General features: G+C 56.6%; 116 protein-coding genes (2 of these 116 cut by a window edge). 48 read left to right on the top strand and 68 right to left on the bottom strand.

Features of this window, described 5'->3' with window-relative positions; genetic code table 11:
• A protein-coding gene (locus tag Q0955_RS13790; protein WP_299425071.1) for a DEAD/DEAH box helicase crosses the window boundary here: on the bottom strand, positions 1-196 show its beginning. The gene continues 1,865 nt to the left of window position 1, outside the view; 196 of the gene's 2,061 nt are visible here — the first part of the coding sequence; it begins with the start codon at positions 194-196; the stop codon falls past the left edge of the window.
• A 258-nt stretch (positions 197-454) separates the two neighbouring features.
• Between Q0955_RS13790 and yghU the strand changes: the two genes are divergently transcribed.
• Both yghU and Q0955_RS13780 read left to right on the top strand, forming a co-directional pair.
• Entirely contained in the window at positions 455-1,327 is an 873-nt protein-coding gene (gene yghU / locus Q0955_RS13785) for a glutathione-dependent disulfide-bond oxidoreductase (protein WP_299425070.1), read from the top strand.
• 173 nt (positions 1,328-1,500) lie between these two features.
• Complete coding sequence (locus Q0955_RS13780; protein WP_299425068.1) at positions 1,501-2,139, top strand: LysE family translocator; 639 nt, start codon at positions 1,501-1,503, stop codon at positions 2,137-2,139.
• On the opposite strand, the gene Q0955_RS13775 is transcribed toward Q0955_RS13780, so the two are convergent.
• The 5 genes from Q0955_RS13775 to Q0955_RS13755 all read right to left on the bottom strand — a co-directional run bounded on the left by Q0955_RS13775 (position 2,136) and on the right by Q0955_RS13755 (position 6,120).
• Positions 2,136-3,719 (bottom strand): GMC family oxidoreductase N-terminal domain-containing protein, encoded by a 1,584-nt coding sequence (locus tag Q0955_RS13775; RefSeq protein ID WP_299425066.1) that lies wholly within the window; start codon positions 3,717-3,719, stop codon positions 2,136-2,138. The two genes, Q0955_RS13780 and Q0955_RS13775, sit on opposite strands and share 4 nt — an antisense overlap.
• Positions 3,720-3,792: 73 nt before the next feature.
• On the bottom strand, positions 3,793-4,671 hold the full coding sequence (gene sigJ, locus Q0955_RS13770) for an RNA polymerase sigma factor SigJ (RefSeq protein WP_299425065.1): 879 nt from the start codon (positions 4,669-4,671) through the stop codon (positions 3,793-3,795).
• Complete coding sequence (locus Q0955_RS13765) at positions 4,672-5,208, bottom strand: hypothetical protein (protein ID WP_299425063.1); 537 nt, start codon at positions 5,206-5,208, stop codon at positions 4,672-4,674.
• The gene (locus Q0955_RS13760) at positions 5,205-5,594 is read right to left on the bottom strand and encodes a hypothetical protein (protein ID WP_299425062.1); all 390 of its coding nucleotides are present in this window, start codon (positions 5,592-5,594) and stop codon (positions 5,205-5,207) included. The genes Q0955_RS13765 and Q0955_RS13760 overlap by 4 nt, the downstream gene beginning before the upstream one ends.
• A gap of 67 nt (positions 5,595-5,661) precedes the next feature.
• Positions 5,662-6,120 carry an Lrp/AsnC family transcriptional regulator gene (locus tag Q0955_RS13755; protein WP_299425060.1) on the bottom strand — a complete coding sequence of 153 codons (459 nt, stop codon included), beginning with the start codon at positions 6,118-6,120 and terminating at the stop codon, positions 5,662-5,664.
• Positions 6,121-6,256: 136 nt separating this feature from the next.
• Between Q0955_RS13755 and ald the strand changes: the two genes are divergently transcribed.
• Complete coding sequence (gene ald / locus Q0955_RS13750; RefSeq protein ID WP_299425059.1) at positions 6,257-7,375, top strand: alanine dehydrogenase; 1,119 nt, start codon at positions 6,257-6,259, stop codon at positions 7,373-7,375.
• On the opposite strand, the gene Q0955_RS13745 is transcribed toward ald, so the two are convergent.
• Positions 7,372-8,247: a LysR family transcriptional regulator gene (locus Q0955_RS13745; protein WP_299425057.1), complete on the bottom strand. Its 876-nt coding sequence runs from the start codon at positions 8,245-8,247 to the stop codon at positions 7,372-7,374. The genes ald and Q0955_RS13745 overlap by 4 nt on opposite strands.
• 95 nt (positions 8,248-8,342) lie before the next feature.
• Between Q0955_RS13745 and Q0955_RS13740 the strand changes: the two genes are divergently transcribed.
• Positions 8,343-8,624, top strand: coding sequence for a DUF1330 domain-containing protein (locus Q0955_RS13740; protein ID WP_299425056.1), 282 nt, complete (start codon positions 8,343-8,345; stop codon positions 8,622-8,624).
• Positions 8,625-8,674: 50 nt separating this feature from the next.
• Here the strand turns inward: Q0955_RS13740 and Q0955_RS13735 are convergent, their stop codons facing one another.
• Entirely contained in the window at positions 8,675-9,481 is an 807-nt protein-coding gene (locus tag Q0955_RS13735; protein ID WP_299425054.1) for a mechanosensitive ion channel domain-containing protein, read from the bottom strand.
• Positions 9,482-9,637: 156 nt separating this feature from the next.
• Between Q0955_RS13735 and Q0955_RS13730 the strand changes: the two genes are divergently transcribed.
• On the top strand, positions 9,638-10,339 hold the full coding sequence (locus tag Q0955_RS13730) for a glutathione S-transferase N-terminal domain-containing protein (protein WP_299425053.1): 702 nt from the start codon (positions 9,638-9,640) through the stop codon (positions 10,337-10,339).
• A 29-nt stretch (positions 10,340-10,368) separates the two neighbouring features.
• Here the strand turns inward: Q0955_RS13730 and Q0955_RS13725 are convergent, their stop codons facing one another.
• The 3 genes from Q0955_RS13725 to Q0955_RS13715 all read right to left on the bottom strand — a co-directional run bounded on the left by Q0955_RS13725 (position 10,369) and on the right by Q0955_RS13715 (position 13,243).
• A complete protein-coding gene (locus tag Q0955_RS13725) occupies positions 10,369-11,973 on the bottom strand; it encodes a GMC family oxidoreductase N-terminal domain-containing protein (protein ID WP_299425051.1) in 1,605 nt (534 codons plus the stop codon).
• A gap of 93 nt (positions 11,974-12,066) precedes the next feature.
• Entirely contained in the window at positions 12,067-12,519 is a 453-nt protein-coding gene (locus Q0955_RS13720; RefSeq protein ID WP_299425050.1) for a YtoQ family protein, read from the bottom strand.
• Positions 12,520-12,610: 91 nt separating this feature from the next.
• Positions 12,611-13,243, bottom strand: a complete 633-nt coding sequence (locus Q0955_RS13715) for a class I SAM-dependent methyltransferase (RefSeq protein ID WP_299425048.1) — start codon at positions 13,241-13,243, stop codon at positions 12,611-12,613.
• A gap of 86 nt (positions 13,244-13,329) precedes the next feature.
• Between Q0955_RS13715 and Q0955_RS13710 the strand changes: the two genes are divergently transcribed.
• A complete protein-coding gene (locus Q0955_RS13710; protein ID WP_299425047.1) occupies positions 13,330-14,220 on the top strand; it encodes a LysR family transcriptional regulator in 891 nt (296 codons plus the stop codon).
• Here Q0955_RS13710 and Q0955_RS13705 read toward each other — a convergent pair.
• Both Q0955_RS13705 and pheT read right to left on the bottom strand, forming a co-directional pair.
• Entirely contained in the window at positions 14,217-14,651 is a 435-nt protein-coding gene (locus Q0955_RS13705) for a GNAT family N-acetyltransferase (protein WP_299425045.1), read from the bottom strand. The genes Q0955_RS13710 and Q0955_RS13705 overlap by 4 nt on opposite strands.
• Complete coding sequence (pheT, locus tag Q0955_RS13700) at positions 14,644-17,043, bottom strand: phenylalanine--tRNA ligase subunit beta (RefSeq protein WP_299425044.1); 2,400 nt, start codon at positions 17,041-17,043, stop codon at positions 14,644-14,646. Before pheT ends, Q0955_RS13705 begins: the two co-directional genes overlap by 8 nt.
• Positions 17,044-17,236: 193 nt before the next feature.
• On the opposite strand from pheT, the gene Q0955_RS13695 reads away from it, so the two are divergent.
• The gene (locus Q0955_RS13695; RefSeq protein ID WP_299425042.1) at positions 17,237-18,373 is read left to right on the top strand and encodes a DUF2652 domain-containing protein; all 1,137 of its coding nucleotides are present in this window, start codon (positions 17,237-17,239) and stop codon (positions 18,371-18,373) included.
• Positions 18,374-18,739: 366 nt separating this feature from the next.
• On the opposite strand, the gene pheS is transcribed toward Q0955_RS13695, so the two are convergent.
• The 6 genes from pheS to pyk form a co-directional block, all read right to left on the bottom strand.
• Entirely contained in the window at positions 18,740-19,810 is a 1,071-nt protein-coding gene (gene pheS, locus Q0955_RS13690) for a phenylalanine--tRNA ligase subunit alpha (protein WP_299425041.1), read from the bottom strand.
• A gap of 105 nt (positions 19,811-19,915) precedes the next feature.
• Positions 19,916-20,983 (bottom strand): Hint domain-containing protein, encoded by a 1,068-nt coding sequence (locus tag Q0955_RS13685; RefSeq protein ID WP_299425039.1) that lies wholly within the window; start codon positions 20,981-20,983, stop codon positions 19,916-19,918.
• A 210-nt stretch (positions 20,984-21,193) separates the two neighbouring features.
• Entirely contained in the window at positions 21,194-21,559 is a 366-nt protein-coding gene (gene rplT, locus Q0955_RS13680) for a 50S ribosomal protein L20 (RefSeq protein ID WP_168591028.1), read from the bottom strand.
• 14 nt (positions 21,560-21,573) lie between these two features.
• A complete protein-coding gene (gene rpmI, locus Q0955_RS13675; protein ID WP_058241085.1) occupies positions 21,574-21,774 on the bottom strand; it encodes a 50S ribosomal protein L35 in 201 nt (66 codons plus the stop codon).
• 134 nt (positions 21,775-21,908) lie between these two features.
• Complete coding sequence (locus Q0955_RS13670) at positions 21,909-22,133, bottom strand: hypothetical protein (RefSeq protein ID WP_299425036.1); 225 nt, start codon at positions 22,131-22,133, stop codon at positions 21,909-21,911.
• A 42-nt stretch (positions 22,134-22,175) separates the two neighbouring features.
• Positions 22,176-23,621 carry a pyruvate kinase gene (gene pyk / locus Q0955_RS13665; protein ID WP_299425035.1) on the bottom strand — a complete coding sequence of 482 codons (1,446 nt, stop codon included), beginning with the start codon at positions 23,619-23,621 and terminating at the stop codon, positions 22,176-22,178.
• A 166-nt stretch (positions 23,622-23,787) separates the two neighbouring features.
• On the opposite strand from pyk, the gene Q0955_RS13660 reads away from it, so the two are divergent.
• From Q0955_RS13660 to Q0955_RS13645, 4 genes are all read left to right on the top strand, one after another.
• Positions 23,788-24,528 (top strand): N-formylglutamate amidohydrolase, encoded by a 741-nt coding sequence (locus Q0955_RS13660; RefSeq protein ID WP_299425033.1) that lies wholly within the window; start codon positions 23,788-23,790, stop codon positions 24,526-24,528.
• A 104-nt stretch (positions 24,529-24,632) separates the two neighbouring features.
• The gene (locus tag Q0955_RS13655; RefSeq protein WP_299425032.1) at positions 24,633-24,872 is read left to right on the top strand and encodes a DUF6868 family protein; all 240 of its coding nucleotides are present in this window, start codon (positions 24,633-24,635) and stop codon (positions 24,870-24,872) included.
• A gap of 66 nt (positions 24,873-24,938) precedes the next feature.
• Complete coding sequence (locus Q0955_RS13650; RefSeq protein ID WP_299425030.1) at positions 24,939-25,256, top strand: DUF1244 domain-containing protein; 318 nt, start codon at positions 24,939-24,941, stop codon at positions 25,254-25,256.
• Positions 25,257-25,409: 153 nt separating this feature from the next.
• Positions 25,410-26,393 carry a calcium-binding protein gene (locus Q0955_RS13645; RefSeq protein ID WP_299425029.1) on the top strand — a complete coding sequence of 328 codons (984 nt, stop codon included), beginning with the start codon at positions 25,410-25,412 and terminating at the stop codon, positions 26,391-26,393.
• Between the two features lie 14 nt (positions 26,394-26,407).
• Here Q0955_RS13645 and Q0955_RS13640 read toward each other — a convergent pair whose 3' ends face one another.
• Entirely contained in the window at positions 26,408-27,175 is a 768-nt protein-coding gene (locus Q0955_RS13640; protein ID WP_299425027.1) for an FCD domain-containing protein, read from the bottom strand.
• Positions 27,176-27,253: 78 nt separating this feature from the next.
• Complete coding sequence (locus Q0955_RS13635; RefSeq protein ID WP_299425026.1) at positions 27,254-27,712, bottom strand: GNAT family N-acetyltransferase; 459 nt, start codon at positions 27,710-27,712, stop codon at positions 27,254-27,256.
• A 323-nt stretch (positions 27,713-28,035) separates the two neighbouring features.
• Here Q0955_RS13635 and smc point away from each other — a divergent pair, with 323 nt between their 5' ends.
• Complete coding sequence (gene smc, locus Q0955_RS13630) at positions 28,036-31,491, top strand: chromosome segregation protein SMC (protein WP_299425024.1); 3,456 nt, start codon at positions 28,036-28,038, stop codon at positions 31,489-31,491.
• A 133-nt stretch (positions 31,492-31,624) separates the two neighbouring features.
• A complete protein-coding gene (locus Q0955_RS13625) occupies positions 31,625-31,993 on the top strand; it encodes a hypothetical protein (RefSeq protein ID WP_299425022.1) in 369 nt (122 codons plus the stop codon).
• A 42-nt stretch (positions 31,994-32,035) separates the two neighbouring features.
• Here the strand turns inward: Q0955_RS13625 and Q0955_RS13620 are convergent, their stop codons facing one another.
• The 4 genes from Q0955_RS13620 to Q0955_RS13605 all read right to left on the bottom strand — a co-directional run bounded on the left by Q0955_RS13620 (position 32,036) and on the right by Q0955_RS13605 (position 36,226).
• Complete coding sequence (locus Q0955_RS13620) at positions 32,036-33,208, bottom strand: lytic murein transglycosylase (protein WP_299425020.1); 1,173 nt, start codon at positions 33,206-33,208, stop codon at positions 32,036-32,038.
• Between the two features lie 65 nt (positions 33,209-33,273).
• A complete protein-coding gene (gene cbiB, locus Q0955_RS13615) occupies positions 33,274-34,182 on the bottom strand; it encodes an adenosylcobinamide-phosphate synthase CbiB (protein ID WP_299425019.1) in 909 nt (302 codons plus the stop codon).
• The gene (locus Q0955_RS13610; RefSeq protein WP_299425017.1) at positions 34,179-35,159 is read right to left on the bottom strand and encodes a threonine-phosphate decarboxylase; all 981 of its coding nucleotides are present in this window, start codon (positions 35,157-35,159) and stop codon (positions 34,179-34,181) included. The genes cbiB and Q0955_RS13610 overlap by 4 nt, the downstream gene beginning before the upstream one ends.
• A 92-nt stretch (positions 35,160-35,251) precedes the next feature.
• Positions 35,252-36,226 carry a glutathione S-transferase family protein gene (locus tag Q0955_RS13605; RefSeq protein ID WP_299425016.1) on the bottom strand — a complete coding sequence of 325 codons (975 nt, stop codon included), beginning with the start codon at positions 36,224-36,226 and terminating at the stop codon, positions 35,252-35,254.
• A 212-nt stretch (positions 36,227-36,438) separates the two neighbouring features.
• Between Q0955_RS13605 and Q0955_RS13600 the strand changes: the two genes are divergently transcribed.
• The gene (locus Q0955_RS13600) at positions 36,439-36,792 is read left to right on the top strand and encodes a hypothetical protein (protein WP_299425015.1); all 354 of its coding nucleotides are present in this window, start codon (positions 36,439-36,441) and stop codon (positions 36,790-36,792) included.
• 53 nt (positions 36,793-36,845) lie between these two features.
• On the opposite strand, the gene Q0955_RS13595 is transcribed toward Q0955_RS13600, so the two are convergent.
• Positions 36,846-38,018 (bottom strand): MalY/PatB family protein, encoded by a 1,173-nt coding sequence (locus tag Q0955_RS13595; protein WP_299425014.1) that lies wholly within the window; start codon positions 38,016-38,018, stop codon positions 36,846-36,848.
• A gap of 112 nt (positions 38,019-38,130) precedes the next feature.
• Between Q0955_RS13595 and def (Q0955_RS13590) the strand changes: the two genes are divergently transcribed.
• The 5 genes from def (Q0955_RS13590) to Q0955_RS13570 all read left to right on the top strand — a co-directional run bounded on the left by def (Q0955_RS13590) (position 38,131) and on the right by Q0955_RS13570 (position 41,367).
• Positions 38,131-38,643, top strand: coding sequence for a peptide deformylase (gene def / locus Q0955_RS13590; RefSeq protein ID WP_299425012.1), 513 nt, complete (start codon positions 38,131-38,133; stop codon positions 38,641-38,643).
• Positions 38,644-38,700: 57 nt separating this feature from the next.
• Positions 38,701-39,195 (top strand): peptide deformylase, encoded by a 495-nt coding sequence (def, locus tag Q0955_RS13585; protein ID WP_299425010.1) that lies wholly within the window; start codon positions 38,701-38,703, stop codon positions 39,193-39,195.
• A gap of 25 nt (positions 39,196-39,220) precedes the next feature.
• On the top strand, positions 39,221-40,126 hold the full coding sequence (fmt, locus tag Q0955_RS13580) for a methionyl-tRNA formyltransferase (RefSeq protein ID WP_299425009.1): 906 nt from the start codon (positions 39,221-39,223) through the stop codon (positions 40,124-40,126).
• Positions 40,127-40,138: 12 nt separating this feature from the next.
• Entirely contained in the window at positions 40,139-40,375 is a 237-nt protein-coding gene (locus Q0955_RS13575; protein ID WP_299425007.1) for a hypothetical protein, read from the top strand.
• 224 nt (positions 40,376-40,599) lie between these two features.
• A complete protein-coding gene (locus Q0955_RS13570) occupies positions 40,600-41,367 on the top strand; it encodes a methyltransferase domain-containing protein (protein WP_299425006.1) in 768 nt (255 codons plus the stop codon).
• 12 nt (positions 41,368-41,379) lie between these two features.
• Here Q0955_RS13570 and rnhA read toward each other — a convergent pair whose 3' ends face one another.
• The 4 genes from rnhA to ispH form a co-directional block, all read right to left on the bottom strand.
• Entirely contained in the window at positions 41,380-41,838 is a 459-nt protein-coding gene (gene rnhA, locus Q0955_RS13565; protein WP_299425004.1) for a ribonuclease HI, read from the bottom strand.
• A gap of 64 nt (positions 41,839-41,902) precedes the next feature.
• Entirely contained in the window at positions 41,903-42,436 is a 534-nt protein-coding gene (locus Q0955_RS13560; RefSeq protein WP_366140686.1) for a class I SAM-dependent methyltransferase, read from the bottom strand.
• Complete coding sequence (locus tag Q0955_RS13555) at positions 42,433-43,047, bottom strand: LysE family translocator (protein ID WP_299425180.1); 615 nt, start codon at positions 43,045-43,047, stop codon at positions 42,433-42,435. Before Q0955_RS13555 ends, Q0955_RS13560 begins: the two co-directional genes overlap by 4 nt.
• A 73-nt stretch (positions 43,048-43,120) precedes the next feature.
• Positions 43,121-44,074, bottom strand: coding sequence for a 4-hydroxy-3-methylbut-2-enyl diphosphate reductase (ispH, locus tag Q0955_RS13550; protein ID WP_299425003.1), 954 nt, complete (start codon positions 44,072-44,074; stop codon positions 43,121-43,123).
• Positions 44,075-44,195: 121 nt separating this feature from the next.
• Here ispH and Q0955_RS13545 point away from each other — a divergent pair, with 121 nt between their 5' ends.
• Positions 44,196-44,669, top strand: a complete 474-nt coding sequence (locus Q0955_RS13545; RefSeq protein WP_299425001.1) for a cytochrome c — start codon at positions 44,196-44,198, stop codon at positions 44,667-44,669.
• A gap of 60 nt (positions 44,670-44,729) precedes the next feature.
• On the opposite strand, the gene Q0955_RS13540 is transcribed toward Q0955_RS13545, so the two are convergent.
• Complete coding sequence (locus tag Q0955_RS13540; protein ID WP_299425000.1) at positions 44,730-45,305, bottom strand: NYN domain-containing protein; 576 nt, start codon at positions 45,303-45,305, stop codon at positions 44,730-44,732.
• Positions 45,306-45,458: 153 nt separating this feature from the next.
• On the opposite strand from Q0955_RS13540, the gene folK reads away from it, so the two are divergent.
• The 12 genes from folK (at position 45,459) to era (ending at position 54,570) form a co-directional block, all read left to right on the top strand.
• A complete protein-coding gene (gene folK / locus Q0955_RS13535; protein WP_299424998.1) occupies positions 45,459-46,019 on the top strand; it encodes a 2-amino-4-hydroxy-6-hydroxymethyldihydropteridine diphosphokinase in 561 nt (186 codons plus the stop codon).
• A gap of 75 nt (positions 46,020-46,094) precedes the next feature.
• The gene (gene rpoZ, locus Q0955_RS13530) at positions 46,095-46,448 is read left to right on the top strand and encodes a DNA-directed RNA polymerase subunit omega (RefSeq protein ID WP_164645922.1); all 354 of its coding nucleotides are present in this window, start codon (positions 46,095-46,097) and stop codon (positions 46,446-46,448) included.
• Between the two features lie 27 nt (positions 46,449-46,475).
• Positions 46,476-48,611 carry a bifunctional (p)ppGpp synthetase/guanosine-3',5'-bis(diphosphate) 3'-pyrophosphohydrolase gene (locus tag Q0955_RS13525; protein WP_299424996.1) on the top strand — a complete coding sequence of 712 codons (2,136 nt, stop codon included), beginning with the start codon at positions 46,476-46,478 and terminating at the stop codon, positions 48,609-48,611.
• A gap of 18 nt (positions 48,612-48,629) precedes the next feature.
• Positions 48,630-49,286 (top strand): DUF2062 domain-containing protein, encoded by a 657-nt coding sequence (locus Q0955_RS13520; RefSeq protein WP_299424995.1) that lies wholly within the window; start codon positions 48,630-48,632, stop codon positions 49,284-49,286.
• 111 nt (positions 49,287-49,397) lie between these two features.
• The gene (locus Q0955_RS13515) at positions 49,398-50,132 is read left to right on the top strand and encodes a pyridoxine 5'-phosphate synthase (RefSeq protein ID WP_299424993.1); all 735 of its coding nucleotides are present in this window, start codon (positions 49,398-49,400) and stop codon (positions 50,130-50,132) included.
• 17 nt (positions 50,133-50,149) lie between these two features.
• On the top strand, positions 50,150-50,602 hold the full coding sequence (locus tag Q0955_RS13510) for an ABZJ_00895 family protein (RefSeq protein WP_299424992.1): 453 nt from the start codon (positions 50,150-50,152) through the stop codon (positions 50,600-50,602).
• Positions 50,599-51,225: a LysE family translocator gene (locus Q0955_RS13505; RefSeq protein WP_299424990.1), complete on the top strand. Its 627-nt coding sequence runs from the start codon at positions 50,599-50,601 to the stop codon at positions 51,223-51,225. Before Q0955_RS13510 ends, Q0955_RS13505 begins: the two co-directional genes overlap by 4 nt.
• The gene (locus Q0955_RS13500) at positions 51,222-51,533 is read left to right on the top strand and encodes a Dabb family protein (protein ID WP_299424989.1); all 312 of its coding nucleotides are present in this window, start codon (positions 51,222-51,224) and stop codon (positions 51,531-51,533) included. Before Q0955_RS13505 ends, Q0955_RS13500 begins: the two co-directional genes overlap by 4 nt.
• Entirely contained in the window at positions 51,530-51,952 is a 423-nt protein-coding gene (acpS, locus tag Q0955_RS13495; protein WP_299424987.1) for a holo-ACP synthase, read from the top strand. Before Q0955_RS13500 ends, acpS begins: the two co-directional genes overlap by 4 nt.
• 69 nt (positions 51,953-52,021) lie before the next feature.
• Complete coding sequence (gene lepB, locus Q0955_RS13490; RefSeq protein ID WP_299424986.1) at positions 52,022-52,861, top strand: signal peptidase I; 840 nt, start codon at positions 52,022-52,024, stop codon at positions 52,859-52,861.
• An 8-nt stretch (positions 52,862-52,869) separates the two neighbouring features.
• Positions 52,870-53,550 (top strand): ribonuclease III, encoded by a 681-nt coding sequence (rnc, locus tag Q0955_RS13485; RefSeq protein ID WP_299424984.1) that lies wholly within the window; start codon positions 52,870-52,872, stop codon positions 53,548-53,550.
• A gap of 111 nt (positions 53,551-53,661) precedes the next feature.
• The gene (gene era, locus Q0955_RS13480) at positions 53,662-54,570 is read left to right on the top strand and encodes a GTPase Era (RefSeq protein ID WP_299425178.1); all 909 of its coding nucleotides are present in this window, start codon (positions 53,662-53,664) and stop codon (positions 54,568-54,570) included.
• Here the strand turns inward: era and Q0955_RS13475 are convergent.
• Positions 54,551-54,739 carry a hypothetical protein gene (locus tag Q0955_RS13475; RefSeq protein WP_299424983.1) on the bottom strand — a complete coding sequence of 63 codons (189 nt, stop codon included), beginning with the start codon at positions 54,737-54,739 and terminating at the stop codon, positions 54,551-54,553. The two genes, era and Q0955_RS13475, sit on opposite strands and share 20 nt — an antisense overlap.
• Before the next feature lie 72 nt (positions 54,740-54,811).
• On the opposite strand from Q0955_RS13475, the gene Q0955_RS13470 reads away from it, so the two are divergent.
• Positions 54,812-55,141, top strand: a complete 330-nt coding sequence (locus Q0955_RS13470) for a DUF1491 family protein (protein ID WP_299424981.1) — start codon at positions 54,812-54,814, stop codon at positions 55,139-55,141.
• A 59-nt stretch (positions 55,142-55,200) separates the two neighbouring features.
• Entirely contained in the window at positions 55,201-55,932 is a 732-nt protein-coding gene (gene recO, locus Q0955_RS13465) for a DNA repair protein RecO (protein WP_299424980.1), read from the top strand.
• Here recO and Q0955_RS13460 read toward each other — a convergent pair.
• Complete coding sequence (locus tag Q0955_RS13460) at positions 55,919-56,311, bottom strand: META domain-containing protein (RefSeq protein WP_299424978.1); 393 nt, start codon at positions 56,309-56,311, stop codon at positions 55,919-55,921. The two genes, recO and Q0955_RS13460, sit on opposite strands and share 14 nt — an antisense overlap.
• A complete protein-coding gene (locus tag Q0955_RS13455; RefSeq protein ID WP_299424977.1) occupies positions 56,308-56,868 on the bottom strand; it encodes a TetR/AcrR family transcriptional regulator in 561 nt (186 codons plus the stop codon). Before Q0955_RS13455 ends, Q0955_RS13460 begins: the two co-directional genes overlap by 4 nt.
• Before the next feature lie 86 nt (positions 56,869-56,954).
• On the opposite strand from Q0955_RS13455, the gene Q0955_RS13450 reads away from it, so the two are divergent.
• The gene (locus tag Q0955_RS13450) at positions 56,955-57,353 is read left to right on the top strand and encodes a hypothetical protein (protein ID WP_299424975.1); all 399 of its coding nucleotides are present in this window, start codon (positions 56,955-56,957) and stop codon (positions 57,351-57,353) included.
• A 3-nt stretch (positions 57,354-57,356) separates the two neighbouring features.
• On the opposite strand, the gene Q0955_RS13445 is transcribed toward Q0955_RS13450, so the two are convergent.
• On the bottom strand, positions 57,357-57,659 hold the full coding sequence (locus tag Q0955_RS13445) for a hypothetical protein (protein ID WP_299424974.1): 303 nt from the start codon (positions 57,657-57,659) through the stop codon (positions 57,357-57,359).
• A gap of 263 nt (positions 57,660-57,922) precedes the next feature.
• Positions 57,923-59,611, bottom strand: a complete 1,689-nt coding sequence (locus tag Q0955_RS13440) for an acyl-CoA dehydrogenase family protein (protein ID WP_299424972.1) — start codon at positions 59,609-59,611, stop codon at positions 57,923-57,925.
• A 144-nt stretch (positions 59,612-59,755) separates the two neighbouring features.
• On the opposite strand from Q0955_RS13440, the gene Q0955_RS13435 reads away from it, so the two are divergent.
• Entirely contained in the window at positions 59,756-60,520 is a 765-nt protein-coding gene (locus Q0955_RS13435) for a sulfite exporter TauE/SafE family protein (protein ID WP_299424971.1), read from the top strand.
• Positions 60,521-60,589: 69 nt separating this feature from the next.
• Positions 60,590-61,687 (top strand): AI-2E family transporter, encoded by a 1,098-nt coding sequence (locus Q0955_RS13430; protein ID WP_299424969.1) that lies wholly within the window; start codon positions 60,590-60,592, stop codon positions 61,685-61,687.
• A gap of 7 nt (positions 61,688-61,694) precedes the next feature.
• On the opposite strand, the gene Q0955_RS13425 is transcribed toward Q0955_RS13430, so the two are convergent.
• The 4 genes from Q0955_RS13425 to Q0955_RS13410 all read right to left on the bottom strand — a co-directional run bounded on the left by Q0955_RS13425 (position 61,695) and on the right by Q0955_RS13410 (position 63,945).
• Entirely contained in the window at positions 61,695-62,201 is a 507-nt protein-coding gene (locus Q0955_RS13425) for a DUF2478 domain-containing protein (protein ID WP_299424968.1), read from the bottom strand.
• Between the two features lie 56 nt (positions 62,202-62,257).
• Complete coding sequence (locus Q0955_RS13420) at positions 62,258-62,710, bottom strand: potassium channel family protein (RefSeq protein WP_299424966.1); 453 nt, start codon at positions 62,708-62,710, stop codon at positions 62,258-62,260.
• Positions 62,711-62,776: 66 nt separating this feature from the next.
• Entirely contained in the window at positions 62,777-63,154 is a 378-nt protein-coding gene (locus Q0955_RS13415) for a hypothetical protein (protein WP_299424965.1), read from the bottom strand.
• A 20-nt stretch (positions 63,155-63,174) separates the two neighbouring features.
• Entirely contained in the window at positions 63,175-63,945 is a 771-nt protein-coding gene (locus tag Q0955_RS13410) for a DUF6478 family protein (protein WP_299424963.1), read from the bottom strand.
• 304 nt (positions 63,946-64,249) lie between these two features.
• Here Q0955_RS13410 and accD point away from each other — a divergent pair, with 304 nt between their 5' ends.
• From accD to Q0955_RS13390, 4 genes are all read left to right on the top strand, one after another.
• A complete protein-coding gene (accD, locus tag Q0955_RS13405) occupies positions 64,250-65,191 on the top strand; it encodes an acetyl-CoA carboxylase, carboxyltransferase subunit beta (RefSeq protein WP_299424962.1) in 942 nt (313 codons plus the stop codon).
• Between the two features lie 91 nt (positions 65,192-65,282).
• Positions 65,283-66,563: a folylpolyglutamate synthase/dihydrofolate synthase family protein gene (locus Q0955_RS13400; RefSeq protein WP_299424960.1), complete on the top strand. Its 1,281-nt coding sequence runs from the start codon at positions 65,283-65,285 to the stop codon at positions 66,561-66,563.
• A gap of 296 nt (positions 66,564-66,859) precedes the next feature.
• Positions 66,860-68,782 (top strand): hypothetical protein, encoded by a 1,923-nt coding sequence (locus Q0955_RS13395; protein ID WP_299424959.1) that lies wholly within the window; start codon positions 66,860-66,862, stop codon positions 68,780-68,782.
• Positions 68,783-68,843: 61 nt separating this feature from the next.
• Positions 68,844-70,829: a CocE/NonD family hydrolase gene (locus tag Q0955_RS13390; RefSeq protein ID WP_299424957.1), complete on the top strand. Its 1,986-nt coding sequence runs from the start codon at positions 68,844-68,846 to the stop codon at positions 70,827-70,829.
• Positions 70,830-70,876: 47 nt separating this feature from the next.
• Here the strand turns inward: Q0955_RS13390 and Q0955_RS13385 are convergent, their stop codons facing one another.
• The 4 genes from Q0955_RS13385 to Q0955_RS13370 all read right to left on the bottom strand — a co-directional run bounded on the left by Q0955_RS13385 (position 70,877) and on the right by Q0955_RS13370 (position 75,907).
• A complete protein-coding gene (locus tag Q0955_RS13385; protein WP_299424956.1) occupies positions 70,877-71,302 on the bottom strand; it encodes a universal stress protein in 426 nt (141 codons plus the stop codon).
• 11 nt (positions 71,303-71,313) lie between these two features.
• Positions 71,314-73,947 carry a TRAP transporter permease gene (locus Q0955_RS13380; RefSeq protein ID WP_299424954.1) on the bottom strand — a complete coding sequence of 878 codons (2,634 nt, stop codon included), beginning with the start codon at positions 73,945-73,947 and terminating at the stop codon, positions 71,314-71,316.
• Positions 73,948-74,028: 81 nt separating this feature from the next.
• Complete coding sequence (locus Q0955_RS13375) at positions 74,029-74,991, bottom strand: TAXI family TRAP transporter solute-binding subunit (RefSeq protein ID WP_299424953.1); 963 nt, start codon at positions 74,989-74,991, stop codon at positions 74,029-74,031.
• 49 nt (positions 74,992-75,040) lie between these two features.
• On the bottom strand, positions 75,041-75,907 hold the full coding sequence (locus Q0955_RS13370; RefSeq protein WP_299424951.1) for a MurR/RpiR family transcriptional regulator: 867 nt from the start codon (positions 75,905-75,907) through the stop codon (positions 75,041-75,043).
• A gap of 109 nt (positions 75,908-76,016) precedes the next feature.
• Between Q0955_RS13370 and Q0955_RS13365 the strand changes: the two genes are divergently transcribed.
• Entirely contained in the window at positions 76,017-76,847 is an 831-nt protein-coding gene (locus Q0955_RS13365) for a 3-keto-5-aminohexanoate cleavage protein (protein WP_299424950.1), read from the top strand.
• Positions 76,844-78,166, top strand: coding sequence for an aspartate aminotransferase family protein (locus tag Q0955_RS13360; protein ID WP_299424948.1), 1,323 nt, complete (start codon positions 76,844-76,846; stop codon positions 78,164-78,166). The genes Q0955_RS13365 and Q0955_RS13360 overlap by 4 nt, the downstream gene beginning before the upstream one ends.
• Positions 78,167-78,173: 7 nt before the next feature.
• Here the strand turns inward: Q0955_RS13360 and Q0955_RS13355 are convergent, their stop codons facing one another.
• The 20 genes from Q0955_RS13355 to Q0955_RS13260 all read right to left on the bottom strand — a co-directional run bounded on the left by Q0955_RS13355 (position 78,174) and on the right by Q0955_RS13260 (position 104,450).
• Entirely contained in the window at positions 78,174-79,010 is an 837-nt protein-coding gene (locus Q0955_RS13355) for an alkaline phosphatase family protein (RefSeq protein ID WP_299424947.1), read from the bottom strand.
• 148 nt (positions 79,011-79,158) lie between these two features.
• Positions 79,159-80,796 carry an ABC transporter ATP-binding protein gene (locus Q0955_RS13350; RefSeq protein WP_299424945.1) on the bottom strand — a complete coding sequence of 546 codons (1,638 nt, stop codon included), beginning with the start codon at positions 80,794-80,796 and terminating at the stop codon, positions 79,159-79,161.
• Positions 80,793-81,608 (bottom strand): ABC transporter permease, encoded by an 816-nt coding sequence (locus Q0955_RS13345; RefSeq protein ID WP_299424943.1) that lies wholly within the window; start codon positions 81,606-81,608, stop codon positions 80,793-80,795. Before Q0955_RS13345 ends, Q0955_RS13350 begins: the two co-directional genes overlap by 4 nt.
• A 10-nt stretch (positions 81,609-81,618) precedes the next feature.
• On the bottom strand, positions 81,619-82,575 hold the full coding sequence (locus Q0955_RS13340) for an ABC transporter permease (RefSeq protein ID WP_299424942.1): 957 nt from the start codon (positions 82,573-82,575) through the stop codon (positions 81,619-81,621).
• 1 nt (position 82,576) lies between these two features.
• Positions 82,577-84,160, bottom strand: coding sequence for an ABC transporter substrate-binding protein (locus Q0955_RS13335; RefSeq protein ID WP_299424940.1), 1,584 nt, complete (start codon positions 84,158-84,160; stop codon positions 82,577-82,579).
• Between the two features lie 358 nt (positions 84,161-84,518).
• On the bottom strand, positions 84,519-87,149 hold the full coding sequence (locus tag Q0955_RS13330) for a nitrate reductase (RefSeq protein WP_299424938.1): 2,631 nt from the start codon (positions 87,147-87,149) through the stop codon (positions 84,519-84,521).
• The gene (gene nirD / locus Q0955_RS13325) at positions 87,146-87,481 is read right to left on the bottom strand and encodes a nitrite reductase small subunit NirD (protein ID WP_299424937.1); all 336 of its coding nucleotides are present in this window, start codon (positions 87,479-87,481) and stop codon (positions 87,146-87,148) included. The genes Q0955_RS13330 and nirD overlap by 4 nt, the downstream gene beginning before the upstream one ends.
• Positions 87,478-89,922, bottom strand: coding sequence for a nitrite reductase large subunit NirB (nirB, locus tag Q0955_RS13320; RefSeq protein WP_299424935.1), 2,445 nt, complete (start codon positions 89,920-89,922; stop codon positions 87,478-87,480). The genes nirD and nirB overlap by 4 nt, the downstream gene beginning before the upstream one ends.
• Before the next feature lie 3 nt (positions 89,923-89,925).
• The gene (locus Q0955_RS13315) at positions 89,926-91,605 is read right to left on the bottom strand and encodes an ABC transporter ATP-binding protein (protein ID WP_299424934.1); all 1,680 of its coding nucleotides are present in this window, start codon (positions 91,603-91,605) and stop codon (positions 89,926-89,928) included.
• Positions 91,606-91,610: 5 nt separating this feature from the next.
• Entirely contained in the window at positions 91,611-92,693 is a 1,083-nt protein-coding gene (locus Q0955_RS13310; protein ID WP_299424932.1) for an ABC transporter permease, read from the bottom strand.
• A 192-nt stretch (positions 92,694-92,885) separates the two neighbouring features.
• On the bottom strand, positions 92,886-94,250 hold the full coding sequence (locus Q0955_RS13305; protein WP_299424931.1) for a CmpA/NrtA family ABC transporter substrate-binding protein: 1,365 nt from the start codon (positions 94,248-94,250) through the stop codon (positions 92,886-92,888).
• A gap of 424 nt (positions 94,251-94,674) precedes the next feature.
• Positions 94,675-95,259: an ANTAR domain-containing protein gene (locus Q0955_RS13300; RefSeq protein WP_299424929.1), complete on the bottom strand. Its 585-nt coding sequence runs from the start codon at positions 95,257-95,259 to the stop codon at positions 94,675-94,677.
• Positions 95,260-95,511: 252 nt separating this feature from the next.
• Positions 95,512-96,255, bottom strand: coding sequence for an SDR family oxidoreductase (locus Q0955_RS13295; RefSeq protein ID WP_299424927.1), 744 nt, complete (start codon positions 96,253-96,255; stop codon positions 95,512-95,514).
• Between the two features lie 61 nt (positions 96,256-96,316).
• Positions 96,317-97,765 (bottom strand): aldehyde dehydrogenase family protein, encoded by a 1,449-nt coding sequence (locus Q0955_RS13290; protein WP_299424926.1) that lies wholly within the window; start codon positions 97,763-97,765, stop codon positions 96,317-96,319.
• Positions 97,752-99,374: a dipeptide ABC transporter ATP-binding protein gene (locus Q0955_RS13285; protein WP_299424924.1), complete on the bottom strand. Its 1,623-nt coding sequence runs from the start codon at positions 99,372-99,374 to the stop codon at positions 97,752-97,754. Before Q0955_RS13285 ends, Q0955_RS13290 begins: the two co-directional genes overlap by 14 nt.
• Positions 99,371-100,192 (bottom strand): ABC transporter permease, encoded by an 822-nt coding sequence (locus tag Q0955_RS13280; RefSeq protein WP_299424922.1) that lies wholly within the window; start codon positions 100,190-100,192, stop codon positions 99,371-99,373. The genes Q0955_RS13285 and Q0955_RS13280 overlap by 4 nt, the downstream gene beginning before the upstream one ends.
• Complete coding sequence (locus tag Q0955_RS13275) at positions 100,189-101,136, bottom strand: ABC transporter permease (RefSeq protein ID WP_299424920.1); 948 nt, start codon at positions 101,134-101,136, stop codon at positions 100,189-100,191. Before Q0955_RS13275 ends, Q0955_RS13280 begins: the two co-directional genes overlap by 4 nt.
• Positions 101,137-101,142: 6 nt before the next feature.
• Complete coding sequence (locus tag Q0955_RS13270) at positions 101,143-101,589, bottom strand: cupin domain-containing protein (RefSeq protein WP_366140685.1); 447 nt, start codon at positions 101,587-101,589, stop codon at positions 101,143-101,145.
• A gap of 26 nt (positions 101,590-101,615) precedes the next feature.
• Positions 101,616-103,103 (bottom strand): ABC transporter substrate-binding protein, encoded by a 1,488-nt coding sequence (locus tag Q0955_RS13265; RefSeq protein ID WP_299424919.1) that lies wholly within the window; start codon positions 103,101-103,103, stop codon positions 101,616-101,618.
• A gap of 45 nt (positions 103,104-103,148) precedes the next feature.
• Positions 103,149-104,450: an acetylornithine deacetylase/succinyl-diaminopimelate desuccinylase family protein gene (locus Q0955_RS13260; RefSeq protein WP_299424917.1), complete on the bottom strand. Its 1,302-nt coding sequence runs from the start codon at positions 104,448-104,450 to the stop codon at positions 103,149-103,151.
• 145 nt (positions 104,451-104,595) lie between these two features.
• Between Q0955_RS13260 and Q0955_RS13255 the strand changes: the two genes are divergently transcribed.
• From Q0955_RS13255 to ilvD, 5 genes are all read left to right on the top strand, one after another.
• Positions 104,596-105,129, top strand: a complete 534-nt coding sequence (locus tag Q0955_RS13255; protein WP_299424915.1) for a LuxR C-terminal-related transcriptional regulator — start codon at positions 104,596-104,598, stop codon at positions 105,127-105,129.
• 9 nt (positions 105,130-105,138) lie between these two features.
• Positions 105,139-105,930 (top strand): AraC family transcriptional regulator, encoded by a 792-nt coding sequence (locus Q0955_RS13250; protein WP_299424914.1) that lies wholly within the window; start codon positions 105,139-105,141, stop codon positions 105,928-105,930.
• A gap of 77 nt (positions 105,931-106,007) precedes the next feature.
• Entirely contained in the window at positions 106,008-106,403 is a 396-nt protein-coding gene (locus tag Q0955_RS13245; protein WP_299424912.1) for a VOC family protein, read from the top strand.
• 1 nt (position 106,404) lies between these two features.
• Entirely contained in the window at positions 106,405-106,728 is a 324-nt protein-coding gene (locus tag Q0955_RS13240) for a DUF1801 domain-containing protein (protein WP_299424911.1), read from the top strand.
• Positions 106,729-106,908: 180 nt separating this feature from the next.
• Complete coding sequence (gene ilvD, locus Q0955_RS13235) at positions 106,909-108,762, top strand: dihydroxy-acid dehydratase (RefSeq protein ID WP_299424909.1); 1,854 nt, start codon at positions 106,909-106,911, stop codon at positions 108,760-108,762.
• 137 nt (positions 108,763-108,899) lie between these two features.
• On the opposite strand, the gene Q0955_RS13230 is transcribed toward ilvD, so the two are convergent.
• The 4 genes from Q0955_RS13230 to Q0955_RS13215 form a co-directional block, all read right to left on the bottom strand.
• Positions 108,900-110,084, bottom strand: a complete 1,185-nt coding sequence (locus Q0955_RS13230; protein ID WP_299424908.1) for a thiolase family protein — start codon at positions 110,082-110,084, stop codon at positions 108,900-108,902.
• Positions 110,065-111,570 carry an AMP-binding protein gene (locus tag Q0955_RS13225; RefSeq protein WP_299424906.1) on the bottom strand — a complete coding sequence of 502 codons (1,506 nt, stop codon included), beginning with the start codon at positions 111,568-111,570 and terminating at the stop codon, positions 110,065-110,067. The genes Q0955_RS13230 and Q0955_RS13225 overlap by 20 nt, the downstream gene beginning before the upstream one ends.
• Before the next feature lie 8 nt (positions 111,571-111,578).
• Positions 111,579-112,115 (bottom strand): biotin transporter BioY, encoded by a 537-nt coding sequence (locus Q0955_RS13220; RefSeq protein ID WP_299424905.1) that lies wholly within the window; start codon positions 112,113-112,115, stop codon positions 111,579-111,581.
• Between the two features lie 100 nt (positions 112,116-112,215).
• A protein-coding gene (locus Q0955_RS13215) for an energy-coupling factor transporter transmembrane protein EcfT (RefSeq protein ID WP_299424903.1) crosses the window boundary here: on the bottom strand, positions 112,216-112,608 show its 3' portion. 204 nt of this gene lie beyond the right edge of the window; only the last 393 of its 597 coding nucleotides appear in the window; its start codon lies off the right edge, out of view; it ends in the stop codon at positions 112,216-112,218.

The following is a 112,608-nucleotide window of genomic DNA, read 5'->3' as shown; positions in this document are numbered from 1 at the left end:
CTTGCGGAAAGTTATCGGCTTCGCCCAAAAGTGTGGAGGCAATGGCGAGGCCAAAGCCAATGGTTTTGCCGGAGCCGGTTTGGGCGGACACCAGAAGGTCTTTGCCTTCTAGCTCCGGGTTCATAACCGCCTCTTGAACTTGAGTTAGTTTGTCATAGCCTTTTGCGTCCAGCGCGGCTTGGATTGCTTGTTTCACAGTGATGTCTACTTTGTATCAGAGGGGTGCCAGCGTGACGGCGTCGGCGGGCTCCCTCAAACTCTGAACCGCTCTCAACATCATATGTGGCAAGAAGCGCAGCGTTTAGCCCAATTTTTTAGGCATGTATAGGGCTGTGACAAAATGCGTTAACAAGGATGTGAGGTGAAAGTTTCCAACATTTTGCGCCGTAAGGTTTGAAACCGTCCAGAAAGCCTTAAGTTAACAGAAATCACTCATGCTACAGGGCGCAATCACATGACCGACACATACACTCCTCCAAAAGTTTGGACTTGGGACGCCGAGAGCGGCGGTAAATTTGCCAATATCAATCGCCCCATCGCTGGGCCGACCCACGACAAAGAGCTGTCGCGCGGCGAACACCCGTTCCAGCTATACTCTCTGGCCACGCCCAACGGTGTAAAAGTCACGGTGATGTTTGAGGAACTGTTGGAAGCAGGCCACAAAGGCGCAGAGTATGACGCCTACCTAATCAACATTGGCGAGGGGGATCAGTTCTCCTCGGGGTTTGTCGACGTGAACCCAAACTCCAAAATTCCGGCGCTGATGGATGTGAGCGGTGACAAAGAAGTGCGCGTGTTTGAAAGCGGCGCGATCCTTTTGCATCTCGCCGAGAAATTTGACGCCTTCCTGGGACCAAAAGAAAACCGCGCAGAAATGATCAGCTGGCTGTTCTGGCAAATGGGCAGCGCGCCGTATCTGGGTGGTGGTTTTGGCCATTTCTATGCCTATGCGCCGGAGAAATGGCAGTATCCAATTGACCGGTTCTCCATGGAAACCAAGCGTCAGCTGGATGTGCTGGATCGTCAATTGGCAGAGAACACCTATATCTCCGGTGACGAATACACGGTGGCCGATATGGCGATTTGGTCGTGGTATGGGCAATTGGTGCTTGGGCGCCTCTACGACGCGGCAGAATTCCTAGATGTGGCGAGCTATAAAAACGTAGTGCGTTGGGCGGAAGCCATTGATGCACGTCCTGCGGTGAAACGTGGCCGCATGGTGAACCGCGCGTGGGGTGAGTTGGACGAACAACTTCGCGAGCGTCATGCCGCAGAGGATTTCGAGACACGGACCCAGGACAAACTCGAGCCTGAGGCCGTGGAATAAGGGGCGCTGCCCCCCCGCCACATCAGTGATGTGGCGTCCCCGGGATATTTGGGGAATGTGAATATTTGGCGCTGCTTGCAAAGGCAGCGCCTTTTTGTGCCCGACACAATGATTGTATTGCAGACGTGTCACTTCTCCATTCAATTTGTGCAAACCATAGGAGAGGTGCGCCAATGTCGTGGTCTGAGGTTTTGACGTTTGCTTTGGTCGCCAGTCTTTTGGTGATGTCCCCGGGGCCCAACGGAGTTTTGATTGCCAAAACTGTCCCGACCTCTGGGCGCGCGGCCGGGTTTGCAAATGTTGCGGGTTTTGTGATGGCATTTTACGGGCACGGGGCTCTGTCCTTGTTGGGAATTTCAATCCTGTTGGTACAATCCGCCGTAGCTTTTTCCATCGTGAAGTTTTTGGGGGCAGCCTATCTTTTCTGGATCGGGATTAAGGCGCTTTTGGCGGCTTGGCGCGGTGTGGAAACAGCGGCAGAGGTTGCCCCCACTCAAGACAGGCGCACTCTGTGGAGGGCTTTTGGAGAGGGCGCTTTGACCAATGGTCTCAATCCCAAAGTGTCGATGTTCTATCTAGCTGCTTTCCCACAATTCCTGTCAGTTGGCGATTCGTCAGCTTACGCGGCTTTCACCTTGGTGACCGTACATGCCTGCATCAATGCGCTTTGGTTCGCCGCCATGGTCCTGCTGTTTGCGCGGCTCACGCAGGCTGCGCAAAGTGGTCGATTTCAGCGTATGATAAAAGGTGTGACAGGAGCGGTCTTTGTGGGCTTTGGTGTAAAACTGGCCACGTTACGGGCCAGTTTCTAGCCAGCAGCCAGAATCAACTCCGCAGCTTTCTCCCCAATCATAATGCAGGGAGAGTTGGTATTGCCGCTGGTGATATTTGGCATCACAGATGCATCCACAACACGCAGTCCGCCAACGCCACGCAGGCGCAACTCTGCGTCCAAGGGCGCATTGGTATCGGACCCCATACGCACGGTGCCTACCGGGTGAAAGATGGTGGTGCCAATGTCGCCCGCCGCTTGTGCGAGCTCCGCGTCGTCTTGCGCAGTTATGCCTGGCTTCATCTCCTCTGGCGCGTATTTGGCCATTGGGCTCTGCGCCATGATGCTGCGGGCTTGGCGGATTGCTGCGATCGCTGTTGCACGGTCGCCTTCGGTTGCGAGGTAGTTGGGGGCGATTTTGGGGCTGGTTGCAGGATCAGGTGAGGTGATCTCCACTGTGCCGCGGCTTTCGGGGCGCAGATTGCACACGCTGGCGGTCATGGCTGGGAAGTCATGCAGTGGCTGCCCAAAGGCCTCCAAAGAGAGCGGTTGCACATGGTATTCGAGGTCAGGCGTCGCCACATCCAGGCGTGATTTGGTGAAAGCCCCAAGCTGGCTTGGGGCCATCGACATCGGGCCGCTGCGTTTCAGTATGTACTCCATGCCAATTTTAGCTTTGCCTATTAGGGAGCTGGCCATAGTGTTGAGCGTCTTGGCTCCATCCAGCTTCCAAGCACAGCGCAGTTGCAAATGATCCTGTAGGTTGCGGCCGATTTCTGATTGATCGTGCTGAACGGCAATGCCGTGTCGCTGCAACAATGCGCCAGGCCCGATGCCGGAGAGCTGCAAAATTTGCGGTGAGTTCACCGCGCCTGCGGACAGCACAACATCCCCACCACAGCGCGCCTGATGCAAAGTGCCGTTCTGACGGTACTCGACGCCAACAACCTTGCCGCCTTCGATCAGGAGCCGCGAGGTGTGGGCGTGGGTTTCGATTTTGATGCGGCCGTCTTTCTGAGGTCGTAGGAAGGCTTTGGACGTGTTCCAGCGGAAGCCACGGTGCTGGTTGACCTTAAAATAGCCGACCCCTTCGTTGTTGCCGCGATTAAAGTCATCTGTGCGTGGCACGCCTATGGCTTCGGCTGCCGCCATCCAATCGTCCAACACATCCCATTGTAGGCGCTGATTGTTCACGTGCCACGGGCCACCTGTTCCGTGCATGTCGGACGGGCCATCCATGTAATCTTCGGATTTTTTGAACAGGGGCAGGACGTCATCCCACGACCAGCCCGGCAGCCCCAATTGCCGCCAGCCGTCATAATCCGCCGCTTGCCCCCGCAGATACAACATGCCGTTGATGGAGGAGCAGCCACCCAGCACTTTGCCACGTGGATAAAGCAGTTGCCGGCCATTCAAGCCCCGCTCCGGTGCTGTCTTATACATCCAATCAGTACGAGGGTTGCCAATACAATAGAGGTAGCCCATCGGGATATGAATCCAGTGATAATTGTCCTTGCCCCCGGCTTCCAAAAGTAAAACCCGGCGCCCTCCTTCCGCAAGCCGCGCCGCGACAACGCAGCCCGCGCTGCCTGCACCTACAACGATGTGATCCCAGTCCATTTTACTCTTCCCCTCACTCCACAGAGGAGGAGACGGCGAAGTGGAAGGTAAGTCAATTCATTTGTCTGACATTTCAATCGAGAGGTTTGCTTGCCTTCAATTTCTCTGGGTTGCGCATCACATAGATCCACTGCGCATCCCCGTTGGAATCTGGCAAAACCAGCGTCAAAGTATCCAGAACACCGCCGGTAAAGCGCGCCAAGGCAGGCTGAGAATTTGCAATTACCAACGCGTAGGACACGTCTCGTAGGTCATTGGATTTTTTCATCACCGATTGCGTCACGGTGATGATGTCTTGTGGCCCGTAGAGAACGCGGAACGCCGCTGACGCTTTGCCGCCGCCGTCGGTGATTGCCACGGCGTCTTTGGAAACCATCTTGATTGCCTGTGCATGGTCCTGTTTGGCTGCGAAGAAAAAGGTTTCGACAGCCTTGGCTGCCTCCTCTGGAGGTACATCAAACCGAGGTCCACTGGTTTGCAGGCGTTTGTGCGAGCGGCTGACCATTTGGCGACAAGCGGCTTCTGATTTGCCAAGCGTTGCCGCAATCTCGGAGTAATCGGCATCAAAAGCTTCTCGCAGAACAAAAGCTGCGCGCTCGGTTGGCGCCAGACGCTCCATTGCCCAGAGCAAGGCCAGCTCACATTCCTGCGCCAGTTGAAATCGGCTTTCGGTCGAGGATGTGGGCTCTGAAATGATCGGTTCTGGCAGCCACGGGCCGACATAGCTCTCACGCCGCGCACGCGCCGATTTTAGCGTATCAAGCGCAATATTGGTGGCCACACGGCGCAGCCAGGCGCCGTGGTTGTCGATGCGCTCGGAATCTGAGGCCGCAAATCGAAGCCACGCCTCCTGCACCACATCTTCCGCCGCGCTGATCTCGCCAAGCATCCGGTAGGAGATCGACAGGAGCGCAGGGCGCTCCTGTTCAAAGATAGTTGTGTTGTGGTCCATTTAGACCGCCACCTTTCCGACACGACCATTTACCATCAATTGCTGGCAGGCGTGCCCTTCGCCCAACCCGCGCTTGAACACCGGGTAAAACCGTCCGGATCCCGCCGCGAAGCTCGCAGCGATTAGGGCTTGTTTGCCAAACCGTGTACGTATGGTCTCCCCAAATGTATTTGTCTCATATGAGCCAGAGATTGTGTGTTGCGCAAATTGAAAGCCCAGCCCCACGTCGCCGGCCTCTTCAAATCGCCCTTCGATGGCGGCAAGCAAGGCGTCTTCGTCTACGCCTTCCTCAAGGGCGAAAGACACCACCAACTGTCCGCAAGGTCCACAATCCCCGTCCAGGGTGGAGGCCAGAAGTGCACCCGCCCAAACGGCACGGGCGTCTTCGGGGCCTTTGTATTGCGTGAGCATCGGCAACAATGTCAGGGCAATGCCCGCTTTGCTGGAGGCATCGATCACCTCATGCATATAGCCAACATCGTAGTCGTATTTTTTGCCAAAGCTGCGGGTGCCGGAATGTAGGAAAGAACGGATCATTGGGATGTCTCCACGGTGTTGAGCTGTGCTGTTGCAATCAATGCAGCCCAAGCTGGCAGTTGAATTCCCACCAAGTTGGTCAGTGAAATCAGATCAATGGCGGTGTCGCGATGAACAATCCAAATCCAAATGTGATACACCGCATGCAGTGTTGGCCAGGTTGCGCCAAACAGCGCCAATCTTTGGTCCGCAAAGCGGGCGGCAGAGGCGAGGGCAAGTGCGGAGACTACAAAGGCCAGCGCAACATCGCGAATAAAGTGGCTGTTAAAACCGCCAGTCTGCAGCACGCCTGGCACCGTTTCATACCAAAACTGCGGTGCCGCCCACATGAGGGCTGCATTTGTGAAAAAGTAGATGGACAACCCATACAAAAGGGGTCTGCTCATGGTTTCGTCTCCTTTGTGTTTTAAAGAAGACGATGCAGGCTCCGAGTTTGTGACAGCTGTTGTGAAATTATACCGGCAGAGCTGTGGTTTTGAACACTGTGCGCAGCGCAAAACTGGATTGCATCTGGGCCACGCCGGGCAGACGTGCGAGGTGTTGGCGGTGGATACGTGCAAAGTCGTCGGTGTTTTCTGCGACGACCTTGAGGATGTAATCGGCAGTCCCTGCCATAAGGTGACATTCCAAAACATCGGGAATACGCGACACAGCTTTTTCAAAAGCATCGAGCACCTCATCGGCTTGACCGGAGAGGGTGATCTCGACAAATACGGTGCTGGGCACATTCAGTTTGCGCGGATCCAGAAGCGCAACGTAGTCTTTTATGTAGCCGTCTTTCTCCAGCCGATGCACACGGCGGTGGCAGGCGGATTGGGACAGGTTTACACGCTCCGCAAGCTCGGCGTTTGAAATCCGACCTTGTTTTTGTAAGACGGTGAGAATCCGACGATCTGTTTGATCAAGTGACATATGGCGAAAGCTCCTTGCGCGCTTGAATACAGTATTCGAAGGTTCTTGCAATCACGAGTTCTTAAACTGCCTAAATTTCAAGCAACTTCGGACTGAAGCTTCCTAAGCTGATCTTAGTTCAATTTGGAGACGGCGCATGAAAATCGGTTGCCCCACAGAAATCAAACCCCAGGAATTCCGCGTTGGTATGACGCCAGACGCTGCGCGTGAAGCGGTCAATCACGGCCATGAGGTGCTGATCCAGTCTGGCGCTGGTGTTGGTGCCGGCTTCACGGATGAAGACTATGTTGCTGCTGGTGCCAAAATGATCGGCACAGCAGAAGAGGTTTTTGCCCAAGCTGATATGATCGTGAAGGTAAAAGAGCCTCAGGCGGTTGAACGCAAGATGCTGCGCGAAGGTCAGCTGCTGTTCACCTACCTGCACCTGGCACCGGACCCGGAGCAAACTGTGGATCTGCTGGAAAGCGGATGTACGGCGATTGCGTATGAAACGGTTACAGATGATCGTGGCGGCTTGCCACTTCTCGCGCCAATGTCCGAAGTGGCCGGTCGTCTTGCACCGCAGGTCGGGGCGTATACCCTGCAAAAGGCCAATGGGGGTCGCGGCGTTTTGATGGGCGGCGTGCCTGGTGTGGCCCCGGCCAAGGTTATTGTCATTGGTGGCGGTGTTGTTGGCACCCACGCTGCAAAAATCGCCGCCGGTATGGGCGCAGATGTGACCGTGTTGGATCGGTCGTTGCCGCGCTTGCGGTATTTGGACGATGTTTACGGCGGCACGTTCAAGAACCAGTACTCCACAGCCGGCGCCACCGCCGACTTGGTTCGGGAGGCTGATATGGTGATTGGCGCGGTTCTGATCCCGGGTGCCGCAGCGCCCAAACTGGTGTCGCGTGCACAGCTTTCTGAGATGAAGCCCGGCGCGGTGCTGGTCGATGTGGCGATTGACCAGGGCGGATGTTTTGAAACCTCGCGTGCCACCACACACGCTGACCCGATTTATGAGGTTGACGGTATCATGCACTACTGTGTGGCCAACATGCCGGGTGCGGTTGCGCGCACTTCTACACAGGCGCTGGGCAACGCGACCCTGCCGTTCTTGCTCAACCTGGCGAACAAAGGTTGGAAGCAGGCCTGTGAAGATGATCCACATCTGCTGAATGGCCTAAACGTGCATGCTGGGCAGCTGACTTATTACGCCGTTGGCAAGGCGCTGGGTATCGATGTGATCTCGCCGTCTTTGGCTCTGAAGTCTTAAGCGGTTTCGCCCTCAAACAATGGCTGCAGCGCCTTTAAGCGCGCTGCGGCGAACTCTGTGAACGCCCGCACACGTGGCACGCGCCGCAGATCCGCGTGGGTCAAAATCCAAAGCGGGGCCTGCGTAAACAGCGGCAGGTCCGGTACGCGGGCCAACATCGGATCGGTGTCCCCCAAGAAGCAGGCCATGCGTGTTGCCCCTATGCCCGCACGGGTCGCACCGATGGCAGCGCTCATGTCATCTACGGTCAATCGTGTGTTTAAGTTGGGCCGTACAGCTTTGATTTCGGCGGGTGGTCCTGGCCAATGGGCAAATCGGACCCAGTCCAAAGGCGCCGCGCCGCCTTGGTCTCGCGCCAACACATCACAGTTGGCATAAACAGCTCCTTTCAGATCAAATAACCGTCGCCCCACCAATGTGTCCGGGGGGGTTTTGGCAAACCGTATTGCAACATCAGCCTCCCGCCGCGCCAGATTGAGCGTGTCGTTTGTGGCCAGCAGCGTCAGGTCAATTTCTGGATGGTCAGTGACAAAATCGGCGACAATTGGGGCCAGAACGCGTTCAATGATCAGTTCAGAGGCGGTGACCTTCAGTGGCCCGCTGACCGTTGTATCACGTGCCGCTATCTGTCGATCTAATCCACGTTCTAAGCCGGACATCGCTTCGGCAGTGCGAACCGCTTCTAAGCCAGCTTCTGTTGGGACATACCCGCTGGCCAGGCGATCAAATAGCCGCGTCCCAAGAGCCTCCTCCGCGGACGTGATGCGCCGCGCTACGGTGGCGTGGTTCACACCCAAGGTGCGGGCCGCGCCGCTGGTCCCGCCATTGCGTGCGGTTTCCAGTACAAATTTGAGGTCATCCCAGTTCAACATGCCCTGACAATATTTGCACAGCGCTTGTTCATCAATGATCGTTTTTTGCCAGGATGGATCGCTTAGGTATGGCAGGTACAATCAAGGAGAACACCATGACCGCTTATGCTTTTGTCAATCTTGCCATCACCAACCCAGACAGCTTTGCCGCTTATCGTGAGCGAGCAGGAGAAGCCCTCAAGAAACACGGTGGCGCCCCTCTGGAGGTGTCCAAAGAAGCCGAAGTGATCGAGGGGCCTGAGAAAGCGCCTAGTGTTGCTGTGATCCTGACTTTTCCTGATCGCGCCGCGGCTAAAGCTTGGATCGATGATCCGGAGTTGAAGGAAGTGCATGCCTTGCGTGAAGGTTCTGGCAGTTCCACAATCACGCTTTTGTAGCGCAAACAAAAAAGGCGGCCCTTTGGCCGCCTTTCCAACGCTTGGAAGCGTTAAGCTTCGCGCTTGATTTCCACGGTGTGTGGGTATGGGATCGAAATGCCGTCTTTGTCGAAGGCTTCTTTGATCGCCTGCGTCAGGCCAAACTTCAGTTCCCAGAAATCGTCCGCCACACACCAAACGCGCATGGTGATATCCACCGAGCTGTCGCCCAGATTGGTCACGCGGGCCCAGGCTTCCGGGTCTTTCAGCACGCGTTCGTCCGCGTTGGCTGTGTCCAAAATGATCTGTTTGGCTTTTTCGGCGTCGTCACCGTAATCAATGCCAAACACCACATCCACACGGCGGGTTTCATGTGCAGAGAAGTTGGTGATGACAGATCCCCAAGCTTGGCCATTTGGGATGATGATCTGAACATTGTCCGGGGTGACCAATTCGGTGACAAACAGGTTCAGGTCAACAACCGTGCCAGCGGTGCCGCCAACATCAACATATTGCCCAATTTTGTAAGGACGGAAGAGGATGAGCATGAAGCCAGCCGCAAGGTCTGCGAGCGTGCCTTGCAACGCCAGGCCGATAGCCAATGTGGCGGCGCCCATCATGGCGACAAGCGACGTGGCTTCGATGCCAAAGATACCCAAGATGGCAACCAGCACCATCAACAAGATGACCCAGCGCACGATGCTGGCGGCAAAGTTGCCAAGTGTCGCATCAATTTCTGGTGTGTTGTTGACACGGTTACGCACCATGCGACTAACGGCACCTGCGACCATCCAACCAATAATCAAGACAACCAAAGCTTTGGCTGCGGTGATCAGCAAGGGGCCAAAGCCCTGTGCCTGTTCTACAATGGATTCCAACGGACTTCCCCCGGTTAACGTGCCCTTTTTGGGCGTTATTTGATGAGCTTACTCTGCACTTACGCACAGGTATATGCTCTGATTCGCACGAATAGCGCGGTGGTGTGATGGGAAAAAGCCCTTATCTATCCCCTAACGCGCAACAGGAGAGAAATGATGACAACCGTCACGGACCACCCGATCAACAGCCGCTGGGCGGCAAAAGACCCAAGTGTTTTGCAGCTTTATGCTTTCCCAACGCCCAACGGTGTGAAGGTGTCCATCATGCTGGAGGAAACTGGCCTGCCCTATGAGGCGCATTTGGTCACCTTGAGTGATGCAGATGTCAAAAGCGCAGAGTTTTTGGCGCTGAATCCAAACAACAAAATCCCTGCTATCATTGATCCTGATGGCCCGGATGGGCAGCCGCTGAGCTTGTTTGAAAGCGGGGCTATCCTGATCTATCTGGCTGAAAAAACCGGCAAATTGATTGGGAGCACACCGGCCGAAAAATATGAAGCCATCCAGTGGGTCATGTTTCAGATGGCAGGCGTGGGTCCGATGTTTGGTCAGCTGGGGTTCTTTACCAAATTTGCGGGTGCAGAGATCGAAGACCCCCGGCCACGTGAGCGGTACCAAAACGAGGCAAAACGTCTTCTGTCTGTTCTGGAAAAGCAGCTGGAGGGTCGCGACTGGATCACCGGCAGCTATTCGATCGCAGATATCGCCACCGCGCCGTGGTTGCGTGCTTTGGACTACTATGGTGCCAAAGAAGCGGTTGGATGGGGCGACTACCCCAACGTAAATGCGTATCTTGATCGGTTTCTGGCGCGGCCAGCGGTGCAGGTTGGCCTGAAAACACCAGCCGTTCCGACCTAATAAAACGAGGGGAGCTGAAGCTCCCCTTGCTAAGTGCTGGTGCGGATGAGGTCCGCGATCTTTTCGCCCATCATAATGGTGGGGGCGTTGGTATTGCCGCCAATCAACGTGGGCATGACAGACGCATCCACAACCCGCAGCCCCTCCATCCCTCGAACGCGGCACTGAGTGTCAACCACAGCCATCTCATCGGTTCCCATTTTGCAGGTGCCAACCGGATGGTAAATCGTGTCTGCACGGGCGCGTATATCTGCCTCCCAAGCGGCATCTGACCCATCGTGTTTGTAGTAGCGCGCACCACGCCAATCTTCGAGCGCAGTGTCTTCCATGATGCTGTCGAGCGTCTTGATCGCTTTTTTCATCACCTGCAAATCGCGCTCATCTTCCAGGAACTTTGGGTCAATCTTCGGCGGCTTGTCTGGATCGGCGGAGCGCAGGGTGACGGTTCCTCGACTATACGGACGCAGCACACATACATGACAACTATAGCCATATGGCAGGTGCATCTTACGGTTATGGTCGTCGACAATGCCCACCACAAAATGCAGCTGAATGTCGGGCTTCTCTAGGCTCGGATCAGTTTTGAAAAACGCGCCGCTTTCGGCAAATGGAGAGGCAAATAGCCCAGTCCCGGTTTTTCGCCAGCGCAATGCCGCCTTGGTCATTTTTGCTAAGCCGGAGGGTGTCAGGCCAACGGTGTCCTTCTTTTTGTTGCGATAGCTCAGGATGTGGTCGAGGTGATCTTGTAGGTTTTGTCCTACGCCGGGCAATTCATGCACCAAGGTGATGCCGTGTTTCTCGACCTCCTCTCGAGGCCCAATACCCGATAACAACAGAAGTTGAGGCGAGCCAAACGCCCCGCTGGAAACAATGACCTCCTTTTTGGCCTTGAGCGCCTCAACCTGTCCCTTGCGTTCAATCTCCAAGCCAACCGCACGGCTCTTTTCCATGAGCACCTTGCGCGCCAGCGTTTTGGTGTAGACCGTCAAATTTGGCCGATGCAGGCTATCACGCAAGTACGCCGCCGCAGCCGAGCAGCGCTCGCCCTTGTGAGGGCCGTCAAAGAATTGCGTGACTTGATAATGCCCGGCGCCTTCCTGTTCGGGTCCATTAAAATCAGTGGTAGTGCGAATTTGATGGGCGTTGCAGGCTGCGATAAAGGCATCATTAATGGCGCGCGGTTCAGCTTGGTCGCCAACCTGAAGTGGCCCACTGTCTCCGTGCAGATCGTCGGCGCCTCTTTGGTTGCCCTCGGATTTTTTGAAATAGGGAAGCACACTCTCCCAGTCCCATCCTTCACAGCCAAGTTGCGCCCATTCATCATAGTCGGATTTATGGCCCCGAACATAGAGCATTGCATTGATCGCTGAACTGCCGCCCAAGGCCTTGCCGCGCGGTTGAAAGCCGCGACGATTGTTTAGCTGTTTCTGCGGAACCGTCTTGAGCGCCCAGTTGTTGATTTTGGGCCGGCCAGAAATCATTGCAGCGATCAATGCCGGTGCGCGAATAAAGATGCTTTCGCCTTTGCCACCAGCCTCGACCAAGCAAACTGTGGTGTTGGGGTCTTCGCTTAGGCGCGCGGCAAGCACACAGCCAGCGGACCCACCGCCGACGATGATGTAGTCAAATTCCATGCCACCCTCCTGTGCTGAAACTTAGCCTAGGAGGGGGCGTTTTCGCCAAGCAAGGCTAACGCGACGTCAGTGCGCAGCCACCGCTCTACGGACTTAGCCTTTTGGCAGTTCGCTTGTCAGAACGTAGCGCAGGATTTCAACAACCTGCGCGGGTTCTTCTGCCACAGCCAGGGCCGCCGCATGCACTTCTTTGAGCGCGTGTTGCTGATCGGGTAACGACAATACGATGATCGATTTGCCAAGCGCCGCGGCATACCCCGCATCAAAGGCCGCGTTCCACTGGCGATATTTTTCGCCAAACCGCACCACAACCACATCCGCATCTTCGATGCCTTTGCGGGTGCGAATGGCGTTCACCATCGCGCCTTTGTGGTCGTGCCAATACTTGTTCTCTTCGGCGCCCAAAATGGCAACGCCGCAATCATCGGACGCGGCGTGGTTGGTCACAGGGCTGTTGAAGCTGACATCGAGGTCGGCGGCGCCCTCGATGATTTGTTCACGCCAGTCAGTGTGAATTTCGCCGGACAGGTAGACGTTTAGGCTCATGGGGTATCCTCTCTTGCTTGCGCAAGGTCATAGCCTGTCCGGCGTCTTGCTCCAATCCCTCACGACTTGAAGCAGTTTCAAACACAAGTGTTCAAAGCTTGCGCGCGACAAGGTAGCGGCTGGGTGGATCGGCGGGAAAGTTTCCGCTTTCGATGATCCGGAAGCCTGCGTTCGTGATCGAACGCTCCAGTTCAGCAATGGAAAAGAACCGCACAAAAGGGGCTTTGCCAAAGAATTGCATCAATGGAATTGCGGTTTTCATCAGCCGAAATTTGATCGACTGCATGTTCTCGCTCAGGCACGGAGTTTTGCTGATGAACAATCCGCCCGGCTTCACGCGTTTGGCAACCTCAGCTACGGCACTGTCACCATCCTCAAGAAGGTGGATCAGATTGTGCGCCAATACCACATCAAAAGGACCTTCCGGTGCGCTCTCCGGAGTGGCTTGAACCAAACGGATGTTCTTGGCACCTGCTTCGCTGACCCGTTCCCGGCCAACTTCCAACATGCCGCCGGAGACATCTGTTGCCACCAATTCGGATACGGAGTCTGCAAGTTGGATAGCCGTGGACGCCGTGCCACAGCCAAGCTCCATCACCACGTCGGTCTCTTTGAGGTAGGACCGTGTCCGCCCCAGCGTATACTCATACGATTGCATGTCACTGATGGTGGACTTGGCGTATTTCTGTGCCACCCCATCCCAAAACTTTGCTGCTGCTTGCATGGCTGTTCTCCTTTCAAGGACATAGATACCCATGCGGAAATGCAATATAAATTGCCGAAATTCGCAGTGTTGATATACGTATTTGCATGATTGATCCCAAAACCACCTTTGACTGGAACCACATCCGCGCGTTTTTGACCACGGCAGAGGAGGGCTCGTTGTCTGCGGCTGCGCGTCAGCTTGGCCAGACCCAGCCGACTTTGGGGCGTCAAGTTGCAGCCTTGGAAGAAGACTTGGGTGTGATGCTGTTTGAGCGGGTCGGCAGAACACTAGAGTTGACCGTCGCGGGCGGAGAGCTGCTCGAACATGTCCGCGCCATGCGGGAAGCCGCCGATCGGGTGGCATTGGTGGCATCGGGGCAAAATCAGGATGTTGAGGGACGCGTGGCCATCACCGCGTCGGATGTTTATTCGGTCCACCTCCTGCCGCCGATTTTGCGGGATTTACGTGCCAAAGCCCCACGTTTGATCATAGACGTGGTTGCGTCAGACGATGTGCAGGATCTCATGCGGCGCGAAGCGGACATCGCCATACGCCATGTGCGTCCGGAGCAACCGGATTTGATCGCGCGGCTTGTGCGGGAGGCGAAGGGATATTTCTATGCGTCGACGGAGTATCTGGACCTGCGTGGACACCCGAAAACGGTGGCCGATCTCAAAAACCATGATTTTATTGGCTCCGGTGACGTGCCGCGCATGTTGGAGTATCTCAAACCGATGGGATTCCCGATTGATCTGGATAACTTCCGCACCGGATCAGACAGCGGGCTGGTGGCCTGGGAAATGTGCAAGCAGGGGTTTGGTATCGCACCCATGGCTGACGATGTGGCGGACACCACGCCTGGCATTGAGCGGATTTTGCCCGATTTGGCCCCTATCGTCTTCCCAATTTGGCTGACCACGCACCGCGAGCTGCATACCAGTCGCCGCATACGTCTGGTGTTTGACACGCTGGCTGATCACCTGACTGAAACTTAGGGAAGTGGACGCAGCATTCTCAAGCGGCTCTCATCGCGCTCAGTCTCTTGCCAGCCCAGATGAGTGTAGAGCGCGATATTGTCCGGCATATCCACATGCGTCGCCAAGGCGATGTTTTCGCAGCCAGCGTTTTGAGCCAGCTTCAAGGCAAATCGGATCAACACCCCACCAAGGCCGCGCCCCCGCGCTTGGGCGGCCACGGCCACATTCATCAGGTGCGCGGTCGGCGGTGTGGTCGAGATCATGAGGACGCCCGTAAGGTCGTCCATCACCCAGACCTGCCCGTTGCCAATGGCGTCAGCTACTCCGCCGGAGACATCCGGCAGAGCGATATTTTGATCACGATAGGGTTGGTAGGCGGCATCAATCAGCCGCGTGATGGCAGGGGCCTCTTCAGCCCGCGCCAGACGCGGCTGTGTTGCATCAGCCACGCAGCGTACCGCCGGTGGCCTTGCTGACTTTGGCGACAATCTTGGCGGCTACGGCCTCAATGTCGGCTTCTTTCAGCGTCTTGTCTGTTGGCTGTAGGCGCACGGTGATGGCGAGAGATTTTTTGCCTTCCCCAAGTGCGCCGCCAATGAACTCGTCAAAGACGCGAACGTCTTCAATCAGCGCCTTGTCAACGCCAGCGGCGGCATTGACCACCGTCAACGCTTCGACATCAGCGTCCACCACAAAGGCAAAGTCACGCTCAACCGCTTGCAGGTCAGCCATGGTCACAGCGCCCTTAGACGCAGACTTTTTCCGCGGCATCGGGATTTCTGCAGTATGGATAGCAAAGGCCACAACCGGACCTTTCACGTTCAGCGCATCCAGCACTTTGGGGTGAATTTCGCCAAACGCACCGAGGACCTTTTTCGGACCGAGGCCGACTTTGGCACTGCGGCCGGGATGCCACCAGCCATTGGTACCACGGTTGTAGGTCAGCTTGGTTGGCGCGCCGAGCGCATTCATCACCGCTTCCATGTCGGCCTTGGCGTCATAGATATCGACGCCACGGCTCTCACCGTGAATGTCTTTGCCGACGGTGCGACCTACCAAAATGCCGGTCAGCAGGTTTTCCTGCTCACCTGGTTCGCCACCGTGGAACACCGCGCCGCATTCAAACAGGGCCATATCCATGAAACCGCGCGCCTGATTGCGGGCGGCAGCTTGCAAAAGCCCAGGCAGCAGGGACGGGCGCATGTGGCTCATTTCGCTAGAAATCGGGTTTTCCAGCTTGGTTGCGTCACTGCCGCCGCCAAAGAGTTCAGCTGCGGCTTTGTCGATGAAGCTGTAGGTCACACATTCGTTGTAACCTAGGCTCGCAGTTGTACGACGTGCGATTTGTTCACGTTTCTGAATGGGCGACAAGATCTGCTCAGGCACGCCAGCAGAAATGCGTGACAGTGGCTTACCTTCCAGTTTGGTCAGCGACGCAATGCGAGCCACTTCTTCAACCAGATCAGCGGACCCGCGGACATCCGGACGCCAGCTTGGCACATGGGCCATGTCGCCTTCGATGGTGAAGCCAAGCGCTTCCAACGTGGCGTGCTGCGTCTCAGCAGGAATTTCCATGCCTACAAGAGACTGAACACGGTCGGTGTCCAGCTTATAGGCACGCGACACATCAGGCACTTCACCTGCGGTCACAATGTTGCTTGGCTCACCGCCACAGAGATCCAGAATCATCTGTGTCGCGTCATCCATGGCTTGCATGTTGTAGGCCGGATCGATGCCACGCTCGTTGCGATAGCGGGCGTCGGAGTTGATTTTCAAACCACGACCCGTGTAGGCGATTTGGATGTGATCCCAAACAGCGGCCTCCAGGAAGACGTTGGTTGTGTCCGCGGTGCATCCGGTAGGCAGGCCGCCCATGATGCCGCCGATCGATTCGACACCTGCGTCGTCAGAGATGACAACCATGCCGTCATTGAGCGTGTACTCTTTCTCGTCAAGACCAACGAGGATCTCGCCGCCTGCGGCGCGATGAACACGAAGGTTGCCTTTGACCTTATCCGCATCAAACACGTGCAGCGGACGGTTGCGGTCAAAGGTGAAGAAGTTGGTGATGTCCACAAGTGCCGAAATTGGACGCAGACCAATGGCGGTCAGGCGATCCTGCAACCATTGTGGCGACGGGCCATTTTTCACACCTTTGATCAGGCGGCCGGCAAACACTTCGCAGCCTTCTGTGGCCGCGCTGTCGTCAATCACGATGGAGATGGGGCTTTCAAAGCCACCCTTGATTGAGGCTGCCTTGGCAGGTTTCATCTTGCCCAGACCACGTGCAGCCAAATCCAAGGCAATACCGCGCACACCCAGCGCATCCGGACGGTTGGGGGTGATTGCAATCTCGATCATGGTGTCGACTTTGGACGGATCGTTTTGCGCCAGCCAATCGACAAACTTGTCTCCGACTTCGCCAGACGGCAGCTCAATAATGCCGTCATGCTCGTCAGACAGCTCCAGTTCGCGCTCAGAGGCCATCATGCCATAGCTTTCCACGCCACGAATCTTACCAACGGAAATGGTGATACCCAGCCCGGGAATATACATGCCTGGCTTACAGACAACGACGGTGATGCCTTCACGGGCGTTGGGCGCGCCACAAATAATCTGCAGCTCGCCCTCATCAGTGGCCACCGTGCACACCCGCAGCTTGTCTGCGTCCGGGTGCTTCTCAGCGTGTACAACTTTGCCCAGCGTAAAGTCAGCAAGCCGCTCAGCTGGATTGGAAACATCTTCCACTTCCAGGCCAAGGTCGGTGAGCGCTTCGACAATATCGTCAACGCTTGCGTCGGTCTCAAGGTGGTCTTTCAACCAGGAAAGAGTGAATTTCATCGCGTCGGTCCGCCAGTCAAATAAGGGTCAGAAAGCCGTTTAACGGATTAGCGCCATAGGGGAAAGACCACATTGAATGCAAACGTTCGAAAGCCGGGTACGGCAGGCGCAGTTTGCGCAGTGTCTCCAACCTGATTTTGCGATTCCGCAAATCTGGCGCATAGTGGCGGGAGACGCAGTAAGGGAGGGAGAAATGGCACCGCAAGACAGTGACATTCAGACGGCCTTTTTTGTTATCGCGGATATTTCCGGCTACACCAAGTTTATGGCAGAGACACCAATTGAACATGCCAAAGGTATACTGGAAGCGCTGTTTGGAGAGTTGGTCCCGGCAATCCGGGCGCCGCTTGAAGTCTCAGGTTTGCAAGGCGATGCGGTTTTTGCCTATGCCTTTGAGAGCGATGTAATGACAAAGCAGTTCATCCTCGATTTCTCCGAGCAACTCTATTGTGTGTTTGCCCGCGCAAAAGAAAAGATGCTCCTCAATACCAGCTGTCCCTGTGACGCCTGCGCCAACTTGGATGAATTGGAGCTTAAGATTGTTGTTCACCATGGCGAATGTGTGATCCAAGACACCGGTGGGCGGCAGGAATTGGCTGGCCAGGATGTGATCACTGCCTTCCGCCTGTTGAAGAACTCCGTCAAATACAACACGGGCATGAATGCCTACACGCTGATTTCCTGCAAGGCCCTCAAGGCGATGGATCTTGTAGATTATTTCGATGAAGCCGAATTCTTTACCGAGGACATCGAACACATTGGCGAGGTCGAATACGTCGTGCGCGATATGCGTGCTGCGTGGTCTAGGCGGCGACAAGCCAAGCGCAGCTTTGTAGAGCCCACCGATGATTTGCTGATCGACGAATGGATGGTGCCTCTACCTGTGTCCCCTGAGGTGGCTTTTACCGTCATGACGCGGCCGGATTTGCGCGCGGAATGGATTGGGGCGGACAAGGTCGACATGCTCAATACCAACAAAGGCAAAATTGAACCCGGCACGTTGTATCACTGCTATCACGGAGATGACGTCTTCCCGTTTGAGGTTTTGGATTGGAACCCCGGTGACTATGTCACCGGGCGCTACAATATGCCCATGGGCATGTCGATGTTGGAAACCATCGAAATGGCGGAGATGGGAGCCGGGACAATGGTGAAACTTCGCTATGCCAAAGTGACGTCTAAAAAACTCATGGGGAAACTGATGTCGAGCACGGTGAGCAAGAAAATCCGCGGCATCATCCTTCCTGACAAAGAGAACCGCATCAACAAAATGACCGCATTGAGCAAAAGGTTAGTGGGGCCGGAAGAGGCGGTGGCTCAACCCGGCTAATACGCTAAATCACTTTTTGCTTTGGCCCAGCTTGATGAGTTTCCTCGTTTTATGTGTTTGGTTTTTTTGATCCGCAAGCAGTTCGGTGGCGCGATGGTTCTTTTTGCTGGCAAGAATCAAGCCTGGCAGTACAGTCACCCACCCAATGGGGTAAAACACAAAGGCCCAAGTGCCTGCCCATGCAGGCAGAAACGTCAAAATGAGCGCAACAGCGGTAAGGCCGCGCTCCCAAGCCTTCGGATTGGCTGAGACTTTGGCGTCCCACCAATCCCAATACGCCGCCAAGTAAACTTGAAACAGATACATCAGCATTGTGCCTAAAAGCAAAATGGCGAGGCCATGTTGACCTCGCCGCAGGCGCTCGTGTTAGCGGTTCAAACCACCATGTAGGGTTGGCTGATCCAAGCTTGCAAAGCCGTAGTGTCGCAGCCAGCGTAGGTCGCTGTCAAAGAAGGCGCGTAGGTCTGGGATGCCGTATTTCAGCATCGCCAAACGGTCGATGCCCATGCCAAAGGCAAAGCCTTGGTACTCGTCCGGGTCGATACCGCCTGCCTTGAGCACGTTGGGGTGCACCATGCCAGAGCCCAGAACTTCAAGCCAGTCGTCGCCTTCGCCAACCTTCACGGTGCCGCCTTCCCAGCTGCACTGGATGTCCACTTCGGCGGACGGCTCCGTGAAGGGGAAGTGGGACGCGCGGAAGCGGGTTTTTACGTCAGTGCCAAAGAAGGCGGAAAAGAATTCTTCCAGCACCCATTTGAGGTTCGCCATGGAGATATCCTTGCCAAGAGCAAGACCTTCTACCTGGTGGAACATCGGTGTGTGTGTCTGGTCATAGTCCGCGCGGTAGACACGACCCGGACAAATAATGCGGATCGGCGCACCGTTTTTTTCCATCGAGCGGATTTGCACCGGGCTGGTGTGGGTGCGCAGCACATGCGGCGGGCGCTCGTCCCCTTCGGCACGGTGGGTGTAGAACGTGTCCATCTCCGCGCGGGCCGGATGGTGGCCCGGAATGTTGAGCGCATCAAAGTTGTACCAATCGGTCTCGATCTGCGGGCCTTCGGCCACGGCAAATCCCATGTCCGCAAAGATTGCTGTGACCTCTTCGGTCACCTGACTGATCGGGTGGATGGTGCCGACGCGGCGGGTGCGTGCGGGCAGCGTCACGTCCAGCCATTCGGTGGCCAGTCGTGCGTCCAGCGCGGCATCAGCCAGCGCCACTTTCTTAGCTGCCAGGGCAGAGTTGATCTCGTTCTTCAATGCGTTGAGCGCCGGGCCTGCAACCTGGCGCTCTTCCGGGGTCATCTTGCCCAGCTCGCGCATTTTTAGGCTGACTTCACCTTTTTTGCCCACGGCTTGCACGCGCAGCTCCTCGAGCGCGGTTTCGTCTGCCGCGGCAGCAATTGCTTCGATGTATTTGGTGCGCAGTTCGTCCATGGAAGGGCCGTCCCCAGATGAGAAATTACCGCAGACCTCCTATCATACGACCCCTTGATTGCAAGCACGCAGAGGGGCGCGCCCTGCAAACGCCCCTCTGTTGGATCAATTGCGCATCAACAGGGGCCCAAGGCTGGCGGGCGCCACCGGCCGTGCGGTTTGAGTTTGCAGCAAAACACCGGTGGCCAATTCCGGAAACAGGGCAAACATCTCCCGTTGGGTGCCACAATCGACGGCTTTCATCGCCTCTCTCCTTGGGAAGAAGCTTTCGCTCAATACACCGTCACCGCTGATGATCTGATGGTCGTCAAACAGCAGGTGGTAATAGGTGACCCGATCACACTCACAAATCCGCACGTCACAATCATCTACAAGCGCTTTGGCTGGTACCAGAATTTCGTCCTCGCCAAACAGCAATTGCGCCCGCCAGCCGGTGATCAGCATACGATGGTTTTGGGAGACCTGATGTGGCTTGATGGCGCCAAAGGTCTCTGGCGCAATTTGAACCGGCGCATATTTTCCGCTGCCCGGCACCGTGCGCCGCCCGATCCAGCGTACCGGCTGCAGTCCATTGTCACGTGTCCAAATCAAATCACCTTCGCACAATGTGTTAATCAGCTGATAGCCAACTTCGGTGCGGATGCGGGTGCCTCCGACAAAACACGCCACGCCTGTATCGCCTGCGCCGATGGCAGCATCGGTGCGTTGATCCGGTGTCGGTTGGTTGAACTGAATGCTGGTTGTTGTGCTGCTGGGGGAGGTCAGTACCGATAGGTTTTCGGACGTGGCGCCAGCTGCCGCGCCGTCAATGGCGAGGATGTTCTGTGTGCCGCCGCCGATGTCATAAAAATCTACCACCTCGCCGGTACTGCTGTTGGTCAGCGCGTAGGCTTCGTAGTTGCCTGATCCCCGACCATCTGGATCGGTTAGCAGGATTGGAAAATGCGAGGCAGAAATCAGCAGAACCTGCTCGTTTGTGTCCGGGTCTATGGAGGCCTGCACATTCGGGTGGGTCAGGGGGATCTCAATGCCAACAGAGCCGTCCGCCTGATAAAAAGACACCACAAAGTCGCCGGGGTCTTCGCCATACGCCAAGGCGGTTTCCAAAAACTCCTCTACTCCGGAACGTTGCGCATAGGCATTGGAATAATGCAGCTCGCTGATACGGGCCATTCTAACCTCCAAATCACTGGTACATCTCACGGCAAACACACGCCGTGGTGGCATCATGGGGTTGGAATGGTAAATAAAACGTAACCTGTTTGCATTTTGTTCTCTCTTTGTGCGCCTTTAGGTTGTCTGCTGTTCTTCTTTTGGCCGTGTCCCAAAAGAAAAAGCCCGCGCCAAGGGCGCGGGCTTTTCTAATCTTTGAAGCGACTTGGCTTAGGCAGCCAAAGCGGCTTTCGCCTGATCCACGATCGCGTTGAACGCGGCTGGCTCGTGTACGGCCAGGTCAGCCAGAACCTTACGGTCCACTTCAATACCGGCCAGGTTCAGGCCGTTGATGAAGCGGGAGTAGGTCAGAGCTTCGTCGTGTGCGCGCACAGCAGCGTTGATACGCTGGATCCAGAGCGCACGGAAATTACGCTTCCGGTTCTTACGGTCACGTGTTGCGTACTGGTTCGCCTTATCAACTGCCTGACGCGCGACCTTGAAGGTATTCTTGCGACGGCCGTAGTAGCCTTTTGCGGCCTTGACGACTTTTTTGTGACGGGCGTGGGTTACGGTACCACCTTTAACGCGGGACATATCTCAATCTCCTCTTAGCGGTCGTAGGGCATGAAGCCCTTGACGATCTTCGCGTCCGGTGCGGACAGCGTGGTGGTGCCGCGTGCGTCACGCAGGAATTTGTTGGTGCGTTTGATCATGCCGTGGCGCTTACCGGCTTGGCCGGCTTTCACTTTGCCAGAGGCAGTGACCTTGAAGCGCTTTTTGGCGCTCGACTTGGTCTTCATCTTAGGCATTTCCGTCTCCTTTGTATTCGGTCGGTGACAAACGCGACTCGGCATGCCATACAGCCGGTCGCGCGAATAGAGGCGCCGTATAGAGCGCATAGATCAGGCACGCAAGGCCTAATCGACTCATTTTTGTGGGGTTTCTAGCGGATGATGTCCGCAATCACGCGGATCACCACATTTGGCAAATCCGCCACACTATAGCGCGCCGGATTCAGGATGATGGAGACAGTAATCACCGCCGCCGACAAAATGAACGCGCCCATCGCATTGCGTGGAAAGCGGCTGTCGGCATAGGCGGCGAGCATGGCAGGAATGGAGAACAACCCCACAATCAATCCAACTGTGATCAGATAGTCTGTTGCCATGCCTGCCCTTGGCCCTTCTTAGGGATGCCCTTTCGGCTGACGCTACTCCGACTCGAGGTTGAAAATCAAACGCTCGTCACAGGGGGACACCCGCAGAATGTTGGTGGTGCCCGGCACGTTGAACGGCAGTCCGGCGGTCACAACAATCTGATCCTGCTCCTCAGCGTAGCCCAGATCACGGGCCGCGCGGGCAGAGGCCACAACCGCCATTTTGAAGCGGCTGACGTTGGAGGTGATCACACAGTTTGTGCCCCAGCTCAGCGCCAGACGGCGCGCAGTGCCGCGCAACGACGTCATCGCGATGATCGGAACACGCGGCCGTTCGCGGGCAATCAATAGGGCGGTGGTGCCGGATTGGCTGAAGCAACAAATCGCGGCCACTTCGGTGGTCTCCGCAATTTCCCGGGCCGCAACAACAATCGCATCCGCCACACCCGAGCGCGGTGCACTGCGGCTGGCTTCGATGATTTCGCGATAGGTTGGGTCGCTTTCCACTTCGATGGCCACATTGTTCATTGTGGTGACCGCTTCGATCGGGAAGCTGCCTGCCGCTGATTCTGCGGACAGCATGATTGCGTCTGAGCCTTCGTAAATTGCTGTGGCCACGTCGCTCACTTCGGCGCGGGTGGGCATCGGGCTTTCGATCATGCTTTCCAGCATCTGGGTCGCCACTATCACTGGCTTGGCCACATTGCGGCACTTACGCACCAGGCGCTTCTGGATTGGCGGCACTGCACTGACCGGCAGTTCCACACCCAGATCGCCACGGGCCACCATGATGCCATCGGACGCGGCAAGGATTTCGTCAAAGGCTTCAACGGCAGCAGGTTTTTCGATCTTGGACAGAATCGCCGCGCGCCCTTGAGCCAGCTCACGCGCCTCGGCGACGTCTTCGGCACGTTGCACAAACGACAGCGCCAGCCAGTCCACACCCAGACCGCAGACAAACTCCAAATCGTCGCGGTCTTTTTCCGACAGCGCGGCCAGCGGCAGAACCACGTCAGGCACGTTCACGCCTTTACGGTTGGAGATCGTACCTCCGGTGGTCACAACACAGTTGGCGAAGTCATCGCCACAGCTTTCCACTTTCAGGCGGATCTTGCCGTCATTGACCAGCAGGTTTGCGCCGTCTTTCAGAGCGGCAAAAATCTCGGGGTGCGGCAGGCAAACACGGTTCACGTCGCCTTCAGCTTTATCAAGGTCCAAACGGAACTTTGCGCCGTCCACCAGCTCTTCTTCACCGTTGGCAAACACGCCCACCCGCAGTTTTGGTCCCTGAAGGTCAGCCAAAATGGCGATCGGGCTCTGCAAATCTTTCTCGACCTGACGGATGATGCGGTGCTTTTCACGGATCTCGTCGTGGCTGCCGTGGCTCATGTTCAGGCGGAACACGTCCGCTCCAGCTTCATGCAGGCTGCGGATCATGTCGTAGGTTTCGGAAGCTGGGCCCAATGTGGCCACGATTTTCACGTTTCTCAGTCGTCTCATGATCCGTCTTTCTTTGCCTTTGCTGGTCTGGCTATTCGGGATTTGACCCGAAGGCACCTTGCGTGTCACCTGCTACATGTTAACGCTAACAAATACAAGCTGAACCTTGTGCATTCCATTTGCGGCACAACTGACCTAAGTCTGATCAGAAAGCAATGACAGGCCCATGACATATACACCGTTTTCCATCTACGGCGCAGAGCGTCGCTCGCGCTGGCTGATCACCGTGGATCACGCCTCCAATTTTGTGCCCGAGGACATCACCGGTGGGGATCTAGGTCTTGATCCCTCCGATATGTCCCGACACATTGCCTATGATGTGGGCGCACGCGGCACGTCTTTACGCCTCGGCGAGCTGTTGGATGCGCCGGTGATCTGTGCCAACTGGTCCCGCCTTTGTATCGATCCGAACCGTGGCGCAGATGACCCAACGCTGGTCATGCGACTTTATGATGGCACAATCATTCCCGGCAATCGTGATGTCGACGATGCGGAAATCGAACGCCGCAAAGCCACGCATTATCTGCCGTACCATAACGCGCTCGAAAGCCTGGCCGCAGAGCGTGAAGATGTTGTGATCATCGCCATGCACAGCTTCTCCCCTAAACTCAACGGCCGCGCGCCGCGCCCTTGGGAAATCGGCGTCCTGCACGCCCCGCAAGAAGATCGCTTTGGCAAAGCCCTGATTGCGGAGTTGGAACACGAGGGAGATCTGACGGTGGGTGACAACGAGCCCTACAACGGCTGGCTTCCCGGCGACAGTATCGACCAGCACGCACTCCAACCAGGGCGCCTGAACGCTTTGATCGAACTGCGCCACGACGAAATTGACACGCCTGAAACGCAAAATGCCTGGGCTGAGCGCTTGGCGCCTATCTTGCAGAATTCTTTGGCGAAGCTTGGCTGAAAAACGCTAGTTCTGGCGCGAAATCCAAGGCGTTGGCTCTGGTCAGGCGGTACTTGAGTGCCCATATATGCAGTGGGAAGTATAACAGCTGAAAGGAGGCTGACATGACCCAAGCAACCCTTACCGCCTTCTTTGGATGGACCGCGGTCATCCACATCGGTGTGCTGCTCTTTGCGACTTGCATGATTTACGGCCTGCGCGGTTGGATCACTGACGTACACGCGCGGATCACCGGTGTTGAAAAAGACACCCTGGCGCCGCTCTATTTCCAGTGGCTTGGCACTTATAAGCTGTTGATCTTTGTCTTTGCGTTGGTTCCGTGGCTCGCTCTCACGATCATGTGACGCGCTTGCTCAACGCCCCTCCGGTTGCTACCCATTGCCCAAAGCAATTGCTCCCGGAGTACAGCCATGGATAAGCAAACTCAGATCGAACTCGAAGCGGCCGCCTTTCGCACCCTGCGCGAGCACCTGATGGAAAAGCGCACGGATGTGCAAAACATCGACATGATGAACCTCGCTGGGTTCTGTCGCAATTGCCTGTCCCGCTGGTATCAGGAAGCGGCTAACGAGCGTGGTATCGAGATGGACAAAAACGAGGCTCGCGAGATTTACTATGGCATGACCATGGACGAGTGGAAGGCCGACTATCAAACTGACGCCAGCCCGGAAAAGCAAAAAGAGTTTGAAAAGGCATTTGCGGAAAATGTCGGAACAGACAAAACCTGAGCCAAATACCTAAGTGAAAAAAGGGTCGCCTCGGCGGCCTTTTTTGTTGCGCCGGTGCAGACCAGAAAGCAGCACACCCCCGCCTCAATCACGTCAAACTTGGTTAATAATGTCTTACTCAAAGCCGTGAGAGCTGTTTTGAGGACAAGAGCAATGTTGGGACTTTTGGCAATTACCGCGATTTTTGGCGTGGGCATGATGGCTGATGTTTTGGGCAGCTACGAAATACCAGATGAAAGCACAGCGGATTCGGCGGAGGATGAGGCCGACACCGGATTTATGCCCAGTCAGCAACAGCTACTCGACGCCGCAGATGCGGCGACACTCTCTGACACAAGCGACACATTTGAAGGTGATGACGCCCACGATACCGTCATTGGTGGTGCCGGAGACGATGATCTGCGCGGCAACAACGGTGTTGACTGGATCGACGGCGGCGATGGCGATGACACCATCGTTGGCGGCGCCAGCAGCGATGTATTGAGCGGCGGTGCAGGCGATGACTACATCCTCGGAGGCGCTGGCGAGGATGCGATCTCCGGCGGTGCGGGCAACGACACCATTGTCATGGGCGACAACGATGACACTTACGATGGCATTGGCGCGCAGGAGCTAGGATTTGAGGACAGTGGGAATGATCTGGTGCGCGGCGGTGCTGGCGATGATTTGATCCGCGACTATGAGGGAGCTGACACGCTACTCGGTGGCACCGGCGCTGACACCCTCGTTGGCGCGCATCCAGATTTGGCGGATGCCTCGGCGGATGTTCTCCATGGTGGCTATGGGGACGATGTCCTGATCGGGGACAATGGCGATACCCTCGACGGTGGCGATGGCGTCGACACGTTCACTGTGGCTTTTGAGTTCGACGATGAGCGCGACGAAGTGGTGATTGCCGATCTTGATGCGGCAACAGAAACGGTGACCTTCTCCGCCAGTGATTTTGGCAACGATGCGGTGATGGAATGGGAAGCCAGTTATGATGCCGACACAGAAACGATAACCATTTTGCTGTCCGGCTCACATACGGTGGACGGATCGGTGGTCACGCTGGATCAGGAACCGGCGGTGATCTTGGAAAACATGACCGCAGAGGATGTCGATCTGATCAACGTCAAGCTGGATTACGCGGCCTGAAGTTTAAGCCGCATCTAGCGGCTCAACTCGTGCTCATAACGCTGTTTGGCAATCGCTTCGTTCTGCGTAGATTTTTTGAAGTTGGTAAGGGCCGTTTCCACGTAGTCCAGATGCGTGATCACGGCATTGCGAGAGGCGTTGGCATCCCGCGCTTGTAGAGCCGTGTTGATCGCTCGGTGTTGCTCCAGCAACTCGCCCCGCGTGGTGCGCTGCTTGAACATGATCATCCGGTTATAGAACACACCTTCGCGCAACAGCTGATACATGGATCGCATCATGTGCAGCATGATCACGTTGTGGCTTGCCTCGATTATGGCGAGGTGGAAATCCGCATCCAATTGGGCTTCGTCCGACGGATTGCGCTTGGGATGCGCGGCTTCCATTTTGTCAAACACCGCTTGGATCACTTGCAAATCGGTGTCGCTGGCCAGCGTCGCGGCCCGCTCAGCGGCAAGCCCTTCCATGTCACGACGGAACGCAATGTAGTCAAACACAGCTTCGTCATGGGCTGAAAACAACTGTACCAACGACTCAGAAAAAGCACTGCCCAATACATCTGCCACAAAAATCCCGGCGCCGGCTTTTGAGGTCAGCAAGCCCTTGTCCTGTAAGATCGAAATTGCTTCGCGCAGGCTGGGTCGTGACACCCCCAATCGATCGCTGAGCTCCCGCTCCGCTGGCAACCTCTCCCCGGGCCGCAAAATGCCGCGCAAAATCAACAGCTCAATCTGGCGCACCACCGAGGTGGAGAGTTTCTCGGGCTGAACTTTTTGAAATGGCATAGAGATGGGTCCCGTGTGACTGGTCACATAATTTGACCACGCGGTGTCCCAACGTGCAAGTCCTTGCGAAGAGAGCGATCAGGCCAAGGTTTTGGTCATGAACAAAGAGGCGGGGCTCTCTTCGTAGTCCCCAAACGGCCGGCAATCCGTGTAGCCGTGCGCGCGATACAGGCTATGCGCCTGATGCAGCGAGTCGCCGGTTTCCAGTTTCACCTCGGCAATACTCTGGGCTCGGGCCTCGGCCTCAATAGCTTGCATTAATTTATGGGCAATGCCCTTCCCACGCACATTGGGATGCACAAACATCGATTTGATTTCGGCGTAGTCCCCTTTCAAAGCCAGCGCGACACACCCCAATGAAGTGTCACCTTCCTTGGCAATAAAGAACCGCACATTGGGCTCGCAAAGATCATCGATCGACAGGAAGTGATTGTCTTCTTCGCTGAACAGCGCCTGCATCAGGGCATGGCTGGCGCGCAGAAGTGCAGTTGCCTGAGCGTCACGTGGATTGCCTAAGGCCACTCGGATGGTGCTCATATTGTCCTCCTTTCGATCATTCTGTCACAGATGTGTCACCCCAATTTGTGCCTGTCCAGCCAACAGCGCGATGCTGTTCGAGTGTTGTGAAAAAGAGAGTCTTTGGTGCTTAAGATTTAGGCAATCGATACGGGGTTGATTGAGGGGCTCCGCCAACTGTTTGGCGCACAGCGCAGCGCTGAACCTTGGGTTTGTACCGAAATCGCCAATATCTTGTGGATAACTGCACAGCAAATGCCACATCCTGTGGTTTGCCGTTGACTCACCGCAAGAGCCCTTTGCAGAGTCTTTTAATCTGAAAGAATCACAGGACCACCCGCACTTTGCGCTTCTCCAAACTCAGACTGACAGGCTTCAAAAGCTTTGTGGACCCCACGGATCTGATCATCGCCGATGGTCTGACCGGTGTTGTGGGCCCAAATGGCTGCGGTAAGTCCAACCTGCTGGAGGCGCTTCGTTGGGTGATGGGGGAGAACCGTCCCAAGGCGATGCGTGGCGGTGGCATGGAGGATGTGATCTTCGCGGGCACGTCCACCCGACCAGCCCGCAATTTTGCCGAAGTGTCCTTGCAAATCGACAATTCCGAACGTCTTGCACCGGCGGGTTTCAATGATGACGATGCGTTGGAAATTGTCCGTCGGATCACCCGCGATGTTGGCAGCGCCTATAAGGTCAACGCCAATGATGTGCGAGCGCGGGACGTACAGATGTTGTTTGCGGATGCGTCTACCGGTGCCCATTCTCCCGCGTTGGTCCGTCAGGGTCAGATTGCGGAGCTGATCAACGCCAAACCAAAAGCCCGTCGCCGTATTCTTGAAGAAGCGGCTGGTATTTCGGGTCTTTATCAACGCCGCCACGAAGCTGAGCTAAAGCTCAAAGGGGCTGAAACCAATCTTGCGCGTGTGGATGATGTGATTGAGCAATTGGCCAGCCAATTGGCCCAGCTCTCCCGTCAGGCCCGCCAGGCGGCGCGCTATCGCGCCATTGGCGATGAGTTGCGCCAGGCCGAAGGCATGTTGCTGTATCGCCGGTGGCGGGAAGCGGACGATGCCCGCGCCACCGCGGACGACGAACTCAAAACCCGCACCACTCAGGCCGCTCAGGCTGAAATCTTGGCCCGCACGGCGGCCAAAACACGCCAGGAACGCGACGAAGTGCTGCCTGGTAAGCGCGAAGAAGAGGCCATTGCCTCAGCGGTTTTGCAACGCCTGCAAGTGCAACGTGACAGCCTGAATGATCAAGAAGCCCATGCGCTGCAAGTTATTGAAACGCTCAAGAACCGTATCTTGCAACTGGCCCGCGACATGGAACGCGAGGCAGGCCTGAACCGGGACGCCGAAGAAACCATTGAGCGATTGGAATGGGAACAACGCGAGCTTGCCAAGGCAAGCGAGGGTCAAGAAGACAAGCTTGAAGCCGCGCAGGACGAAAGCCGCGAAGCTGCCAGCGTGTTGCAAGACCGCGAGGCTGACCTGTCTCAACTGACCGAAGATGTGGCGCGACTGTCCGCGCGTCACCAATCGGCGCAGCGTCTGTTGGATGACAGCCAAAAAACCCAAGACAAAAGTGAAGCAGAGGCCGAAAAGGCCCGTGCTGCCGTGGCTGAGTCCAACGAAGCATTGTCCCGCGCCGGAGAAGAACTTGAGCTGGCCCGTGAGGCGGAAGAAGAAGCCATAGAGGCGGCTCAAGACGCTGAGGAGCGTCTGGCCGAGGTCGAAGAAGAACGCGCCGAAACGCAGTCTCGCGAAGCGGATGCCCGCGCAGAACGCTCCGAGGCCGAAGGCGAACTCAATGCCTTGCGTGCCGAAACCACGGCGCTGGCCAAATTGGTCGAACGTGACACAGCCGAAGGTGGGCAAATTCTCGACCGTCTGCAAGTGCAGCAAGGTTTCGAAAAAGCGCTGGGCGCGGCCATGGCTGACGACCTGCGTGCGCCGGAAGTTGAGGACGATGGCCCCTCCGGTTGGTATGTATTGCCGCAATATGGCGAGGTACAGCCGCTGCCAGAAGGGGTGACTTCATTGGTGCAACACGTCTCTGTGCCAGAGGTGCTTGAGCGTCGCATGAGCCAAATTGGACTGGTGTCCAATGAAGATGCATTAGGCTTGCAACCGCTCCTGAAGCCTGGCCAACGTCTAGTCTCCCTTGAGGGTGACCTTTGGCGCTGGGACGGATATCGCGCCTGGGCGGAGGACGCACCAAGCGCAGCCGCGCTTCGACTTCAACAGCTTAACCGATTGGAAGAACTCAAGCAGGCCATGGCCCGCGCCACCGCCCGTGCCGATGGGGCTGTTGACGCGCATGAGACGTTGCAAACCCGACTACGGGAACTCGCGAACGTGGATCAATCCGCCCGAGAGGCGCGCCGCGCTGCGGATCGCGCTGTGGCGGATGCCAATCGTGCCTTGTCTCGGGCAGAGGCCGATCGGAACCTGGCCGAAGGCCGGCTGGAAAGTCTCGGCTTGGCTGTCACGCGCCATGAGGAAGAAGCCATGGCCGCGCGCCAGCAATTCCAAGAGGCGCAACGGGCGTTGTCTGATCTGGGTGATCTGGACGCCGCACGCCAAGAGGTTGAGGACATCAAAATGACCGTGGAAGGCGCGCGCATCATGATGATGACTCGCCGCTCTGCCCATGATGAGTTGCGCCGCGAGGGTGAGGCCCGTTTGAAGCGCACCCAAGAGGTCATGAAAGAAGTCAGCGGTTGGCGTCACCGCCTTGAAACCGCCGAGAAACGTATGAACGAGCTGGCGGAACGCAAAGACGCCTCCGAGGAAGAGCTGATCGAAGCGGGTGCAGCCCCGGAAGAAATCGCAGAGAAGCGCGAAGAACTCACCGAAGCCATTGAGGCCGCGGAGGAGCGCCGTCGCGCCGCGTCAGATGTGCTTGCCGAAGCGGAAGCCGCCCTGCGGGAAGCGGAACATAATGAGCGGGACGCCGAGCGTCTTGCCAGCGAAGCCCGCGAGGCCCGCGCCCGGTCCGAAGCCCGTGCGGATGCGGCCCGTGAAACTGTCGCTTATGCGGCTGAGCGCATCATGGAAGAGCAGGAGGTCGTGCCTGCCGCGCTTTTGGAGCGGTTGGACGTGGATCCGGACAAGATGCCGGATTCCGAGACTGTCGAGAATGACGTGAATCGCCTGAAGCGCCAACGTGACAGCCTTGGCGCGGTGAACCTGCGCGCCGAAGAAGACATCAAAGAAGTGCAGGAAGAACACGACGGATTGGTCAGTGAGAAGGCCGATTTGGAGGAGGCCATCCGCACCCTGCGCAACGGCATTGCAAGCCTGAACAAAGAGGGGCGCGAACGTCTTCTGACCGCTTTTGAGCAAGTGAACTCCAACTTCTCGCTGTTGTTCCGCCACCTGTTTGGCGGCGGCGAGGCCAACCTTGTGTTGGTGGAGAGTGACGACCCATTGGAAGCTGGTCTCGAAATTATGTGCCAACCGCCCGGCAAAAAACTCAGCACCCTGTCGCTACTGTCCGGGGGGGAGCAAACCCTGACCGCTATGGCGCTGATTTTTGCGGTTTTCCTCGCCAATCCAGCCCCGATCTGTGTGCTGGACGAGGTCGACGCGCCTCTGGATGATGCCAATGTGACGCGGTTCTGTGATCTGCTGGACGAGATGTGTCGCCGGACAAACACGCGCTTTTTGATTATCACCCACCACGCGGTGACCATGGCCCGCATGGACCGTTTGTTTGGTGTGACCATGGTGGAGCAGGGCGTGAGTCAGCTTGTCTCTGTCGATCTCAAAGCGGCCGAGACTTTGGTGGCGTAAGTCAGAGGGGCCAGCCCCTCAGGCCCACGATGTGGGCCTCCTCCCCGGGATATTTTGGGAATGAGAATGCAGTCACCGCATTGTGACGCGCAGGTGAACGCACCTCTGCTTAGGGTGGGGCGGGAGGTGCGCGATGCGGACATGGATGATTTTGGGCGTGCTGTGTGTGGCCACCAGCAGCGCGGCGCAGGAGTGGAAGGCGCACAAGGGCGACGTGCCATTTGATGCGGCATCGCTTTCGGCGCACTTGTCAGGTCAGACTTTGGTTTTCTTTGACGAAGGGCGCTCGGTCTTTGAAAGCAACGGTCAATACCAATACACATATGGCGGCGGGGGCACGTGGTTTGGGCATTGGATAGTTGCCGACAACAGCACGGTCTGTGTGACTTTTGTCACCGGCGTGGAGCGCTGTGACCGTATTGTAGAGAATGGTGGACGACTCGTGATGCAAACCGCGGATGGTTTACGGTTTCCGGTGAAAGAAATTGAGGCGCACTCCTGAAGGAACACGCCTCAAATTTGCGAATTGTGATTGCCTGAACGTTTACAGCGCGTTCAACAACTGTGCGGTTGGCCAGGCATCTGCAGGCAACCCCAAGCGTACTTGCTCAGCTTGCACGGCACGGCGTGTGAGCTTGCCCAGAATGCCGTCCACTTTACCAACATCATGTCCGCGCGCTTTCAACTTCTTCTGCAGCTGTTTCATCTGGTTGCCGGACAGTCCCGGATCAGGATTGCCTGCGCTATAGCGCGCTTTGCCTTCCAGACGGTTGGCAAAATAGGCCGCCGTGGTCACGTAGACGAAGCTTTTGTTCCATTCAAAATACACGCTGTAGTTTGGATAGGCCAAAAACGCGGGTCCTTTGCGCCCCTGTGGCAGCAGCAGCGAGGCTGGCAGTTTGGCCAGTTTGCCCTCGCGTGGCTTGACCCCCATTTTGGCCCATTGGTTGGCGGGCAGGGTGGTGTCCAATCCGGACTTGGACCAATCCAAGTTGCTGGGCACCACAACTTCTTGCAGCCACGGCTCATTCTTGCGCCAGCCAAGATGAGACAGCATCTTGCCGCCGGACATCAGCGCATCTTGGGGCGAGGTTTTCAGGCTGACTTTGCCATCGCCATCCCCGTCGACACCGTTTTCGATGATGTCGGCAGGCAGCATCTGCACCATGCCAATCTCACCCGCCCAAGCACCTGTGGTTTTGGTGGGGCTAAAGTTGCCGCGCTTGTAAAGCTCCAGTGCTGCAAACACCTGTGGGCGGAACAGTTCAGGGCGGCGACAATCATGCGCCAGGGTCACCAGAGAATTCAGCGTGTTAAAATCGCCTTGGAAAGCGCCGTAGTCGGTCTCAAATGCCCAAAAGGCCAAGAGCACACCGCGTGACACGCCATACTGCTTTTCGATCCGATTGAAGGTCGAGGCGTATTGTTTGGCTTTCTTGCGCCCCACATCAATTCGGTTTTGGCTTATCAAACGCTGTGAGAAATCCAGAAACGGCATCTGGAACACACCCTGAGAACGGTCCGCCTTGATGGTTTTGGGGTCCTGACGCGCGCTGGCAAAGAACTTGTCCACAGTGCCTTTCGAATAGCCCTTGGACATGGCTTCTTTTTTCAGGCCGTTGACAAAGCTGTTAAATGACCCGCCGCATTGCGCGGCGGCTGTGGTGGCTGTGCTGACGGTCAGGAACGCCGCGGTCAGCGCTGGCAAAAGACGCATTCAAATACCCTCGTGGACAAAATTATGGTCCAGACATAGCCAGAGCCTGACGTCCGGGCAAGCGCCTAGAGGATCGCCAGCACCACAACCACCGTCAATCCTGCCGCCCATGATAGCCACAATGCGCGACAGCAGCCCTCCACGTCGTCAGCCTCCAGAGCCTTGCGTCCCTTCGGGTTCACATAGGGAAAGTTCTGCATCTCGCCATCGTAGGAGCGTGGCCCGGCCACAGCCACATCCAGTGCGCGGGACATGGCGGCTTCCGGCCAGCCTGCATTAGGGGATCGGTGCAAGCCTGCATCTGCCTTGATGGCCCGCCACTGCCCCAAACCAGCATGTGTCACGGCAATCAGGAGGGCTGTGAGCCGCGCTGGCACCCAATTGAGCACGTCATCTAGCCGCGCTGCCGCCCAGCCAAACTCTCTGTGACGCTCGGTTTTGTAGCCAATCATGCTGTCGGCAGTGTTGACAATTTTGTAGATCAACAGCCCCGGCAAGCCACCGACCAGCAACCAGAACGCAGGGGCAATAACCCCGTCACTCAGGTTCTCGGCACCACTTTCAATTGCGGAGCGTGCCACGGCACTCGTGTCCATGTTTTTGGTGTCCCGGCTGACAATCCGGCTCACCATCATGCGCCCATCACCTAACGACAAGCGTAAGGCATCGCCAACGGCTTTTACATGTTCCACTAGCGAGCGCTGTGCCAATAGCACGGCAGCCAAAAGCATCTGTGGCAGCGAACCAAACAGGCTGACGATCCCGCCCAGCACCCATGCGGCGAGAACAAGCCCGATCACCACAATCACGCCTTTGGCTTTGCGATTGATGCCTTTGTTGTAGGCCTGATCCGCGCGGCCAATCAGCTTGCCCATTAGGACAGCCGGATGTGGCACCCGCTGCCACAGCCACCGCGGCTCACCAAAGACCGCATCCAAAAGAAGCGCGCCAACCAATATACCTGCTGTGTTCAAAACTCATGCTCCGTCATTCGCAATGCGTGTTCCAGTTGCTCCCAACGGTCGGGTGCCGGTAAACCCAGCCGCAGATACGTCTTGGAATACGGGAAAATGCGGGTCCAGATGTGGTAACGCGCAAGGTGATTTTGCCACTTGGCGGCATCGTTTACTTCATACAAGCGAAACAGGCTGGTACCACCAGACAGGCTCGCCCCGGCAATCTGCATCATATGATCCAGTCGGGCGCTATCCTTGCTCAAACGCTCGCGGGTTTCCAGCGCCCAGCCCGTTTTGCGGAGCGCTGCGGTGCCAATGGTCAGGGCTGGACCAGAAACGGCCCAGGGGCCGGTCAAATCGGCCAATCGCGCAATCAAGCCCGGTTCGCCAATGGCAAAGCCAAGACGCACACCTGCCAATCCCCAAAACTTGCCAAAGCTTTTGAGCACAATCCGGCCAGGCTGGTCCGCCACGCGGATCATGCTCCAATCCGGTGTCACATCACAAAAGCTCTCGTCAATCACTGCAAACGGTGCAGTGAGATCATCCGCGGACCAAAGTCGTCCGGTTGGATTGTTTGGATGCACCACCACCTGCGCATTAGGTGCTTCGCTGCCAAGCTGCCATCCCTGAGCCGCAAAGGCCGCCGCGTGCTCATTGTAGGTTGGTGTCTCAATCTGCACTGTACCTTGATCCAGCAGAGAGGGAATGCGGGCGATCAGTGCGGAGGCTCCGGGCGCGGCCAAAATGGCGGCCCCATCAGGCACCTTCCAAAACTCTCTCGCTGCGTTCAGCAATCCGTTTTGTGCAACCTTGTCGGGCAGGCGTGCCCAATCGTCCATAAGGATATGCGGCATGGTGTAGGGCACCGGATTGATACCGGTGGACAAATCCAGCCAACTGTCACGGCTGCCGCCCCAATGATCCCTCGCGGCGTCAAGCCCGCCGCCGTGGTCGCGTTGCTCCGGAGTTGCTGTTTGGGAGGAGGTGGTCATGTCGCGCCCTGCTGTGATCCTGCAAGGCGCGCGTACCGCATATGATGTTCACTGCGCAAGCTTTCTTGCCTGCGCAGCGAGGTTTTCCCGGATCAGCCCCGCCCGTGCGGCGCGTCGTAGTCAATCACTGGATTGATGGGCACAATCTGATGTGGATTGATGCTGGTGTGACTGCGCAGGTAGTGATCGACTATGTGCTTGAAGTTCACCGTCTCCGCCACGCCGGGCACCTGATACAGCTCACGTGTGTAGGCCCATAGGTTGGGGTAATCTACAATCCGCTTGCGGTTACATTTGAAGTGCAGGTGATAGACCGGATCAAAGCGGATCAGGGTTGTGAACAGGCGCCAATCCGCCTCGGTGATCTGATCCCCCATCAAGTAGCGGTTTTCCGACAGTCGCTCTTCAAGCCAGTCCAGTGTGTCAAACAACGGATGGATGGCTGCGTCATAGGCCTCTTGCGTGGTGGCAAACCCGCTTTTGTAAACGCCATTGTTCAGCGTATCGTAGATACGCTCGTTGACCTCTTCGATCGCTTCCCGCCCTTCTTCAGGCCAAAAATCCAACGTGTTGCCGGTCACGCCATCAAACGCGCTGTTGAACATGCGAATGATTTCAGAGCTTTCATTGCTTACAATGGTTTGCTGCTGCTTGTCCCAGAGGATTGGTACAGTCACGCGGCCAGAATAAGTTGAGTCTGCCTTTGTGTAGACATTGTGCGCATGGCTCAACCCATACAGCGTGTCGCCAGTCGCGCCATGCTCATCCGTCTCAAACGTCCAGCCTTCGCTGAACATATCCGGATGCACGGCGGAAACAGTTATGTGCTCTTCCAGCCCTTTTAGCTTGCGGAAGATGAGCGTACGATGCGCCCAAGGACAGGCATAAGACACATAGAGGTGATACCGTCCACTCTCAGCTTCAAAACCACTTCTGCCACTTGATCCTGCGCTGCCGTCAGCGGTGATCCAGTTGCGAAACTGCGCTGCTGAGCGCACAAACTTGCCGCCGTGTGATTTGGTGTCATACCACTGGTCGGTCCAAGTGCCGTCTACAAGCAAACCCATCGTGCATTCCTTTGTGTCTAAGTTGATCTCAACCTATGCCAGCGCATCTCCTCAAAAAACCAACACACACGCGCGAGTGTTGCGCGTATTTGCACATCACGTTCGACGCTGACGAACCAGACGAGTCTGCTAAGGAACCAGACTGTTTACGAAATCTTCGCTTGACCGGTGCAGCATGGTGAGATGCAGTGAGACGAACAATGGAGAATCCCATGAGCACGTATTTTTCTGCCGAAGTGCAGGCCGGCTTTGATGCCGCGCGTAAAAAAGCGCTGAAACAGCGTCACCGCCTGCGGGTTGAGGCGGATGGTATGAGTGTCCGGGTTGTGCGTTTTCTGGACGATGGTTTTACGCTGGATGCCGAAACCGCGCCGCGACTGCGCGGATTGGTGAACCTTTATGACGGCTCCAAACATATTTCGCAGTGTCTGGTTGTGGCGACCGACGAGGAAGACGGCGAAATGCACTATGAATTCAAACGCGCCACGGCTGTCTCGGATCAGGCGCCGGTGGACTACTACCAGAGCGAGCCAACCCCGGCCGGATTGCTAGGACGTCCGCACTAAACGGATCCCTCATTGCCAAACAAAAGGGCGGGGAAATCCCGCCCTTGTTTGTTTTACTGAAGGTCTGAAAAGGCCTCCGCCAATCGCGAGGCCGCTTCTTCCACCCGCGCTCGTGGCGTGGCGATATTGAAGCGCAGAAAGTCATCGCCGCCTTTGCCAAACGTCGGGCCGTGGTTCACGCAAATTCGCGCCCCCTGTTCCACGCGCTTGGTGAAATCCTCTCGGCTCATGCCTGTGCCAGAAAAATCTACCCAGCTCAGATAAGTCGCTTCCAGTGACATGGATGACAGGCCGGGAATGTTTTGGATCGCTGTGTCCAAAATCTTGCGGTTGCCGTTGAGGTATTCAATCAAACCATCAACCCAAGCCGCGCCTTCCGGCGAGTAAGCCGCCTCGGCCATGAACAGACCAAAGCTGTTGGGCGACAATCCGAGAGCCGCCTGACGCGCAGCAAATTTCGCGCGCAGCTTTTCGTCCGGAATAATCACATTCCCGGTCAGACCTCCGGCGATGTTGAAGGTCTTGGTGGTGGCGGTCATCATGACCAAACGGTCCAGAATGCTTGGATCGACATTCACCATCGGGATATGGATCTGGCCGGGATAGACGAGATCGTGATGGATCTCGTCGCTCACCAGAATGAGGTCATGCCGTTTACAGAAGTCGGCCACGCCCTGAAGCTCTTCACGGGACCATACCCGCCCCCCCGGATTGTGCGGGGAGCAGAGGATGAACATGGTCTCATGGCCCTTCATCTGTGCATCCCAAGCGTCAAAATCCATTTCATAGCGGCCATCGTTATTCGCGAGTTCGCATTCCACAACCTCACGACCCGCCGCTTTAATGACTCGCGCAAAGGCGTGGTAAACGGGTGTGGTCAACACAACACCGTCGCCCACCGCACTGAAGGCGTCCACACACAGCCCTGTGCCGTTCACCAACCCGTGGGTAGTGAAAATCTCATCGCGCTCGACGGACCAGTTGTGGCGCTCTTTCATCCACCAGCGGATGGCGTCGCGGTATGCGGCGTCATCGCCATAATAGCCAAACACTCCGGTGTTGATCATGCCTTTGACCGCATTGGTCACACAGGCCGGTGGGCGGAAATCCATATCAGCCACCCACATCGCGATCCCGTCGTCCGCAGACACACCATAGATTTTCTCCATCATGTCCCATTTCACGGAATGGGAGCCAAAGCGGTCGATGATCTCGTCAAAATTCATGGCGGGTGTCCTTTGCTTAACAACGCAACCGCACGCTAGCGAATTGCGCCTCATGTGCAACCCCGCAAGCTACCCCGTTGCGCAGAAGGCGCGACTGTCCTAGATGGGGGCCATGATCAAACCAATTCTCATCCACCCCGATCCGCGCCTGAAAAAGGTCTGTGCACCCGTGTCTGATCTCTCCGACGATCTGCGCAATCTGGCCAAAGACATGCTGGAAACCATGTATGACGCGCCGGGCATTGGCCTGGCCGCGCCGCAGGTTGGCGTGCTGGACCGTTTGATCGTGATGGACTGCATCAAAGACGGCGATCCTGAACCGGTGGTGATGTTTAACCCCGAAGTGCTGTCCAGCTCCGAAGATCTCAACGTTTATGAAGAAGGTTGTCTGTCGATCCCGGAACAGTTTGCCGAGGTATCGCGCCCTGAATCTGTCCGTGTTGGCTGGATCGACATGGACGGAAACCCGCAAGAGAAAGACTTCGATGGTCTTTGGGCAACCTGCGTGCAGCATGAGATTGATCACCTCAATGGCAAACTGTTCATCGACTACCTTGGCCCGATGAAGCGCCAGATGATGACGCGCAAGTCGCAGAAGATGAAGCGCGAGTTGGCACGCGGATAACGCGTGACCGGATCAACCGGTTGGGTTACCGATCACTTTGTCGATGGAGCACATAAAATGACTGTTCGCACTTGCCTGCCATGGCCTGACAAACGCCTGCGCACCGTATCGGACCCTGTGGACGCAATCACCGATGAGGTGCGTCAGGTTTGGGACGATCTGATCGACACCATGTATGCCATGCCCGGCGTTGGCATGGGCGCCAACCAGATTGGTGTGCTCAAGCGCCTGATCGTGGTCGATGCCACCGAGGAGGGCAAATCGGCCATCCGCATGGCCAACCCGGAAATCCTGCACGCTTCCGCGCAACCACGGGAGCATGAGGAGGCCAGCCCCAATCTGGTGGGCGTCTCCGCTAAGATCGAGCGCCCCCGCGCCGTGACTGTACGTTACATGGACGAGAACGGTGAGATCGTTGAAAAGGACTTTGTCGGTCTCTGGGCCACGTCCGTGCAGCACCAGATCGACCACATCAACGGTAAGATGTACTTTGATCACCTCAGCAAAACCAAACGCGCCATGCTGATCAAAAAAGCGCAAAAACGCCGCTAAACACTCAAAGGCAGGAGACACCCTCATGCGCATTTTATTCATGGGCACCCCGGAGTTTTCTGTCTCCGTCCTGAACGCGCTGGTTGATGCGGGGCACGAAATCGTTGCTGTGTTCAGCCAGCCGCCACGCCCCGCAGGCCGTGGTAAGAAAGACCGCCCTACGCCGGTTCATGCCCGCGCCTTAGAACTCGGCCTGACGGTGCATCATCCAAAATCATTGCGCACCGACGAATCCAAAGAACTGATTGCCAGCATTGACGCCGACGTCGGCGTGGTGGTCGCCTATGGTTTGATCCTGCCGCAATATGTGCTTGATGCGCCCACCCACGGCTGCCTCAACATTCACGCCAGCCTTTTGCCGCGTTGGCGCGGAGCCGCGCCGATCCACCGCGCGATTATGGCGGGCGACAAGGAAACCGGCGTCTGTATCATGCAAATGGACGCGGGTCTGGACACCGGACCAGTGCTAATGGAGAGCGCGCTGGAGATTGGCGCGGAAGAAACCACTGCGCAGCTACACGATCGCCTTGCCGCGCTGGGCTCTACCGCCATCGGTGACACGTTGGCAGACCTAACCAACCTGACCGCCACACCTCAGCCTGACGAGGGTGTCACTTATGCGGAAAAAATCGACAAGTTAGAATCCCGCATCGATTGGTCAGCCCCTGCCGCCGAAGTGGATCGTAAAATCCGAGGTCTTTCTCCATTCCCCGGCGCCTGGACTGAAATTGACGGCCAGCGTGTGAAACTGCTCGCTTCGCGCCTGACGGACGGCAGCGGTCAACCTGGCGAACTGCTGGATGATACCCTGACTGTGGCCTGTGGCGACGGAGCGGTGCAGCTCCTGCGCTTGCAACGTGCCGGCAAAGGCGCGCAGGATGCGGATATCTTCCTGCGAGGCTTCCCGCTCACCAAAGGTCAGCAACTGTAAGGAGCCCTCCAGGTGTTTTTCTCCTTCTTCGGAACAGTCATAATTGCCGGCATTGTCGGGTATCTCTCCGAGCGCAGCGGTTTCACCCGCAACGGATACATCCCGTCGATCATCATCTGTATCGGCGGTGCGTTCCTGTTCTTCATGATTAGCCGCATGTTCCACATCGGGTTTGGCAGCCCCGGTCTCAACGCGATCTTGTCCTCGGTTGGGGCCTTGATCATTGTGCCAACCCATTTCCGACGCTGAGCGGCTTACCGCGCCAAAGCGTTAACCAAAGCTTGCGCAAAAGCCGAAAATTGTAGACGTCCTGCGCGCCCTGCGGGTAGTCTCAAAGAAAGTGCCCACATCAATCAGAGGCATGTCTGGTGTTGCGGTCCTCCGCTTGGATCGGTCGCGCATCGCGGGACTTCTAACAGTGCAATAAGACGGCAGATCCGGCTGTCTCAACCGAGCAACAGGTAGGGTGAACAATGGCGATTCCTGACACTTTGGCGATGCGGATAATGAATGTTGTCTGTGACAACGATCTGGGCGGCGATTTCCTGATGCTGGGCCGCCAACGCTGGATGGGCAGTCGCCGCAAACGCTCCGCTGCGATGTTTGCCGCGACGTTGGAAGAGCGGTTTCCGGACCTTTCTGAGGAAGATCTCACCAATCCAAATGACGAGTATTCAGAGACCTTCTTTCACAAGATTGGCTTTGAAAACGTCGACAGTATGGATGTGTCCGATTTTGAAAACGCCACCATCGTGCAGGATCTGGCTGATTGGGTGCCCAAAAAACTGCACAAGAAATTTGACGTGATCTACGACGGCGGCACTTGCGAGCATGTCTTTGATCTGCCCACCGCTTTCCGCAACATCGACCGCATGCTGAAACCTGGTGGCGTGATGATCGGCCACAGCCCCTGCAATGGCTGGATCAACCACGGCTTTTACCAAATCACACCAGAAATGGTGTATGGCTTCTGGGAAAAAACGCTGGCCTATGAGGTGCTGGAATGTGTGTTGCAGCCCATTCTGCCGGTTTATGCCAATCGTGCCGTGACCACGACCAACCCCAATGAAACCGGCTCGCGCCCACGCCTGAAAGGCAAGCTGCCGGATGGGCCGATCATCCTGTCCTATGCCGTGCGCAAGCCAATGAAGTCGGTGCGCGGTGGCTCACGCAAAGTCTACCAAAGCGACTATCAAAACCGTTGGTCAGATAGCGCCGATCCGGAGGTGGCGGCGCAATAAGCGCCCCACGTTTTACTTGCCAGATTTAAACGGTGCCATACCCGCGCGAGCCAATTCGTCCGCGCGTTCGTTCTCCGGATGGCCTGCATGGCCTTTGACCCATTCCCAAGTCACCTGATGCCGCGCTTGCGCCGCGTCCAGGCGCTGCCACAGCTCCACGTTTTTCACCGGCTTCTTTGCGGCCGTTTTCCAACCGTTTTTCTTCCAGCCAAAAATCCACCCGGTCACCCCGTTTTTTACGTAGGTGCTGTCGGTCACAACCGTGATGGTGCTGGGCCGTTCCAGTGTCTCAAGCGCCATGATTGCCGCCATCAACTCCATTTTGTTGTTGGTGGTGTTCTCCGCGCCGCCTTTGAGCTCGCGCTCTTTCATGACGGTGTCGCCGTCCTTCGCCTGCATGAGCGTGCCCCAGCCTCCTGGACCAGGGTTTCCGGAACATGCGCCATCGGTATATGCAATCAAATCAGCCATGCGCGGTCAGTATGACAAATGTGTCGTCACTGCCAGCCAATCCCACCGCTGACCCGGTTCTTTTTCACACCAAGGTAAAGCCCGCGCCTTGCAAAAGCCCGGTTAACTCATCTTCGGTGTAATAGCTGTAAAACCGCCCCAGATGGTCTCGCTGCTCCCCTTCGCCCAGCTTGGTGCCAATGTGAAACGCACCACCAGGTTTTAGGGCGTGGTGAATACGGCTGAGGTGGTGCGGCATCTCGGCTTTAGGCGCGTGCAGCAGGCTGAAGTTGGCCCAAATGCCATCGTAGACCTCAACGGCTTCCAGCTGGTCAAACGTCGCAATGGTTACGTCCACATCAAACCGTTCTTTGGCCAGTGCCGCCATCTCCGGCGATGCATCCATGCCGTCAACACGGTAACCAGCATCGCGGATTTTGGCGGCCCATTGTCCCGGCCCACAGCCAAAATCCAGTACCAGACCTTCGTCTGGCAACAATGCAAAGAACGCGGTTAGATCGCTGAACTGATCCACATCGGCATCTTCGATCCGCGCAAACCGATCCGCATAGTCACCGGCGGCTTTGGCATAGACCGCCAGAGTGTCTTTGTCGCTCACGCCCGTTCCATCGCCAGCCGTCCGGCCAGCGCCACAAAGATCGTGGCAAAGCTGCGGTTCAGCCAGGTCATCACCCGCTCACTACCCAGTAACAGATCACGTGCTTTGGCCGCGAACAGCCCATAGAGCACAAACACCCCAAAGGTCAGCGCCATAAACACCCCGCCTAGCACAGCCATTTCCAGGGTTGCCGTCGTCGCATTTCCACTCAGGAACGGTGGTAGCAGTGCAAGGAAAAAGACCGAGAGTTTCGGGTTCAAAATGTTGATCAACGCACCACGCCGCGCAATTACAAAACCAGCTTGCGCCTGTCGCTCAGCCTTGACTGCCAGCGCTCCGTCGCTGCGCAGCGCTTGCCATGCCAGATACAGCAAATACGCCACGCCAGCGAATTTCACGACGTTGAACAAGATCGCCGATGTATGCAGCACCGCGGCCAATCCCAATGTGGCTGCAAGCAAGTGCGGAACAATCCCAAAGGTGCAGCCCAAGGCCGCCCAAAGCGCGGCACGTGGCCCTTGGCCCAAGCCCATCGCGAGCGTGTAAATCACCCCGGTTCCAGGTGCGATGACCACCACAAAAGCGGTCACAAGAAATTGCAAAGACAGCACGAGATACTCCTCAACTTTGATGTCCGTCACGCCATGGAACGGACGTGATCCAAGTGTTCAGGAGGCAGCTTACCTAAACTGTCACGTCCCGCAATACGCGTGGCACCTTGAAATTCACCCGCTCCACGGCGGTCTCGACCACTTCCACCGTCACATCAAATTTGTCCCGGAAAGCGTCAATGACCTCATTGACCAGCACTTCAGGTGCGCTGGCGCCCGCTGTGATGCCCAGCGACGTGATGCCTTCTAGGGCCCGCCAGTCAATGTCTTTGCCCCTTTGGACCAACTGCGAGTATTGGCACCCGTTTTTGGCTCCCACCTCCACAAGCCGCTTGGAGTTGGAGGAATTGGGCGCACCCACCACCAACATGGCATCAACTTTGGGGGCCACTTCTTTTACAGCCTCTTGGCGGTTGGTGGTGGCGTAGCAGATGTCTTCTTTGTGGGGGCCGACAATCTCCGGAAACCGCGTGTTGAGTGCAGCCACAATGCCTTTGGTGTCATCCACAGACAGGGTTGTTTGGGTCACAAAGGCAAGCTTGCTTGGGTCGCGCACGTCGACAGTGGCCACATCCGCCTCGGTTTCCACAAGCAGCACTTCGCCGTCGGGCAACTGTCCCATAGTGCCAATGGTTTCCGGGTGGCCGGCATGGCCAATCATAATGATCTGTAGCCCGTTTTCGCTGTGACGTTCGGCCTCGATATGCACCTTGCTGACCAACGGACAGGTCGCGTCCACATAGATCATCTCGCGACGTTGCGCTTCGGCAGGCACAATCTTGGCAACGCCGTGCGCCGAGAAAATCACCGGTCGGTCATCGGGGCATTCATCCAACTCTTCGACAAACACCGCCCCTTTGTCCCGAAGCCCGTCCACCACATATTTGTTGTGCACAATTTCGTGGCGCACATAGACCGGAGCGCCCCATTTAGTGAGAGCCATCTCCACAATCTTGATGGCGCGATCGACTCCGGCACAAAACCCACGCGGGGCCGCAAGATGGATGGTCAGGGGCGGCTTGCTCATAGCTGTGGTCTCCACGATGATCTTGCGGCAACAGGTAGTGATTTCACGCGCCAACGTCCAGTGCTTGACCTTCCAGTGGGGCAGGGTGGTAACGCGAACGCACTTCAAAATGGGAGAGAACATGGCGTTTTCAAAACTAGGCTGGGCGGCGCTTGGCATTGCGATTGTCGGGGGATTCATTGTGCAATCTTTGGTCAATCCGATTGACACCACCGAGGCCAATCTACGCCTGCCGTATGACGAGCCTGCTGGCGTTGCACAGGGCCAAGCTCTGTATGCGGAGTATTGCGCGTCTTGCCACGGGGGTAACTTGGAAGGGGAGCCCAACTGGAAACAACGCACGCCCGATGGCTTGATGCCTGCGCCGCCACATGACGAAACCGGCCATACCTGGCACCACCCTGATGCAATGCTCTTTGCGATCACGAAACAAGGCAGTGCAGCAGTGATTGGGCAAGGGTATGAAAGCAATATGCCAGGTTTTGAAGACAGCCTAAGCGATCAGGAGATTTTGAACGTGCTGGGTTACATCAAGAGCACTTGGCCGGATCGGGTGATCAAGATGCACAACGACATGAATGATCCCCAAGGATGATCCGGGCACAAAAAAGCCGAGGCGTCAGCCCCGGCTCTTCACTTCCAAAATTGGCGTGACTTAGTCGTCTGCCATTTCCGACTCGCGGTTGTGTTCGGGCATCGGATCACGCGGCGGCCGGCCAATCACTTCGCGAAGGCCATCCAGCTCGATGAAGTTGTCAGCCTGACGGCGCAGTTCATCAGAAATCATCGGTGGCTGGCTGCGGATCGTGGATACCACGGACACTCGCACGCCTTGACGTTGCAGACTTTCAACCAGCGGACGGAAATCCCCATCTCCCGAGAACAAAACGATGTGGTCCACATGTGGCGCCAGTTCCATCGCGTTCACCGCCAGCTCAATGTCCATGTTCCCCTTGACCTTACGACGCCCCTGGGAGTCTGTGTACTCCTTCGCCGCCTTGGTCACCATGGTGAAGCCGTTGTAATGTAGCCAGTCTACCAGCGGGCGGATTGGCGAATACTCGTCATTCTCCAGCAGCGCTGTGTAATAAAAGGCACGGAGCAGCTTGCCGCGACGCATAAATTCCTGTCGCAGAAGCTTGTAGTCGATATCGAATCCAAGCGACTTCGCAGCCGCGTACAGATTCGAACCGTCTATGAACAGCGCAAGCCGTTCGTCTTTGTAAAACATCAAAATGTCCTTTCTAACTCTGCCGCGCCTGGAATGTCCCGTGAGTGAAAATTTGGAGTGAGCGTGACAGCACGTTTAAAATAGTCATATTTACGGGGGTCGCAAGCATTTGCGGTAAGTTCGGTCCAACTAGAAAATTAGATAGGGATTAAAGTGAGTAGTTTTGGTCTATTGGCTCTTGGCGGTAATTTACCGTCTCAATTTGGCTCACCAATTCAAACACTGCAAGAATCTTTAATTCATTTGAACCGGAATGACGTTCATATTCGTGCAGTTAGCCGATTTTTCCAAACCCCTTGTTTTCCAAAGGGAGCGGGGCCTGATTTTATAAATGCGGCTGTCTCTGTTGAAACCGCGCTTTCTGCGCAAGACTTGCTCACGACATTGCACAAGATTGAGAGTGCCTTTGGGCGGGAGCGTTTGACCCGATGGGGCACCCGTCCGCTGGATATCGATTTGATCGGATTTGAGTCGCAAGTGATGCCAAATGCCTCGATTTGGATGCGCTGGCGAGACTTACCTGCCGAGCAACAGGCCAAGGAGGCTCCGGCGGAATTGATTCTCCCGCATCCGCGATTGCAAGACCGCGCCTTTGTGTTGGCGCCATTGATGGATGTTGCGCCGCACTGGAAACACCCAATCTCGGGGTGCACAGTGGCCCAAATGTTTGGGGATTTACCGGATTTCGCTCAGAAAGAGCCGCGGCCCCTTTGAAACCTGCTTGTCAAGGGGTACAATCCCCCTTACACACACGATTTCTGACTCGATCCATAACAATTGGAGTGCCCGATGGCCCGCGTGACCGTTGAAGACTGCGTAGACAAAGTTCAAAACCGCTTTGAGCTGGTGATGCTTGCGTCCCACCGCGCCCGTGAGGTGTCCGCTGGCGCCGCCATCACTCTGGATCGTGACAACGACAAAAACCCAGTTGTGGCACTGCGTGAAATTGCCGAAGAAACCCAGACTGCGGATGAGCTGCGTGAGCGTCTGATCGAAGCCAACCAGAGCCAGATCGAGGTTGATGAGCCAGAAGAAGATCGCATGGCGCTTCTGATGGGCTCTGAGCCGGATACGCCTCAAGAGGACGACATGTCCGAAGAAAAACTGCTGCGTGCCCTGATGGAAGCGCAAGGTCAGGGCTAAGCCCTCAAGGACTATGGGTGGGCGCAAATGATCCCTGCGGACGATCTCGTAAATCTCATTCGCGCCTACAATCCTAAGACCAATGAAGACTTGATTCGCGCGGCCTATGACTATGGCCGCGAGATGCATGATGGACAGTTTCGCCACTCAGGCGAACCCTATTACACCCACCCGATTGAAGTGGCTTGGATTTTGGCCGAGCAGCACCTGGATGATGCCTCCATCATCACGGCGCTTTTGCACGACACCATTGAGGACACTCAAGCCTCCTATGAGACTGTCGAAGAGCTGTTCGGTGGCGAAATTGCGGGCTTGGTCGACGGTGTGACCAAGTTGACCAATCTGCAACTGTCGTCGTCTGAGACCAAACAGGCAGAAAACTTCCGCAAGCTGTTCATGGCCATGTCCAAAGACCTGCGGGTGATCTTGGTCAAGTTGGCTGATCGGCTGCACAACATGCGCACCATCAAAGCCATGCGCCCTGACAAACAGGGGCAAAAGGCGCGCGAAACCATGGATATCTACGCCCCTCTTGCGGGCCGCATGGGTATGCAATGGATGCGCGACGAGCTTGAGGATCTCGCGTTCAAAGTGCTCAACCCGGATGGTCGTGCCTCCATCATGCGCCGCTTCATCACGTTGCAAAAAGAAACCGGCGATGTGATTGAGCGCACCACGGCAGACATGCGTCTGGTGTTGGGGGAGCATGGCATCAAGGGCGATGTTTTTGGGCGCGCCAAGAAGCCTTATTCCATTTGGCGCAAGATGCAGGAGAAAGACCAAGGTTTTTCTCGTCTATCTGACATCTACGGGTTTCGCATTATCACGGATACCGAAGATAGCTGTTACCGCGCCTTGGGCATGATCCACCAGCGCTGGCGCGCGGTGCCAGGCCGTTTCAAGGACTATATCAGCCAACCAAAATCCAACGGATATCGCTCAATCCACACCACCGTGTCAGGTCGCAATGGTCGCCGCGTCGAGGTGCAGATTCGCACCCAGCAGATGCACGACGTTGCCGAATCCGGTGTGGCAGCGCATTGGTCTTACAAAGACGGTGTGCGTGGCGAAAACCCTTTTGCGGTTGATCCGGTGAAATGGATTTCCGGCCTGACTGAACAATTTGATGCGGAAGAAGACCACGAAGACTTCCTCGAAGCCGTCAAACTAGAGATGTATTCGGATCAGGTTTTCTGCTTCACGCCCAAAGGCGAAGTGGTGAAGCTGCCGCGCGGTGCGACGCCAATTGATTTTGCCTATGCGATCCACACGCGCATTGGCCACGCTTGTGTTGGCGCAAAAGTCGACCATCGCCGCGTGCCGCTTTGGACTCGGATCAAAAATGGCCAATCCGTTGAGGTCATCACCGCTGAAGGCCAAATGCCGCAGGCCACATGGCTGGATATCGCAAAAACCGGCAAGGCCCGCACCGCCATCCGTCGTGCCCTGCGCGAGATGGATCGAGACCGCTATGTGCGTCTGGGGGCAGAATTGGCCCGATCCGCCTTTGAGCATGTGGGCAAGAAATCCACTGACAAGGCACTTGGTCTGGCGGCCAAACATTTGCGTCTGAAGGACAAAGACGAAGTTTTGGCACGACTGGGGTCTGCGGAACTGACCGCACAAGAAGTGCTGCAAACCGTCTATCCGGATTTGGCACCGGCAGAGACCGACGAAGTGGCCTCTGAACGTGCCGTGATTGGCCTGTCCGCAGATCAGAGCTTTCAGCGTGCGCCCTGCTGTCAGCCGCTGCCAGGCGAGCGGATCGTGGGCATCACCTATCGTGGCCAAGGCGTTGTCGTTCATGCCATCGATTGTGACGCCCTGTCTAACTATGAAGATCAGCCAGAACGCTGGCTCGATCTGCATTGGCACGCGGGCAAACACAAACCAATCTACACTGTGCAGCTGCTGATCACGATTGGCAATGACGCTGGGGTACTGGGGCGACTTTGCACATTGATTGGCGAGAATAAGGCCAATATCTCTGACATGGTGTTCTTGGACCGGAAACCGGATTTTTACAGACTTCTGATCAGTGTGGACCTTGGCGACGCCGAACATCTGCACAAGCTGATGCTGGCATTGGAAGCGGAAACCGACGTGGCCGAAATCGAACGCTACAGAAACCCAGATTTGGTCCGCAGCCCGCTCGCGACCTGACGAATTCGAGGAACCCCCGTGGTATTTAAGCGCCGCGATAGAAGACCGTTTCTCCGGCTCATTGGAGAGTTTTTCTATCCCCGCGGTGGCTGGGGACGGGCGGCGCGGTACGTGCAGCATCGCCTACACCGTTTGCCCGGGTCTGCCGAAACCATCGGGCGCGGTATCTGGGCCGGGGTTTTCACCACCTTTACGCCGTTTTACACCATGCACTTCGTGGTCGCCGCGCTCCTGTCACGCATCCTGGGCGGCAACCTGCTGGCCGCTTTGCTGGCGACCTTCTTTGGCAACCCGCTGACCTATCTGCCAATTGGCGTTGTGTCGCTCAAAACCGGCCACTTTATCTTGGGGACTGAGTTTGAAGAGGGCGACAAAGGCACACTTGCGGGAAAGTTTGCCAACGCGGGCGCGGACCTTTGGCACAATTTTTGGGCCATGTTCACCGATGACGTGGCCGATTGGCACGGCCTGCGCATCTTCTTTGACGAAGTGTTCTACCCTTACATGATTGGCGGCATCATTCCCGGCATCATCACCGCCACGGTGATGTACTATCTCTCTGTTCCAGTGATCCGGGCTTACCAAAAACGCCGCTCTGCCAAATTTGCCAAACGCATTGCCAAAGCCCGCGCTGTTGCCGAGGAACAGGCCGCCAACGTGCAGCAGGACAACTGACAACTTCGGCCAGCCTGAAAATTGTATGCACACAAAAAACCGGTTTTCCTTGCGCCGCGCTGCCCGTAGTCTCGCCGCAAATTTGATCAAACCTGCCCCGGAGGAAATGCGATGCTGCGTTTGGGAGTGAACATTGACCACGTGGCCACCGTGCGCAACGCACGTGGCTCGGCTTATCCGGATCCTGTGCGCGCGGCCAAGCTGGCCGAAGAGGCGGGCGCGGACGGCATCACGGCCCACCTGCGCGAAGACCGTCGCCATATCGCAGACGCAGACATCGACGCGCTGATGGAGGCACTCTCGGTGCCGCTCAACTTTGAGATGGCTGCCACTGAAGAGATGCAGGCGATCGCCTTGCGCCACAAACCCCACGCGGTTTGCATTGTTCCGGAGAAGCGCGAAGAGCGCACCACCGAGGGCGGTCTGGAAGTGGCACGTGAGGAAAACAAGCTGGCCCACTTTATTGCACCTCTGCGTGACGCAGGCTGCCGAGTTTCGATCTTCATCGCCGCCGATAAGCCACAGATCGAGGCTGCGAACCGCATCGGAGCGCAAGTCATCGAGCTGCACACCGGCGCTTATTGTGACTACCATTACGAAGGCCGTTTTGAGGAACGGGACGCCGAATTGGCGCGTTTGACCGAAATGGCCACCTTTGCCCATTCCCTCGGCCTCGAAGTACACGCAGGCCACGGGCTGACGTATGAAACCGTGCAACCCATCGCGGCATTGCCAGAAGTGATGGAACTCAACATTGGCCACTTCCTGATTGGCGAGTCGATCTTCCGTGGCCTTGATCCCGCGATCCAGGAAATGCGCCGCCTGATGGATGACGCACGGGCATAACTGCTGAGAGGATTTCCATGGAACTGAACCTACGCCGCTACGCCGTCTTTTATAGCGCAATCATGTTGGCCGTGATCGCAGTCGATATGGCGTTGGCGCAATGGACAAACACTGACCTGCCCGCTGGCATGAGCGTTTGGTTGCCTGCCATTACCGCTGCTCAGGATCTGGGGATGCGCCATGGCCGTGACACAGAAACCGCACTGCCCAAAGGGGCCGCTTGGCGCCTGGCTTGGCCGCTCACCCTTGTTGCGACGGTCATTCAACTGGTCTTTGCCGGGTTGTCGATTGGCGTGATGACCGCCTTGGGGTTTGATGTGTTCTCGGTGCTGTCGGTGATCAGCCTTCCAGTTTGGATGATGATATTTGTGGGTTTGGTGGCGCTGGTTTACCTGACAAACCGAATTTTTCTGGGCATGGGCGTGCGCAACGGCATCAAAGTGGCCGCCAAACTCCGCGCTAAGCCATGATCACACCAGAGTTCATCGCCATCTGGATTGCCTGGCTTATGGCGGGCGGCTCCCCCGGTCCCGCCACCATGGGCATTGCCGGCACCGCCATGTCCGAAGGCCGCCGCCCCGCCTTGGCCTTTGCTTTAGGCATCCTAGCGGGCTCCGCCAGTTGGGGCATTGCTGCCGCGCTAGGCCTTTCGGCCGTCATGCTCGCCAATGTCTGGGTGTTTGAACTCTTGCGCTACGCCGGCGCGGCCTACCTCGGCTGGTTGGCCCTCAAAGCCCTCAAGCGCGCTATGAGCAAAGATGCCACAGCCGCCGCAGGCACGCCCTTTAAGGGTAGCTTCCACAGCCTCTTTGCCAAAGGCGCCGCCGTTCACATCACCAACCCCAAGGCCATCCTCAGCTGGGCGTCGATCTACGCCATTGTTGCCCCAACGGATGCCACCCCAGCCACGCTGTTTGCTTATTTCGCAGCCCTGTTTGCGGGATCGATCCTGATTTTCATCGGCTATGCCTTCCTGTTCTCGTCGCCTGCAATCGTACGCGGATACCGCCGCGCCAGCCGTGTTTTTGATCTCGCCTTTGCCGGTTTTTTCGGTTTTGCTGGCTACAAAATTCTAACCGCGAGACTGCAATGATCCGCCACTGTGTGATGCTCAATTTGCAAGACGATGCCCAAGAGAAACTACCCTCTGTTCTTGAAGGGCTGGCGGAGCTTGTGGACACATTGCAGGGATGCAGCGGATTTGTTGCAGGCGTAAACCGGGATTTTGAACGTAAGTCCCCCAACCATCCTTTTGGCTTCATGTTTGATGCCAAAGACGAAAATGCTCTGAATTCCTACGCCGAACACCCACGCCACAAACAATTGGGCGCCACGCTGGTCAGCCTGTGCAAAGGTGGCGCGGATGGCATTTTGGTCTTTGACATAGAGGTCACACCATGATCCTCGGCATCGGCTCTGACCTCGCCAACATCGACCGCATCGCGGGCACCATCGAGCGCTTTGGCGATCGCTTCAAAAACCGCGTCTTTACCGAGATTGAGCAAGCCAAAGCCGAACGGCGCCGCGACACCGTGGGCACCTATGCCAAGCGTTGGGCTGCCAAGGAGGCTTGTTCCAAGGCGCTTGGCACCGGACTGGCCATGGGCATTAGCTGGAAAGACATGGCCGTGTCCAACCTGCGCACCGGTCAGCCCGTGATGGAAGTCACCGGCTGGGCCAAGGAGCGCTTGGAAAAGATGACGCCTGCTGGCCATGAAGCTATCATCCACGTCACCCTGACCGATGATCACCCATGGGCGCAGGCTTTTGTGGTGATCGAAGCCCGTCCAATCACAGAAGAGTCCACGCAGTCGGGTTGACAGTAAGCGCCCGCGCCCGCATGTAATCTCAGACCAAAAACGGCTGTAAATCGAGCGGAGACAGACCCTATGGCGGAAAAAGCCAAAAGCGACAGCGGCATCGTTGAGACCATCAAAACGATCTTCTGGGCGCTCCTGATCGCCGGTGTGTTCCGCACCCTATTCTTTCAACCGTTCTGGATCCCGTCAGGCTCCATGAAAGACACGCTCTTGATTGGCGATTTCCTGTTCGTGAATAAAATGACGTACGGCTATTCGTATTCCTCCTGCCCATCGGTTCGTATCCCGGCCATCGGTGTGGAAGTCGATGCCAAAGACCTCTGTGGTTGGATGGGCAAAGGCAGCAACGAGCGCTTTTTGGGTGGTGAGCCTGAGCGTGGCGATGTGGTGGTGTTCCGCCATCCGGTGACCGGCTATGACTTCATCAAACGGTTGATCGGCGTGCCCGGTGATAAAGTGCAAGTCAAAAACGGCGTTGTGCATCTCAACGGTGTTGCGGTGAAGCGGGAAGACGGCGGTGTATTCCGCGAGACCTATGGTCCCCAAGGCCCGCAAGGCCACCGCCCGCGCTGTGAAAATGGTACTGTGGGCGATGGCGGTGTCTGCGCAAAATCCCGCATCATCGAAACCCTGCCAAACGGCGTTTCCTACAGCACCCTGAACATCCAGGATCAGCAATCGGACCACACCAATGTCTATGTTGTACCCGAAGGTCACTACTTTTTCATGGGCGACAACCGGGATAACTCCACTGACAGCCGGGTGCCACAGGCCGCGCGCGGCGTGGGTTTTGTGCCTTACGAAAACCTGATTGGTCGGGCTGATCGCATCATGTTCTCCTCGGCGGGTCGCTCGATGTTTGCTTTCTGGACGTGGCGCAGCGATCGTTTCTTCAAGGGCGTTGAGTGAAGATGGCCGTGAAGCTCTCTGCAGATCTTAAGGCGCTTGAGGCGCGGTTGGGGCACAGGTTTTCCCGCCCTGATCTGTTGGTGCGTGCGGTCACACATTCCTCGATGTCGTCCCCCACTCGGCAGGACAATCAGCGACTTGAATTTTTGGGCGACCGGGTGCTTGGCTTGGTGATGTCCGAGGCTTTGCTCGAGCATGATAAATCCGCGGCCGAAGGCACCCTGGCGCCGCGTTTCAATGCGTTGGTGCGCAAGGAAACCTGTGCGGATGTGGCCCGTGAGATTGATCTGGGGGAGGCTCTCAAGTTGGGTCGCTCTGAGATGATGTCTGGCGGTCGCCGCAAAGAAGCGCTTTTGGGCGACGCGATGGAGGCCGTTCTGGCCGCCGTGTACCGCGACGCTGGTTTTGATGTGGCCAAAGCGTTGATCCTGCGTTTGTGGGGCAACCGCGTCAAAACCGTGGAGGCGGACGCCCGCGACCCCAAAACCTCACTTCAGGAATGGGCGCAGGCCCGCAAGTTGCCGCCGCCCAAATATGAATTGGTAAAACGCTCCGGTCCTGACCACGCGCCAGTGTTCACCATTGCCGCAAAGCTTGAAAACGGGGCCACCGCTGAAGCCACAGACAATTCCAAACGCAAAGCGGAGCAAGCCGCCGCAAGCGCATTACTGGCGCAGGTGACCGCCTGAGCCAGCAGGCTGTCACATAGCGCCTTTGCAAAGCTAACCCTAGCCCTGCATGGCAAAGTAAGCTACAGACGCGCCTTAACTCGTAAAATGGCTGACACAAAGGCAGACCTCATGACCACACGCGCCGGATTCGTTGCCCTGATCGGAGAGCCCAACGCAGGCAAATCCACGCTCACCAACCAAATGGTGGGGGCAAAGGTCTCGATTGTGACCCACAAGGTGCAAACCACCCGCGCCCGCATTCGCGGCGTGGCCATCGAAGGCGATAGCCAGTTGGTGTTTGTGGACACACCCGGCCTGTTTGCGCCACGGCGCCGTTTGGACCGCGCCATGGTCGCTGCGGCTTGGGGTGGTGCGGCGGATGCCGACGTGATTGTGATGATGGTCGAGGCCCACCGTGGCGTGACCAAAGGTGTCGAATCTATTCTGGAGCGCCTGCAAGAGTTTGGTGAAGGTCGTCGGGTTGCTTTGGCGATCAACAAAATCGATCGCGTGAAATCGGATGTGCTGCTGGCGCTGACCAAGGATTTGAACGAACGCTTTCCGTTTATTGAGACCTTTATGATCTCGGCGGAAAAGGGCTTTGGCTGTGCTGACCTGCGCAAATGGCTGGCGCAAGAACTGCCGGAAGGCCCGTGGCTCTATCCTGAAGATCAAATTGCCGATCTGCCGATGCGCATGATTGCGGCTGAGATCACCCGCGAAAAGCTGACCTTGCGACTGCATCAGGAACTGCCTTACCAGATGACCGTGGAAACCGAGAGCTGGGAAGAGCGCAAAGACGGCTCCGCCCGTGTGGATCAGATGATCTATGTGATGCGTGATGGGCACAAAGGCATTGTGCTTGGCAACAAAGGCGAGACCATCAAAGCCGTCTCAAAAGCCGCGCGCGAGGAACTCGAAGAGTTTATGGGACGGCGTATCCACCTGTTCCTACAGGTGAAAGTGCGTCCAAACTGGCTCGAAGAAAAGGAGCGCTATTCCGAAATGGGTCTCGACTTCAGCGACGGAAACGCATGACGGCCAAAAGGCCCCAGACCACCGCAGCCACCGCAAAAAGTGCGATGGCAAAATGAGTCGCAGGCAGCCTTTCAGACGGGATCATACCAGCGGCTTCCAGCCCGATCAGCACCAGCGCGGCCAAAAAACACAGCCGCACGGTCCACGGAATACGCAACTCCGGTCGCATGCTTCAAATTCCTTCCATACCAATTACCCGCAATGCGGGTGGTGGCTTCTACCATGGGTTTAATGACTTGTCATGCGGTTAACAGCTGAGTTTTGGGTGCAGGCCTATTTGGCGCGACTTCGACTGGTGGATATACCAGCATTTGTTGTGGCGCATGGTGACGACACGGCTGGGGCGGTGCTGGTCAAACTCAATACACTTGATGGTAAGGCAGTTGTTTATCAACGCAGTTTTGACCTGATGAGCGGCGCGCGCAAATGGGTTGTTCTAGCGGAAGGCGATGAGGCTGATATCGATGCCACCCTAACGCGCCAGCGCAGTTTTGACACGGATGCTTGGGTGATCGAAGTCGAGGACCGTCAGGGGCGACACCTTCTGGATGAACCCGGCTTGTCCGATTGAACCACAATTGACTTTTCTTTCTGCCGCTTAAGGGGTTTTCTGAGTCCAAAGGAGGCCCCATGGACTGGCGCGATCAGGGCTTTGTGCTCAACACCCGAAAATATGGCGAAACCTCTGTGATACTGGAGGTGTTTACAGCGGAGCACGGCCGCCATGCGGGTGTGGTGCGTGGCGGAGTGAGCCGTAAGATGACGCCAATTTTGCAACCGGGGGGGCAGCTTGATCTCGCTTGGCGCGCGCGCCTGTCGGATCACATCGGTAGCTTCACTGTTGAACCTGTGCGGTCCCGTGCTGCCGTCCTCACAGACCGATTTGCTCTGGCAGGGCTTAATACAGTTACGGCGCTGCTTTCATTTTGTCTCCCGGACCGCGAGCCACACCCGGCATTGTTTCGACAAAGCACGCAGCTTCTTGATCTGCTCGGGCAAAGCGAGATCTGGCCCTTGGCTTATCTCCGGTGGGAAATGGCTTTACTCACAGACCTTGGCTATGGGCTTGATCTGACGGAATGTGCCGTCACCGGCAGCACTGAAAACCTCATCTATGTTTCACCCAAGTCCGGTCGCGCGGTGTCCGCCCAAGGGGCAGGGGACTGGGCGGACCGGCTTTTGCCTTTACCGCCGATCCTGCGCGGTGAAGGAGAGGCGCCTGACGAAGACGTCCTCGATGCGTTGCGGACAACGGGCCATTTCTTATCTGAAAAATTGGCACCGGATCTTGGGTCAAAGCCACTGCCCGAAGCGCGCGCGCGATTTGTGGATCTTTTTGCCCGCCGGCTCAGATCCCTTTGAAGACCATCTGGCGTCCGGTGTCAGTGCTCATGACCATATTCGGACCGGACACCTCGATCAGTGTCATTTCCATGAGCGCTGCTAGGTAAGCCTCTTCATTGTCGATGCCGGAACAATACAGTTCCTCCACAAAGTCGATTTGAATGTCGACCCATGGGTACGGCTTGCTCTGTTTGCCGGAAAACCCATTGCACGGCCCTTCGCCATGCACGCCTCCATCCGATGCAAAGGCTAGTTCGGCGTCGTATGTCACAGCGGTTCCGTCTATTTCGACCAGCTTCCAGTCGTAGGCCGTTCCGCCATATTGGGTCACCGTTTCGGTTGTAGCACATGCCGCTATGCTCAGAGCGGTTGCCGCAGCAAAAAAACCAAATCTCATCTATCCGCCTCGTGTAATGCCAAAATCAAATCAACTAGCGTTCCCAGCGCCGGCCCGTTTGCGGTGCCATCATGCGAGGAAAGCTCTTCCATCCCCACAAAGGCGGCATAGAGCACGCGCGTCAACTCCGGATTGGTCAAACCAATGTCGTCAAACAGGTCCTGCACATAAGACATACGTTTGGCATCCACCTGCGAAACCGCCCGTGCCACGTCTGGATCCTCGCGTGCCCAGGCGCGGATGGAGGGTTCAAATGCCATGCCGCCAAAATCCTCCGGTGCCCCCGCTGCGGCAATTTGTGCCAATTCACGTAGTTTCCGGACGGCTGTGCCTTGCTGTTCCAGCAGCGTGACAATCTCCGCATAAGCGCGTGTTTCCCAGGTCTCCATCATGGCGGCTTGAAAGGTTGGGACATCATCAAAATGCCAATAAAAAGAGCCCTTTGTGGTGCCCAGGCGCCGTGCCAAAGGTTCCGCTTTGAGGGCTTTGGGGCCAGCTTCAGTCAAAGCCAGAAAACCAGCCTTGATCCAGTCGTCTTTTGAAAGTCGTTTTGCCATGTCTGAACATACGGCACCGTATTGACTCTCGCAAGCAAAGGAGTCACGTCTAACCATACGTTAGCGTATGGACAAAGGAGAATGCGATGAACAAGTGGATGTTGACTGCTGCCGGGTTGCTGTTTCTGACAACTGGCGTGCATGTGTTTTTGGGTGGCCCGGAGATCCATGTGCCTATTCAGGAGAGTGAATTACACCCTGCAGTCCGTGCCGTTGGAGCCGTTGTGTGGCACGCAGTGACAGTGATGTTGCTGGTCTTTGGCGCAGCTTGTGCCTGGCTTGCGCGTAATTCCAACGCGCCGCTCGCTTGGTTGATGATCGCGACGCAGATTGGGTTTGCGGGTCTGTTCATTGGCTACGGCATGACGTTGCTTGGCAACCTCACGGTCATGCCGCAGTGGATCATATTTGCATTGATCTCAGCCATAATCGGGATAGGCATCCGCGCTGACAAAGCACCTGCATCCAGCAGGGGCACCGCCTGACCGTCACCAATTGGCAGTGTGGTCGCGCAGCGTCGCGACCACCGCATCGGGCGCGCCGTCGGCAAACTCTTTCACCTTCGCAGCAAAGGTCGCGAAATACTCTTGGCTCTGAACATGCTTCAATGTGGCCTCATTGTCCCAGCGCCCCCAGTGAACGCGAGTCACGCCATTGTCGGCCACGGCAACTTGATAAGAGAACCCCTGGGCGGCGGGGTCGTTTCCAACCGCGTTGATAAAAGCTTCGCATGTGGCGACCCACACCATGTCATCGCCGTCGTAATCATAGGTGATGGTAATACAGCGCATTTTGACTTCCCTTTTCGATGCTTCCTGGGCGCAGCCCGCGGCTCTTTTTCGCCGCAACAGCGCGCGTTGCGTTCATGTCTTGCGGACCAAATTGCACCGAAAACCGCACCTCCGCAAAACAGTCGTGATACCGACGCTATACCGATGTGGTTTTTGAGCGGACTTTGGCCGCTGATTCCTTGTTAAGATGTGCCCAAACGGCAAAGAAAAACGCGGCCCCCGAAGGAGCCGCGCAATGTCTGCTGTCTAACTGAGAGCGGGTGTCAGCTCAGCAAACGTCTCGCTATCACTTGAGCCTGAATTTCCGCTGCGCCCTCAAAGATGTTGAGGATGCGCGCGTCACACAGGATGCGGCTCACGCTGTATTCCAATGCAAAGCCGTTACCGCCATGAATTTGCAGGGCATTATCCGCCGCGGCCCAGGCCACACGGGCGCCAAGAAGCTTGGCCATGCCTGCCTCAAGGTCACAGCGATGGCCGTGGTCTTTCTCCCAGGCAGAGAAATAGGTCAGCTGGCGGGCGATCATAATTTCCACCGCCATCATCGCCAGTTTTCCAGCAACGCGCGGGAAGTTGATCAACGATTTGCCGAACTGCTTCCGGTCGATGCCATACTGCATGCCCACGTCCAGCGCGGATTGTGCAACCCCAATCGCGCGCGCCGCAGTTTGAATGCGAGCGGATTCGAAGGTTTCCATCAACTGCTTGAAACCTTTGCCTTCTTCGCCGCCAAGCAGGTTCTCACCTTTGACTTTGAAACCATCAAACGCCAGTTCGTATTCCTTCATGCCGCGATAGCCCAGCACCTCAATTTCGCCGCCGGTCATGCCTTCGGTTGGGAACGGGTTCTCCTCAGAGCCCGGGGTTTTCTCAGCCAGGAACATGGACAGGCCACGGTGGTCAGATGAGTCCGGGTTGGTACGGGCCAGCAGAGTCATCACCTGGGTGCGGGCTGCGTGTGTGATCCAGGTTTTGTTGCCTGTCACTTCCCAGTTGCCGTCCTCGGTCTTCACCGCGCGCGTGCGCAACGAGCCAAGATCAGAACCTGTGTTTGGCTCTGTAAAGACAGCTGTTGGCAAAATCTCAGCGCTGGAGAGCTTGGGCAACCACTGCTGTTTCTGCTCCTCTGTACCACCGCAGAGGATCAGTTCCGCCGCAATCTCTGAGCGGGTGCCCAGAGACCCAACACCGATATAGCCGCGTGACAGTTCCTCAGAGACCACAACCATGGAGGCTTTAGACAGGCCAAAGCCGCCGTACTCCTCAGGAATGGTCAGGCCAAACACGCCCATTTCCGCAAGCTCTTCAATGATTTCCATTGGAATGAGCTCATCCTTGAGGTGCCACTCATGCGCGTTTGGTTCCACGCGATCCACGGCAAAGCGGCGGAACTGCTCGCGGATCATTTCCAGCTCTTCATCAAGGCCGGTCTGACCCACGGTGATGTTGGCTGCCTGTTCCTGCATCAATTCCACAAGGCGCATACGCGCTGCCTGAGAATTACCTTTGTCGCAGAGTGTCATAACTTCTGGCGCCATCAAACCGCGGGTTTCATCCTGCGTCAGGCCGAGATCCTGAAGGCGCACAATCTCGCCCTGGCTCATCGGAATGCCGCCGTAGACCTGCCAGAGATATTCACCAAAGGCGATCTGGTGGATGATTTGCTCGATCTCGCCAAACTTGCCTTCGCCGTTCAACTTCTCCGCCCAGGCCTGCATCTGCTTCAGCGACTGCGCATAGGTGGCCAGCCAGCTCAATCCATGTGCAGCCGTTTGGTTTTGTTCGATAAGCTTGCCGGAAACGCGGCCGTCCTCAGATACGGTCTCTTTCACCCGCGCGATTGCGGTTTCCAGAATGCTCTCGACCGGCGCAACGGCTGCTCCGGTCAGTTTCAGAAGATCAGGAAGAATCACTGATTTTGTCATAGCCAAGTCCTGTCCATCATGCGCCATACGTCAAAAGCCCTCTAATGCTGCACTGTGACATAATCCTTTTGCAGGTGCAGCGCAACAAAAATACCAAACTGACGTTTCATTTGGTTGTTTCTTTCGCGTGAAGTCTTTGCGGGCGGGCGTGTTGAGGCCTATAGCAAGAGTATGGACTCACTGCTTTTGATCTATTCCCCTCAATCTTTGGTTATCTGTGCGTGCGTTGCAATGCTTGCCGGGGTTATCAAAGGCATGGTTGGTTTTGGCATGCCTATGGTGTTGATTTCCGGTCTAAGCACGTTTCTTGCACCGGAAGTGGCTCTGGCCGGTCTGATTTTTCCTACGGTGTTCAGCAACGGGTTTCAGGCTTTCCGCCACGGCGCAGGCGCAGCCTGGTCTTCATTAAAACGATTTCGTCGCTTCCTGCTGGCAGGCGGCCTTGCCATGGTGATCAGTGCACAATTTGTGCGTTGGGTGCCGTCCAGCACGCTCTTATTGCTGATCGGTGTGCCTGTGGCGTTCTTTGCGCTCTCTCAGCTGCTTGGGCGCCCAGTGCGTCTCACCAAACCCAGTGCGAGGGGGGAGGTCGCCGTTGGCACTGTTGCCGGTGCTATTGGCGGCGTGTCTGGTGTTTGGGGGCCGCCAACCGTCACGTACCTAACCGCCATTGGAACAGAAAAGCGTGAGCAAATTCGCATCCAGGGAGTCATTTATGGTTTAGGTGCCCTGCTTCTGGTTGCAGCGCACCTTGGGTCTGGTGTTTTGAATGCAGCCACCGTTGGCCTCTCCGCTTTCCTTGTACTGCCCGCGTTGTTGGGCATGTGGATTGGCACACATATCTCTGATCAGATTGATCAGAAGATGTTCCAGCGCATGACGCTTTTTGTGCTTCTGCTGGCGTCCCTCAACCTGATCCGCCGCGCTGTGTTCTGAGCTTGATCTTAACTTGCCCCTGCGTGCTTGACCGTTAGGATGCCTTTGACGCGCAAGGAGGAAACACCGGTGTCTCAAATCAACGCATCCCTGCGCGTGGCTTCGATAAGCCTTGCAGTATTGGCCGCTATTGCCACCGGTTGGTTCTTGAACGCAGCCCAGGCTATCTTGGTGCCCATAGTTCTTGGTGCTCTGCTCGCATTCCTGATGGACGGAATTTCCCGCTCCATGAGCCGGATTCCGCTCTACGCCAAATACATACCGGACTGGCTGCGCATGATGCTGACCACGGTTGTGCTATTTGTCGTGTTGGCCGGTTTGATTAGCTTCTTCGCCCGCAATTTGGATCCGGTGGTGCGGGCAATGCCTGATTACCTGCAACGGCTCTCACAAACCACGTCTGATGTGGCTGCCCGTTTTGATGTCGAGTTCGAACTTACCTGGCAATCTGTGGATCGACTGGTGTTTGACAACATCGACATTCAAAGCCTCATCCGCATGACGGTGAACTCGGTCAGCTATTCTGCTGGCTATCTCGCGCTTGTCTTTCTCTATGCCATTCTTTTCCTGATCGAACGCGACAGCATCCCTAAGAAAGTCGCGGCCATCGTTCCGGATCACCAAGCGCAGTCCAATGTGTGGCAAACCATCGATCTGATCACCGCTCAAATTGGCACCTACTTCACAACCAAAACCCTGATCAACGCGGTGTTGGGTCTCGTGTGTTGGGTGATTTTCCTGTTCTTTGGCCTCGAATTTGCGGCTTTTTTTGCCGTCACAACCGCAATTTTTAACTACATCCCCTATGTCGGCTCATGGATCGCCATGGCGCTGCCCATGCTGTTTGCCGTGGGGGACTGGGGCTTGAACATGGATGTTGCGCTGCTGTTTGCCGCCCTCTGCGGTGCGCAGTTTGGTGTCGGCTACTTCTGGGAACCGCGACTGATGGGCCGCTCCATGAATTTAAGTCCGGTCATCGTGATGGTCTCGCTGGCGTCATGGGCTGCGGTTTGGGGGCTGATCGGTGCCATTCTGTCGGTGATTTTGACTTCCGGAATTATGACCATCATGTCCTTTTTCCGCGCGACCAGGCCTCTGGCAATTCTCCTAACCAACGACGGTGAAATTCCCTGGTTGGAGGAGATTGCAGGCGACGAAGAAGCTTGACCTTGGCTTACTTGTTCACCTGATCATACCAGGTCATCAAAGCCTCAATGTTTGCGGGCACATTGGTCGCCATGCCTCCGGAAAACTCCTCAAACACTTTGGCATTTAATGGGTTTGTGCCAGCAATAACCGTCGCGTCTTTTTCCAAGGCATCTGCCAACAGGTCGCGAAACCCACGCCCTTCTGCTTCTTGCTTGCCAAACTTGTTGAGCAGGAACACGTCAAAATCTGCCTGCATGGATTGGCCAACGGCTGTCACAGCTGAGGCCATGGCATCAGGATCCAAGCGACACCCCTGGGCTTCTTTGCCGAGGTTTTGGGAAATGCGGATGGTGGGTCCAGCAGGCAACACACGCACATCCATGTCACACCCGTGGTAGGAGCCACATTCTGTGTTGGTTTGAACAATACCGCGTGTCTTGAGGCCGCGTGCCTCTAACCTTGCCGCAAGATCGGACAGCAACAAATCCAGTTCGCCGCGACCGTGGGCCATTGTGTAAGCAATTTTCATCATGGGTTAGAAGATAGGGCTATGTTTTGGGAAAGCAATTGCGAACGGAACGCGAAAGATCACTCAAGTGACCTAGGCAAGAGTTTGTTGATCAGGGATACCAGAAAGGCGGTGGAGATGCCAAAGCACAGGATACCTGTTACCCCGCCAAAAGCGCCAAAAACACGAAATTCTACTGGTAAAACAACGTCGCCGTATCCAACCGTGGTGTAGGTAACGAGTGAAAAATAGAGCGCGTCGTACAAGTAATCAAAAGCGTCCATGTAGAGCAGCACAGCAGCCCAGAGCCACACTTGAATGGTGTGAGAACTCACGATCATCACAAAAGCGGCCCCAACAAGTACAATTGTCTTTGTCATACGGGAGCGGTTTTTGACCCAGCTGCCGATTTGCCCCAAAGCTTCGATCATCGCCGCCAGCAAACCAACGTGAATGAGCGCACACGCGCTCAGCACGACAGACCCCCATAACAGTTGATCGTGTTGGCTCATCACAATGATATCTGGTGTCATGGTGTCGCTCTTGGTTGTCAGCGCTAATTTGCACGACTGACCGGCGGGTACAAGCCGGTCACAAAGTCACGTTGTTTCCACGCAATGACGCCTGAAGGCACGCTTGAGCATATCGAGCTCCGCACGCAAGAGGTCGATTTCTGCACGTAAGTCACCAGCGAGGGCTTCACCAGCAATAAAACTTACCGTTTCAAGGCGTTCCTCGGTGGCATGATTGGAAATGACAACGGTTTGCACGCCGTCCGAAAGGCTCTCCTTCGGAATCTGAAAACGTAGGCGCCAATGACCTGCTTCTTCAGTGTGATCAATCGAGACTTCCCCAACTGGCTCACCAAGGTATGTGACGTCAACTTGCGGCTTCGTCGCGGAGGCTTCGGAAGACTTGAGTGCGCCCTCCCATGTGCCCTCAAACAGGCGTGTTTTTGTCAATGTGAGTTCGCTCATTTGACCATCCTCAATTGTATTTAGAACTCAGCCCGTGGGCGTCGGGAGAAAGTGACATCACGTAGAACAACCTGGTTCATTTCGGGGCCTTCGAAAATCAGGTCGATCCACATTTTCTCAACTCGCTTTTCGTTCAGGTTTGAATAGGCAAGATCGAACTCTACGCGAATGTCTTCCGCCTCGAGCGGAAGTTCTCGCACGATTTGTTCGGTGTTTGGACCGTGTCGAATGTTCAGGCGCGCAAAAATCTCTAGCGGCTTTTCCATTTCTACAATTGTGTCCATGCGCACGACATGTTCGCGTTTTAAGCCGGAAACCGCTTCCTGAGGTAAGTCGATCACGAGGGAAAGGAATGAGCCGTCAAATCGAAAAACATCCATGCGCAAACCAAACGGCGCAAGATCCTTTTCGCGGTGGTTTCTGAGCTGTCGCAAGGTGAGCTCGGAAATTCTGCAATCATGAAAAAGCGTGACTTCCTCGCCCAGCATTTCTTTGTTTTGTACAGCCGCGCGCCCCTTGGCAGGAATCGGCTCGCGCCAGAGTGCAGGGCGCCATGACCAATCTGTCCCGTGAGGTTTAGGGAAGGCGTTAGAACCAATGATTGGTAAGGCCAATCGACTTTCAGAGATTGCAATGACGGTATCTAGATATTGGCGTAGCGTCCTTGCGCGGCGGCGTTGCTGCCGCAATGTCGACAGGTCTGCTTTGGATGCGTTGCGCGCATTACGGGCCCAATAGCGCGAAAGTCCAGATTGAAGCGCCTGGTGAAAGAAACGTCTGCTGTTTGCCATTTGCCTTGAAACCGTGACTCATTGTTGCTGGCGGCGAAACGATCTGCGGCCTTCGTTCTGATTATTTAGCGAAATGCTTGCGATAGGACAAACGCACTTTCATTTTCACCTTCATGAAATTTCAGCGTGTTGCATTGGGTTCAACGGGGGGATGCCAAAACAAGTTGCCAGAGACGGGAAGGAAGGACGGTGGAGTTACCAAAAGAAATGGTGCTTGGACAGGCTTTCCAAACACGACTTCGATTGCATTTTCTGACGTGGCGTCTTATTTCATCCCGAATTGGAACCAGAGGACACTGATCACATGAACTGGATCACCAACTACGTCCGTCCGCGGATCAACTCGATCTTTTCTCGCAGAGAAGTTCCAGACAATCTCTGGACCAAATGTGATGAATGCGGAACGATGTTGTTTCACCGCGAGTTGAAGGGCAACCAAAACGTCTGCACGCAATGTGACCATCACATGTCCATTTCGCCGCGGGATCGGTTTGAGGCGCTTTTTGACGGTGGCGTGTTTGTTGAGGTTGAAGTGCCGGAACCGGTCGCCGACCCATTGCAATTCCGGGATCAGAAAAAATACCCAGAGCGCATGAAGGCGGCGCAGAAAAAAACGGGCGAAAAAGAAGCCATGTTGGTGGCGGAGGGTGAAATTGGCCGGACGCCGATAGTTGCCGCGTGCCAAGATTTCTCCTTCATGGGCGGGTCCATGGGGATGTACGTTGGCAACGCAATTATCGCCGCTGCCGAACGCGCAATCGCGCTTAAACGTCCTCTGGTGCTGTTTTCCGCTGCGGGTGGCGCGCGCATGCAGGAAGGCATTTTGTCCCTTATGCAAATGCCACGCACAACCGTTGCAGTGCAAATGCTGAAAGAGGCTGGCCTGCCTTACATTGTTGTGCTTACACACCCGACCACAGGCGGTGTGACTGCATCTTACGCGATGCTGGGCGACGTCCAGATTTCCGAACCAAACGCCTTGATCTGCTTTGCTGGCCCTCGCGTGATCCAACAAACCATTGGCGAAAAGCTTCCTGAAGGCTTCCAGCGTGCGGAGTATTTGCTGGACCACGGGATGTTGGATCGCGTGACCAAGCGCACCGAGCTGAAAGCCGAGCTTGTATCCATTATCCGGATGCTTATGGGCATGCCACCAGCGGTGGCTGGCGATTTGCCCGCCCCTCAGAAGGAGGAGGATTCTCCTGAGGCGCCGGAAGAAAAGCCCGAAGAGGCGAAAACGGAATAAATCGGTCGCGAATGCGGCGTTGGAAATGGGCTTTCGGCACGTAAACCGGAGGCCCGTTTTGTTTTGATCCCCAACATTCTTGGAGCACGCTATGGTCAATTCTTCACCTACCTCCGACGCGATCCTTGCGCGTATGATGGCGCTTCACCCCAAAATTATCGACCTGACCTTGGATCGGATGTGGCGGTTGCTGGAGTCGTTGGGCAATCCGCAGGAAAAATTACCACCAGTTGTACATCTGGCTGGGACCAACGGCAAAGGCAGCACGCAGGCCATGATCCGGGCTGGTCTGGAGGGCTGCGGCAATCGGGTCCATGCGTACACGAGCCCGCATCTGGCCCGCTTTCATGAGCGTATACGGCTGGCTGGTGAATTGATTGACGAAAGCCATCTTTCGGCGGTTTTGGATGAATGCTGGGACGCGAACGACCGGCAAAACATCACATATTTTGAGATTACCACCTGCGCCGCGCTACTCGCGTTCTCACGTACACCTGCGGATTACACACTTCTGGAAGTCGGCCTAGGAGGGCGCTTGGACGCGACCAACGTCATTGATGCCCCCGCGTTGACGGTCATCACGCCAATTTCCAAAGATCACGAGCAATTTTTAGGGGAAACTATCTCGGAAATTGCGGCAGAGAAGGCCGGTATTCTAAAGCGGGGTGTGCCCTGCATTGTGTGTCCGCAACCGGATGAGGCCATGGATGTGATCGAGCAAACAGCGGCCCGTGTTGGTGCGCCTCTGATCGCCTATGGGCAGCATTGGCACGTTTACGAAGAACGCGGGCGACTCATTTTTCAAGATGAAACGGGACTTCTGGATTTACCGTTGCCAGCCCTAACAGGTGCACATCAAGTGCAAAACGCAGGGGCGGCTCTGGCAGCCTTGCGTCATTTAGGAGGCAACGACACGGCATATGAGGCGGCGATGACCAATGTTTCATGGCCGGCGCGTATGCAACGGTTGAAAGAAGGACCTCTGGTTGAGGCCGCTGCCGGTGCGGAAGTGTGGCTTGATGGCGGGCATAATGCAGCCGCAGGCAAAGCGCTGGCAGAGGTGATTGCAAAACTGCCTAGCCGGCCGACCCATTTCATTTGCGGCATGCTGAACACGAAAGACATTCTCGGCTATCTGACCCCACTGGCTCAGGTTGGGGACACTTTAACGGCGGTCTCTATTCCGGGTGAAAGCAATACGTTGCCTGCCGAGGATACCGCGAATGCAGCACGGAAAGCGGGACTACTAGCTGGGGAAGGTGCCACCGTATTGGAGGCGGTACAAAGCATCGTGGCTCGGTCCCCCGGAGATCGGATCCTGATTTGCGGATCTCTCTACCTCGCAGGGGCAGTGCTTCGCGAGAACAGCTGACGCTTGGTGGCATTTGAACCTTCGAAGACGCCTGCCTTTTTGGGCCCTCCCGAATCACCCAGTTGACGGATTCGAATCGGTGCACCTATAGTTAGGACAACGTCTCTTTGCCGAAACGCCAATACTGAACAGCGAAGCGACATGATGGACAGGCAGGCAGAAAAAGGGGGGGCATGTGCTCCCCCAAATAATGTACGGCATTTCATGCCGCTTTCCATCGCGATCTGGCCGTGTTGTTGAAAGCGGAGCGGATACTTTGCCAATCGTTGATTTAAGCAGGGAAAATGGAGGCATGTTTGGGCGCCAAAGTCATTTTTCACTTACCCAAGCAGTTTTGCGACAACTTCCTTGAGTTCACGCACCTTGCTTTGTTCCACAAAATTCATGAGCTAATCGAATCTCGTGGAGGGCATGTTGAAGTGCGGCGACGCCACGAGGCGCTGCGTGGCGCCAATAGTTCCGATTGGTCTGCCCATCTTGAAGCCGACAACCTACACATCATCGAAAATGGGACGGTGCAGCAACCAAACGCCCTGAACGCAGCGCTGGCGTATCTGCCACCCTATTTCCACCTCGACGCGCTGGGTGTTCTGGCCGACAGCTCAGCTGCACAGGAAATCTATGACGAAGCCAAAGTGAATCCGGTTCTGGCGCAGTCAAATTTTTTGGTGTTGCAGGACCGTTTGGTTAGGAAGAGACGATCTCGCTACGGTCCGAAGAAGGACATCACCAAAATACCCAAGGATTGTATTGCTGTGTTCCTGCAAGGCGACAATCCGCATCGCCAGGGCACGGCCCATTGTGACAATGAGACACTGTTGCGTACCGTGGCGAAACACGCGGGCAATCGGAAAATAGTGGTGAAAGCCCACCCAATGAGTAAGCAATTGGATGACGTCCAGTTGTTACTAAGATTACTGCAAGAGGGGCTGCCGCTCGTGGCAACGGATGCCAATGTCCACGACATCTTGCAACAATGCGCGGTCACTGTGAGTTACAATTCCGCAGTTGCTATCGAAGGCTTCCTGCACAACAAACCCGCGATCCTGTTTGGCAGATCTGACTTCCATCATGTGGCGGAAACCGTTGAATTTCCATGCGACTTCCCCCGCGCGCTGCACTCTGCACTGAACAGCCAAAGAAACTACGCCAAATACTTGTTTTGGTATTTCTCGCAGTTTGCTGTTTCAGCTGAGGACTGGGACTTAAACGAAAGGTTGCTGAAAAGGTTTGAGTGGGCAGGTTTCTCGGTGGAGGACTTGGGGCTGCAAGGCGTCGGTGAGACAGAACACAATAGATTGGATCGGTCACGTGGCAACCAGGCAGTGTTGGACACTCAAAGGCTTCTGGACGGCATGCCTCATCGTGAAGGAATCATCCTCAAGCGGCCGTTGCTTGTGGACAACTGTTACCAAGAGTTTCTCGCCACATACGGCGACCAAAAAGTACGCATATGCCGCCACTTGTCAGCAGATGGGGCACAAAAGGTCCGCGATCGTGCCTCCGAGATTAATCATGTCCAAGAAGCGTTGGATTCAGCCTCTTTCACGGCGGAGAAGGTGCTTTTCATCGATCCAGGTTTTGGCCTGATGTGCGTAACGCACCCCCGTGGAGTGCCCCTGCAACAGAAAATTGCGGGAGCGGCGGGCAATCGGCGGTCCAAGTTTGTGAGTTTGGCGGCAAAATGGCTGGAGGTTGCCTCTCTGAGTTGCCAGCGGAAAACCGAATTTTCTTTTCTCGATACGCTGAAGCCCATTTCAGACCGGCCTTTGGAGACCATCACAGATGATGAAGATTGCGCTCTTCTGAAACTTTTGTTGTCCAATCTGACCAAGAGAGCAAGGCGGATCGAAGGCACGGAAATCACGCAGTTTGAAGGACTAGATTGGTTTTCCGTCGAGAACCTCATTCATAAAAACGACGTTTTGTGTGCGATCAACATTCGTGGCGCTCAATGGACTTCCGTGTCGCGTGTTTCAGCCCGGTTTCTTGTTGATTTACAGATGCACGACCCTGCGGTTTCAGATCACCGCAAACTGGGGATTTGCCAAGGCGACTGGCGAGCGTTCATGTCTCACGATTTGGTGCCGGAAAATGAGCGACGAACTGCGTTGCCATTTTTTGTTGGGGAACAACTTTATCGAAGCTTTGTTTTGAACTACGCCGACACCAACGTTCAAAAACGTGGTCGTGATGCAATACGGGCTTACCTAGCCTAACGAGTTTTTGCCAAACCGTCACATTTCCCTGATGATCGAATTATTTTACAGGGGGTGAGTGATGCAGATTGTTCAAGAGTTTCCATTTGAGGTTCACGAAGAGCCGCATGTGTGGATTGAGATGCCGGACGGCGTGAGATTGTCCGCGCGGATGTGGCGTCCCAAAACATCCAAGCCAGTGCCGGCCATTTTGGAGTATCTCCCGTATCGAAAGCGGGACGGCACCGCGGAAAGAGATGCGCTGACCCATCCTTACCTCGCAGGGCACGGCTATGTTTGCGTGCGCGTTGACATGCGCGGGTGCGGCGACAGCGAAGGGCTGTTTGAAGATGAGTATTCCCCACAAGAGCTGCGCGATGGTGTCACGACTATAGAATGGCTGGCTGACCAAGAGTGGTGCAACGGCAACGTTGGGATGATGGGTATCAGCTGGGGTGGGTTTAATGGGTTGCAAATTGCAGCGCTTGCTCCTTCAGCATTGAAAGCCGTCGCCAGCCTTTGTTCCACTACTGACCGCTATGCGGACGACATCCACTACAAAGGCGGGATTATGCTGGGCGAAAACCCGGCTTGGGCGGCAACCGTATTGGGATGGTTTGCCTTGCCGCCTGACCCAGAAATTGTCGGCGAACGCTGGCGGGACATGTGGCTGCACCGATTGGAAAACACCCCCTGCTTGGCTGAAATCTGGACCCAACATCAAAGTCGGGATGCCTATTGGAAGCATGGGTCCGTTTGTGAGAACTACGATGCCATACAGGCCGCGATTTTAAGCGTTGGCGGCTGGCATGATGGCTATCGTAACACTGTGTCTCATCTCGTCGAAAATGTGACCGCGCCGGTAAAAGGTCTGCTTGGACCTTGGAACCACAAATATCCGCATTTTGCAGTACCAGGGCCGCAAATTGATTTTATCGGTGAGTTGCTCACCTGGTGGGACTGTTGGTTAAAGGGCGAGGGTAATGGCGCTGACAATTTGCCTGACATGCGCCGATGGCTGATGGAGAGCGTGCCTCCTGACGTGTCCTATGGCTGCCGCCCTGGCCGTTGGATTGTGGACAGTGCTGGCGCCAGCGTTGACATAATGACACTGCATCTTGTGGCGGACAAACTCACCCGTACGCCAGCGCCTGCTGCTCAATACGTAAGGCCTGACTTACAGTGCGGTCAAATGGCAGGTGAATATTTCCCGTTTGGTTTCGGGCCCGGAGAGTTGCCCGGTGATCAGCGTAAAGATGATCTCCTTAGCACGTGTTTTGACAGCGCTGTGCTGCAGGATGGCATCGACATGGTCGGGGCACCAACACTGCGCGTGATACTGCGCTCTAACACCCCCAAGGCACAGCTTGCGGTGCGTCTATGTGATGTGCATCCCAATGGGGAAAGCACCTTGATTTCACATGGATTCCTCAATCTCCGGCATCGATCCGGGCACGAGGCTGCCATTGATCTCCCACTGGATGCAGATGTGGCCTTGGAGGTAGCATTGGATCAATGTGCCTACCATGTGCCGGTGGGACACCGTCTTCGGATAGCCCTGTCGACAAGCTATTGGCCGTTTGTTTGGCCTGAGCCTGAGCTGACAACGCTAAAGCTCATCGAGGGAACAGTAGACTTACCCGTGCGCCCGCAGTCTAATGGCAACGAATGGAAATTTGATGGCCCAAAGGCGGCTCCGCCTCGACAAACTACTCAGCTCAGTGAGGTTCACGAGAGTAAACGTGTCATTCGTGATGTCGGTGCGCGCTTAACAACCCAGGAAATTCACTCCGACGACGGCCTGGTGAAAGATATGGAAACCGGCTTGGTAAGCGGCACAAGACATCGGGAGGTGTTTTCCATTGTTGATTGTGAGCCAACGTCTGCGCAGGCCAAGTTCTCATGGGAACGTCATATGTCACGCGGCGACTGGTCAGTGGTGGTGAAGGCAGATTTGGAAATGACCGGAGATGACGTGAGCTACTTCATCAAAGCGCGACTTGTTGCAGAAGAAGGCGACAAACAGGTCTTTCAGAAAAACTGGGATGTGACGGTCCCTCGTCCTTAAAAACGATCGGAAAAAGAAAGCCCGCCAGAGGCGGGCTTTCAGTGTTCTTACCGTACGACAAAAACCGATTGTTTGGCATGGCGGGATATTCGGGCGGCGTTGGGCCCGATTAGATAGTCTTTAAGCTGTGACTTGTGGGCCCCAACAATGATCGCATCCGCAGACACATTTTCCGCCTCTTTGAGAACCAGATCATAAATGGTGCCTTGGTCAACATGCAGGCGAATCTTTGATAGGTCCGCAAAGCGCTCACCAGCCCAGCTTTCAAGTGCAACCTTGGCCTCCTGAAGGATCGCCTTGTTGTGGTCTGCACTGAAAAATGAGCCAACAATCGACATGCCGTAGTCAGGCACAACATTCATGATGTGCAACTCGGCGCTGTCACGCTCTGCCATGGCCTTTGCCACTTCGGCAGGTCGCTCCGACCCATTCAGGTCATTCACGTCCACAGTTAGGAGTAGGGTCTTAAACATAACATTTCTCCCTAAAACGCAGGCTGCGTGGCGCGAGGCCGTTGGATGAGCATTAAGCCAGCAAGTAGCAACAGCGCCGGAATGAAGAAGAGTTCTTTAGGCATCCGCTCGTTTTCGACCTCGACTTGCGAAATCACCACAGGATTGTCTCCGTAGTAGTCATACTCAGTGCCAAGTGAACCGAAGTACGGTGTGCCCGGGAAAGGTTCTTCCAGAAGCAGTTTCCCGTCTTCTTCAAGAACCGACAAACCATTGTCCGCCATTGCGGCCCCAGGCTCACCGCCTGGATACACCATGGTGATAGTGGTTGCGCGGTTGTCTCCGGTATCAAAGTCAGGTCCCTCGACTTTGAAGCGGATCAAGCTGCCTTCTGGCTGTTCGCCAACAAGCTGCACCGCTGCTGGACCGGTCACGCTCTGATACTTCTCAGTCACCATGTCCAGGAAGAAATCTGGACGGAACAGCATGAAGGCGATGAAGAGCAGTGCGGCGCTTTCCCAACGCTTGGATTTTGCGATGAAGTACCCCTGCGTTGCCGCCGCAAATATCAACATCGCAATCAAGCTGATGAAGAAGACCAAAATCGCCTTACCCAGACCAACGTCAATCAGAAGTAGATCGGTGTTAAAGATGAACATGAACGGCAACAGCGCGGTACGGATGTCGTAAGCAAAACCTTGAATACCAGTCTTGATCGGGTCGCCTCGAGAGATTGCCGCTGCCGCATAGGCCGCCAAGCCCACTGGAGGCGTGTCGTCCGCGAGAATGCCGAAGTAGAACACAAACATGTGCACTGCAATCAGCGGCACCACGAGGCCCGCTTGCGCGCCCACGCTGACAATCACAGGCGCCATGAGTGAGCTCACAACGATGTAGTTGGCAGTGGTAGGCAGGCCCATACCGAGAATCAGGGACAGGATTGCGACCAGAACCAGCAAGATAATCAGGTTGCCACCGGAGATAACTTCGATGACCTGACCAATCACTTGGTGCGCACCTGTGAGGCTGATAGTGCCCACAATGATACCGGCGGCACCTGTAGCCACACCAATACCAATCATATTGCGCGCGCCCATAATCAAACCCTGCACAAAGTCTGCCCACCCCGTGGAGAACGCGGCGTTCAGAGCTGTTTCACCTCGGAAAAACGCTTTGATGGGACGGTGTGTCAGCGCAACGATGATCATAAAGATTGTGGCCCAGAAGGCCGAAAGCGCGGGCGATAGGCGATCAAGGTTTTCGGTTTTCACCATCAGGTTCCAAACCAGAATAAATATCGGTAAGGAATAGTAGGCGCCGCCCAAAAGGGTTGGTGTCAGACGGGGCGCTTCAAGTGGTGCGTTAGGGTCGTCCATGGCAACATCCGGGTACTTAGACGCCAGGTAGAGCAGCGCGATGTACATGATCGCCAACAGCACAATCGCCGCGTAGATGCTATCTCCCATCATTGGGTCCAGCAGGCTGCGAATACCAATCATCAGGAAGGTGATTGCTGCCAGTCCCAAGAAGCCGGTTAGGAAAAGCACCATGATCATGACCGGACCAATATGGCGCCCTGCTTTCTTGAGGCCTTTCATTTCCATCTTCAATGCTTCGAGATGCACAATGTACAACAGAGCGATGTAGGAAATGACGGCTGGTAGGAAGGCGTGTTTGACCACATCGATGTATGGAATATTTACGTATTCCACCATCAGGAAGGCCGCAGCCCCCATCACAGGTGGGGTCAACTGACCGTTGGTGGAGGAAGCAACCTCAACCGCGCCAGCCTTTTCAGCCGGAAAGCCAATGCGCTTCATCAGGGGAATTGTGAAGGTACCGGTGGTCACAGTGTTGGCAATCGAGCTGCCGGAAATCATGCCGGTCATCATCGAGCTGAGAACCGAGGCCTTCGCCGGGCCGCCACGCAGTGCACCCAGCAAGGCAATCGCAACTTTGATGAACCAGTTGCCGCCACCTGCGCGATCCAGCAGAGCGCCAAACAAAACAAACAGGAAGATCATCGAAGTCGACACGCCAAGAGCCACGCCAAACACGCCTTCGGTCTGCATCCAGTAGTGGCCAAGGGCCTTGGAAAGCGACGCGCCACCGTAGTTTGTAATGTCGCGGACCCATTCAGAATTGCCACCAAAGAAGGCAAAGAGCACAAAGGATCCCGCAATGATCACAAGGGGAAGGCCCAGCGAACGGTAAACGCAAATCAATAGAACCATCATGCCAATCGCAGACATGGTGATATCGGTGGTGGTCCAAAGCCCCGGACGATCGGCAATTTGATAGCGGAAAACAACAAGGTACAAACAGGCGCCAACACCAAGCGCAATCAACGCCCAGTCATAGAGCGGAATGCGGTCGCGCGGCGAGGATTTGAACATTGGGAAGGCAAGTATTGCCAGTGCAATCGCAAATGCGAGGTGGATGTATCGCGCTTGTCCAACAATGTTGGCAAACCCGGAAAAACCCGTTGATTGTGCCAGAACACCTGGAAGTTTTGATGCGATGTAAAGTTGGAAAAGCGACCAGACGATGCAGATCGCGATGATTAATTGACCTTGAAAACCTTCGGCGTTGCGTGCGCCAGTATCAACTTCCGCAACAAGCGCGTCGGCTTTGGCAGTGCCATCATTCTGATGATCATGAGCCATAATATTCCCCGTTGAACCCCTTGTGAGAAGCGCCCCGAATACTCTTCGGGGCGCTTCCTTAATTTATAACTCAGGCTGAACTTACTTCAGGCCCAGCTCCATGTAGGCCTTTTCCGCACCAGGGTGCAGCGGCGCGCTGAGGCCGTCTTTGACCATCTCGGCTGGATCCAGGTTTGCAAACGCAGGGTGCAGTTTGCGGAAGTCCTCGACGTTTTCCATCACGGATTTTGCTACAACGTAGACAACTTCGTCAGGGATGGTTGCGCTTGTGACAAAAGTTGCGCCTACACCGAATGTGGTGGTGTCGCCGTCAGTGCCTTTGTACATGCCACCAGGGATGGTTGCGACACGGTAGAACGGGTTGTCAGCAACCAGTTTCTCAACTTCAGGACCGGTGACGCTCACCAGGGTTGCGTCACATGTGGTGGTGGCTTCTTTGATCGCCGCGGCAGGGTGACCGATGGTGTAGATCATCGCGTCGATGTTGCCGTCACACAGCTGCTTGGCCATCTCGGAACCTTTGTACTCTGTCGCCAGAGCAAAGTCGTCCATGCCAATGCCATAAGCGTCCATCACCACTTCCATGGTGGCGCGCTGACCGGAACCTGGGTTGCCGACGTTTACACGCTTGCCTTTGAGGTCCGCAAAGCTGGAAACACCTGCATCAGAACGTGCGATCACAGTGAACGGCTCTGGGTGCACAGAGAATACCGCGCGCACATCTGGGAATGGGTTGTCGGCAAATTTGGAGGTGCCGTTGTAGGCGTGGTATTGCCAGTCGGACTGCGCAACGCCAAACTCCAGCTCACCCGCTTTGATGGTGTTGATGTTGTAAACGGAACCGCCCGTGGATTCCACAGCACAGCGGATGCCGTGCTCTTTGCGGCCTTTATTGACCAGACGGCAGATCGCACCACCGGTTGGGTAATAAACGCCGGTCACACCACCGGTACCGATGGAGATAAACTCCTGTGCGGAAGCGCCCGCGGAAATGCCCATGGAGGCAACAATGGCCGCTCCGGCCAGTTTCAGTTTCGAAATCATCTTAGGCTCCCTAGTTGATGATAGTTTTGAAATTTCAGTCTTTTTGTCTCTAGTCCACCCAGAAATCACCCAGGCATTGGTTGTGCCGCTCAACCTCACGGATGCGCTCACTTGAGCTTTCGCCAGATTGGGCCACTAACATGGCGACCATCGACTCCATCAGTGTCAGAGTCGCGGCATACGACGAGAAGAATTGTGGACTATCTGACGGAACAATAAAGGGAAAAGTTGCGAATTTGATCGCCGGACAGGCGTGGCTGTCGCTAATTACGATGGTTTTTGCCCCAATTTGCTGCGCCACTTCGACAGCCCGCACAGCCCGCGCAGCATAAGGCGACTTGGTGACCACCAGCAGAACATCTTCTGGTCCCATCGCCGCGAGAGAGGCCCCGAGAGAGGCCCCCATACGTCCCGCCAATGTCCATGTGGTGGAAAAATAGTTGGCCAAATACGCCATGTACTCAACGATTCCAGTTGAGCCAAAAGCGCCAAAAAGCACCACAGATTTGGCCTCCGCCAAGGCGTTCACTGCATTTTGAGTCCGGTCATTGTCTAGCGTATCAACAAGTTTGGTGATGTTGGAAATACACGCCGATGCTTGCCGCTCAAAAACGGAAGACTCCGCGTCCAAGCCATCCTGCAGGTTTCGTGCACGTTCGGAAAACGAATGGGCACGCCCGCCAACAGACACACGGCAAAGCTCGCGAAGTTCTTCATAGGATTCAAAGCCTAACGCACGCGCCAATCTTGACAACGTAGCAGGCGACACACCGCTCGCGGCGGAAATCGCGCGCAAGGATCGCGCCGCCACATCCATTTCGTTTGCCAAAACAAAGTCAGCCGCCGCCCGGAGCTTAACACTCAGGTCGGCATAATGCTCTGCAACCCGCTCTTGAAGACGGTTTGATCTGTTCACGAATCCCTCCACTTGACAGGATTTATCCAGATGTTTTAGCTCGGGTCAAGAATCGAAACACTTGTTTCACGTCAAGCTCAGTGGTCGTCCTATCTAGAAAGTTTCACAGATGCCCAAAGACAGCATCACGTCAGATCAGAAACCTGAGGATTTGCAGCCTCTAAAGGTTACCGTTGCCCCGAATGGGGCACGTAAAACAACACGTGACCATCCGGAGCTGCCAACAACCATCGATGATATAGCGGCCGCCGCGCGAAAATGCGCCGACGCTGGAGCGCATGAACTACACCTGCACGTTCGCAACGCAGGCGGAAAACACTCACTTGATCCAGGGCTATATCGCGAGGCCATGTCCGCAGTGTCTGAGACGGCTCCAGATTTCCGGATACAAATCACCACGGAAGCGGCCGGCATTTACAGTGTTGGTGCGCAATTCGAGACCCTTAAACAGCTTGCTCCGACCGCAGCAAGCGTTTCAGTACGAGAAATGGCCCGTGACGTGGACATTGCGCGCTATGTCTACAGATTCGCCCATGATGGTGGCACGCACATTCAGCACATCCTCTACGATCAAAACGACATTTTCACGTATAGGGCTTGGTTGGCTGAAGGTTTCATTGAACCAACGCAACAAGATGTGTTGCTTGTTTTGGGTCAATACGCTTCACCAAACTCCGCTCAGATCCAAACACTTCCCCACATGCTGGCAGCGCTCAACGGGGAAATGTCGTCCTGGACTGTCTGCGCGTTCGGGCCGACCGAACAGCAGGTTATGCGCGCTGTTCTGCGCATGAACGGCCATGTGCGGGTCGGATTTGAGAACAATCTCTACAGAGAAAACGGCACGCTGCTCCGTGACAACACGGAAAGTGTGTCCCTTGTGGTGCAGCATGCCATGCGGTTGGGCCGTCCATTGTGTAAAAAGGTGCACGTTTCATGAGCCATGTATTTCCTCGACACTGTCGCAAATCCATTCCCACCGTTACCAGAGGTGAGGGGGTGTTCCTTTATGACGCAGATGGCAAAGCCTACTTTGATGGCTCCGGCGGTGCAGCTGTGAGCTGCCTCGGGCACTCCGATCCAGCCGTGATTGAGGCGATCAAGAGCCAGCTTGACGCAACGGCCTATGCGCACACGGGTTTTTTCACATCAGAACCTGCCGAGGCCCTCGCAGACAAGCTCATTGCCAGTGCGCCTGGGAAATTGGATCGGGTGTATTTGGTGTCCGGTGGATCCGAGGCCATGGAAAGCGCCTTGAAACTTGCGCGACAATACATGCTGGAAAAAGGTGAAACGCAGCGTCGGCATGTGATTGCGCGGCGTCAAAGTTATCACGGCAACACCCTTGGCGCATTGGCGACGGGGGGGAATCTCTGGCGCCGAGAACCGTTCTCTCCTTTGCTTATGGAAACGCACCATATCGCACCGTGTTACGCATACCGGGATCAAAAATCGGATGAAACAAGTCACGATTATGGTCAGCGGGCTGCACAGGAACTGGAAGACAAAATCCTAGAACTTGGTGCTGATGAGGTGCTTGCGTTTGTTGCGGAACCTGTTGTTGGAGCAACGTCTGGAGCCGTACCTTCTGTGGAAGGCTACTTCAAGCGCATTCGGCAGATATGTGACAAGTATGGTGTCTTACTCATTCTTGACGAGGTCATGTGCGGCATGGGGCGAACGGGTTCCTTGTTCGCCTATGAGCAAGAGCACATCAGCCCCGATATCTGTGCAGTGGCGAAAGGCTTGGGGGCTGGATATCAGCCAATTGGCGCAATGCTGTGCACAAAAGAAATCTTCGACACAATAAAAGATGGCTCTGGTTTTTTTCAACATGGCCATACGTACAATGGTCACCCAACTGCTGCTGCGGCCGCGTTGGCTGTGGTTCGTCGATTGATTGACGATGGGCTTGTTTCTCGCGTTACACCGTTGGGCGCGCAACTAAAGCGGGAATTGATCAATGCGTTTGGTGAGCATCAAAATGTTGGCGATATCCGCGGGCGCGGGCTGTTCCTTGGGATGGAGCTTGTCACGGATCGTGACACTAAAGAGCCGTTTGATCCTGCACTGGAAATCCCCGCGCGTTTGAAGTCAGCTGCGTTTGAAGCGGGACTGATATGCTATCCAATGGGCGGCACAATTGACGGTAAACGAGGGGCACACATCCTGCTTGCACCGCCCTTCATTCTGGAAGCGTCACACATAGATCTGATCGTTGGTACCTTGGAAAGGGCACTAAAGCAGGTCCTGCCGTAGGCGCCCCTCATGTAAAGAATGGCTTGGCTTTCATTGTGTCGGGAACTTCAACACCCAGCCGCTGAAGAATTGTGGGGGCCAGTTGTAGTTGTGAGAGAACCGTATCGCTGTCAGGCCCTTGCACCGCGCCGAAATAATAAAGTGCAAATTCTTGTTGCATCGGGTCATTGCCGCCATGATGGCCGCGTGTATCTTGTCCATGATCTGCGGTGACAATCACCTCGTATCCCATCTCGCGCCATCGCGGAATGAAAGGGGCTAACATCTCGTCCATCACAAAGCAGGCATGATCCATTTCATGGCTTTCATGCTGGAAGCGATGTCCCATGCTGTCTAGCGTGCAGGTGTGTAACATGCCGTAATCAAGGCCATTTTTGAGGCAAAGACTAGTGAGCGTGGCAAACAAGTCCACATCAGACGGCGTCATCTGATTAGCTGCGCCATAACCGGTCATGGAATGAAAGCGCCCGTGGTTGATGGTTTTGCTTTCCGGTTCATCGTACTCAATATCACGTACATAGTCGAATGGATGACGGTTGAAGAACTCAGACCAGAAAGAGTGCGCAACGGCTCCGGTTTTGCCGCCCGCCTTGCGGACTTCGGAAAAAACGTCGGGTTGTTTGATGCGGAATACATTGCCGTTCCCGGTGCAGCCATGCTGTTGCGGTGAGACGCCGGTGTGGATCGAGGCATAACAGCTTGCCGAAATGGACGGCAGCACGGAGGTCATTTTCCATTTCTGAGCAGTTCCATCCGCAACCCAGCCTTCCAGATTGCCAAAAAGGCGGCTCCAGTTGCGCCAGGGCACGCCGTCCAGAATGATCAATAGCAGTTTGTTGTCCATGCCGGGATCCTCCTCAATAACTAGAGTTTTAAATCGGCTGATGGTGACAGAACGTTCAAGACCGACATCTTAGTGTTCGTTTTTGTAAGCTGTGGACAAAAAAACGGCGCCTTAACCGGCGCCGCAATTTGTTTGAAGGCAAAAAGGTTTAGTTGCCTGCGCTTTCCATTTTTCGGTTCGAGATGACGTCTTCCAACCAGCCCAGTTTCATTTCCGGCACAGAGCTCAGCAGCAGATCCGTATAGTCGTCAAATGGGGGAGACAGCACGTCTGTCTTACCGCCATATCGTACAACTTCGCCCTGATACATCACGGCAATCGAGTCCGCGATAGCCTTCACTGTGGCCAGGTCGTGCGTGATGAATAGATAGGCGACGTCCTCGATCTTCTGAAGATCCAGAAGCAGTTTGAGAATGCCGTCCGCTACGAGTGGGTCTAGCGCACTGGTTACCTCGTCACAGATGATCAATTTTGGCTTTGCAGCCAATGCACGAGCAATACACACACGTTGTTTCTGACCACCGGACAGTTCCGCTGGGTAGCGATCTATGAAGCTCTCCCCCATTTCGATTTCATCCAGAAGCTCGATGATGCGTTTGCGTTTCTCGGCACCACGTAGGCCAAAGTAAAGCTCTAGCGGGCGGCCGATAATAGTGCCCACAGTTTGCCGCGGGTTCATCGCCACATCCGCCATCTGGTAGATCATCTGCAACTCGCGCAGATCTTCCTTTTTCCGCCCAGCTAGATCTTTGCTCAGGTCGCGCCCGGCAAAATGGACGCTGCCGTTGTTCTGCGGCAACAGTCCAGTGATCACCCGTGCCAAGGTGGATTTCCCCGATCCACTCTCACCAACAACAGCAAGGGTTTGTCCCGGGTGCAGCTCGACATTTATGTTCTTAAGCACGTCGAAGTTCGTGCCCTTGTAGCGGGCAGTGACGTTCTGAACTTTCAGCACCGGTTCCGGTGTTGGCGCCTTTTCCTCATGTTCGATGGACCGCACGGAGACCAAGGCCTTGGTGTAGTCTTCTTGTGGGGCATTGATGATTTGATCCACAGGACCATACTCGACCATGTCCCCCATCTTCAGCACAAGGATATCGTCGCTGACTTGCGCGACAACCGCGAGGTCATGGGTGATATAGAGTGCGGCAACTCCAGTGGCGCGAATGGCTTCTTTGATAGCCATCAAGACATCGATTTGAGTGGTCACATCCAAGGCGGTTGTTGGTTCGTCAAAGACAACAAGGTCCGGCTCTGGGCACAGGGCAAGCGCCGTCATGCAACGCTGCAATTGGCCTCCTGATACTTGGTGCGGGTAGCGATTGCCAATATTCTCCGGGTCTGGAAGTCCGAGTTTCCGGAACAGCTCAATAGCCCGTCGCTCAGCATCTTTGCGGGAAAATTTGCCTTGTAGGATCGCCGCTTCGGTCACTTGATCCATAATCTTTTTGGCAGGATTAAAGGAGGCTGCTGCAGACTGGCTTACATAGGTCACTTCGCCGCCGCGCAAGGCGCGCACATCTGAGTTTGACGTCTTTAAGATATCTCGTCCGTTGACCCAAACCTCGCCGCCGGTGATTTTCACACCGCCGCGACCATAGGCCATAGACGCCAGGCCGATGGTCGATTTGCCCGCTCCAGACTCTCCAATGAGGCCCAGCACTTTGCCTTTCTCAACCTCAAAACTCACGCCATGAACAATTTCGATGTCATGCGGCTTTTCGCTTGGTGGATAAACTGTGGCGCCAATTTTGAGGTCTCGAACTTTGAGAAGCTTATCGCTCATCCGCGGCCTCCTTTCAGCGATGTTGTGCGGTTCAGGACCCAGTCAGCCACAAGGTTCACGGAGATCGCCAGTGTTGCGATTGCTACTGCTGGGTACAACGCCGCGCCAATGCCATAGACAATACCGTCGGCGTTCTCTTTTACGATGCCGCCCCAGTCTGCTTGTGGCGGTTGAACCCCCAGGCCAAGGAAAGACAGGGTGGAGACAAATAGAACCATAAAGATGAACCGGAGACCCATTTCTGCGATCAATGGTGACAAGGCATTTGGCAAGATTTCCCGGAAGATGATCCAGCCCCGCCCTTCACCGCGCAGCTTTGCGGCCTCGACGTAGTCCATGACGTTGATATCGACGGCTACGGCGCGCGCCAAACGGTACACGCGGGTGCTGTCCAAAAGTCCCATCACAAGGATCAATACAGGCACAGTCACAGGCATGACTGACAACACAACCAATGCAAAAATCAGAGATGGGATCGACATGATTAGGTCTACAAAACGGCTCATAGCCTGATCTGCCCAACCGCCAAGTACGGCGGCAAGGAAACCCAGCACTGACCCAGTTGTGAAGCTTAGGATTGTAGCAGCGGTAGCAATAAAAATGGTTGTTCGTCCGCCGTATATCATCCGGCTCAGCAAATCGCGTCCAAGATTGTCAGTGCCAAGCAGAAACTCGGAGGACGGTGGCAGCCAGACATCCCGGCTGACCACTTCGGCCATGCCATAAGGCGCGATCCATGGTGCAAAGATTGCCACGAAGAAATACGCAGCGGTGAAAATAAGCCCGATGAGGGCAGCTATGGGTATTCTCATAACAATTCCCCTATTTCGGATGTCGAAGGCGTGGGTTGGCCACGATCGAGACAATGTCAGCAACCATGTTGAGGCCGATGTAAACCGCGGCGAAAATAAGACCGCAGGCTTGTACCACGGGAATGTCGCGCTTGGACACATGATCGACCAAGAACTGTCCCATACCAGGGTAGGTGAAGACCACTTCAATCACCACAACACCAACCACCAGATAGGCGAGGTTTAGCATGACCACGTTCACAACGGGTGCAATCGAGTTCGGGAAGGCATGTTTCCAGATAATCGTGAACATACGCAGCCCTTTGAGCTCGGCTGTCTCGATGTAGGCGGATTGCATGACATTCAAGATTGCGGCGCGCGTCATGCGCATCATGTGTGCCAGCACAACAAGTGTCAGCACGGCGATTGGCAATGAGATGGTATGTAGTTTTTCACCCAAGCTCATGCTGTCGTTGATTGTGGTCACCGATGGGGCCCATCGCAGACGCACAGATACAAAGAAGATGGCGACATAGGCGATGAGAAACTCGGGTACAGAGATAGATGCCAGGGTGACCGCGGAGATCAGTTTGTCCGGCCAGCGTTCGCGATAACGTACGGCAATCAAACCAAGCAGAATCGCAAGAGGCACAGAGATGATCGCGGCCCAGAAGGCCAGGAAGAGGGTGTTTCCGAGACGTTTACTGATTGATTCAGCAATGTCTTTGCCGCTGGTGAGGGAGGTGCCCAGATCACCTTGCAGTAGGCCGCCCAACCAACTGAAGTAGCGCTGTAGTGGCGGGTCGTTCAATCCGAGATCGCGGCGCAGGTTGGCAAGCGCTTCTGGCGTGGCGGATTGTCCAAGAATTTGTTGGGCCACGTCTCCTGGCAAAATGATGGTACCAGCAAAAATCAAGATTGAGACGAGGAAGAGCAAGAGGAGGCCCAGCGCAATGCGCTGGGCCAACAGTTTCAAAAGGAGCGACATATCAGCCTGTCACCCACATACGCTGTGCCGCGTAGCCGTTCATCAAGGAGAAGCCTGCAACACCTTCAACCCAACCACCAATTTTGTCGGTGTAGGCGTCAACGAAGTCATTAAACATTGGGCAGATCAGGCCGCTTTCATTGCGTACCATCATGCCCATGTCGGCATACATCGCTTTACGCTTGTCTTGATCGAGTTCCGCACGCGCCGCAATCAGAAGCTTATCAAAGCTTTCGCTCTTGTAGCGTGTGTCGTTCCAATCCGCCGTCGACAGATAAGCAGTGGTGAACATCTGGTCCTGTGTTGAACGACCACCCCAGTAGCTGGTGCAGAAGGGTTTGTTGTTCCAAACTTCGGACCAATACCCATCGTTCGGCTCACGCTTGATTTCTAGGTCGATACCAGCAGCTTTCAGGGATTGCTGGAAAAGCGCGGCTGCGTCCGGCGCACCTGGGAACGAGTTGTCAGAGGTGCGTAGAAGCACCGGGCCTTCGTGGCCAGATTTTTTGAAGTACTCGGCTGCTTTGTCTGGATCGTACTCACGTTGCTCCATTTCCGAATACATCGGGTAGGCCGCATTGATTGGCGAGTCATTGCCAACAGAGCCGTAACCAAACAGGATCTTGTCGACCATTTCCTGACGGTTGATGCCATACTTCAGGGCCATCATCAGATCAGGGTTGTCAAACGGAGCTGTGTTGACGTGTGCAATAAACACGTAGTGGCCAGGGCCAGCTGTGGACGCAACAGTGATACCAGGCGCGCGGGCCACGAGGCCTGCCGTGCGTGGTGGCACGCGGTCGATGATGTCCACTTGACCGGATTGCAGGGCTGCAACGCGTGCGGTGTTGTCGTTGATCACCAGCATTTCGATGGTCTCAGCGTGGCCTAAATCACCCCAGTAATTCGGGTTTTTCTCCGCCACAAAGCGTACGCCCATATCAACTTCTTTCATGATATAGGGACCGGTGCCGATTGCCGCGTCCGGCGCATCTTTACCGCCGTTTGGCTGTACGATCAGGTGGTAGTCGCTCATCAAATAGGGCAAGTCGGCATTGCCGTTGTTGAGCTCGATGATCACATCGCGGCCGTTGGTGCTGACGTTTTTGATGTCGCGCAGCAGGCCAAGAGCACCAGATTTTGATTCTTCACCGGCGTGACGGTCGAGCATTGCAGCCGCGTCCGCTGCGGTCACTTCTTGTCCATTGGAGAAGGTGATGCCTTTGCGGATCGTGAAAGTCCATGTGGTTGCATCCGCGGAGGCTTCAAAGCTCTCGGCAACTTTGCCCTGTAGGCCACCATCATCGGTCAACTCAACGAGCGGCTCCCCCCACATGCGGATCAGGTTTACCGCGGTTGTGTTTGCGGCTGTTGCCGGATCCAGGCTGTCGGTGGTGGATCCCCCCTGCAAACCAATGCGCAGAGTGCCACCTTTCTGGGGGCCTTCAGCGTGTACCGCGCCGGCGAGCATTGTATTTGCCGCGGCAGCCGAAAGACCAAGTGCACCGGCACGGCCAAGGAACTTACGGCGTGTGATTGCACCCAAAGCGGCTTGGCGACTTAGGAACTTAAGCTCTTCATTCATTTGGAAACTCCCATGTTGAATCTTTTGTTTTTCATTATGCTGCGGTTCGCTCGCGGCACAAATCAAGGAAAATGTGCCAAAATCCACAAAGTTTTCGTAGACTCCGCGTGCGAAAGAGGTCGCCAATGCGGTGCCTTCAGGAAACCGTCATATCATGGTTCAAAACCGACAAACATGCCGTTTTTGAGCAAGTGGGAAATTGGCGGCTTCTACTGAAATATTCCCGTTATAGAGGAGCTCTTAAGTGTATGTAATTACTCAGGGTGGCGGGAGGGAGAGCATGACCTTACGGCAGTTTCTAGGAGTGATTTGACAGGAAAGACCTGAAAAGAACGGATTCTCATCGCGGGTTTGGAAGCTATTCTGCAGCCATTTCTCGCCGCGCATTTGACAGCAGAGCAGCCAGCTCCGGCCGACAAGACCCGCAATTCGTTCCTGCCGAGAGCGCGTTTCCAATTTGCTCCACGGACGTTAAGTTCTGTTGCTCAATGTTGGACAAGATCGTGTTCACGCCAATGTTGAAGCATGCGCACACTGTTGAGCCAGGGTCGAGCTGCTCGTCACCTGGTTGCCCAGCCAAAATGTGGGTTGCATCTTGTCCCAACATCCCGCTGACAAAAGAGCGAGACACTTGCACCGGAGTGCGATCAACAAACAAGGCGCCAATCAGTTTTCCGTCACGATGAAAAGCCAAACGTGCCCGACCTCTGGTGGCATCAATCAAGCTGGTGCATCGCGCGTCGTCTGCTTCAAATAATTTGGACGCATAATCTACCCAGCTCTCAGGTTGCGAGACGTCTGCCAGTTCCAACTGCCAGCCTGTGGTCAACTTGGTTTTCGCCCAATATTTTGTAGAGGCACTCAACTTACTTGTCCCTACCGCATACCCGTACCATTGCGCGCGGAATTTTGTGACACTTACATGAGCGGCCTTGCTGTCGGGTTGGCCTGAAATCGGATCAACAATTGCGGGCACCAAATCTGACACAACGGCGCGCGACGCATCTTCATTGGACCAGTGGATCGGAGCAAATACGCTCCCCCGTGCCACTCGGTTGGTTAATAACGCTCTCAAAATGACAGTGCCATTTTCATTTTGGACCTCAACTAAATCTGCATCAGAGACGTCAAGTTGGGTGGCATCTTCAGGGTGTATTTCTAAGAAGGGCTCACCATAATGTTGATTGAGGCGCGTAGCACGTCCGGTTCGGGTCATCGTGTGCCACTGGTCGCGCACCCTGCCGGTATTGAGCCGCAATGGAAGCGCATCATTTTGAGAGGCGAGACCCGTATTCTTGATCGGGACCAAGTTGGCCCGACCTTCGTTGGTGAAGAAGTGTCCCTTGGCGAAGAATCTGGGATCCTTGACGGCATTTGGTTCTTTGACAGGCCATCTGACCGGTTTTAAGTTCTGATACTCCTGGTTGGACAGATCCGCTAGTCCGGAAATGTCGAAGTCTTTGCCTAGATTGGCAGCAAGACCTGACAGCGCCGCGTGTTCTCGAAAAATTTCAGCTGGATTGGAAAAATTAAACCCTGCGCCGAAGCCCATCCGCTGGGCAACGTCACATATGATGTTCCAATCGTGACGCGCTGTTCCGGGGGGCAAAAAAACAGACCGTTGGCGACTGACTGTTCGGTCCGAATTGGTGACGGTGCCATTCTTCTCTCCCCAGCCAGTGGCTGGCAGCACCACGTCTGCAAGTCTCGCGGTATCTGTGGTCGCGAACATGTCAGAGACCACGACGAATTCGCAGTTCGCGATCGCAGAACGGACTTTGGTAGCGTTAGGCATGCTTACAGCCGGGTTTGTACACATCACCCACAGTGCTTTGATTTTGCCCTCGCCAATTGCGTCAAACATGTCCACCGCTTTAAGACCTTGTCGCGACGGCGCTGATGGTGACCGCCAGAATGACTGCACCGTGTCGCGGTGCGTTGGATCCTCTAGGTCCAAGTGGCAGGCCAAGGTATTGGCCAAGCCGCCCACCTCTCGTCCGCCCATCGCGTTGGGCTGCCCGGTTACCGAAAAGGGACCACTCCCAGGTTTTCCAATGCGCCCGGAGGCCAAATGGCAGTTGATAATGGCGTTTACCTTATCCGTGCCATGATCAGATTGATTGATGCCCTGTGAGAAAACAGTGACTGTTTTTTCAGTGGTCAGCCACATTCGCACAAATGCATTGACTTGCTGTTTGCTTAACCCTGTGATGGCGACATCTGAGGCCCTGGCCGCGTCCAAAGTTTCGGTGAAGCCGTTGGTATGTTTGGCGACAAACTCGACGTCTAAAGCACCTTGTGCGTGTGTTTGACAAAACAGGTAATTGAACAGAGCAACGTCTGTACCTGGATTAAGAGGCAGATACAGATCCGCCAGATCACATGTTGCCGTGCGGCGGGGGTCCACCACGACCACTTTCATCGAAGGGCGCTCTAACTTTGCAGCCGCGATGCGCTGATAAAGCACAGGGTGACACCATGCCAGGTTGGAGCCTGTGATGATCAATAGGTCTGCCAACTCCAGGTCTTCGTAGGTTCCAGGCACGGTATCTGTTCCAAAGGCCCGTTTGTGTCCAGCCACGGTCGATGCCATGCAAAGACGCGAGTTGGTGTCGATGTTGGCTGAACCGATGTAACCTTTCATCAGTTTGTTCGCGACGTAGTAGTCCTCGGTCAGCAATTGGCCTGAGACATAAAAGGCGACGGAGTCTGGGCCGTGTTTTTCAATCGTGGAGAGGAACTTATCCGCCACTAGGTCGAGGGCGTCATCCCAAGTTGCACCACATTTGTTGATCAAAGGAGCGAGCAGGCGGCCTTCAAGATCAATGGTTTCTGTAAGTGCGGACCCTTTGGAGCAGAGCCGGCCAAAGTTGGCAGGGTGATCGGGGTCGCCTTGGATTGACAGCCCGCCTGTATTGTCCGGCGTGGCAAGGATGCCGCAGCCGGTGCCGCAATAGGGACAAGTGGTGCAGACGGGCTGTTGGCTCATTCTGCGGCCACCCCTGGGGTAAGCTCGGTGACGTCAAGCATCACGCGGCCGTCTTCGATTTGGGTCGCAAAGGTTGCGATCTGACCCTCGTCTGCACCTTGGGCCTCTCCAGTTTCCAGTGAAAATACCCAATTGTGCAACGGGCAGGTGACGGCTTTCCCGTGCACGATGCCCTCAGACAGCGGTCCGCCTTTGTGAGGGCACCGGTCAGAAGTGGCGAACACTTCGCTGTCATCCGTACGGAAAACGGCGACACAGCCCACAGCGGTTTTAACAATCCGCGCACCCCGCAGAGGAATATCGGTGATAGAGCAGATATCAATCCAGTTCATTCTGCTGCCTCCAAAGTGAGTTTGGCAACCGGCTGGTAGGTCTCAGCCTTTTTCGATGCGTGTTCCGCCCAGGGGTCGGATCGATAAACGGTTTGGGAAATCTCAAAACGCGCGACGAGGGCTTTGCGGGCCTCCAGGTTTTCAACAACTTGGCCCTTGATCCAATCAAGCCCCACCTTGTCGACCCATTTCCATATGCGATCGAGATATTTCGCATTCTCACGATAGACCTGCGTCATGGCAGAGATCACCTCGATGGCTTCTTCCTCGGTTGTGACTTTGCAGAGATGTTCGGTTTCTTTGACTTCCATACCAGCCGCGCCGGCAATGGAAATTTCATAGCCGGAGTCCACACAGACCACGCCAATGTCCTTGCATGTGGCCTCTGCGCAATTGCGCGGACAGCCGGAGACGCCGAGTTTCAACTTGTGTGGCGTCCAAGAGCCCCAAAGGTGTTTTTCGAGTTTCACACCAAGGCCGGTGGAGTCCTGCGTGCCAAACCGGCAGTGATCTGAGCCAACGCAAGTTTTGACGGTGCGTAGGCCTTTGGAATAAGCATGGCCAGAAACCAAACCGGCTTGGTTCAGATCGAACCAAATCTCTGGCAGGTCTTCCTTTTTTACGCCCAAAAGATCGATGCGCTGACCTCCGGTGACTTTAACCGTTGGTACGTCAAATTTGTCTGCCGCGTTTGCAATTGCACGTAACTCATCCGGAGTGGTGATTCCGCCCCACATGCGCGGCACAACGGAATAAGTACCGTCTTTCTGGATGTTGGCATGGTTGCGCTCGTTCACGAAACGGCTCTGCGCGTCGTCCTGATACTCCAAAGGCCAGTCGGCAAGAAGGTAGTAATTGATCGCGGGGCGGCAAACGTGACAGCCATTTTGCGTCGACCAGCCAAGTTCTTGCCAAACAGCGGGTTGCGACTTCAGCTCCTTGGACTTGATCAAGCGTCGCACGTCTTCATGCGTTAAATCCGTGCAGCCACAGACTGACTTTGCCGCAGGCACGACAAAGTCATTGCCCAGTGTCGCCGCGAGAACTTGTTCCACCAAACCTGTGCACGTCCCGCAAGATGCGGAGGCTTTGGTGGTTGTCTTGATGTCATCAAGCGTTGTGGCGCCGTTGCCAATGGCGTCCTCGATCTGACCTTTGCATACGCCGTTGCAACCACAGATTTCTGCGTCAGCCGGTAAGGCTGCAACGGCCGCCATAGGGTCCAGGGGGGACCCTCCTTGAAAGGCGGGGCCAAAGATGAGCGTATCGCGCATCTCGGAGATGTCCTCTTTGTCTTTGATCAGGCCAAAGAACCAGTTGCCGTCTGCCGTGTCGCCGTACATGACGGCGCCGACGATGCGGTTGTCTTCGATAACAAGGCGTTTGTAGACGCCCTGCGCGGGGTCGCGATACACAATGTCTTCGCGGCCTTGAGCTTCGGCAAAATCGCCCGCGGAGAACAGATCACAGCCGGTGACTTTCAGCTTGGTGGCCACGTCTTTGTTCACAAAGGCGGCTTCTTCGCCGGCTAGCGTTTTGGCAATCACTTTGGCTTGATCATAAATCGGCGCCACAAGACCGAAGATGTCGCCGTTGTGCTCCACGCATTCACCCAGCGACAGGATGTTGGCGTCGGAAGTGACCATTTGGTCATCGACATGGATTCCGCGACCGGTTGCCAGACCGGCCTCTGCCGCCAGCGCCACCGATGGGCGGATACCCACGGCCATGACCAGAAGATCACATGGCAGCTCAGTGCCGTCATCCAGCAGAAGCGCTTTGACTTTGCCATTCTCGCCAAGGATTTCTTTGGAATTGGCGGAGCACTTCACAGTGATGCCTTTATCGACAAGAGCCTTGCGGAGCAGGTAGCCAGCAGCCTCGTCGAGCTGGCGCTCCATCAGGTGGCCCATGATGTGTACGACCGTTACGTCCACACCCCGCAGGGCGAGGCCGGCAGCCGCCTCAAGGCCCAGAAGACCGCCGCCGATGACCACGGCTTTGGCATCTGGTTTGTCACCAAGCGCAATCATCGTGTTGGTGTCTTCGAGATCGCGATAAGCAATCACGCCGTCCAGATCATGGCCCGGCAGCGGGACGATAAATGGGTTGGATCCGGTTGCAATGATGAGCTTGTCATAGGCCAGCACGCCGCCATTGTCAGACGTCACTGTCTGTGCGGCACGATCGATTTTTACGACCTTTTCGCCAAAGTGACAGGTGACGCCTTGTTCTTCGTACCATTCGGCGGTGTGCGTCACAATTTCGTCAAACGTCTTGTCTCCCGACAGGACGGGGGAGAGCATGATCCGGTTGTACGTGCCGTGTGGCTCCGCGTTGAAAAGGGTGACGTCATAAGCGTCGGGGGCTGTTTCAAAGAGATGTTCGAGCGCGCGGCCCGCGGCCATCCCGGCCCCAATGATGATGAGTTTCTGTGTCATAGCTTACTCCGCCGCGATGGCTTTGGATGGCTTTGGTTTGGGCTTGGCGCCATGTTCGTATTCCTCAAGGAAATCGAGCACATCTTGGCGATAGCGGTAATAGTCGGGGTGCTCGAGCAGGGCTTTGCGTGTGCGCGGACGTGGCAGGTCGACGTCCACAATTTTGCCGATGGTCGCTTGTGGACCGTTGGTCATCATGACAACACGGTCGGCCAACAGAATGGCTTCGTCTACATCGTGGGTCACACAAATCGCGGTCACTTTGGTGCGGTCCCAGACTTCCATGAGCACCTCTTGCAGCTCCCAGCGTGTCAGGCTGTCGAGCATACCAAAGGGTTCATCCAAAAGCAGAAGTTTCGGGGACAGAGCGAAGGCGCGGGCGATGCCGACACGCTGCTTCATGCCGTTGGACATGGAGTGCGCCGGGCGGTCCATAGCGTCGGCAAGACCAACACGCTCGAGGTAGTATTCCACGACGTCCTGACGTTCGCCTTGGCTGGCTTTGGGGTAGACTTTGTCCACGCCAATCGCCACGTTTTCCTTGGCAGACAGCCACGGGAACAGGTTAGGTGATTGGAACACCACAGCCCGTTCAGGGTCGGCGCCCTCGACGTGGCGACCGTCCAGACGGATACCGCCTTTGGAGATCGGGTTGAGGCCTGCTGCCATGGTGAGCACCGTGGACTTGCCGCAGCCGGAGTGGCCGATAAGAGAAATGAACTCGCCGCGCTGCACTTTTAGGTCGAAGTCTTCGACCACTGTGAGCGGACCTTTGGGCGTTGGGTAGATCTTGTGCAGTTGCGAAAAGTCCAAGAAATTATGGTCGATCATGCCCTTCTGAGCATCTTTGACAGCGGCCGGGACGCCGTGGATCGGGGTGACGTCGGGCAGCACTTTTTTGCCTTCCGCCTTGGCCGCAATGCCCACGTCCATCAGATACTTAGTGACTTGCGCACGCAGTTTTTTGAAACCCTCGTGGTGGTTCATCTCCATACGGTCCCTACGACGTGGGATGTCGACTTTGAACTCCTGGCCCAAAGTGCCATCGGGGTTCAGCGCGATGATGCGGTCGGCGAGGATGATCGCTTCGTCTACGTCGTTGGTAATCAGAACGCAGGTCTTTCTCTCCGCATCCCAGATCGCCTCGATTTCATCGGCTAGATTGGCGCGGGTCAAGGCGTCCAATGCGCTAAGCGGTTCATCCAGAAGCAAAACTTCGGGGTTCATCGCCAAGGCGCGGGCCACGTTCACGCGCTGGCGCATGCCGCCGGACAACTCGGCTGGACGACGGGTGGCAGCGTGGGACAGGCCGACCATCTTGATGTAATGGTCAACGCGCTCTTCTTTTTCGGCTTTGGGCATGTTGGGGAACACGCTATCCAACGCAAGGCGCACGTTGCCGTTCACCGTCAGCCAAGGCATCAGCGAGTAGGATTGGAAGATCACGCCGCGCTCTGGGCCGGGTTGGGTGATCTTCTCGCCCTTGAAAGTCACACTGCCAGAGGTGGGCAATTCGAGGCCCGCCATCAGGTTGATCAATCTGGTTTTTCCGGAACCGGAGAAGCCCAGAAGAACGAGGAACTCGCCCTCCTGAACCTCAAGGTTGATGTTTTTAAGAACGTCGGTCTTGGCTGTGCCTTCGCCAAAGCTCTTGGAGACATTGTTAAATTTCAGAACACTCATGGCGATCACCGGTTAGAGGAGAAGGTGAAGAGGGACTGGATGGCGTACATCAGACGGTCGAGCAGGAAGCCGATGATGCCGATGGTGAAGACGGCGACCATGATCTTGGCGAGGGAGCTTGAAGAACCGTTTTGGAACTCGTCCCAGACAAATTTGCCCAAGCCCGGGTTTTGCGCCAGCATTTCAGCCGCAATCAGAACCATCCAGCCGACACCGAGGCTCAGACGCAGGCCGGTGAAGATGAGCGGCAGGGCAGATGGCAGCACCAGCTTGGTGATTTTGGTCCAGGTGTTCATCTTCAGAACCTTGGAGACGTTCACCAGATCTTTGTCGATAGAGGCCACGCCGAGCGCGGTGTTGATCAAAGTTGGCCAAAGAGAACAAAGAGTTACGGTGATCGCCGAGGTTAGGAAGGACTTGGAGAACAAGCCGTCATCGACGGTGTAGGTGGCGGAGACCACCATGGTTACAATTGGCAGCCATGCCAGTGGGGAGACTGGTTTGAAGATCTGGATCAGCGGGTTTACGGCGGCGTTGGCGTAAGGAGACAGGCCGGCCATGATGCCAATTGGGACAGCAATTGCGGTGCCGATCAGGAAGCCAAAGAACACGGTTTTGATCGAAGTCCAGATCTGATTGTAGTAGCTGGGGCTGCCTGTGTATTTGATATCTTTGACTTTTTCCGGCTGGCCATTGGCGATGAACTTGGCGTTGCGGGCCTCTACTCGTTCGTTGAACTTCGCTTCTTTGGCGGCCTTGGCTTGGGCGTCTTCGTGGAGAAGCACGGCTTCGGTCCAGACCTCTTTCGGGCCCGGAACGGCACCAAGGGAGGTTTGCACTTTGGGCGCGAGGTTGCCCCAGAGCATCAGGAAGATGGCGATGGCCAAGAGTGGCACGCCCAAAAGTCGCCAGATTTCAGCAGCTTGCGCTTTCGGATTGTCGCCGGCGGCGGCTTTCAAAATTGGAGTGAGGAAGCTGAGACCGAGGACCTGAAACCAAGTGTCGGCCTTGTTGATGCGGGTGAAGAGGCGCGCGCGGCGGGCTTCGCGCTCTTCATCTGCGATGTTTTGCGGGTCGATTGTGGTCATTGGCGTGTCCGTGGCTCTGGGCGCTGTTGCGGTATTGGTTAATGCCGAGGAGCGGCTGATTTTGACGTCGGTATTGTGTCGGTATCGCGACTGTTTCGCGGAGGTGCGGTTTGGCGGGACGGGCGAGAATTAACCGCCCGTCCGTTGCGTCGCAGGAGAAGGGGGGAGCCGTCCTTCCCGCGACGAAGCGCGTTAGCCTTGCACCTCAGTGCCAACGACACGTTGGTCGCCTTTCAGGCCGATTGGCAGGCTGTCGAGGTAGGCATTGGGAGTGCGGCCGTCGTAGGCGATGCCGTCGATGATGTCCTCGGATGGGGTTGGCGCTTTGTAGCCGTCGCTGTCCCATGGGAAGTCAGCTTCGTTGGCCAGACCTTCGTCCACCAGCAGGCGGGCTGCTTCGAGGTAGATCGCAGGCTTGTAGACCGACTTCGCGACTTCGTCATACCAGTTGTCAGGCTTGGCCTCGGCGATCTGGCCCCAGCGGCGCATCTGGGTCAGGTACCAGACGGCGTCGGAGTAGAATGGGTAGGTCGCGTTGTAGCGGAAGAATACGTTGAAGTCTGGAACCTCACGCTTGTCGCCTTTTTCATACTCAAAAGTGCCGGTCATGGAGTTGGCGATCACGTCGTAATCCGCGCCCACGTATTCCGGCTGGCTAAGGATTCTCACCGCTTCTTCGCGGTTGGCGTTGTCGTTTTCATCGAGCCACATCGCTGCGCGGATCAGCGCCTTGGTCACGGCCAGGGTGGTGTTTGGATACTTCTCGGCAAACTCGGCGTTCAGACCGAAGACTTTCTCTGGGTTGTTTTTCCAGAGTTCGTAGTCGGTGATCACAGGCACACCGATGCCTTTGAACACGGCCTGCTGGTTCCAAGGCTCACCCACGCAGTAGCCGTAGATTGTGCCCGCTTCCATGGTGGCTGGCATCTGTGGCGGTGGGGTCACGGAGAGCAGAACATCCGCGCCAATCTGGCCGGTGATGTTTTCCGGGGAGTAGTAGCCTGGCTCCAGACCACCGGCGGCCAGCCAGTAACGCAGTTCGTAGTTGTGGGTGGAGACCGGGAAGACCATGCCCATGTTGAATGGCTTGCCTTCGGAGGTGTATTTCTCAACAACCGGCTTCAACGCGGAGGCGGAGATCGGGTGTTGTGGACGCCCATCGTCCATCAGTGGAACGTGCGGCTTCATTTCTTCCCAGATCTGGTTGGAGACGGTGATGCCGTTGCCGTTCAGATCCATGGAGAATGGTGTGATGATGTGGGCTTCGGTGCCGTAGCCAATGGTGGCGGCGAGTGGCTGACCTGCGAGCATATGAGCGCCATCAAGCTGGCCGTCGATCACGCCGTCCAGCAGCACTTTCCAGTTGGCTTGTGCTTCGAGCGTCACGAAAAGGCCTTCGTCATCAAAATAGCCTTGCTCATAAGCCACGGCGAGCGGCGCCATGTCGGTTAGTTTGATGAAGCCAAAGGTCAGTTCATCTTTTTCAAGGTCAAGCTCTGCTGCTGCTGGCGCGGCGAGAGCGGTGGTCGCAGCGAGAAGGGCGGCGAAACGATGCATTTGTGGCGTTCCTTTTGGTGTGCCCCGAATTGGAAGAGAGGGCAGGAAAACAAAAAAGCCGCGCGACCAGCGCCGAAGGAGGAGGTTCGGCGGGGTCGAGCGGCTTTGCTCAAGATGTCCCTGGTCGTTCAGGGTCAAAACAGAACGTCGTTGTCCTGTGTTGATGTCATTAGGAAGGGCGTTGGTGCGAGTCTCAAGCGGGATGTGAGAGAAAATGCTGCGATGCCGCAATTCGCGGGTTGCTTGCTCAATTTTTGGGCGAATATGGTGGGGAGAGTCGCATTCCTGCTCAAAAATGAACCGAAAAGGTCTGATGTGGGCGCAGGTGCAAGGGGCATCGAAGGGGTGAAGAACCGCGTGTGACGAAAGGCGGCCCTTACTTAGGTCTGCCACATGTGAGGTGGGAGAGACGCGGGCAGGGTGGTCAGGACAGGAGGTCAGACGCGGTGACCAAAGCCTGTGCCACGCGTGCCATTTTCTTGCCTTCGTGCATCGCGGTTTTGCGCAGCAAGGCATAAGCCTCATCTTCCGGGATGTTACGCGCCTGCATTAAGATGCCTTTTGCACGTTCGATGATTTTACGATCTTCGAGGGCACGTTTGGTTTCGGCCAATTCGCTGCGAATGCCCGAAACTAAGTGAAAGCGGGTGATGGCGGCCTCAAGGATCGGTTTGATCCGATCTGGGTGCATGCCGTCGACCACGTAAGCTGAGATACCGGCTTCAATGGCAGCTTTGGAGAGGCCGTCGTCGGAGCGGTCGACAAACAGGGCAACCGGTCGATCCAGCGGCGCAACAGCCCGCGTGAGCGCGTTAATGTCGTTGCGGTTTGGATTGGTGATGTCGACCAGGACCAGATCAGGGTTCAGCTCTACTACAGAACTGGCAAGGCCCGTGAAGTTTGAGAGCACCCGAATGTGGTGATAACCGGTGGCGACAAGGCTGTCGATGATCGCATCGGCACGGGTTTTGTCGGGTTCGACAATCAGGATGGTGAGCGTGGCGGTCACGGCGCGTTGGACTCCGCTGGCTGGCGTTGGCTTGAGCTAACGCTGCGCTGCGGCAAAGAGCCAGAGGGTCTGTCGGGGAAGAGTGTCACGCAACCGCCCAAGGTGATGAAACTTTGGGCGGTTGCGGTGGCTGTGCTTGATTGTGGGGCGCTTTTAGTAGTTTGCGTTTGAATTGAATCGCTTGTTCGCTGCCTCTCCCATGTGGTCGAACGCGAAAAACGATCCGCTTGCCCCTGTAAAGCGCAAACTGCTTTAGATGCAGCGCCCGCCGTCAACTTCCATCAGCGTACCGGTGATCATGCTGGCTTCGTCAGAGCACAGGAAGGCTGCGGCGTTGCCCATGTCTTCGGGTTGGGAGAAGCGGCCCAGGGGGATGGAAGAGAGGAACTTGGCGCGGATTTCCGGGGTGTCTTCGCCCATGAAAGACGCGAGGAGTGGGGTTTCACCGGCAACCGGATTGATGGCGTTCACGCGGATGCCGTGGGGGGCAAGCTCGACGGCCATGGCTTTGGTTGCGGTATTCACCCAGCCTTTGGAGGCGTTGTACCAGTTGAGGTTGGGCCGCGGGGAGAGGCCTGCTGTGGAGGAGACGTTGAGGATGGCGCCGGTTTGGCGGGATTTCATGTGTGGAACAAGCGACTGGGCAATCAGGTAGATGGACTTGCAGTTCACGGCAAAGACGCGGTCAAAATCAGTCTCGGTGACGGTCTCCATTGGGGCGGGCAGGTGGGTGACGCCAGCGTTGTTCACGGTGATGTCGATGTGGCCCCATGCCGACACGGCGGTGTTGATCATGGCCTGTACACTTGCGGCGTCAGCCACGTCGACGGTGCAGGGGATGGCGTTTTTGTGTTCGGCGGCTTTGGTTTCGGCCATATCGCCGTTGATGTCGGCGACAAGCACGCGGGCGCCTTCGGCGAGGAATTTGTCGACAATGCCCGCGCCGAAGCCCTGAGCGCCGCCGGTGATGATGGCTGTTTTGTTTTCAAGACGCATGTGCTGGTCCTTTTTTGCGCCCGCGGAAGCCTCCGGCGGGGATACTTGTAGACAGTGAATGTTAGCCGTGCAGGGCGGCGACGGTTTTGAGTTGGCTGAAGTGGAAGAGTGCCTCGAAGCCTTTTTCGCGGCCATGGCCGGAGTGGCCGGTGCCGCCGAAAGGCAGTTCCACACCGCCGCCGGCGCCGTAGTTGTTGAGGAAGACCTGTCCCGCCTTCAAGGATTTGGCGAGGCGCATCTGGCGGGCGCCGTTTTGGGACCAGACGGAGGCGACAAGGCCAAATTTTGTGCCATTGGCGATGGCGAGGGCTTCTTCCTCGCTGTCAAACGGGATCAGTGCCTGCACCGGGCCGAAGATTTCATCCTGGGCCAATGTGTGGTCCGGGGGGACGTCTGCAAACAGGGTTGGTGCAACGTAGTGGCCGGGGGTGTCGGTGACGATTTGGCCCTGGGCGGCGGTTTGCAGGTCTGCACCTTTGGCAAGGAAGCCGGAAACAAGCTCTTTCTGGCGACCAGAGATCAGTGGGCCGAGGGTGGCGTCCTCCAGTGCTGGGGCGACACGCATATTTTGGTATGCCGCCGCCATGCGGGTGGTGACCTCATCGTAAACAGAGCGTTCCACAAGGATGCGCGAAGAGGCGGAGCAGGTTTGACCGGCGTTCTGGATGCCTGCGTTCACGAGGAAGGGCAGCGCAGCGTCGAGGTCCGCGTCGGCAAACACCAGTTGCGGGCTTTTGCCGCCCAGTTCCAGCGTGACGGGGACGACATTTTGTGCAGCGGCGGTTTGCACCAGACGGCCTGTGTTCACGGAGCCGGTGAAGGAGATGTGTTGGATGTCGGAGTGGCCTGCAAGGGCGGCACCGGCCTCGGCACCAAGGCCGGGCACCACGTTGAGAGCACCGGCGGGCAGGCCTGCTTGTTGCGCAAGTTCTGCAAAGGCGAGGGCTGTGAGGCAGGCTTCTTCCGCCGGTTTCAGCACACAGGCGTTGCCCATTGCTAGGGCCGCGCCAACCGAGCGGCCAATGATCTGCATCGGGTAGTTCCACGGCACGATATGGCCGGTCACGCCAAAGGGCTCGCGCAGGGTGTAGACGGTGTAGCCGTCCATATAGGGGATGGTTTCGCCATGCACTTTGTCAGCTGCGCCGCCGTAGAACTCCATGTAGCGGGCCAGCGCGATCACGTCGTTGCGGGCTTGGGTCAGGGGTTTGCCCACATCCATGGCTTCGAGTTTTGCCAGCGTGTCGGTGTGCTCCAACACCAGCTGCCCGATGCGGGTGAGGATGCGGCCGCGTTCAACAGCGGTGGCGCGCCCCCAGTCACCCGCGCGGGCGGCATGGGCGGCTGCAACAGCGGCATCGACGTCGGCGGATGTGCCGCGCGCGATAGTGGCCAAATGCGTACCGTCTGACGGGTTTGTTAGCTCTAAAGTGTCGCCGGAACTGGCGGGTTGCCAGTGGCCGCCAATCAGGCATTTGGACGGGTCAAAAAACAGATCAGGCAGGGGCATGGGCGGTCTCAGTCTTGTCACTCAACGCGGCCAGATCCGGAAGCACCGGCGCGGCGTTGATCAGGGTTTGCGTGTAGGGGTGCATTGGCGTGGTGAAGACCGTTTCGGTCTCGCCTTGCTCCACAATCTCACCGTTTTGCATGACCAGCACACGGTCAGTCACGGAGCGCACCACGGAGAGATCGTGGGAAATGAACAGATAGGCCAGGTTGTGGCGGCGGGAGAGCCCGGCAATCAGGTCGAGAATTTGCGCGCGGATGGAGACGTCGAGCGCCGACACGGCCTCGTCAAAGATGATCAACTCAGGTTTGGTAATCAGGGCGCGGGCGATGGCGATGCGCTGCCGCTGACCACCCGAGAATTCGTGGATGTACTTTTGCGCATCTGACGGCTGCAAACCAACGTCGGTGAGCACTTCGCCAATGACCTGCGTCAGTGCCACGCCGGTGGGGGGCGTGTCGACCAGATGGAAGGGTTCGGTCAGGATGCGCCCAACTTTGTGCCGCGGGTTGAAGCTGCTGTAGGGGTCTTGGAACACCACCTGCGTTTTGATGCGGGCCTGGGCTGGCATGTCGGGGGCAACGGCGGTGCCAAAGGCCGTGATGCTGCCGTCTTGCAGCGGCTCAAGGCCCAAAATAGCCCGTGTTAGGGTCGATTTTCCGCAACCGGATTCCCCGACCAGTCCAACCCGCTCACCTTGGTGGATGTCAAAGCTGATGCCCTTGACCGCACGGTGAAAGCTGCGGGGCGCAAAGAGTTTTGTGCGCGGCAGGGCGTAGTCGCGGACCGCGTTTTGCACAGACAGGATTGCGGCGTGTCCGTCTTCAGCGTTGGGCAGGTCAACTTGATGCTGGGAGGCGGCAAACAGAGCTTTGGTGTAGGGATGTTGCATGTGGGCAAGCAGGTGTTTGGTGTCGCCTTGTTCGACCACTTCGCCCTTGCGCATGACCACAATGCGGTCTGCCATGTCTGCCACCACGGCGAGGTCATGGGTGATCATCAACAGGCCCATGTCGAATTCTTCGACGAGGTCTTTCAGAAGGTCGAGGATCTTGGCCTGAGTGGTGACGTCGAGTGCGGTTGTGGGTTCGTCAGCAATCAACAGACGCGGGCGGCGGGCGATGGCCATGGCGATCACAACGCGTTGACGCTGGCCGCCGGAGAGTTCGTGTGGATAGCGCGACAGTGGGAAGCGGTCTTGTGGCAGGCCGACACGGGTGAGCATGGCTGCGGCTTGTGCTTCGGCTTCGGCTTTGGGCATGACGGCGTGCATGCGGATGGTCTCGGCCACTTGTTGGCCAATGGTGTGCAGCGGGTTGAGCGCGGTCATTGGCTCCTGAAAGACCATGCCAATGCAGTTGCCGCGCATGGCGCAGAGGGATTTTTCCGACTGTGCGGTGAGCTCTTCGTCGCGCAGCATGATGTGGCCACTGGTGCGGGCGCTCTCGGGCAGGAGCTGCATCACCGCCAGCGCGGTCATGGATTTGCCGGAGCCGCTTTCGCCAGTCACGGCCACGATCTCACCAGGAGCAATGGAGAAGGTGACCTCTTTCAGGATTGAAAGGGGGCCGATCGAGAGGGAGAGGTTTTGGACAGAGAGCAAAGTCATGAGCGCATCACCCGAATTTTGGGGTCAAGAAAGTCGCGCAGCCCGTCACCCAAGAGGTTGAGGCCCAGAACCGAGGTGATGATGGCAAGGCCGGGGATCAACGCGAGGTGCGGTGCGAAGGACACCATGGTTTGCGCATCTGCCAGCATGCGGCCCCAGGAGGGTGTGGGCGGTTGTGCGCCAAGGCCAACGTAGCTCAGGCCTGCTTCGGCCAAAATGCCAAGGCTGAACTGGATGGTGCCCTGTACGATCAGCAGGTTGGCGACGTTGGGCAGGATGTGTTCCGCCGAGATGCGGGTGCGGGATTTGCCAGCAACACGCGCGGCGAGGATGAAGTCGCGTTGCCACAATGGGAGGGCACCGGCGCGGGTGAGGCGGGCGAAGACCGGGATGTTGAAGATGCCGATGGCGAGGATCGCGTTCACCGCGCTGGGGCCAAGAATGGCGGTGATCAGGATGGCGATCACAAGACTGGGGAAGGCAAAGATCAGGTCGTTTCCACGCATGATCAGCTCGTCGAGCCAGCTGCCGGAATTGGCGGCGGCCCAAAGGCCCAGCGGCACGCCAAGGCCCATGCCAATGCCCACCGCGACAAGGGCCACGGCCAAAGACGTGCGCGCGCCAACCATGATCATCGAAAAGATGTCGCGGCCAAAGTGGTCGGTGCCAAACCAATGGGCCGCGCTGGGCTTTTGCAGCTTGTTGGGGATGTCCATCTGCGTGATGTCAAATGGCGTCCAGAGGAAGCTGATCAAGGCTGCGGCGATCACCATAAAGCAGAGCAGGCCACCAAAGAGGATATTGCGGGAGAGCATCATGTGCGGGATCTCAGGCGGGGGTCAACAGCGGCATAGGCGAGATCCACAAGGAAGGTCACGAGGATCACCAGGAAGACCAGCAACATGACCACGCTTTCAACCACAATCAGGTCGCGGGCGGAGATGGATTGGAAGATCAGGCGGCCGAGGCCGGGCAGGAAGAAGACCTGCTCGATGATGATGGCACCGGCGAGCAGGAAGGAAAACTGCATGCCGATGATGGTCAGCACGGGGATCAGCGCGTTGCGCAAGCCGTGGCGCATCAGGGCCTGGCGGCGGGTGAGGCCTTTGGCGCGGGCGGTGCGCATGAAGTCTTCACCCAGCACATCCAGCAGGGCGGAGCGCATGACGCGGGCGAGGATGGCGGATTGCGGCAGGGCCAGTGCAATGGCGGGCAGGGTCAGGGATTTCATCGCCGCCGGGACGCCTTTTTCCCAACCAACAAAACCGCCCGCAGAGAACCAGCGCAGGTTGATGGCAAAGATCAGCACCAGCATCATGGCAAACCAGAAGTTGGGTACGGCGACGCCCAGTTGCGTGGCGCCCATCACAGCCATGTCGCCCGGTTTGCCCCGGCGGGAGGCGGCGTAGATGCCAGCGGGGAAGGCAATCAGCGTGGAGAGCGTGAGTGCGTAGAGGGCCAGAGGCAGCGACACCCAGATGCGATCGCCGATCATCTCGGTCACGGGGGTGCGGTAGGTGTAGGAGGTGCCAAAATCGCCTTGCAGCATACCACCAACCCAGGAGAGGTAGCGTTCCAGTTTGGACACATCCAGCCCCAGTTCGCTGCGCAGGGCGGCGATGGTGTCAGGTTGAGCGTTGAGGCCAAGCATAAAGCTTGCGGGATCGCCGGGCACCACTTCGATCACGAAGAAAATCACCAGCGAGGCCACCACCAGGCTTAGACCCAGAGACAGGGCGCGTTTGAGAGTGTAGCGGAGCATGGGCGGTCAGGTCGCTGGTTTCAGGTAATCGGTGTCGGTGACGTGTTCGAGCCACGTGGCACCGGAGCCGTCTTCGACCTGTTGGATGGCCATATGGGACATGGCGGTGTTGGGCGTGGCGCCGTGCCAGTGCTCAACGCCGGGCTCAATCCAGATACTGTCACCGGGGCGGATTGTGCGTGGGGCTTCGCCGCGCAGGGCAATCAGGCCAACGCCGGACAAGACATGCAGGATTTGGCCCACGGGATGAGTGTGCCATGCGGTGCGCGCGCCGGGTTCAAAGGTGACGCGGGCGGCAAAAACTTGGGAAGGGGGGCGGCTTTCCGTGATCAGATCCATCCGGACATCGCCGGTGAAGTATTCAGGCGGGGCTTTGCGGCTGGGCAGGGAGCCAGCGGGGATGTGGTCAATCATGGCGGCGGCTTTCGGTAAGTCGATTTGCGCCGGAGCCACAGTGTGTGGCCCCAGCGCGGGGGGTGTTATTCTGACCAGCTCACGGCGGTCAGGTCAGTCGCTTGGGTTGGGGCGTTGAGCCAGAGGCCCTGCACACCGGCTTTGGCCACAGTTGGGTAGGCCAGTTGGAACAGGTAGCCGTTGACATAGTCCTCGGCGATCATGGTCTGGGCCACTTTGCGCAGGGCGGTGCGTTCTGCCGGGATGGTGGCTTTGTTCAAGGTGTCCATGATCTGCTGGAACTGCGGATTGTCATACTGGAAGTAGTAATCCGGACGGGCGTAAATGCCGATGTCATTGGGTTCGGTGTGGCTGACGATGGTCAGGCCAAAGTCCTTGCCGCGGAACACCTGTTCCAGCCACTGCGCCCACTCCAAGTTGGAGATTTCGGTATTGATGCCGACAGCGCGCAGTTGCGCGGCGATGATTTCGCCGCCGCGACGGGCGTAAGAGGGCGGAGGCAGTTTCAACGTGGTGGTGAAGCCGTCCGGATAACCTGCTTCGGCGAGCAGTTTCTTGGACAGTTCAGGATCATAAGCCGAGTTGCCGGTCAGATCGACATAGTCCGGGTGATGTGGCGCAAAATGGGTGCCAATTGGGGTGCCAAGGCCAAACATCGCGCCATCAATGATCGCCTGACGGTCAATTGCGTGGGCGATGGCCTTGCGTACTTTCACGTCATCCAATGGTGGCATCTTGTTGTTGGTCGACAGGATGGTCTCGCCTTCGGAGTTGCCCACCAGAACCTGAAAGCGCGGGTCTGCTTCGAACTGCGGTAGTGCCTCAGGCGTTGGGAAACCGGCAAACACATCAATGTCTTCGGCCATCATGGCAGACATGGCTGCGGTTGGGTCGGAGATAAACTTGAAGGTCACATCGGTCAGCGTGGCAGGCGTGCCCCAATACGCATCGTTGCGTGTGAGCGTGATCTTGTCGCCTTGCACCCAGTTGCCAAATTTGAAGGCACCGGTGCCGATAGGCGTGGTTTTGATGTCCGCTATGCTTTCAGACGCGACAATCACGGCGTCGCCCCATGCCATGTTGAACAGGAAGTCGCCGTTCGGGCCATCGAGCGTGACTTTCACAGTCAGTGGATCTACCACGGTGACGTCTGCAATACCTTCGAAGAGGGCTTTTTGCGCATTGGCGCTGTCTTCTGCGCGGGCGCGATCCAGCGAGAACTTCACGTCTTCGCCGTCCATGGCAGAGCCGTCATGGAAGGTCACACCGTCGTTCAGCATGAAGGTGTAGGTCAGCCCGTCTTCCGAGATGTCCCAGCTTTTGGCGAGGCCCGGTGTGACAGAGCCGTCAGAGGCAAAGCGGGTCAGACCCTCAAAAACGTTGGAGTACAGGACGCTGTCGATGGCCCCGGCGGCGGCCGAAGTTGGGTCCAGATGCGGTGGTTCCAACTGCATGGCAACCGTGATGTCGGTTTGTGCAGCTTGGGCTGTCAGTGTCCCGGCAATCAGAGCAGCGGCGCTGGCACTGGCTAGCTTTGACGTGAAAAATGTCATTGTGTCTCTCTCCCTTAACTGTTTGCTTTTTATTGTTATTGGGCCTTAGGCCGGGTCATTTGTCTGAGGCAAAAGCAGCTGCGTCAGGCTGTGCGCCATGACCTTGGCGCTGTCGATCATATCGTCGATTCCGATGTACTCATCAGGCTTGTGAGCCATTTCCAAAATACCCGGCCCATAGGCGATACAGTTGCTGAGCTTTCCGATGCGATCAATGTGTTTTTGGTCGTAAGTGCCGGGGCTGGCGACATAATCCGGGGTCTTGCCCAAAATGTCCTGAATCGCCTTGTCGACCGTGGTCACAACGGGGGCTTTGCGATCTGTCATTGACGGGGCCACGTGGTTGAGCTCGCGCATGTCATAGCGGAAGTTGTCGCGCTGGGCAGAAAGGTCATCCAGCAGGCCTTCAACCTCGCCTTTGACTTCAGCGTGGGTTTCCTCCGCGAGATAGCGACGGTCAATCACGATGCGGCAGCTGTCTGGCACGCAGTGGGCGGGCAAGCCGTCAAAGTCTTCAGCCTGCTCTGCTTGGCCGCCGTGGATCGAGTTGATGTTCATGGTGGAGCTGCGTGCGCCTTCGGGCACCACAGGCATGTCCGTGCGGCGCGCCGCCATGGCGGGGTAAAGGTCGCTCTCAAACTTGTCGATCACCGCGCCCATGTGGCGCACGGCGCAATCGCCCAAGAAAGGCATGGAGCCGTGGGCAATTTCACCAAAGGTCTCAATCTCGGCCCACCAGCCGCCGCGATGGCCCAAACAAATGCGGTCTTTGTGCAGGGGTTCGGGGATGATCACATGTTGCACGCGTTCAGGCGCAAAGAAGCCCTTTTCCGCGAGATAGGCGACCCCGCCGTAGCCGCCGGATTCTTCATCCGCCGTGCCAGAGATTTCGATGCTGCCGTGGAAGTCGGGGAATTCAGCAATGAAGGCTTCGGCGGCGATAATGGACGCGGCAAGCCCGCCTTTCATGTCACAGGCGCCACGGCCGTAGATTTTGCCGTCGCTGATCTCGCCGCCAAAAGGATCAAAGGTCCAGCCATGGCCCACTTCGACCACATCGGTGTGGCTGTTGAAATGCACACATTCGCCGGGGTGGTGGCCGGATTTATGCGCCACGATGTTCCAACGCGGATATTTGTCGCTGTCGCCGGGGGCACCGTGGGCGCGCACCAGCTGCGTGTCAAAGCCGTGACGGGTCAGGCGGGTGTCGAGGTAATCACAGATCTCGCGGTAGTTTTCACCGGGCGGGTTGAGTGTGGGAATGCGGATCAGGTCTTGGGTCAATTGCACCAAGTCGTCACGCATGGACTCGATGCGGGTCATCAGGCGGTCGGTGTCGATGGGCATGAAATCACCTCGGGTGTTGCGCGTGCGGAGAGTGCGGGAGCCTCCGGCAGGGATATTTGGGGCCAAATGAAGTTGGGGTAGAGACAGAGTGGCTTGTGTCGGGCTACGGTATCAATACCGTAGGATTACGGTTGGGGGAGCGTAGATGGAATGGGAGCACCTGGCGTTTGACGCCGCACCGGTGGGGATTGTGATGACCGAACAGCGCGTCATTCGCGCCTGTAATCAAGGGTTTGCGCGGTTGGTTGGCTATGAGAAAGACGCTTTGGTGGGGCAGTCGTTTCGCTTGTTGTATGACAGCACCGAGGAGTTTGAGCAGGTGCGCGACATTGGGTTGAAGCCACTGAGACAGGATCATGCCTACAGTGATGAGCGCATGGTGCGGCGGCGTGATGGCGGGCAGGTGTGGTGCCGGTTTCGGGCACAGACATTGACGCCGGACGATCCATTAGCGCGGTTGGTGATGACATTTGCCGCCATTCATGACGGGCCGCCGGTGTCGCTTACGGTGCGGGAGCGGCAGGTGGTGGGCGGCTTGGGACGCGGGCTGACCAGCAAGCAGATTGCGCGGGAGTTGGGCCTGTCGCCACGGACCATTGAGGATGTGCGGGCGCGATTACACAAGCGGTTTCAGGTGAAGAATGCCACCGAGCTGCTGGCGCGGTTGACGATTGGGTGAGGGGGTAGCGTGCGTCTGCCAGATGGATATCAGGAGCGGATTTACACGCCGCAACAGTCGCGCAGCGTGGAAGCGGTGTGGCGGCATGAAGAACTGCAGGCCGGGCGCAGTTTGATCCTTCCAGACGGGCGCTGTGATGTGATTGTGCGCTACAACGCGGATCGGGCCGTGGTGCCAAAGTTGGTGGTGACTGGGCCAGCAACTCAGCCCTATTGGGTGGCGTTTGAGGCGGGAGATCGGTGGATTGGCGTGCGGTTGCGGCCGGAGCGTGGCGGTGTGTTGTGGGGCGATGCATTGGGGGCAGTGAAAGATCAGGTGGCGTTGGGCGCGCAGGCGGAGGCTTTGGTGCCAGAACTGGCGGGGTTGTGTGTGGCAGGCATTCGTGAGGACATTTTGCGCCAGGCGTTGGTGCGGTTTGTTGAAGGGCGGGCGTTGACACCGGAGGGGCATCGCGCGGGCGAGAGCGTACGGCGGATACATCTGGCGGGGGGGCGGTTTGCTGTGACGGAACTGGCGGCGCGGGCGGGGTGCTCGACGCGGCATCTCAATCGGCTTTTTGGCGGCACGGTGGGGCTGTCGGTGAAGGCCTATGCGTCACTGGTGCAGTTTCATCGGGCGCTGCGGCTGATCTGTGATGCGGGCGGGTCGCTATCAGACGCGGCGTTTGAGGCAGGCTATGCCGATCAGGCACATATGACGCGGGCCATGCGGCGGTTTGGCGGGTTTGTGCCGTCAGACATTCCGGAGGGGTTGATCCGGCCAGATGTGTCCGGCGGGTTGTGGGGAAATCGTGCGGCCTAAGAGGTGATGTCCGATTTCTTCAAGCGCTTTGGTGTTGCGGGCTTTAGGTCTAGGACAAGCAATGTGAGGTGCTTGTTATGAAACTTGGATACACAATTATTTACGTAAAAAACGTGCCAGAGACGGTCGCGTTTTATGAGGCAGCATTTGGTCTGACCCAGCGGTTTATGCATGAAAGCACGCTGTATGCGGAGATGGAGACCGGTGACACGGTGCTGTCGTTTTCCGCCGAAGAGGTGATCGAGCTGGATGGCTTGGCCTTTGCACCCAATGAGAAAAGCGCCATTCCAGCCGGGTGGGAGATTTGCTTTGTCACAGAGGATGTGGCTGCGGCCTTTGAGAAGGCGCTGGCGGCGGGGTGTTCGCCGGTGAGTAAGCCGCATGGCGTACCGTGGGGCCAAACGATATCATACGTGCGCGACTTAAACGGCTGTTTGGTGGAAATTGCCACGCCGATGAATCTGGAAGGTTGAGATGGACGAGACCACACAAGCCGCGATTATAGATGCGCTTGAGGAGATGGTGGCTGAGGTGGCGCCGGAGCTACACGGCCGCCACATGTATGGTGGTCAGATGTTGGAACATGAGGCGGGTGTCGCTGCTACGGCGGTTGGGGGATACTTTGGCTACAAGGCGCATGTGTCGTTTGAGTTTTCGCATGGGGCACGGTTGAGTGACCCGAATGGGCTTCTGGAAGGCAAAGGCAAGGCGCGGCGGCATGTGAAGCTGCGCTGTGTGGGTGATATTGCCGAGAAAGATGTGGCGGGGTTTCTTGCGGAGGCAGCTGCGCAAAGCTGATTTTGCGGGACAGATTACGTCAAAGTCGTGCGCGTCGTTCTTTGTGAAAGCTTTGTGCGCGATTTTGAGTAACATTCTTTCCGGACTCTCTTGCATTCCCCCCTTTTGAGTGGCACCCGTTCTGTCCAGACACGCAAGGGGCGCTATGGGGCGCCCGAGCCATCCGCAGGAGTGCAAAAGATGCCTGATCTTCGTTCCAAAACCTCGACCTTTGGCCGCCGTATGGCCGCTGCCCGTGCCCTATGGCGTGCGACAGGCATGAAAACCGAGGACTTTGGCAAGCCGATTGTGGCGGTGGTCAACTCCTTCACCGAGTTTGTGCCGGGGCACGTGCACCTCAAAGACATGGGCCAATTGGTGGCGCGTGAGATTGAAAAAGCCGGTGGCGTGGCCAAAGAAATGAACACCATCGCGGTGGATGATGGCATTGCTATGGGCCACGACGGGATGTTGTATTCGCTGCCGTCGCGCGAAGTGATTGCCGACTCTGTAGAGTATATGGCGAACGCCCACTGTGCCGACGCGCTGGTGTGTATTTCCAACTGTGACAAGATCACGCCGGGCATGTTGATGGCGGCGATGCGTCTGAACATTCCAGCTGTGTTTGTCTCCGGTGGCCCGATGGAAGCTGGCAAGGTGATCCTGAAAGACGGCGAGCACAAGGCGGACCTTGTAACCGCGATTGTGGGCGCAACGGATGAAGATCGCAGCATGGAAGAGGTGGACAAGCTGGAACGCTCCGCTTGCCCAACCTGTGGCTCCTGCTCCGGTATGTTCACAGCCAACTCAATGAACTGTTTGGCGGAAGCGCTGGGCCTGGCGCTGCCGGGCAACGGCTCGCTGCTGGCAACACACTCCAAGCGCCGTGGGCTGTTTGAAGAAGCCGGTCACAAGATCATTGAACTGTGTGATCGTTGGTACAAAGAAGGTGACGAGACCGCGCTGCCACGGGGTATCGCCAACTTCAAAGCCTTTGAAAATGCCATGGCTCTGGACATTGCCATGGGCGGGTCGACCAACACGGTTCTGCACCTGCTTGCGATTGCGCAAGAGGGAGGCGTGAACTTCACCATGGCGGATATGGATCGCATGAGCCGCCAGATTCCGCACCTGTGTAAAGTGGCGCCTTCGACGCCGGAGTACCACATGGAAGACGTGCACCGCGCGGGCGGGATTGCACGTATTCTGGGTGAGCTGGACCGCGAAGGCAAAATCCATCGTGATTGTGCCACTGTGCATGAGCGCACTGTTGGCGCGTTCATTGACAAATGGGATGTGCGCCGCGAAAGCGCGGGCAATGAAGCGCGTGACATGTTCATTGCGGCGCCTGGCGGTGTGCGCACCACGGAAGCGTTTAGCCAGTCCCGCATGTACACAGAACTTGATCTGGACATCAAAGGCGGCTGTGTGCGTGATTTTGAAAACGCCTATTCGGAAGAAGGTGGGTTGTGCGTGCTGTTTGGCAACATCGCGGAGCAGGGCTGTATTCTGAAGACCGCCGGTGTGATCAAGCAGATGTATGAGTTCGAAGGCACCGCGAAGGTCTTTGAAAGCATGGAAGATGCCATGCATGGCATTTTGCAGAATGAAGTGCAGCCGTATTCCGTGGTGGTGATCCGCTATGAAGGGCCAAAAGGCGGTCCGGGCATGCAGGAGATGCTGTATCCAACTGCTTACCTGAAATCCAAAAAGCTCGACACCACTTGTGCGTTGCTGACCGATGGGCGTTTCTCTGGCGGCACCGCGGGTCTGTCAATTGGCCATGCCTCGCCGGAAGCGGCTGAAAAGGGTGTGATTGGTTTGGTGGAAGATGGCGATAAGATCCGGATTTCCGTGCGCAACCGCTCGATCCATCTGGATGTGAGCGATGAGGTGCTGGCGGAGCGTCGCGCCAACCACCCGCAAGCAGACAAGAAAGTCTGGAAAGCTGAGGGTCGTCCACGGGCGGTGTCTAAGGCGCTGAAAGTCTATGCGCAGCATGTGTCCAATGCCTCGTTGGGCGCGGTGCGGATGCTGGACGAAGACGACGAGTAAGTCTGTCATCTGGTGAAAGATTGAAACGGGGTCGCAGAGGCGGCCCCGTTTTGCGTTTTGGGGCGTTGATGGCGGGAGGGGCCAGCCCCTCCGGCACTCTGTGCCTCCTCCCCGAGATATTTTGGGAATGAGAAAGCTTAGAGCGTGACGGGTGCGAAGGCCGCAGTGAGGCCCTGGCCGCCGCCGATGCCGATCATGGCCATGGCGAGGGCGTTTGGGGGGGCGTCTTGGTGGATCAACTGGCTGAACAGGCGGGTCACAAGGATGGTGCCGGAGGCGCCAAAGGGGTGGCCGAGGGCGATGGCGCCCCCGTGTTGGTTTGGCAGGTGTTCGTCGATGTTCAACGCGTCGAGGCTGGCGAGGACTTGCGAGGCAAAGGCCTCGTTGAATTCGAGGTGGGTGACGTTGGTCAGCGACAGGTTTCGGTGCTTTTGCAGGAGTTTCCGGGTGCTTGCGACAGGGCTGATGCCGAGGATGTTTGGATCCACACCTGCGGAGGCGCCGCCGAGATAGGCGAGGGCGCGAGGGTGACCGAGCGCGCGGGCGTTTTTGGCGGTTGTCACAAGGACGGAGGCCGCGCCGTCGTTGAGGGCGCAGGCGTTGCCAACGGTGACGGTGCCGTCTTTGGTGAAAGCTGGGCGTAGGCGGGCGAGGCGCTCGGCTGTCATTGTGTCGCGGATGCATTCGTCGGTGGCGTCGCCTGTGATGGGGACGATTTCGGCGTCAAAAGCGCCGGCATCGCGGGCTTGGGCTGCGCGCTGTTGCGAACGCAGGGCGAAGGCGTCTTGCCGTTCGCGGGTGATGTTGAACTGTTTGGCAACCGTGTCGGCGGCGGCGCCCATGTCTGGATCACCGATCATTTCTGGGGAGAAGCGGGCGCGTTTGTAGCTGTGCTCAGATAGGGTGCCGCTGGCGGGAAGCGTGCGCAGCGGGGCGCGGGATTGGCTTTCGACGCCGCCTGCGAGGTAGGTGCTGCCCGCGTCCGCCATGATCAGGTGGCAGGCCATCATCACCGCTTCCAGCCCAGAACCACATTGCCGGTCGACCGTGACGCCGGGGATGGACGTGGGGAAGCCCGCGTGCAGTGCGGAGAGCCGGGCGATATTGCCGCCGGGGCCAGCGGCGTTGCCGAGGATCACATCATCAAGCTGATCCGGGGGGATGTTGGCGTCTGCCAGCGTGGCGCGCATGACGGGGGCGGCAAGATCTTCGACATCGAGGCTGGCAAACATACCACCGGCGCGGCCTATGGCGCTGCGCCGTGCGGCGACGATCACCGGTTGGCGGTCTTCAGGCAGCAGGTCAGCCAGTGGTGGGAACAAGGCGTGGGTCCTTTTTATGCAGCCATGACATCAGGCGGCCTCGGTCTGGTTTTCCAGAGGTGGTCAGGGGCCAGTCTGTGAGGCGGTAGAAATGGCGTGGCAGCTTGTAGCGCGGGAGGCGGATGGCAAGTTGGGATTTGATTTCGTCCAGCGGCGTGTTGCCGCTAAGGATGGCGACCAGTTCCTGACCGCGCGATTGGTGGGCAACACCCAGTACGGCGGCGCCGGTGATGCCGGGGATTTCGGCCAAGGCGGTTTCGATTTCTTGGGGGTAGACGTTGTGGCCTGCGGTGATGACCATGCCACCTTCGCGGCCCAGGAGGCTGAGGCTGCCGTCGTTGTTGAGTTTGCCAACGTCACCCACGGTGGCCCAGGGGCCTTCGCGGCGGAACCCGGAGTTGCGGCCGCCCCAGAGGTAGCCGTCAATGGCCAGATCACCACGGACAAAAATGGTGCCCGGCTCACCTTGTGGCACTTCCTGTCCGTTTTGGCGTAGGGAGAGTGCGACGTGGGGGAAAGGCCGCCCAACCGAATGGGCTGGTGCGGAAGAGCTGTCTCGGCCGTGGGTGTTGAGGCTGACAAAGCCAAGTTCGCTGGCGCCGTAGTATTCGTGGATGCGGGCGCGGGGGAAGAAGTTGCGGGCCTTCTCTAGTAGGGCAGGATCGAGTTTGGCGCCGGCGGTGGTGATCTCGACAATCTGATCCAAAGGCTTATCGCGGCAGAGCGCGCCAAGCAGGCTGGGTACGGCCACAATGCGGCGGGTGTGGGCCATGGTGCGGTGGGCTTCGGCCAGGTCGAATTTGGGTAGCGCGTGGAAGGCGGCGCCCAGTTCGAGGGTTTCGGCCAGCGCGTACAGTGTGATGCCGTGGCTGAGCGGGCCGGGTACAAAGGTGTGGCTTTGCTCGGTCAGGGCAAAGGCGAGGCGGCTGGCATCCAGCGAGGCGCGCCAGCTGTGTCGGGCGCGGGCGAAGGCTTTGGGCTCCGAGGTGGTGCCGGAGGTGAAACCCACCATAAAAATGGCGCGGGGATCGGTGAAGGGGATGTCTTCGGGCGCGGCGAGGAAGGCCTCAAAGGCGTCAGTGTCCACGGTGATGGCCGGGATGCCGAGCCGTTTGGCGGCGTCGATCAGGCCGGTTTGGCTTGAGAGGCAGAATAATGCGTCCGGGGGCAGTTTGGCCAACACCCGCTGGTGAAGGGCGTCAGGCCAATGTGGGTCTAGTAGCGTGACGGCATGGGGGGTGGCTAGGGCAGTGGCCAGCAGGGTTGGCGCCTGCGCGTGGTTGCCAATGGAGAGAGCGAAGTTGCGTGCGCCGTCTGGCAGCGGCAGGTCCGGGCGGTCTTGCAGCGGCAGCGCGGCCAACGCGGCGTGTAGGCGTTTGAGCCGGTCATAGAGCGCGCTGTAGGCGAGGCGTGTGTCACAAATGGCAACCGCCAGCGCGTCGGGGCGCTGGCGGGCGTGATGATCTAATGCGTGGCGTAAGGGCAAACGCGTCCTCAGAGGTTGGGGTAAGCTTTGCGCAGATTTTCCGCGAGAATGGCGGCAACCACAACCTTAATCAGGTCGCCGGGAACATAGGCCACCATGATTGACAGGGATTTGGCCATGCCGAGTTTGCCGATAAAGGCCATCCAAGGAATGCCAACGGCATACATCAGGACAATGCCACCCAGCGCGATATAGGCGCCAAGTTTCAGAGCACCACCTTCGCGATCCCGTTCCGCAAGGTAGCCAATTAGGGCTGAGCAGATCGGCCAGGACAACAGGAAGCCACCGGAGGTGCCCATCAGGACGCCAAATCCACCACGGCCACCGGACAACAGTGGTAGGCCAACGGCCACAAGCGCAATGAACAGCAGCAGGGCCAGGCCACCCCGTTTGGCGCCCAGGACAGCACCGGCGAGCATGACGCCCAGAGATTGTGCCGAAATTGGGGGAAGGGCTGCGCCGGCAAAATGTAAGGGTGGCATCAGTCCGAGGGCTGCTGTGAGCGCAGCGAAGAGCGCGATGTAGACGGTGTCTTTGGTGGTCATATGGTGCGTTCCGTGAGTGTGGGCTTGTTATGTAAACTATGGCGCGGCGTAGAAATCCGTTCTGCTCGAAGCAAGCCCGGCCCTTGTTACTGGCGTGATCTTAGGAACGATATCCTCTGGAATCAATGGCGTCGGAAATTTCGTCCGCCATCTTGATCGCGCGGATTGCCATAGGCATGGCGACAGCAATCACGGAGCGTTCGAGGCCGCGGGTCTTTTGCGCTTCGCGTACTTCGCGGGTGATTTGCGCGAGGACCGGGATGAACCGCAGCGCCAAGGAAATGGCGAGGCTGACCTTTGCCGGGTTCACGCCAATAGGTTGGAGGTAACGCAGTCCGCGCGTCATGGTGTCGATCATGTCGCTGGATTTGGTGGTCAGGGTCACAAGGCTTGCGAGCAGGATCAGCGCGGCGAGGCGCAGGACCACATAGGTGGCGAGTTCAATGCCGGAGAAATACCATTGCACCGCGAAGAACAGCACAAAGATGATTAG

The sequence above is a fragment of the uncultured Shimia sp. genome, from assembly GCF_947493595.1.
In the GTDB taxonomy this organism is placed as follows: domain Bacteria; phylum Pseudomonadota; class Alphaproteobacteria; order Rhodobacterales; family Rhodobacteraceae; genus Shimia.
This window is presented reverse-complemented; position numbering and strand designations above follow the sequence as displayed.

Excerpts from the sequence above, each read along its gene's own strand:
- Q0955_RS13625 (WP_299425022.1), top strand. The coding sequence starts at position 31,625 with ATGCGGACATGGATGATTTTGGGCGTGCTGTGTGTGGCCACCAGCAGC.
- Q0955_RS13245 (WP_299424912.1), top strand. The coding sequence starts at position 106,008 with ATGAAACTTGGATACACAATTATTTACGTAAAAAACGTGCCAGAGACG.
- rplT (WP_168591028.1), bottom strand. The coding sequence starts at position 21,559 with ATGTCCCGCGTTAAAGGTGGTACCGTAACCCACGCCCGTCACAAAAAA.
- Q0955_RS13310 (WP_299424932.1), bottom strand. The coding sequence starts at position 92,693 with ATGACCACAATCGACCCGCAAAACATCGCAGATGAAGAGCGCGAAGCC.
- Q0955_RS13670 (WP_299425036.1), bottom strand. The coding sequence starts at position 22,133 with ATGGCAACAGACTATCTGATCACAGTTGGATTGATTGTGGGGTTGTTC.
- Q0955_RS13685 (WP_299425039.1), bottom strand. The coding sequence starts at position 20,983 with ATGGCCCGTATCAGCGAGCTGCATTATTCCAATGCCTATGCGCAACGT.
- Q0955_RS13515 (WP_299424993.1), top strand. The coding sequence starts at position 49,398 with ATGCTGCGTTTGGGAGTGAACATTGACCACGTGGCCACCGTGCGCAAC.
- Q0955_RS13345 (WP_299424943.1), bottom strand. The coding sequence starts at position 81,608 with ATGAGAATACCCATAGCTGCCCTCATCGGGCTTATTTTCACCGCTGCG.
- ald (WP_299425059.1), top strand. The coding sequence starts at position 6,257 with ATGAAAATCGGTTGCCCCACAGAAATCAAACCCCAGGAATTCCGCGTT.
- Q0955_RS13375 (WP_299424953.1), bottom strand. The coding sequence starts at position 74,991 with ATGATTTCGAAACTGAAACTGGCCGGAGCGGCCATTGTTGCCTCCATG.
- Q0955_RS13510 (WP_299424992.1), top strand. The coding sequence starts at position 50,150 with ATGGAACTGAACCTACGCCGCTACGCCGTCTTTTATAGCGCAATCATG.
- Q0955_RS13450 (WP_299424975.1), top strand. The coding sequence starts at position 56,955 with ATGAACAAGTGGATGTTGACTGCTGCCGGGTTGCTGTTTCTGACAACT.
- Q0955_RS13640 (WP_299425027.1), bottom strand. The coding sequence starts at position 27,175 with ATGCCATTTCAAAAAGTTCAGCCCGAGAAACTCTCCACCTCGGTGGTG.
- Q0955_RS13285 (WP_299424924.1), bottom strand. The coding sequence starts at position 99,374 with ATGACTTTGCTCTCTGTCCAAAACCTCTCCCTCTCGATCGGCCCCCTT.
- Q0955_RS13620 (WP_299425020.1), bottom strand. The coding sequence starts at position 33,208 with ATGCGTCTTTTGCCAGCGCTGACCGCGGCGTTCCTGACCGTCAGCACA.
- acpS (WP_299424987.1), top strand. The coding sequence starts at position 51,530 with ATGATCCTCGGCATCGGCTCTGACCTCGCCAACATCGACCGCATCGCG.
- Q0955_RS13305 (WP_299424931.1), bottom strand. The coding sequence starts at position 94,250 with ATGCATCGTTTCGCCGCCCTTCTCGCTGCGACCACCGCTCTCGCCGCG.
- Q0955_RS13540 (WP_299425000.1), bottom strand. The coding sequence starts at position 45,305 with ATGTTTTACAAAGACGAACGGCTTGCGCTGTTCATAGACGGTTCGAAT.
- Q0955_RS13715 (WP_299425048.1), bottom strand. The coding sequence starts at position 13,243 with ATGCAAGCAGCAGCAAAGTTTTGGGATGGGGTGGCACAGAAATACGCC.
- Q0955_RS13330 (WP_299424938.1), bottom strand. The coding sequence starts at position 87,149 with ATGAGCCAACAGCCCGTCTGCACCACTTGTCCCTATTGCGGCACCGGC.
- Q0955_RS13400 (WP_299424960.1), top strand. The coding sequence starts at position 65,283 with ATGGTCAATTCTTCACCTACCTCCGACGCGATCCTTGCGCGTATGATG.
- def (WP_299425010.1), top strand. The coding sequence starts at position 38,701 with ATGACTGTTCGCACTTGCCTGCCATGGCCTGACAAACGCCTGCGCACC.
- Q0955_RS13350 (WP_299424945.1), bottom strand. The coding sequence starts at position 80,796 with ATGAGCGATAAGCTTCTCAAAGTTCGAGACCTCAAAATTGGCGCCACA.
- Q0955_RS13655 (WP_299425032.1), top strand. The coding sequence starts at position 24,633 with ATGACCCAAGCAACCCTTACCGCCTTCTTTGGATGGACCGCGGTCATC.
- lepB (WP_299424986.1), top strand. The coding sequence starts at position 52,022 with ATGGCGGAAAAAGCCAAAAGCGACAGCGGCATCGTTGAGACCATCAAA.
- recO (WP_299424980.1), top strand. The coding sequence starts at position 55,201 with ATGGACTGGCGCGATCAGGGCTTTGTGCTCAACACCCGAAAATATGGC.
- rpoZ (WP_164645922.1), top strand. The coding sequence starts at position 46,095 with ATGGCCCGCGTGACCGTTGAAGACTGCGTAGACAAAGTTCAAAACCGC.
- Q0955_RS13355 (WP_299424947.1), bottom strand. The coding sequence starts at position 79,010 with ATGGACAACAAACTGCTATTGATCATTCTGGACGGCGTGCCCTGGCGC.
- Q0955_RS13760 (WP_299425062.1), bottom strand. The coding sequence starts at position 5,594 with ATGAGCAGACCCCTTTTGTATGGGTTGTCCATCTACTTTTTCACAAAT.
- era (WP_299425178.1), top strand. The coding sequence starts at position 53,662 with ATGACCACACGCGCCGGATTCGTTGCCCTGATCGGAGAGCCCAACGCA.
- Q0955_RS13525 (WP_299424996.1), top strand. The coding sequence starts at position 46,476 with ATGATCCCTGCGGACGATCTCGTAAATCTCATTCGCGCCTACAATCCT.
- Q0955_RS13595 (WP_299425014.1), bottom strand. The coding sequence starts at position 38,018 with ATGAATTTTGACGAGATCATCGACCGCTTTGGCTCCCATTCCGTGAAA.
- Q0955_RS13755 (WP_299425060.1), bottom strand. The coding sequence starts at position 6,120 with ATGTCACTTGATCAAACAGATCGTCGGATTCTCACCGTCTTACAAAAA.
- Q0955_RS13635 (WP_299425026.1), bottom strand. The coding sequence starts at position 27,712 with ATGAGCACCATCCGAGTGGCCTTAGGCAATCCACGTGACGCTCAGGCA.
- Q0955_RS13500 (WP_299424989.1), top strand. The coding sequence starts at position 51,222 with ATGATCCGCCACTGTGTGATGCTCAATTTGCAAGACGATGCCCAAGAG.
- Q0955_RS13730 (WP_299425053.1), top strand. The coding sequence starts at position 9,638 with ATGACAACCGTCACGGACCACCCGATCAACAGCCGCTGGGCGGCAAAA.
- Q0955_RS13290 (WP_299424926.1), bottom strand. The coding sequence starts at position 97,765 with ATGCCCCTGCCTGATCTGTTTTTTGACCCGTCCAAATGCCTGATTGGC.
- Q0955_RS13240 (WP_299424911.1), top strand. The coding sequence starts at position 106,405 with ATGGACGAGACCACACAAGCCGCGATTATAGATGCGCTTGAGGAGATG.
- Q0955_RS13695 (WP_299425042.1), top strand. The coding sequence starts at position 17,237 with ATGGCACCGCAAGACAGTGACATTCAGACGGCCTTTTTTGTTATCGCG.
- Q0955_RS13275 (WP_299424920.1), bottom strand. The coding sequence starts at position 101,136 with ATGCTCCGCTACACTCTCAAACGCGCCCTGTCTCTGGGTCTAAGCCTG.
- Q0955_RS13645 (WP_299425029.1), top strand. The coding sequence starts at position 25,410 with ATGTTGGGACTTTTGGCAATTACCGCGATTTTTGGCGTGGGCATGATG.
- Q0955_RS13380 (WP_299424954.1), bottom strand. The coding sequence starts at position 73,947 with ATGGCTCATGATCATCAGAATGATGGCACTGCCAAAGCCGACGCGCTT.
- pheT (WP_299425044.1), bottom strand. The coding sequence starts at position 17,043 with ATGAAATTCACTCTTTCCTGGTTGAAAGACCACCTTGAGACCGACGCA.
- Q0955_RS13545 (WP_299425001.1), top strand. The coding sequence starts at position 44,196 with ATGGCGTTTTCAAAACTAGGCTGGGCGGCGCTTGGCATTGCGATTGTC.
- Q0955_RS13425 (WP_299424968.1), bottom strand. The coding sequence starts at position 62,201 with ATGATGAAAATTGCTTACACAATGGCCCACGGTCGCGGCGAACTGGAT.
- Q0955_RS13415 (WP_299424965.1), bottom strand. The coding sequence starts at position 63,154 with ATGAGCGAACTCACATTGACAAAAACACGCCTGTTTGAGGGCACATGG.
- Q0955_RS13460 (WP_299424978.1), bottom strand. The coding sequence starts at position 56,311 with ATGAGATTTGGTTTTTTTGCTGCGGCAACCGCTCTGAGCATAGCGGCA.
- Q0955_RS13725 (WP_299425051.1), bottom strand. The coding sequence starts at position 11,973 with ATGGAATTTGACTACATCATCGTCGGCGGTGGGTCCGCTGGCTGTGTG.
- yghU (WP_299425070.1), top strand. The coding sequence starts at position 455 with ATGACCGACACATACACTCCTCCAAAAGTTTGGACTTGGGACGCCGAG.
- def (WP_299425012.1), top strand. The coding sequence starts at position 38,131 with ATGATCAAACCAATTCTCATCCACCCCGATCCGCGCCTGAAAAAGGTC.
- Q0955_RS13600 (WP_299425015.1), top strand. The coding sequence starts at position 36,439 with ATGAGCACGTATTTTTCTGCCGAAGTGCAGGCCGGCTTTGATGCCGCG.
- Q0955_RS13365 (WP_299424950.1), top strand. The coding sequence starts at position 76,017 with ATGCCCAAAGACAGCATCACGTCAGATCAGAAACCTGAGGATTTGCAG.
- Q0955_RS13280 (WP_299424922.1), bottom strand. The coding sequence starts at position 100,192 with ATGATGCTCTCCCGCAATATCCTCTTTGGTGGCCTGCTCTGCTTTATG.
- Q0955_RS13720 (WP_299425050.1), bottom strand. The coding sequence starts at position 12,519 with ATGAGCCTAAACGTCTACCTGTCCGGCGAAATTCACACTGACTGGCGT.
- Q0955_RS13410 (WP_299424963.1), bottom strand. The coding sequence starts at position 63,945 with ATGGCAAACAGCAGACGTTTCTTTCACCAGGCGCTTCAATCTGGACTT.
- Q0955_RS13295 (WP_299424927.1), bottom strand. The coding sequence starts at position 96,255 with ATGCGTCTTGAAAACAAAACAGCCATCATCACCGGCGGCGCTCAGGGC.
- ilvD (WP_299424909.1), top strand. The coding sequence starts at position 106,909 with ATGCCTGATCTTCGTTCCAAAACCTCGACCTTTGGCCGCCGTATGGCC.
- Q0955_RS13475 (WP_299424983.1), bottom strand. The coding sequence starts at position 54,739 with ATGCGACCGGAGTTGCGTATTCCGTGGACCGTGCGGCTGTGTTTTTTG.
- Q0955_RS13605 (WP_299425016.1), bottom strand. The coding sequence starts at position 36,226 with ATGGGTTTGCTTGTAGACGGCACTTGGACCGACCAGTGGTATGACACC.
- fmt (WP_299425009.1), top strand. The coding sequence starts at position 39,221 with ATGCGCATTTTATTCATGGGCACCCCGGAGTTTTCTGTCTCCGTCCTG.
- Q0955_RS13445 (WP_299424974.1), bottom strand. The coding sequence starts at position 57,659 with ATGCGCTGTATTACCATCACCTATGATTACGACGGCGATGACATGGTG.
- Q0955_RS13505 (WP_299424990.1), top strand. The coding sequence starts at position 50,599 with ATGATCACACCAGAGTTCATCGCCATCTGGATTGCCTGGCTTATGGCG.
- Q0955_RS13340 (WP_299424942.1), bottom strand. The coding sequence starts at position 82,575 with ATGTCGCTCCTTTTGAAACTGTTGGCCCAGCGCATTGCGCTGGGCCTC.
- Q0955_RS13470 (WP_299424981.1), top strand. The coding sequence starts at position 54,812 with ATGCGGTTAACAGCTGAGTTTTGGGTGCAGGCCTATTTGGCGCGACTT.
- Q0955_RS13255 (WP_299424915.1), top strand. The coding sequence starts at position 104,596 with ATGGAATGGGAGCACCTGGCGTTTGACGCCGCACCGGTGGGGATTGTG.
- Q0955_RS13390 (WP_299424957.1), top strand. The coding sequence starts at position 68,844 with ATGCAGATTGTTCAAGAGTTTCCATTTGAGGTTCACGAAGAGCCGCAT.
- Q0955_RS13660 (WP_299425033.1), top strand. The coding sequence starts at position 23,788 with ATGACATATACACCGTTTTCCATCTACGGCGCAGAGCGTCGCTCGCGC.
- ispH (WP_299425003.1), bottom strand. The coding sequence starts at position 44,074 with ATGAGCAAGCCGCCCCTGACCATCCATCTTGCGGCCCCGCGTGGGTTT.
- Q0955_RS13260 (WP_299424917.1), bottom strand. The coding sequence starts at position 104,450 with ATGCCCATCGACACCGACCGCCTGATGACCCGCATCGAGTCCATGCGT.
- nirD (WP_299424937.1), bottom strand. The coding sequence starts at position 87,481 with ATGAACTGGATTGATATCTGCTCTATCACCGATATTCCTCTGCGGGGT.
- pheS (WP_299425041.1), bottom strand. The coding sequence starts at position 19,810 with ATGGACGAACTGCGCACCAAATACATCGAAGCAATTGCTGCCGCGGCA.
- Q0955_RS13420 (WP_299424966.1), bottom strand. The coding sequence starts at position 62,710 with ATGACACCAGATATCATTGTGATGAGCCAACACGATCAACTGTTATGG.
- Q0955_RS13650 (WP_299425030.1), top strand. The coding sequence starts at position 24,939 with ATGGATAAGCAAACTCAGATCGAACTCGAAGCGGCCGCCTTTCGCACC.
- Q0955_RS13570 (WP_299425006.1), top strand. The coding sequence starts at position 40,600 with ATGGCGATTCCTGACACTTTGGCGATGCGGATAATGAATGTTGTCTGT.
- sigJ (WP_299425065.1), bottom strand. The coding sequence starts at position 4,671 with ATGGACCACAACACAACTATCTTTGAACAGGAGCGCCCTGCGCTCCTG.
- rnhA (WP_299425004.1), bottom strand. The coding sequence starts at position 41,838 with ATGGCTGATTTGATTGCATATACCGATGGCGCATGTTCCGGAAACCCT.
- Q0955_RS13740 (WP_299425056.1), top strand. The coding sequence starts at position 8,343 with ATGACCGCTTATGCTTTTGTCAATCTTGCCATCACCAACCCAGACAGC.
- Q0955_RS13440 (WP_299424972.1), bottom strand. The coding sequence starts at position 59,611 with ATGGCGCATGATGGACAGGACTTGGCTATGACAAAATCAGTGATTCTT.
- Q0955_RS13315 (WP_299424934.1), bottom strand. The coding sequence starts at position 91,605 with ATGAGTGTTCTGAAATTTAACAATGTCTCCAAGAGCTTTGGCGAAGGC.
- Q0955_RS13385 (WP_299424956.1), bottom strand. The coding sequence starts at position 71,302 with ATGTTTAAGACCCTACTCCTAACTGTGGACGTGAATGACCTGAATGGG.
- pyk (WP_299425035.1), bottom strand. The coding sequence starts at position 23,621 with ATGAGACGACTGAGAAACGTGAAAATCGTGGCCACATTGGGCCCAGCT.
- Q0955_RS13780 (WP_299425068.1), top strand. The coding sequence starts at position 1,501 with ATGTCGTGGTCTGAGGTTTTGACGTTTGCTTTGGTCGCCAGTCTTTTG.
- rpmI (WP_058241085.1), bottom strand. The coding sequence starts at position 21,774 with ATGCCTAAGATGAAGACCAAGTCGAGCGCCAAAAAGCGCTTCAAGGTC.
- Q0955_RS13435 (WP_299424971.1), top strand. The coding sequence starts at position 59,756 with ATGGACTCACTGCTTTTGATCTATTCCCCTCAATCTTTGGTTATCTGT.
- accD (WP_299424962.1), top strand. The coding sequence starts at position 64,250 with ATGAACTGGATCACCAACTACGTCCGTCCGCGGATCAACTCGATCTTT.
- Q0955_RS13335 (WP_299424940.1), bottom strand. The coding sequence starts at position 84,160 with ATGAATGAAGAGCTTAAGTTCCTAAGTCGCCAAGCCGCTTTGGGTGCA.
- Q0955_RS13265 (WP_299424919.1), bottom strand. The coding sequence starts at position 103,103 with ATGACATTTTTCACGTCAAAGCTAGCCAGTGCCAGCGCCGCTGCTCTG.
- Q0955_RS13745 (WP_299425057.1), bottom strand. The coding sequence starts at position 8,247 with ATGTTGAACTGGGATGACCTCAAATTTGTACTGGAAACCGCACGCAAT.
- nirB (WP_299424935.1), bottom strand. The coding sequence starts at position 89,922 with ATGACACAGAAACTCATCATCATTGGGGCCGGGATGGCCGCGGGCCGC.
- Q0955_RS13710 (WP_299425047.1), top strand. The coding sequence starts at position 13,330 with ATGATTGATCCCAAAACCACCTTTGACTGGAACCACATCCGCGCGTTT.
- Q0955_RS13455 (WP_299424977.1), bottom strand. The coding sequence starts at position 56,868 with ATGGCAAAACGACTTTCAAAAGACGACTGGATCAAGGCTGGTTTTCTG.
- Q0955_RS13360 (WP_299424948.1), top strand. The coding sequence starts at position 76,844 with ATGAGCCATGTATTTCCTCGACACTGTCGCAAATCCATTCCCACCGTT.
- Q0955_RS13765 (WP_299425063.1), bottom strand. The coding sequence starts at position 5,208 with ATGATCCGTTCTTTCCTACATTCCGGCACCCGCAGCTTTGGCAAAAAA.
- Q0955_RS13610 (WP_299425017.1), bottom strand. The coding sequence starts at position 35,159 with ATGACCACCTCCTCCCAAACAGCAACTCCGGAGCAACGCGACCACGGC.
- Q0955_RS13775 (WP_299425066.1), bottom strand. The coding sequence starts at position 3,719 with ATGGACTGGGATCACATCGTTGTAGGTGCAGGCAGCGCGGGCTGCGTT.
- Q0955_RS13220 (WP_299424905.1), bottom strand. The coding sequence starts at position 112,115 with ATGACCACCAAAGACACCGTCTACATCGCGCTCTTCGCTGCGCTCACA.